This is a genomic window from Bradyrhizobium sp. USDA 4510, from assembly GCF_054059095.1.
In genome coordinates, this window is sequence record NZ_JBSSBT010000001.1 from 7229659 (window position 1) to 7343046 (window position 113388).

Consider the following 113388-nt stretch of genomic DNA (forward strand, 5'->3'; position numbering starts at 1 on the left):
CTGGAGCCCGATGCTCCGTTCTATCAATCGTACTCACTTCCGTCCCTCCAAAGACCTAGGGTGTTGCAATCGAAGTACTCAACTTGCGCTGTCACCAGCGGCATCTCTCTCGATACCGGCACGACCATTGGCACCGTTATTTCCAACGACGATCGTGGATTACTTGATTTCAATGACGCGCCGACAGATCGCCGAACCTCGCCGAGACCCAAAATCGAACTCCAATCGCATCGTCATCAGACTGGAGTCGAACGCTTGCCAGAAGTTCTTCGCCCACCGCGCCACCGCCAACGGCGTGCGCGCCGCCATCTTCCGCTGCCGCAAAGGGTCCCGCCGGGTCGTAATGTCAGCCTGACCATGGTGCGACGATTTCGATCGTGTCGTTGCTCTGCATGTCGACCCTCTGCCGTTTTGATCATTCGTCGCGTTTTGCGCGTCGATCTCGGAACTGCAGGTTTAGATTCGACGATGCCTTGGAGAATGACCGCGCAATGCCGGCGGAGGAAATCACCTCTCGCCATCGAGTCGATAAACGGTCGTTATGGCCGATCGCTGCGCGAGCGTGACGCAAGAAGTACCGCAAGCCGGATGGCACTCAAAGCCACCGCACCCTTATCCTGCAGAGACGGACGTCACGCGCACGGTCATGCGGATCATGCAGAACGTCGATCGGCAGCAGATGGCGAAGGCGCGTTCACCCGGCGCAAAGGTCAGATTGGCTATTGTTACCTGAATGGACGCACGATCATGCCCGCCGAGCTGTTCACGGATTTGCTCACTGGAGACTCGACGTGCACTTCACGCCGAGCATTCCTGGCGGCTATGGATACGATACCTTTACCCGAACGGTCGTTGGATCTACCTGCTGAAAGCGCCGGTTGGACGCGGGCACCAAGGTCTCGAATGCTTTGGGATCTATTTTGTGCTGCCGCAAGCATTCGTCGAAGCCGGCGGATCAGTCATTCAAACGATCAGGCCACAATCATGACGAAGATTCGCGAAGTCGTCGTCGCAAGTGACCTCACCAACCATGGTGCGCTGGTGTGCCAGGTCGGCGACTCCCGGTTTCTCGTCGGCGGCCCAGACGGCGTCGGTCACGTCTCTTCTGGTCCCAATCCGTACGACCTTCTTAGCGCATCTCTCGCGGCGTGCACCGCTATGAGCGTTCGTTTTCAAGCTCGGCGCCAGAAGCTGCCACTGGAGCGGGTGGAGGTGAGCGTCAGCTTCCACCATGGTGCGCAAGGCAAGAAGGACTCGTTCCAGCGCACCCTGGTGCTGGATGGCGAACTCGACGCGCAACAACGCGCTTTCTTGCTGGAAGCCGCGAACCTCTGTCCCGTAGGTAAAGTTCTCGGCGCCAGTGCGGACATTAGTACGCGCCTGGGCGTTACTGCGTCCGGCCGCAACGAAAGCCCTCGGGCCAGTTACGAAAATGATCTGACTGAACTCTCGATCCCGAATATTACTCCGGATTGACTGTCTCTCACGCCACCGATCTCCGGCTCAATGAACAAGCCAACCCATCGCGTCGAAACAGGCCCTGTCGTCGGCGGAAGCGCCCGACCTCCCCGCGTCGAAGAAGATCTCGCGCAACGTTTGACCCGTCACGACGCTTAATCCCAACCGTATCCCACTATCGCCGGCGCCCCATTCACCGTCGTCCTTTCTTCGGCCAGCACGACCGTATCACCGGGCCGCGGCTTGTTGAGGGCAATTCGGCCGACTCTTGGTCTGAGCCAAGCCACGTCGATGGCATCGATTCCATAGCCACAGGTCATTGGACCATCGAATTTCGCGGTCGTACTTTTTTGCTCGGCTGCAAGGAAAGACATCCCACACACGAGGAGATGAGCGATGAAGGCAATCGTCGTAGCGGATCAAACCGCGGGAGCCGCTGGCATGACGCTCGTTGAGCGGCGCGAGCCGCAGGCTGCCATCAACGACGTCGTCGTTCAGGTACATGCGTCAGGATTTGTTCCGACCGAGCTGGCGTGGCCCTCGACCTGGAGCGATCGCCTCGATCGTGACCGGACACCGTCAATCCCTGGCCACGAGCTGGCCGGGGTAGTGACAGCCCTAGGGTACGGCACGACGGGCTTGTCGGCAGGGCAACGGGTGTTCGGGCTCGCGGACTGGCACCGCGACGGCACACTGGCCGAGTATGTGGCGATCGAGGCGCGCAACCTCGCGCCGCTGCCGGGCGACGTCGACTTCGCCGTGGGCGCGAGCCTGCCGATTTCGGGTCTGACTGCTTGGCAGGGGCTGTTCGAGCACGGACGCCTTCAAGCGGGGCAGAGCGCCGTCGTGCACGGTGCGGCCGGCGCAGTCGGATCGATGGTAACGCAACTCGCGCGAGAGGCCGGCGCCTACGTCATCGGCACCGGGCGCGCGACCGATCGTCAGAGGGCGCTCGACTTCGGCGCGAACGAGTTCGTCGACCTTGAGACCGATGCCCTCGAAGACGTCGGTGGAGTCGATCTCGTGTTCGATGTCATCGGCGGCGACATCGGCAAGCGATCCGCGCGCCTGGTTCGCGCTGGAGGTAGGCTGGTGTCCATCGTCGGGCCGGTCGAGGCACGGCCCGCCGACGTCCTCACGGTCGACTTCGTGGTCGAGGCCGATCGCCCCCAGCTAAGTGAGATTGTTCAGCGGGTGCGGGACGGACGACTGCGGACGAACATCGGCAACATCGTGCCTCTTGACGATGCCGTCGCCGCTTTCAACGCGACCAAGCGGATCAACGGGAAGACGATTATCCGAATTCGTCCGTGAACGCGCACCGTGCCCGCACCACCTCGAGCAACGAGAATGAAAAACCGTTGCCTCAGCCACCCCTCGCACCCAGGACCTGCCATGATTAACGAGACAACCATGACCAACGCCGTCATCGAATGCATCCTCAGCCGCAGCGCCGCCAAGTACTACGATCCTGCCGCTATCTTGAGCGACGATCTGATCCGCGAGCTGGTACGAATCGGCACCACCGCGCCGACATCCTTCCACTTGCAGAACTGGCGCTTCATTGCGGTCCGCTCGCCTGAAGCCAAGGCACGGTTACGTCCGATTGCCTGGGATCAGCCCGCGATCACCGAGGCGGCAGTCACATTCATCGTCTGCGGCCAGTTGGCCGACTCCAGTGTCGTGCCGGAGCGGCTAGCACCCTTGGTGGAAGCCGGCATCATGCCGGCGAAGATGGTGCCGGAATGGGAAATCCCCGCACGCGACCTGTACATGGAATACCCGCAGCGCCAACGCGACGAGGCAGTTCGCACCGGCACGTTCGGCGCGGCGGCGATAATCTATGCGGCCCGCTCGCTAGGGCTGGGCTCGACGCCGATGATCGGTTTCGATGCCGACGCGGTGCACCAAGAGTTCGGACTGGCCGAAAACGAAGTGCCGGTCATGCTGTTGTCCGTAGGGGCGCTGCGTTCGGGGAACTGGGCGCAAAAGCCGCGCCGTCCGGTGGCCGACGTGTTGGATCTCGTTTGACTTTCCGCGCACCCAGCAACTTACGGAGCCTATCATGCCAAGAACTGCCGCTTTAAAGCCGGAACGAGTGCCCGCCGACTCGAAACCGACCCTCGATATGTTCACCAAGAACATCGGGTTTACGCCAAACATGATGTCCACCTTCGCGGCAAGTCCGATCGCGTTCAATTCATGGGCAACCCTGCTCGGGTCGTTAAGCAAGGCGCTGGACGTGAAAACGCGTGACAGCATCGGCCTCGCGGTCTCCGAAGTGAATGGCTGCGACTATTGCCTCACGGTTCACAGCTTCACGGCAGAGCATATGGCCAAGTTGCCGGCGAATGAAATCATTCTCGCCCGGATGGGCCATGCCAGCGACCCCAAGCGGGATGCCGCCATTCAATTTGCGCGCAAAGTCATCGTGGCCCGGGGCAAGGTCAGCGACGCCGATCTGAAGGCCGTCCGAGACGCGGGCTACACGGATGCGAACGTCATGGAGATCGTCGCGCTGGTTGCGATGTACTCTCTGACGAATTTTTTCAATAATGTCTTCGATCCGGAGAAGGACTTTCCCGTTGTTGCGCCGGCTGGCGCGATCTGAGCTCGGTCCAGTCGCAACGGCCACTGCCAAGGGTTTCTTGGAGCTTTGATTGACGCGAGCGTGAGCCCAAAAGCCACTTGTTCATTAACGATACCAGCGAGCACGTGCGGAACTATCTCGAACGTGCTTCGCGTTCCGGCAACGTTTCTTGGTCGAGCTTGCGGCCCAGAATATATGGCCATGAGGCCGGCCTGGAACGACGACTAAACGTGATTGTTCATTCGCGAATCAAGCCGAACAGGCCGAATAGCCCGTCCGCATCCTGCCAATCTTCGGCAACCTTCCATCCGCCGGAGCGGGCAAGCCCCGCGAAACTCTGCTCCGAGGGAAATTGCGCTCGATGGGGCGGACCCAGAGCAACGGGAAGCGTGAAGCGATCCTCTTCGATGTTTCTTCGAGGAAAGCGTCGGCGATGTCGATCGGCACGTAGCCCCGCGGATCACGCGGTCCCGCCAGCACAAACTCCGTTTTAATGCCAGCTCCCGCACCATACTCGATCGCGCCAGGCTGTACAAAATCGGCAATGTCACTCTGCCGCTCTCGCAGGATCGACATTTCGGCTCGGGCCAGGTTCTACTCATCCAGCCTCGTATCTCTTCAAAGAGTGCAGATCCGCGCGCGTCGTATAACTAGCTAGCGGCTCGGTAGTGTCTTCACTTCAGCGGATAATCCGGTCACGACGTCTCGGGCGGATGCTTTTTCAACTGGGTCGATGCTGTTGTTGGCGTGAAGCACATTTCCGCTTTCGGTGACGCGGCGGATGACCGCCGCGCTAAACTCGCGGTCGATATCATCATTGTGGATTCTTGCTTGGCGCAGCGAGCAGGTTATTTGACGGGCGTCGTCAGCTGCTTGTCATCGACGCCGAGGACGAAGACGGCGAGCAGCTTTGCCGGCTCCGTCTTGCTCGCGTTGCGGCTAATCGAATGAGTGGCGCCCGGCGGTTCCGACCAGCCCTCGCCTGCCCGATAGATGCGCGTCTCACCGTCATTCACCTTCGATTCGATCGCTCCTGAGATCACATAGGCGTAGATGAAGGCCGACTTCGCGTGCGTGTGAGATGGAGAGGCCGCGCCCGGCGCGTAATCGACCTCCACGACGACCAGCGACTTGCCAAGGATGTTGGGAATGGCCGCCTCGAATTTCTTTGTGACAGTTTCCGCCTCGCTATCATGGGCGTGGATGGGGCCGCCCATCGAGAAGGTAGCGCAGACGATGGCAATAATGGTTCGGATTTTCATGAGCTTTCTCCTTCTGCCCTTAAGTTGGTCTTCGTATTTCAGCGTTCCCTTTCGGGCCTTGCTGGTTTGCTGATTGCAGAGACCGAACGGATCAGTCTCTCGGGATAAAGTCGACGTGGGGTCCCGGCTCGATAATGAACACTGCGAGTGTTGCGAGAACGCAGGCGACCGCGGCGACAGCCATCGCCATGTGAAATCCCTGGAAAAGCTGAGGACCGCCCTGCTGCAGGACGCCGCCGAGTAGGGCAATGGCAAAGAGCGACCCGGCGCGCGAGACCGCACCGTTGACGCCTGACGCGGTTCCGGCGCGATCGGGCTCAACGGAGGTGAGGACCAGAGTTGTCAACGGCGCGATCGCCAAGCTCATGCCCAGCGCCAGCAACAGGATACTGGGGAAGATATCCGTCCAGTAAGTCGCGTTCGGACCGATACGAAGCGCCGTCGCGCATCCCAAGGCGGCGACGGCGCCGCCGGCGAACAATGGCAAGCGGCGGCCGAACCGACGGCAGAGCATGCCGGCAAGCGGCGAGATCACCGTAATCAACACTTGCAGTGGAATGAAAGCCAAGCCCGCCAGCAGCGTTGGCAGATGCGCACCCCGGATCATCACAAACGGGATCAAGGTTAGCGTGACAGTGAATGCGCCATAGAGGAACGCTGTGAACAGGTTCGCACCGACGACCGACCGCGAGACGAAGAGAGACGGCGGCAGCAGCGCTTTGTCACCCGATCGCCGTTGACTGACGATGAGGCCGGCTAAGCCACCCAGACCGACGATCAGAGTGACGACCACCCCAATGTTCAGCGCGGAATCGTTGGTTAGGCTGGTCAGCCCCGCACCAAGCCCACCGAGCCCGATTGTCGAGAGGATCGCGCCTCCGACGTCGACCCGGGCTTGGCCAGTCGGGGTGTCCTTGGGTATCCACGCGGCGCCGACGGCCAACGCACCGACGACGACGGGCAACAGCATCAGAAAGGTCGTTCGCCAGGACCCGTGATCTAGGATCGCGCCGGCGATCGCAGGCGCGACGCCGCTGGCGACAGCCGCCGCCGCGGACCAAATGCCGACCGCACTGGCTTTCTCGTCGGCAGGAAAGGCCTGCCCGAGCACGGAAAGGCCGTTGGGCAGGATCACAGCTTCGCCAAAGCCTTGCAGGAAGCGGCCGACGACGAGCGGCGTGAAGCTCGGCGCAAGACCAATCGCGGCCACGCCCAGACCGTAAATCGCGATCCCCCCGAGAAAGATCCGCTTCTGTCCGAACCGGTCACCCAGAGCGCCGGCGACCAAGGTCAGCGCCGCGAGCGGCAGGAGCTCAGCATTCATCACCCACTGCAGCTCGAGCGGCGACAGGCGCATGTCTCGGCCGATCGCCGCAAGCGCGACCGTGACGACGGCACTGTTGACGAATACGAGGCAGCCACCCAGACTCGACGCGGCGAGCACCTTGGTGCTGTCCTGTGTGCCGGCGGCCTTAGGCTCGCAGAGTGCCAGGCCACGGTCGGCAAGGGTCAAGGACGTGCTGCTCACGACCTGATCCCTCAGGTGAGGTCGCGCGACTCACGGCGCGCAAACCTACTGGCCAGCAGCCCGAGGCCGAGCCGTCTTGTCCGTTCGCGGATTACTCCTCGCAACATGGAACCAATCCCAGGCAGACCCTCAAAACCGCCGTCACTTCCAACCCGCGCTGCACCCCGGACGCGCGAGGCCACGGTCGAGCCCCGGCGTGCACGTGAAGAAAGCGGTAGATCGCCACGATCCACAAGGTGACGTGAGGGATGGACAGGCCCCCTGTGCCCTTTTTCCCAGATCATTACGGACGAACGCGGATGATCGTCTTTCCGCTCATCCGCTTGGTCGGATTGAATGCAGCGACGGCCTCGTCGAGGGTCGCGATCTTGCCAATGTTCGGCCGCAGTCGTCCGTCCCGCACTCGCTGGACGATCTCACCCAGTTGAGCGCGATCGGACATCAGGACAAAGTCAATCGTCAGGCCGTCGGCGGGCCGCGCCTCGGTCGGTCCGGCGATGGTCACCAGTGTTCCTCCAGGCCGGATCGCTCTAGCGGAACGCGTCCCTATGTCGCCGCCGATGACATCGAACACCAGATCGACTCCGGCGGCGTCTTCGAGGACGTCGTTCTCAAGGTCGATAAATTCGTGCGCGCCGAAATCGAGCGCCTTCTGACGATCGGCGGCACGCCCGGTCCCGATAACGTAGGCGCCGGCCGACCGCGCGAGTTGCGTCGCCATCGATCCGACTGCGCCGGCTGCGCCGTGCACGAGAATACTCTGTCCTGCCTGAAGGCGTCCGTGCACGAACAGTCCCTGCCACGCGGTCAGACCTGGCATCGCCACGCTCGCGCCTACCGTGAAGTCGACGTCGCTCGGCAGAGGCGCGAGGTTGCGCGCCTCGACAGCCACATACTCTGCCAGCGTTCCGCCCCGATACGAATCCGAGAGTCCGAACACGCGCTGCCCCACCGACAGGCCCGTCGTGCCATAACCGAGAGCAGTGACCACTCCGGCCAGCTCCTGCCCGGGGATCGACGGCGTTCGATCGCGGTCAAGGCGATCGGTCCACGTCGAGGGCCACGTCAGTTCACCCGCGGTGAATCCCGACGCACGAACCCGAACTACGACGTCGTTGACCGCTGCGCGTGGTTCGGGCCGCTCTACGAGCCTCATCCCGGCAGTTCCCGCGGCCTGATCCGTCACGACAATTGCCTTCATGTGAACTGTCCCTTTGGGTACTTATCTCTTCTGGATGTGTCCCAGCGGTGAAAACCCGTTCGACATCTCATGCCCGCAGAATTCACCCGGGTGCCCTCCCTGGGCATTCTCAATGACATCGGCAGCTGTGGCAGCCATTTGTTCGCAGCGCGGGACGAAGTTTTCCAATAGCCAGCACGCATCGTTTCGATAGCGGCGGGGAATGCCGCCACGATGATCCTCTCCACCATTCGTAAATCAAGGCAGGTTGGCAGGTCGCGACGGCATCGCTGCACTCAGCAGCGGCGATAGCGATCGTCTATCGATTCTATGGCGAGACGTGATTTCCCTCGCCGGGGTTCGACCGTCACGGTGTGGGACATTTTTCAGTGAGCTGAGAAGAGGGATTGTTTAGTGCCTCGAACACCAGACATGTCCAACGCGGAGTGCAATTGTAATGCTGCAGAATAACGACGTCTTTCCTGCTCTCACCTTTGCTCGCGTCAGCGGCGGCGAAATCCATTTGCCCGCCGATCTGGCCGGTTGGTTCGGTGTGGTCTTGTTTCACCGCGGTTCCTGGTGCCCGTACTGCAACGCCCAGCTTGCTGCTTTCGCGAGAGCGGCCGACAAGTTCGCTGCGGAAGGCATCAAAGTCGTCTCCGTATCGGTAGATGATCGCGAAAAATCGGAGATGCTCGTCGAACAGCACAAGCTCGGCTTCCCCGTCGCTTACGGCGCCAACGCGCGAGCCGTTTCCGCGGTCACCGGCGCCTTCGTCAATGACGATCCTGTCTGTCTCCAGGCAACCGGCTTCATCCTCAATCCAGAAGGCCGGGTGGTGACGGCCGTCTATTCGACCCGCGCGATTGGCCGTCTGATGCCCGATGATGTGCTCGGCTTTGTCCGCCACCTCAAATCTTTGGTAAGGAAATGAACCCCAATGGCGACGTGCGCGGAGGTCGACGTATGGCACAGCCGATCGTGGAACCGTGCAGCCGCGGCGCTATCGATGCTGAACCCTGCCCCCGAGAACTCGGGCGCGAGGCGTCGCCTCGGTGCCGGCGCATGGTCCTCACGGCCTGTGTGCTCGCGTCTTCGATGGCGTTCATCGATGGAACAGCGCTGCCCGTCGCGTTACCGAGACTACGCGCTGATTTCGGAGCGGACATCGCTGCGGTTCAATGGATTCTCAACGGGTATATGCTGGCGCTCGCCTCGCTGACATTGATCGGCGGCGCACTCGCGGATGTCTATGGCAAGGCGCGCATGCTCGCGCTGGGTTGCGTCCTGTTCGGTCTGGCGTCCGCCGCTTGCGCGTTGGCGCCTTCGCCGGTCTGGTTGATCGCTGCCCGCGTTGCTCAGGGAGCGGCCGCGGCGATCGTTACTCCCGCCAGCCTCGCCCTGATCGGGGCCACCTATCCACGCGCTGAGCGGAACCAAGCGATCGGCGTATGGGCCGCCGCATCGGCTCTCACCACCGCCGCGGGGCCCGTCCTGGGCGGCTGGCTGACCGAGGCCTTTGGCTGGCCATTCGTGTTCTGGATCAACCCGCCACTCGCGATCGTAGCGGTGGGAATTCTGCTGGTCTTCGCGCCAAAAGATAGCCGCATTCCGCGCCAGTTCGATGTGATCGGCGCTGCGATCCTGGCTTCGGCGCTCGGCGCGCTGGCCTGGGCGCTCAGCCAGATCGGCCCCAGTGAAGCTCGGGTCGCCGCCGATGGTTCCGGTGGGACGACCACGGCGCTCGTGGTCGCCACCGGACTCGGCATTGCCGGCCTCGCCGTCTACGCGATTTGGGAGCGCAGAAGCGCAGACCCGATGACGCCGCCCCGTCTGGTGGAGAACCGCGCTTTCCTCGGACTGAACGTCGCGACCGTGATGATCTATGCGGGGATTTCCATCATGTTCTTCGTGCTACCTTTTGACCTGATCGACCGCCGCGCCCTGTCATCGACCGATGCCGGGCTTGCATTCCTGCCGTTCACGCTCGGCGTCGGGCTGTTGTCGAATGTCTTCGGTGGTTTGGCGGACAGGACTGGCGGACGGCCCATGCTCATTGCGGGACCGGTAGGCGCTGCACTGGCCTATGTCTGGATGGCGCTTGCTCAGAATGAAGCCTTGATGCTTGCCGTGATCATACCGATGGCGCTGCTTGGTCTGTCCTTCGCCGTGCTCGTGGCGCCGCTTACCGCGTCCGTCATCTCTAGCGTTGACCAGGCGGACGAAGGGCTCGCCTCCGGCGTCAACAATGCTGCGAGCCGGATTGCGCAACTTGCCGGCGCGGCAATGGCCGCCGGTGTCGCGTCGTTCGAGTCCGGCTACGAAGTCGGTCTTTTCGTAGCCGCCGCGACCTCGGTCTGCGGCGCCTTTGCGGCTGCAGCAATGCCGACGCTCGCTGCGGCGAAGGTGGAGAGTTCGGGAGAAGCTTAGAATGACAGATTACGTTCTGATCCACGGTGCGTTCCACGGCAGTTGGTGCTGGACCCGCGTGCGCCGCCTGCTGGCCTCAAAAGGCCACCGGGTGTTCACGCCGACGCTGACAGGTCTCGGAGAACGGTCGCATCTCTTGAGCCGTGAGGTCAGCCTCGGCACCCACATCGCGGATGTCACCAACCTCATGACTTGGGAAGAACTGCGCGACATTGTCCTGGTCGGACATTCCTATGGTGGATTTGTCGTGCGTCACGTCGCCGACCAGATGTCGGACCGCATTCGCTCATTGATCTATCTTGATGCCTTTGTTCCAGATAACGGCAAAGCTCTTTTCGATTACGTACCTGACAAGGGCAACAAGTTCCGAGCACTCGCAGCGACGAACGGCGATGGCTGGAAGCTCCCACCACCCCCGGCGTCGTTCTTGGCGGTGAACGCCGCAGACGCCGATTGGGTGGACCGACAGTGCACGATGCAGCCGTTGTCCACTTTTGAAGTGCCAGCGCAGATCAGCGGCGCTTGTGACGAGGTTCCAGACATCGGATACATCCGGGCGCGGGGCTATGACAGTCCATATTTCGACGGTTTTTACGCCCTCGCGCGGGAACGCCGCTGGTGGCGCGAGGAGTTTGCATGTGGGCACGATGTGATGCTCGACATGCCAAACGAACTGACGACCCTGTTGCTGCAACGAGGATAAAGAGAGACACCTATTCGGTCCCATGGTAACCGGCTGACGATGAGACACGCATTTCGCTAGGAGAGCGCGCCGGCGCCGGTGATCCCGGCGCCTAAGGCGTAGGTTCGTACGCGGTGTGTACCGGAGCCCAGACCGGGACGGCGCGCACATTGCCACGCAGCCGTCGACAAAGAGCCGGGGTTTCGCATTTGACCGCTATCTGAACCAGCGAGCGCTGCTGGCAGCGCCCCCCATCAGAGCGAAGACCATTCCGGCCACCAGGCAAAAGACCACGCCGTGATGTCCGCCCAAGCCGAAGATCAGCGAGACCAAGGCGGAACCAAGCGACCATCCGATGTAGCGAGCCGCGGCATTCATCCCACTCGCGGCGCCACTGCGTCCTATGGGTCCGGCCGTCATCATCGCAGTGTTGTTCGGGGTCTGGAAAAGGCCAAAGCCGACACCGCAAAGCGCCAGCCGCCATACGACGTCCCACTTTGCCGGAACTGTCGGCAGGAAGACCATCAGAAACAAACCAGCCGCCAACAACCCCAAACCGATGCTGCTAATCATCGAGGCGTCGTAGCGGATTGTCAAGCGGCCGGCGATTGGAGCCGTAATGGCAGTCATGAGCGGCCAAGGCGTCAAGAGAAAGCCGGTCTCCACGGCCGAAAGATGGAGCTCCGTCTCAAACAGAAACGGCAAAGAGACGTAAGCCAGAATTTGGGCGGCATAGGAGCAGACAGAGGTCCAGACCGATAAAGTAAACGGACGTATACGAAAAAGATCGAATGGCAGCATTGGCAGGGGATGCCAGAGCTGTTGTCGAACGAAGAGGCCGAAGCAGAAAAGACCGGCCAGCATCTCTCCCATCGCAATGCGCCCATCGCCAATACCCAGCGTGCCGACACCGGCAACGAACAACCCGAACGCCAACGCATTGAGAGCAATCCCTATCAGATCAAGAGAGCGAGGAATCCGAACATCTCGTGGTGCAACAGCGATGAACAGTGGTACCGCGAGGCCGAATGGCACAGTCGCCAGAAACAACCAAGGCCATTTTGCCACCGCAAGTATCGTCGCCGCGATGGTCGGCCCCACTGCTCCGGGTACCGCCACCGCTAGCGCGACCAACGCGAAACCCTTGCTGACCATGCTATGCGGATAGATCACGCGTACAAAAGCAACGCCGGCCACAGAAACTGCGGCCGCTCCGACACCCTGGATCAAGCGCGCACTCACCAGCATCGGCAATGTTGGAGCGAAAGCGCAACCCAACGACGCGAGGACAAAAATGGCGAGGCCGGCGGCGTAGACGGACTTAAGACCGAGCGATTCAAGCAGGCTTGCGACGGGCAACAGGCAGACCGTTGCCGAAAGCTGGTAGGCATTCACGACCCAAACGGTCGCCGCTTCACTACTTGCGAAAGAACGCGAGATATCAGGCAACGCGATATTCACGGTCGCGCTTGCAAGGGAACTCAGACCAAGTCCAAGCAAGATGCAGAGCATCGCCCAGCGGCGCTTCGACGCCGTCAGCATTCAACACCACCCATCAGGATGCGAACTCCGCGAATAGCGATTTTGAAGACTTCAGCACCGTGCCGCGCCCTGCCTTCACGAGTAGTCGCCGCCGCTCTGCTGACTGAGATTGCCGAGGTAGTCGCGCTTCCCGATCTTTGCTCCGGCGTACCGAAGGATCGCGTGCGCAATCGAGATGTGAAAGAAGAAGTCAGGCAGCACCAGGTGACGGATATAGTCGTCGCCGCCGAACCACCCGCGCACGATAGGCGGAGTCAGCTCGTAGGTGTGAGACTGCGCGCCGGCAATCTCATCCGGCTGCATGTTTTGCAGGAAGTCGCGCGTCTCGAGGAGACGCGCCTTCAATGCCGGATACATCATGGGGGTGGTACGGCGTGCTGGCGCGTCGCGCTGCATCAGCTTCGCCATGTGCGCATGGACTTTGTTGCAATTTACGAGGAACTGCTCTCCGAAAGTTAGCATATCGGGCGCAAGCCGCTCGCCAAGGATCCTTCCGGGTTCAACACCGCCGACTCGCTCCAGCGCCTGGGCGTGGTCGAGATAGTCGGCCATCACGTTCAGTCCGTGCAGCATGACAGGGACCGTGACGTCATACACTGAGAAGGACACGCCGAACTCCGTTCGCTCATTCGTGCTTGACCTTCCGCCTTGGCGCACAAGCGCACGGAATTCGACATTGAATTCAGCGATGCCGCGGCGGGCGGAGGTCTACGCATACGGTCGTCTAGTGACGCAGGACGGGGTATCCATTCACGTAAATCCAGTCCGTGGCCTGGGCCGGCACGTGGCACCCCTGACAATCGGAATGGTAGTCCGTCGAGGTGGTCTTGAGCGGCTTATCGGCGTCGAACCACGACCACCCCCACCCGTCGCCCCACAATGGGTTGCCCGGATGCGTTCCCTTGCCGTCCCTGACCATCACGAACCAGCCCTGGAGCTTGTCGGCGTGGCTCACCGTACCCGTGGTCATCTCGTTCGTTGAAGTCGCGAATACCTCTTTCACCAGAACGGCACCATCCGGGAAGTGGCCCGTCTTCCGATAGGCGTCGATCGCACCCGGGGATGCATAGACGGCGTGAACTTCTTTCGAGCCCTGGCCGCTGTCGGCGGCAATTGCCCAGCTGCCGAGCGCTTGGTAGAGGGTTCGGTAGTCCGCCGGCACGCGCAGGTGCCCTGCGGCATCCACCACGTCCGCGGCCGGGCCGACCGGCCCAGCTCCGCTGATCTGCGCGAGCGCCGTCACGGTGCCGGCGACCAGCGAGACGGCGACAGCCAATCCGACAGTCTTCGAGAATTTCATTGACGGTCTCCTTTGCCGTCCGCGCGGCGTGCTGACTTGGCGCGGTTTCAATCACTGGTTCAATCGCCGCGGAGCCGACCGCATGCGCTTGGCTAGCCAGCCTCAAAGATCGGACGCAGCCGACAAAATTAGAAATTCCCTTTGGACATGTATTCGATAGGCGCAAGGTATTGTCGCCCAAGAGCGCTGCGCGGTGGCGTCCCATCCGTCCACGATCAGCCGTCGAGGAGTGCGCCGTACTCGGAATGCCGAGACGCGTAGAACGACATGAAGGGGCACTTTGCGATCACTCTTTTCCCGCGGCTTCGCAAGGCTTCGAACACGCCATGCGCCAGCCTCGACCCGTACCCCTGGCCAGATAGCTCTTGCGGCACCTCCGTGTGAAGCAGGACGACGCGTCCGTCTTCGATCTTGTAGTAGGCGACTGCGAGCAAGCCGCCGCCGAGGGGCATTTCAAACCGGCTCATTGCCGGATTGTCCCGGAGGTCACTGTCCACCTTCGGCCCCCTTCACCTGGATGTCGAAGCGGCCCGGCGCAGCGAAGCCAGGATTTGCGCCGGATCTTCCCGTATTGTGAAGTCAGGCTCGACGAATGCGCTGCGGATCCGGCCTTCCGCGTCGATCACGTAGGTCGCGGGAATCGGCAACATCCACGTTGATGACCCGTGCCGTGCGCCGAAGTCGAACCCTAAGCCGGAATAGTGTGCCTTGGTCTCGTCGGGCACCCGGAACAGGACGCCATACGACATGGCAACGCCGTAGTCGACGTCGGAGAGTACTTTCAGGTCCAAGCCCAGGTTTCGCTTGAGTTGCCGCGGAAAGTCCCTCGTCTCGGGCGTCACGACCGCGAGGGTCGCGCCGATGCTCTCGAACTCATCCTTCGCGGCCTGGAGGGCACAGAGCTCAGCGGTGCAGAACGGGCACCAGCCGCCCCGGAAGAAGCTCAGGACGAGGGGTCCGTTTCGGCGCAGCTCTTCAGAAGAGTGAAGACGGCCATCAGCGTCCGGCAAAAGGAAATCCGGCGCGTCGTCTCCGACCTTCAACGCGTGCGATGCCACGTCTGTATCGCGGAGCCAGCCCACGAGGTGGTTGTATGACTCCCAATCCGCGGCGCTGAACGTCGTCAGCAACTCGGTGCGCATCCGGGCGAGTGTCTTGTCGGTTTGGCTTAGCATCGGCAGGGAGTTGTCAAGCTGAGGATCGACGGGTTGGAAGTGGTTTGTCGACTGGGTGCGTGTGTGGGTCATGCGGACGCTCTCGTCACATCCGAAACCGTTGCGTTCGGTCCGGCCCGGTCGGTGACTTCGAATGACCAGTCGCGAAGGCGCGCGACCTTGACGAAAGCGTCAAGCGCCGGCGAGTAGCGGCGCCCCTGCACGGCCAGTAACCGCACCTCCCGCGAAACCGGCGAGCCTTCGAGCGGTATGGTCTTGAGCGCTGGAAGGCGAGGCATGTGCTCGGGCGCGAGGATCACGCCAAAGCCGGCGGCGGCCATGTGCTGAAGGTGCAGGTCGTGACCGCTGCAATGGCCAAGTTGGGGCGGTTCCTCAGGGAAATAGGACTGCCGGATCTTCACGGCTACGTCACAGTCGGCGCGTTCCAGCAAGATGGTCTCACGGAGGTCGTCGATGCCGATCGAAGGACGGTTTGCCAGTCGATGTGTCGGCGCAAGGACCGCGACGTAGCGCTCCTCGAACAGCGACCAACCGTCGATACGATCGGGCACGTCCTGCACGTCCCCGACCATTGCCGCGCTGATCTCCCCCTCAAGCAAGAGGTCGACGAGCTTGTCAGTCGCGACCTCGCGCAGCTCGACGTGGAGGCCGGGAACGAACTTCGCAATCTCCGCGATCGGATCGACGACAAGCGAGGCCGAAATAGACGGGGCGAGGCCGATCTTCAGTGGCGCGACGTCCTTGCGCTGGAACTCCTGGGCTCGGCGACGCACGGCCTCTGCCGAGGCCAGCGTCCGCTCCAGCATCGGAAGGACTTCCTTTCCTAGATCGGTGAGCTGCGTCAGCTGACGCTCGCGGTAAATCAACTGGCCGCCGAGTTCCTGCTCGAGCTTCTGCACCCCCTTGGTTAGGGCGGGCTGCGTGACATTGCACTGCTCGGCCGCGCGGGTGAAGTTGAGCGTGGATGCGACGGCGAGGAAATAGCGAACTTGATGAAGCTCCATGGGGTGCGTTCTCTATCAAGGTGCGGCTGTCGATACTGACGGGCCTTCTCCACGACGTGGCGGGCACGTCAAATCATAGGGCGTAGATGCAACTTGCATGCGCACATTGAAACGGCCTGTCCTATTGATTTGGACGCACGGACACGCTTTCAGGAGCTTCTGAGAGCCGAGGCTCGCTCTGCGAAGTCGGCCGAGAACAGGACGTCCCCAAGGCGAGCCAGCGTCCCGGGAAGCTCCGCCTGGCGGGCTGGCGCCATCCCAAGCGGGGACCCGGTCTTGACGGCGCCTTCGCGACGGAGCGCGTCAGAAGGGTCTCACCGCCCTTGGTATCTGCGTAGTATTGCGGCGCCTCGCGACGGTCGTATTTCCCATAGTCGCGAATAATCCGGACCCTTCGGACTCTTGCCTTGTCGATCGGCGCGAAAGCATCCTCATAGGCCCGCGCTGCAGCGGCGTCCTTCCAGCATATGAGCAGAATCAGGTCGCCGGGCGTCAGCACCGCATCGAAGATGTCCCAGGACATACAGTCGGCAGCCCAAGGGTTCAGTCCGAGCCATTCGGCGCAGTCGTACGGGTTGTCGGTCCGCTTCCATTCCGCGGGGCGAGTCGCGTTGATCAGCGTGACCGTCGTTCCCTCCCCGACCTCAGTCTCGTCGAGCCGCTGCTCGGTCAGAACGTATCCCGCAGGCAACTGGTTGTCGGCTGTGATCTCACCAACGCGCAAGTGGTAGTCCGCGAGGATTTCGTCGCGGCTCTTCTGCTGGACTTCGCGGTGGCGCATGTTGGTCCGCCAGCGGACAAGTGACTTCTCGTCCCGCCAGCTCGAAAGCGAAAGGAACCACCCGTCGCGGATCAGGCTCTTGTAGCCGATGTTGTCGACGAAGCCCTGGACGCGCTGCAGTTCGGGGCACAGCATCTTGGCATTGTCAAGGTATTCATCCCAATTCCCATCATTCGGGCGGATCTCGAAAATCACAGAAAACATGATCGTATCTGGCTCCTGGAACGCTTCGACGTACCCGATCTCGATGTTACGCGCCGGCCAAGCGCAATATGGTTGAAGCATCGAATTGCCTGCGGCGAATGGGAAGTGACGTCACGCCATAAAGTCGATAGCCGGGCGTTATGATGGCCGCAGGCGTTCAGCATCGGGCCGGCGTGCACCAAGCGGCTGCTTCAGCAACCTGTCTCGCCCATGAGGTCACCGCACGCCGATTGGGCGTCGCAAGGAGTTCCGCTCGGCAAGTCTCGCTGGGTAACCGGCGCGCCTCCGCTGCAGCTAGTCACCGGCCTTTCAGTCAATCCGATAACGCTCGGCTATCGACTTCATGGCGAGAGGTGATTTTCCTTTCGTCCGTCATGAGCTCAGTCTCCAGGCATGAAGTTCGCGTCCAGACGGGCAAGTCGCTGTTCCCCTGAAAGATCGCAGGTCAGAGGTCCGATATGCAGATCAAAGAGACAATCGGCGTTTCATTGCCCAGCTCTGTCGAAGTCCCGCCGCTAGAGGATGTGGTCGTGCTCGTGGACAGCGCTGGCGTCGCGCTCGGAGTGGAGTGTGCGTTTAGCGCAAGGGTGCGAGGCACCCGTGACTGCGGTTGCGGTCTCATCGCCTCCAAGTACGTGGAGATCCCGCTCGTCGGGTCCGATGGCGAGGTGTCCGGGATTTTATGCCATACCGGCGCGACCTCCGACGCGCGCGGTGTGGTCGCTCCTCGCAGGCGAAATGGGATGCGCGCCATAACGGAGCCGACGCAGCTCCTGGTCCACAACATCAACAACCTCCTTGTCGTGATCGACAGCGGCTCGTTGCTACTGGAGGGCCAGAGCGACGCCGCACACCGAAAGGCCGTTCTTGGCAAAATGCAGGAGGAGATTGCACAAGGCGCGTTGTCCAGCCGGCCGCTCGACGCCGAGCAACCATGCCCGAAGCCGATCGACGGGTTTGTCTCAGGCATTCGCCTCGCAGCGATCGCAGGCACGCTTTACTGGACGTTGCCCGCGGACATCGCGGTCCGCATCGACATCGCCCCTGACTTGTGGGCCTTCAATGCCGACCCGGAGGAGCTGTACTTCGCTTTGCTGGATCTTTGCCGAAACTCGGCCAATGCCATGCCAAGGGGCGGCACGATATCGGTCACGGCACATAACGTCGAGCCCTCCGCCGACGCGGCCTGGAGATTCGTCGAGATCGTCGTCGCCGGCGACGGTGACGGCACGCCCGAGAAGGCCCTCTTGCCGGCCCCGTATTTCACGACAGAGGCCGAAGGCGGCACGGGCCGCGGGCTCACCCAGATCCGGCGCTTCGCTGAAGGACGGGGCGGCACGATCTGTATTAAGAGCGAGCGGGGTGCCGGCACGCAGGTACGTCTCTTCCTCCCGCGCGTGCACACAGCTCCGCTCCAAGGCGCTATCTTCGGCACGGAGATCGCGTACAGGCCGTCATCCAACGGCGGAGTATTTTACGTTGTAAGCCCAGCAACGGCCATGACGCCCTCTTGGCCGGCGAACAACTCTGGAGACCACTTCGACAAGTAAGCCCGTGATCCGCTTGGTCGTCTCGACCGTCCGGTCGACCGCAATACAGACCACTTGTCGGGCAAGCAAGTGTCGTAGCTGTCGCATCCTGAAGAGGAGATCTTTCGATGATTCTACCTATCGGTACGACAGTAGCAGTCGCTGACGGCAAGACGATTCGCATGTTCCACAATACAGGCGTGAAACCCGGGGTACACTTGGTCGAGATTACGGCGGCTTCGCCTGTCCGGTTCCCCACCAGCTCGAGTGCACGGGCTCACGTCGGCGTTGTCAACTTCCAGGGCAGGCGGCTCGTCGAAGACGACTTCGCGGCGATCACGGCCGCATTCCTGAACAAGCTCTGCTTGGACGGGATCATAGAACACCTGGTCGTTGTCTCCGACCAAAGGACCCTAGGTAAGATGCGCAAGCATTTCCACGGCGACCTGAAGGGAAAGATCATAGGTGAGCTCCCGAATGATTTCAGCGGGCGACCGCTCGAGGACATCGCCTCACTCATCGCCGACGCTTGACCTGCCCTCTGGAAACGACTGGCAGGCAAGCCTGTTCTGTCAAAGCCCGCGCGAATAGCTACGATCAATTAGTCCCGCAACCGATTTCGAAGGCGATGGAGCTGCTGATCCTCACTGCTCAATGAGCCAATGTCCTAATGCATTACCTGCGGCGCGGGCCATCGCCTTCAATGACCCTCCCCTTGCGCGTCTGACGGATGCCGCAAGAAATCGGGAATGATGGTCGATCGCAAAGCCGCGATCGTTTGGAGCGATGCCGCAAGCGGCAAATTTCCGAACGCGAGTTGGCACATCAAGTACGTAGCCCCCGCCTCAACGGCTTGCTCCTCGAGCGCCTCTCGCACGGTGGATGGCGATCCGACCAAGCAGAACCCCTCCTCCTGTGCCTCTTCAAAGGACTTCGGCAGATTCGGCGGTAGGGGCAAATTGCGAGTTCGCGAAAGGAAGGTAAATGTCTCGAACCATTGCGCGTAGGCGGGAGCTGCAAGAGCATTTGCCTCAACGTCCGACTCGGCTATCACGACAATGCGAACCATGCCGAGCAATGGCATCTTCTGCGTTGGTCGCGCTATCCAATGCGCGCGGTACTCATCCGTGATTGACCGAATTGCGCTGCTCGTTCCGACGCACGCGATGTTGATCGAATTCTGGGCCGCCCATCGAGCCGTTTCCGGCTTCGTCGTCCCATACCATAGCGGCGGATGCGGCTTTTGGATCGGTGAGAGCGTGATCGGCACGTCAGGGATGCTGAAATGACGGCCGCTATACGTAAGGGCGTCCGCTTTCATCGCTTTGATAACGATTTCGACTGCCTCGTTGTAGCGATCTTGCGCCTCAGCGATCGCAACGCCAAAAAACGACAGTTCGAGCGGGACGCCGCCGCGGCCGATACCAAGGTCGAGTCTGCCCCCACTCAGCTGATCCAGCATGCAGATCTCTTCAAATGCACGCAACGGATGATACAGATTCAACAACATGACCAATGGCCCGACCCTCAGCCTGCTTGTACGTTGCGCCACGGCGGACAAGAACAGGTTGGGTGAAGCGGCCAGGCCGTGTGGCGTGCCATGATGTTCGGCGACGTGATAGGAGCGAAAGCCAGCCTCATCGCAAGCTGAAGCGATTTCTAGTCGGTCGTTATACTGCTGGCGAAGGTTGCCGCCTGCGTGATCCAAATGATCAAAGACACCAAAGCTGAGGGCTGGCGACATTGCGTGGTTCATAGCAGCTTCTCCTTAATCTCATGCTCGGACGTCAGATCGCCTAGCTGGCTGTCCTGGTGGTCTTCGAAGTAGCGTCGGCCGCATAGACCGGTTGATGTGACGAGTCCCTCAAGCTTCGCGAGCATTTCTCTTTGATCATGCTTCTTCGCTTGGACATATGTCGCGAAGCGCAGACCGTCCAATCACCTCCAGCTATCGAAACGATAGCCAGGCGGTCGCGGCATAAGGTGTTTAGATTAGTGGCGTCGGTTCACTCGATCGAAACGATGCGTGACATTGATGAATTGGGATCGTTGATCGACGTTCGTCGCGACAGACCGCGCGTTAGCGCGGCTCATTAATCCCGCTACCAGTGGCTAGTGCCAGCGTCGACCCAAAGGCTTCGACGATATGCTTGACCGATTTGACCAATGCCCCTCAGGCGAATCCCTTGCCTGGAGCTCCATCGGTGAGCCGACAAATCGCTATAGCGACTGTAAGCCAGCGAAACTATCACAATTGTAACGCGCTTCATCCGCGTTGAAACCATGCTGTGACCGCTTGTCGCCTCATACTGTCGCGCAATTCGACACTAGCGTGCCCAGGACGAATTGGCATGAGATGAAGACTGAGATGGTCTCAGCCTTTCCAGCTCTTCCGGGGAGTACCAGCTCATACAACGCGTCGGCTACGACCTCAGAATAAGCAGCGAAATTGTGCAGGCGACTTATGCGCGCGCGGCGCGCGCCTTTTGGAGCTGTCGGCCCAACCCGTCTGAGTTCGGGAGCCTCGCGCATGGAGGGTGGTCACCGACTGCTGCTCCCTTAAGCGGCACAGCAATCGCCTCTGTCCAAACGAGATTCCTCGGGTTGGGGCCAGATCGGAAGTGACTCTTCTGTCAAGACTGTTCGTGCTGGTGGCAGTTGCACTTTTGCCGGCGATCGCGATACAGGGATACAACGAATTCGATCGACGGCGTGCGCGCCAGTTCGACGTGCAGGACCATGCGCTTAGCCTCGCCAAGCTTGCGGCCGCGGACCAGCAACAAATCGTCCAGGGAATTCGCCAGGTCTTGATCGCGCTGTCGGAACTCCCATCAATCAAGTCGAGGGATAGTTCGCGATGCATTGCTTATCTCAGCGCGATAAAGCAGCGGTTTCCGGCATTCATTACCATTATCGTAACCGACTTGAACGGGCTTAGCTTTTGTCACACTGACGGCAAGCAGGTTGCCGTTGCCAAGCGCTCATACTTCACCCGCGCACTCGCAACCGGCGCTTTTACGGTCGGTGAGTTTTCGATAGGCCTATCGTCCGACCGAAACGTTATACAGTTTGCACTGCCGTTCTACGACGACAACCGGAGTATGGGCGGCGTCATCATTGCGAGTCTCGGTCTGGACTGGCTTGGCGACTACGTCGCTCGAAAGGCTTCGACAGGGTCCGCGCTCGCCGTCACAGACCGCAACGGCACCTACCTCGCTCGCTATCCCGATAACGACCGGTTTGTCGGAATGAAGATGCCCGGGTTCAAGCATCTGATGATGGAGGGCCGCGACGCGGTCGATATTGCCGACGTCGATGGTATTGAGCGAATTCAAAGCCGCGCCGTCCTCGAGGACGAGTCTGGCGGATTCGTGATCAGCTTCGGTCTCGATAAGGCGCAGGCTTTCACCGAGATCCAACGTGAGACGCTGCGAGATATCCTTCTCATCCTATTGAGCACTACGCTGGTGTTGGCGCTCGCATCATTAGGCGCCCGACAGTTTATCCACCGACCGCTTGGACGGTTGGTGGATGCCGCAAACCAATGGCGACGGGGCGAGTTTTCCCGACGTGTGGACATTGGCGCAGATGGGGAAATCGCGCTAGTTGCCGACGCGTTCAACACTATGGCTGATGCGTTAGAGTGCCGCGAGAGGGAATTGTCCAAAGCGAAGGATGCGGCCGAAGAAGCCGCCGCTCGGATCACGACCATCTTTGAAAGCACGAATGACAGCGTGCTCATCGTCGATCGGGACTGGTGCATTCAGTACCTTAACGGGCCGGCCTGGGCGTCGATCGCCGAGGGCCATGATATCATCGGCAAGACACTGTTCGAGGCGTTTCAAGACGATCGCCAAATTGAAGTCTTGCAACAAATCGAAGAGAAGACTTCAGAGCAACAGCCGGCATTCGTCGAAGTGTACTGCCCACGTCGAAATATCTGGTACGCAATCAATGCGTTCCCTTCAAGCCAAGGCTTCGCGATTTTTCTCCGCGACATCACCGAGCACAAGCATGCATTGGAGGCTCGACACCAGATGGAGGAACAGCTCCACCAGAGCCAGAAGATGGAGTCCGTCGGTCAGCTTACTGGCGGTGTCGCGCACGATTTCAACAATCTGCTCACGGTCGTTTCCGGGAATCTCGAACTCGTCGAGACGGCTACGGATGTCCGCAAGGTCCGCAAGTACGCCGCTGCCGCGCAGCGTGCGATTGACCGTGGGACAAAACTGACAGCACAGCTCTTGGCGTTTTCAAGGCGCCAAACACTGAATCCAAAGGTGTTCAATGCCAGCCAGCGCATTTCAGAGTTTCAAGATCTCGTTCGTCAGGCGGTCGGAGCGGGATACGAAGTCAAGCTTAGGACCGATGATCAATTGTGGCTATGCTATGTTGATCCATCGCTGCTAGAAACCGCTCTGCTCAACTTGGTGCTGAACGCACGCGATGCCATGCCCGATGGCGGCGCGCTCCAGATTGAGACCCGAAACATCGTTGTAGAAGAAGGTGCCCTGACGGGGTGCGTGGCCGGACCCTACGTCAGGCTATCCGTAACCGACACAGGGTGCGGCATACCTCCGGAAGTCCAGGATCGGGTGTTTGAACCGTTTTTCACGACCAAGGAGGTTGGCAAGGGAACCGGGCTTGGTCTCAGCATGGTCTATGGCTTTGTCCGACAATCCGGAGGACATGTCGCGATTGAAAGCGCGCCTGGAGAGGGAACCACGATTTCGTTGTATTTGCCTAAAGCAGCGCAGAAAGCTGAAGTCGAGGAAGACGTCAAACCGGCTCAATTGATAACGTCCGGCTCGGAACGCATCCTGTTGGTCGACGACAACAAGGATATTCTCGAGGTCACGTCGGAAATGCTGACCATGCGCGGGTATCAGGTTTCTTGCGCCCGTAGCGGAGCGGAAGCGCTTCGAATGTTGCAAAGCGACCAGGAGTTTGAATTATTGCTTACAGATATCGTGATGCCAAACGGCATGAGCGGAGTTGAGCTTGCACGCGACGCGCGGCGACTGCGGCATGGCATCAAGATACTGCTCACATCGGGATACGCGAGAGATGCGTTGCAACGGCATAATGCCGTGGATGAATTTCCGATCATCCGCAAGCCTTTTCGCCTTACAGAGTTGGCGCGCAGCATTCAGGCAGTCATGAAGTGTACAAAATCCGCGACCGCTGACCGATAGGCTCGCGTCACTGAATTTTGTCGCGGTCTCCTTCGAGCGCGAGCGTCTAGGCCGCGAACCGTTCATTCAGTTGATGAATGACGCGCAGGCCAAGATCTCTCCGTTCAAATCTCTTCGGGCGGGCATGGCGGGTATAACCGATGAGGTCGGAGGCCATGGTATCGAACTCATTTTCAGCTCCCGCAATTTAGGAAGAAGTTCATCCAGGCCTTTTTCGTGAAATTTGCGCCGGCAAGGGCTGACCTCCAGTATCATGAAGCCTCCACGGAAAGAGTGAAGACGTAGCCGACACCGCGTTCGGCGCGAATGATGGAGCGGCCGTGCTCCGCGTCCCCGAGCTTTCGGCGCAAGCGCATGACTTGCATGTCGATGCTGCGGACAAATGCGTGGTCGTGGACACGTGTAGCCTGCAGCAGATATTCGCGTGAAAGGGGCCTTTGCGGCGCCTCAAGAAATGCCCGCAACAGCGCATATTCGCCCTTGGTGAGGGCGACCGGGTCACCGCGCGGATTGGTGAGACGGCGTGTCCGCCGTTCGAGCCTCCATCCGCCGAAGCAAAGGTGGCCCGCTTCATTTCGGCTCCGCCGCTTGGTCAATCCAGCCTCACGGCCTCTCAAGACAGCGCGGATACGAGCCAGCAATTCCCTCAAGCTAAACGGCTTGTTGATGTAGTCATCAGCTCCTAGCTCTAGCCCAACGACTCGATCGGCTTCGTCCCGGAGGCGTCCAGTAATGATAATGATGGGTATACTGGATAGAGCGCGAAGTTCGCGAAGGAGATCGAGGCCACATTCTTGCCCGAGCTGCAAATCAAGCAAGATCAGATCGGGTTGAATTCTTACAAGCAACGGCGCCACTTCGCGCGGCCGAGAGGCGCAGACCACGCGGACGCCATATTCTCCCAGATAGTTCGTCATCAAGTTGCGCAAATCATGATCGTCGTCGACGAGGAGGCAAGTGACGTCGGAGCGGCCTTCCGGGCCGAATGATGTCATGCGCGGTCTCAACACTTGAATGCCACGCCCGCGGACCTCAACGAGTGAGAAGCCTTGATCCTGGCTTAAAGTCCAGTGCTCCGGCAGGCCGGCGTTTCCGCCCGCCATAGTTCGTTCCGGGCACCTCAGCGTTGCTCGATGAAATCTGCGTCTCAACTGCCCAATTGTCGCAGTCCGCAACGAAATCGTCCAATGCGCGGCGAATATGGTTTTCATAGCTGCGGAGAATGCTTCCGCGTCCGCTCGGCATCGTTCGTATGCCGAGGCGAGTTGCGGACCAGGTCTTATCAGCGAGATCAACCGACCATACGGGGCGTACCGAAAGCGCATCGATCGCGGAGGTCTCGCACAACTAGTCCATCAATGGACAGGCGCCGTCAGACGCGCGACCAGCCGCAATGCTGATGAGCAAAGCCGATCTGAGCATGGGCTCCGGTCACCGCTTGACGCAGGTGGATCTCAAGTCTGTCGATATCGATCTCGCCGGGTGCGGCAAGGCCTATTTCCTCAGCTCTCGGCAACAGCGTGCGCAAGGTCTCTGCCGCCCATGCGTAAAGAGGCGAATCAGGGCTGCCTCCCACCGGGGTCTCCGAAAACAAGCGCGGCGATCTAACCCCTGCTTTGTGGAACAACTCCACCATACGAGCACCGGCATCCGGGTACGTGACAACCGAGCGAAACGTCTTAGAGATGAGGTCGCCGGTATTCTCCCACAACGGCACCATGGGAAAGGACCACCACGTCCCGAGAAGGAACACCTCATGGAAGGCAACTACGCCCCCCGGCCGCAGATGAGTGACCGCTGCGCGGATCAGTGCCACCGGGTCGCTCTGGTGCACCAAGACATAGCGACCGATAGCCAAGTCGAAGTTTCCAGGACCAATCATTTCGGAGGCATCGCCTTCCACGAACTCGATATTTGCATGACCAGCGGCGCGCGCCCGGTCACGCGCCATTGCGATCGCAGCGGCATTACGATCGATCGCGACGACGGCTCCGCACGCTCCGACAATTTCAGCTGCGAGCATGGCCACATCCCCTGCTCCGCAACCGAGGTCGACGACTCGCATGCCTGGAGCCAACCCGATCTCGCGAAGTAGCCGCGTCGTGATCGGGCGCAGGTTGTCTGCCTGCAGCATCAACCGGCGAAGCTCCCGCTTCGAATGCCCCAAAACGTAATCTTGCATCAAACAGTCTCCCGTGTTGCGCTGCGGTCCGGATGGTCGATATCGGCGATTTCTGACTGAACCTACCTAACGCTTTCAGTGCATGGTGGCCGTTCGCTGTCACATCAGGATTACAATTTCCCATAACTCAGCTACGGCGGTGATTGTGCGGCACCTGCTGGCGAGGAAAGCTGCCAGCTCGAAAAAACGGATGATCATCCGAACGGCAACGATCTCTAGCAGTGCCGTACATTGGCCGTTGAATGTATCGGGCCGGTGTTTGTCATGGCAGGGCGTTTACGATATCCGCAAGCTCGTCGAAGCCTGGATATGCAAGGACATCGACCGCGCGGAGCTTAAACTACTGCCGCTCTGCATCTCTCCGTGCAAGCTGCTATCAAACTGAGGCCAACCGTGCCAAGGCTACTCGTGCGATCCAGCTCGCTATACCGTTCCTGCCGATCGCTCCGAACCCCGACCGGCGCCGGCGCTAACCCTGTGCCGCGTGAGAAGCGAGCGCGCTGCTGCCGCCACATCGGGCTGCCGCATCAAACTCTCGCCGACCAAGAACGTCGACATGCCGACCCGTTCCAGCCTAGCCAAGTCATCCGGCGTGAAGATGCCGCTTTCGCCGACCATCAGTCGTTCTTTCGGTATCAGCGGCGCCAGCGCCTCGCTGGTGTCGAGCGTGGTGTCGAAAGTGCGGAGATTGCGGTTGTTGACGCCGATCATCGGCGAGCGGAGTTTCAGCGCGCGATCAAGTTCGGCGCGGTCGTGGATTTCGATCAAGACGTCCATGCCGAGCGCCAACGCGGTGTCCTCGATTTCCTTCGCGGCACTGTCATTGAGCGCGGCCATGATGATCAAGATGCAGTCGGCGCCATGTGCGCGCGATTCAACAACTTGATATGGGTCGAAAATGAAATCCTTTCGCAACACTGGCAAATCAGTTGCCGCGCGCGCCGCGACCATAAAGTCGAGGCGTCCTTGGAACGAGGGCGTATCGGTCAGCACCGACAGGCACGCCGCGCCACCGGCCTGGTAGGCCTTTGCGAGCGCCGGCGGATCGAAATCGGCGCGAATGAGTCCCTTTGACGGAGAGGCCTTTTTGATCTCGGCGATCAGCGCATACTCCCCGGCCGCATGCTTATCACGGACCGCGCTGACGAAATTGCGTGGCGGTCGCGCCGTCTTCGCGCATGCTTCGACTTCGGAAAGAGGACACGCTCGCTTGGCGGCGGCGATCTCCTCGCGCTTATAAGCTTCAATCTTCTTCAAGATGTCTGACATTGGCACCTCAATTGTCGACGTTGCGATTTCTTCGAAAGATCGTCGTTTCGCCAACTGAGTACAAATCAACCGTCATCGACGCAAAGTCACATCTTAGATAGCGCCGCGTTAAGAAGTAGAGCGCCGCGCAATGCCATAAACTAGACAATCGCAAGGGATTGCTTCGGCGAACTGCCTCCCGGCTGATAGGAAAGCCGCGCCATTCTTCACTGCGCGGCCAACACAGTTGCAGAACGACCAAGCGCCCCTCGCCTGCGTCAGACACAAATGGCATAGAACGAGTCAGTGATGACGCTCGCAAAGGCTCTAGAAAGCGTGTCCGTGCGTCCAAACAATAGAGCCGGACCATTCAAACGTTTGCATGCAGGTTACATCTACGCTTCATCGTTGAGGCATACCCCGTCACGTCGTATTGGAGTGATATCGACCCGTATGCAGCTTTATCAAGTTCGCTATTTCCTCGCCGTCGCATCGACGCTCAACTTCACCCGCGCGGCCGAGCAGTGCAATGTCACGCAGCCCGCCCTAACCAAGGGGGTGCAGAAGCTCGAGCAGGAACTCGGCGGCCAGTTGATTTACCGCGAGCGTCAGCTGACGCAGCTCACCGATCTAGGAAAGGAAGTCCTTCCGATGCTGGAGCGGACGCTGGCCTCGGCAGAGGCCGTGCGTCGCCGAGCCCAGGAGTTCCAGCGCAAGGACGTCGCGCCACTGAAGATCGGCCTCGCCCCGTCTATTTCGGCCTCGCTTGTCGTCGATCCGATCGCGGAGATTGCGAAGTTCGTTCCCGGCCTCCACGTCGAGCTGCGCGAGGTCGCGACTGACAAGCTCGTCGACCTCTTGCTTGAGGGGGAGATCAGCGCGGCAATGGTCGGGGACGTGCAGGACGTGCCCGATCGTATCGACGGTTGGTCGCTGTTCGAGGAGCGCTACGTCGCGGTCCTTGCGCCGACACATCGACTGGCAAACCGTCCTTCGATCGGCATCGACGACCTCCGTGAGACCATCTTGCTGGAACGCGCCGACTGTGACGTAGCCGTGAAGATCCGGCAGTCCTATTTCCCTGAGGAACCGCCCCAACTTGGCCATTGCAGCGGTCACGACCTGCACCTTCAGCACATGGCCGCCGCCGGCTTTGGCGTGATCCTCGCGCCCGAGCACATGCCTCGCCTTCCAGCGCTCAAGACCATACCGCTCGAAGGCTCGCCGGTTTCGCGGGAGGTGCGGTTACTGGCCGTGCAGGGGCGCCGCTACTCGCCGGCGCTTGACGCTTTCGTCAAGGTCGCGCGCCTTCGCGACTGGTCATTCGAAGTCACCGACCGGGCCGGACCGAACGCAACGGTTTCGGATGTGACGAGAGCGTCCGCATGACCCACACACGCACCCAGTCGACAAACCACTTCCAACGATCGCTTCACCGCCTAACGCCCCCTATTGACGCCAATCCAAAGAGACAGCACGAGGGCCAATCGCGAAGGTGCCGGACGACGGCGCCCACGACACATTTGAAAGAGATGTCCCGTTTGAAAGAGATGTCCCGTTTGAAGGAGGTATCCCGTCTATCAAATGCATGTCCAAAGGGAATTTCACACTTCATCGCAAGCGTCCGATGTTCCGGTGCGCTTCCGTCCAAGCGCACTCGCTTGGTTTCGCCGCCAGTGAGATACTGACCGAAAGACTTGCGTTCCGGTCGCTCACCGCGCGCGAAGGGTAACCGAGACCTCCGTGAGATTAGCTACGAATATGCCATGGCTTTAGTCTCTGCTCGTTCGCTGCCGTCTGATCGAAAATCGAGAAGCGCTACCACCTCGGTCATCTACCTATTACCGCAGCATGGACTAAGCGGCGCGCACCGACTTTTACAAGACGCACCCCAGCTTGGGGACGTTGCGAGGAGCCACTGGTGCGCTGCAGGGTAACAATGACTTCGAAACGGAAGACGCGAGTTGCGGGAGTTTCCATGAGAATATCCGAGGAGACAACAGCATGCATTTGATGGAAGAACTCGCAAGCGGGGTTGCTCACGACTTTAATAACAGACTGCAGAACATGGCGAGCGCCCTCAGTCTAATGCGTGCGCGTGTCGCGGCCGGCTGCACGTCTGACTTAGATTCTCTCATAGAAGTTGCAGAGCGGTCGTTGGTCAGCGCCAGTAAACTGGCGCATCATCTTATGAACATTGGGCGTAACACGGACGTTCAAGCGGGCAATGTGTTTCAGCTCAACGACGTTCTCCTTTCAATGAACGATCTGCTGCACTGCGCCGCCGGAGACCGCGTCGACCTGCGCTTGATTATGTCGGCTTCAACAACTGCAGTCCGATGCGACCCCCACCTGCTCGAATGCGCGATCATCAACCTCGTAATAAATAGCCGGGACGCCATGCCCAAGGGCGGCACTATCACAATCGAGACGAGCACGACTTGCTCATCCGAAGGCGACAATGGCTACCGCTATGTTACGCTATGCGTCACGGATTCTGGCGACGGCATTTCATCCGACGTCATAGCGAAGGTATTCGAACCGTTTTTTACGACGAAGCCAAATGGTGTTGGAACGGGGCTCGGGCTTCCGATGGTACGCCATTTTGTTGATCAAGCGCGCGGACACATTGAAGTCCACAGCGCGCCGCATCAGGGCACTTGCGTAAGAATCAACTTACCGATCGCAACCGAACGTTAGAGATCCGCGATTCGTGCTGCGGGTGAGAATATTCAATGCTAACAGTCCAATCCAGCCCATCGACAACAGAGATCTTGATATTCAACTCCGATCGCGAACATCCAGAATCAGGGCTAGTGAGCCGTGGGCCGCAGCAACGCTCGGTTCTTCCACGGCTCCGTCGTCAGCATTTCGGGAAAGCGCCGCAAACTTGCGGTTCCTTGTTTGTATCAGGAATACTCATCAAGAATGCTTTTCAGTCGGCGCCAGAATAAATCAGACCCCTTTGCACAATTGCTCGTCCATTGCTCTGAGGCTGATTCATCAGCGCCATCAGTTACGTATTTGAACGCGCGCCAGGCAACGTCAAATCGCCGACATACGTGGGCTATGGCGAACAATTCCATGTCAACCACATCGACGTTGTTCGAAATGAGCCAGGAATCGACTGAGGTGACGAAACTGTCACCCGTCCCGCATACAGCGGAGCCATGACCAGAGGCCAAGATTGGCTCAGCATGGCCAAATGGCGTTGTGCCACGTGGCGCTAACGGCATTGCCATCATGTCTCGCTGAAGCACATGAGATACTTCGACCAAACCGCGCAATTCTTTCGTGATCTTGCCACAGGTTCCGTAGTTTACGAGGAGACTTGGCTTCTCGGCCAATATCTCTGTCGTAGTGGCGATCGCGGCGTTAATTTTTCCAACACCCGCGTAAACGACCTTAACGTCACCGACAGCGCTTGCGGCGTCAAGTTCGCTCTCCAGTGCCGTTAGCACGACGATCCGCGGCATCTCCTTTTTGGTCGGCGCTCTCCATGCCTTCCCTTTTGGATCAAGCATCGTTTCTCCGTTCGCAGTGAAGCCATCACTCGGAGTCTGGGCACCATTCGCTACCGATTGATTTCAATTTCGGATTATTGCGTTACAGATGCAATCTGATCGAACATATTTGAGCGCGCCCCTAGTTCGCCTCATATGCACTCGAAAGGACGTTGAAATAAGGACACCGCTCTCCGAAACGTGTGCTGCGATACCGGATGAGGTCCCATATACCGCTAGCGCGTCGTGGAGGGCCGGAGAGATTCGGTGACGACAAAGTATAGAGGGTGAGCCACTGCGCGCTACTGCATCAATGGACAATCAAGAAGACGATCAGCCGTTCGTGTCGGCTGAACCATCGGCAACGAGTAACGCGGCAGGCCGCAAATCGCCGACATGCCTGGTCGTGGAAGACGACAGCACCATGCGGCATCTAGTAACGAGCTATCTCGAGGATCACGACATCCGCGCGGTGTCCACCAGCCGTCGTGACGAGGTCAGTGGATTGATGGCACGTAGTCAGCCGGATCTGGTGGTGCTCGACTTGCGGCTTGGTCATGACGACGGGCTCGATCTGCTTCGCGAGATACGCGCTCAATCCAACGTTCCCATCATCATCACGACGGGCCAGCGCCGCGACGAGATTGATCGCGTGGTCGGGCTCGAACTGGGCGCGGACGACTATATCACCAAGCCGTTTGGCTTGCGGGAGCTGCTGGCCCGTATCCGCGCGGTGCTGAGGCGCCGCGAAGCCGGCCAGACCAATTCACCGCGCGATATGGAAAAAGGCCGCTACCGATTCGGTGACTGGCAGCTCGATCGTCGAACCCGGCTCTTGACGAACTCCGGCGGCGAGCCAATCGCCTTGACCAAAGGCGAGTACGCCCTTCTGACCGCTTTTCTCCAAGCGCCGCTGCGGCCACTGTCGCGCGAGCACCTGTTGCAGGCCACGCGCATTCACGAAGATGTCTTCGATCGCAGCATCGATGTGCAAGTGCTGCGGTTACGACGTAAGCTCGAACTTGATCCCGGCATGCCGTCCATCATCCGCACCGAGCGGGGCGTGGGATATGTCTTCTCGCTACCCGTCGAGTTGGTGTGACTTCGGCACCGCCGGAACCGCCGACGTTTCGTGCCAATGACATGGACCGATCCTTGCCGCCGCGGTAAGGCGCAGGTTCCCATGACAATTGTAGCCTTAATCTCCGTCATTGGAAAAATTCAGAAGCATGCGCGCGAGATGGTCTCCCCCGAACTTGACCCCAAGGGAGACGCACCAATGGCAGTCGCAAAGCTCTTGTCCTACGTTAACCCGCGATCGCGAACAGAGCGGCCGCGACGAACCAATGGAGCTCCGTCCTATCATCTCCGCATTCATTCCGATGAGGAGTCTGACGCACGAGCGATCATCCGATCGCTCCCAGTTAAGTACAGACCGACGTTCTCGACCGCGGCACGCTGTATCGGAGCTCTCGGCGAGAGCCTGTTGGCAATCGCGGCGTGGCTGGTCGCAGAAATGCTTGCTGGATGCGCCGCTTATGCCCAGGCGATGCACGGAATACCTCCAGCAATGCATGACGAAGACGCAAACCCCTCCGCGCCAACCGGTCTTCCTGTGAAGCGGCAACGACCCACCCTGCACCTTATTTCGCACAACATCAGACTGGGTGACCCCGTCGTGCCGATGGAAGCTCAACCTGGCGCTGTCACCCAACGCGAAGCTCGATCAACGTATGTGGCCGGCGCTTGTTCGACCCCGCGCGAGGCTGCGCCATAAAGCGGTTCGAGCTATCAGAATTCTCGTCACGCCCCGCCCTATTACAGGCATCCTTGCTGCTGTGTACGTTTGATTGCAAGGCTGGGCTATTCGGATGCGTTTTCGTCGAGCTCAATCGCAACGCTCCGAGCAGGCTTCTTCGCGCGGTTCCGATCGCATTCGCGATCCGCCGGCCATGAATTTGGCGATAAGCGGCGCGGTCGCAATTTTGTAGTTGACGCCAGGATACAGCGTCGGCCTCCGTCTTCGAGATCGGGCATCGCCTAGATCAACTTGACCAAAAGGTGAACTGGATGGCGCAAGGAGTATGTCGAGGTATCGCGCTCCTGCGAACGATTACCGCCCCAGCGGATAGCACATTGAGTGTTATGCGGGAGCTGCCTCAAAAGCAGGAGCAGGATGCACCTCCGCAAAGCTCGCAACACACCTGGTTACATCGCGAGGGGATATCCAGATGGACGGCAAGATCCTCTGCGTCACCTTGTTGATCGTCGTGGTGTTCCTGGTCCACCTCAGTATCCGCCTGAGGTCACGCGCGATCGCGCTACAGCGCAGCGCAAAGCTTGCACATGTGATCACCGATATATCCATGCGCTTTATCGGCGCGCGGTTGGAGAACATCGACAAGGAGATTGATCGCGCCGTGGCTGATCTGGCGGCCTGCATCGGATCAGATCGCGCCTATTTCGTAATGTCCGGTTCAACGCCGCGGCTCCATCTTTGGCACAGGTCGAGCTTGCCGCCTCCTCCCGGCTGGCCCGTTGCGGCCGTCGAACTGGCGACACAGGTAAAAACGTTCGCCGATGGTGCGATTCATGTTCCCCATGTCGGTCGAATGCCGGTCGGAGAAAGAAGGACTCGATGCCTTGAGTGGGGCCTCGGAGGATGGGCCTGTGCGAGGATTAGCGGCAAAGATGAAACTCGCCTCGTGCTCGGCTTTGATGCGGTCGGAAACAACTGCATGATCAGAACGCATGAAGAGCTTTCGCTCCTTCAGACGGCGCTCGATTGCATCGCCAGGGCCGTCGAGCGACACGAGACCGAAACGGCGCGCGCGCGCCTTGAGGAACGTCTGCAGAAGGCACGGCGCATGGAAAAGCTCGGTATCTTCGCGAACGGCTTAGCGCACAGTTTTAACAACATATTGGGGGGCATTCTCGGCCATTCCGAGATGATGGAAGAGCGTGCGGAACTGGACAACCGGTCCATGTGCAGTTTAGCTGCAATCCGCCGGGGCGCGGAGTGCGCACGGGACCTTGTGGACCAGATGGTAGCCTTCGCGTCTGGGCACGGCGTGCATCGCCAGCCATTAAAGGTCAGCGCCCTGATCGCTGAGACCGCATCGCTGCTTGGTGCCTCGCTACCAGAAAACATCGAATTCATCATCCGTGAAGCACCAGTTGCGACTATCGTGTTGGGTGAGAATGCTTCGTTACAGCAGGTCATTATCGACCTTTTTGATAACGCCGTACATGCCATACGTGACGGCGGACGCATCGAGATTGCGGCCGAACTACGCGATGTTCCAGATACTCTTGCGCTCAGCCATGATGAGCTCAGACCAGGTCAGTACGTCTGCATCACCGTGACCGACACCGGAGATGGCATGGATGAGGCGACGCAGGGACGAATTTTTCAACCCTTCTTCGCTAGCAGATCGTCCACCAATTCCCTCGGATTGGCGACCGCCCGTGAGATCATTTCTGATCACGGCGGGGCAGTGCACGTGCAGAGCGAGCCGAACAAGGGAAGCCGCTTCGAGATCTGGTTGCCGGAAGCCCCGTCGATGTCGGCCTCCCACGACGTCACGGTTCCCAAAACCGTGATCCTCGTAGCCTCGGATCGCGAGCGCGTTCGGTGCGACGAGGAAATGCTCGCTGCACTTGGCTATGAACCCATAGGATTTACCAATCCGGACGCGGCGCTGGCAGCCTGTCGTGCCGACTCGAACCGATTCGATATGGCCGTGGTGGGCCACTTTGAGTCGACCGCACGCTCACTTGAATTTGCGACAGTCTTGCACGCGTCCGTCCCGCGACTTCCGATCGTGCTAGCCTCCTTAGCCGTCATCGGATTGAGTTCTGACAAACTGATGACTGCCGGAATTTCTAGCGTCGTGAGCTGGCCTATCATTCCGAGAGAGATCGCGGCCGCGCTAGTCCAAAGTACGGTATAGACGCACTCCGAGTGTCGAACCCGGCATTGAGCGAAGGCCGCCGTCTCGCCACGGTGACGTCACCACGCGTTGCGACTGCAATCATATTGTGCTCCGCGGAAATCAACGCGTAACGTCGATCTCGATAACGTCCCTCTGTTTGCCTAGCGGCCCCTCTCCCAGAGACGGTTGCTCCTATCGCCAAACCAGAGGACTCCCTGCATGAAAATTCTAATCCCTTCGACACCGGCGACCGGGCATCTCAATCCACTGCTGGCGATTGCGCGCATCCTTATCGGCGATGGTCACGAGGTTGCCTTCCTGACGGGCAGCGCTTTTCGCGAGCGGATCGAAAGTAGCGGAGCCGCATTCTTTGCCTTGCCACCGAGCGCAGATTTCGATCCGGGAGACATTTCCTCGGTAGTCCCAGGACTCAAAAATGCCACGCCCGGACTTGGATGGATTCGGGCTGCCTTTGAGCACGTCTTCGTCGACGCGATCCCGGCGCAACACCATGGCCTGCAGCAGTCCCTGCGATCGTTTCCGGCCGACGTCATCGTCGGCAACGACATGTTCCTCGGCGCATTGCCGATGTTGCTGCAATTACGAAGGCAACGGAAGCCGATTGTTCTCTGCGGCACATCCGTTCTCCACTGGCCAAGGGAAGACGGGGCACCGAACTTTCTCGGTCTGCCGCCAGCAACGACCGCGGAGCAGCGCGCGAAGTACGGCGTTATCGCCCGAGAATTTGAGGTAGCGGTCGATCGGCCGGTGATTGATCGCGCGAATCACCTGCTGACAATTCTAGGTGCAAGCAGGATAGCAACTCCGCTGTTCGAAACTATCGTCAAGTTCGCAGATGCCTCTCTGCAATTGTCGATACCAAGCTTTGAGTTTCCACGCGAGATGCCTTCATCAGTGCATTTCGTCGGTACGCCTCCAATTATCCCCGGCCAGGTCCCGCTGCCTCCCTGGGCCGATGAACTCGATGGGTCGCGCAAAGTCGTGCTGGTGACGCAAGGCACCGTCGCAAATCACAATTTCGGTTTGCTTGTTGCTCCGACGCTCGCGGCCCTGGCCAATGAGCCCGACGTGCTGGTGGTCGCTACGGCCGGTGGCCGCCCGATCGAAGCGATCCCGGGTCGCATTCCGTCCAACGCCCGCGTCGCGAGCTTCTTGCCGTTCGAGTGGCTGCTGCCGCGGGTCAACGTACTTTTGACCAATGGAGGCTATGGCACCGTCAATGAGGCAATGAGCTTCGGCATTCCGCTGGTTACCGCGGGGCTGACGGAGGACAAGGCTGACGTCAACGCGCGCGTCGCGTGGTCAGGCGTCGGAATCGACCTCGCGACCAATGAGCCAACACCGGAAGCGTTGCGCAAGGCGGTGCGCACAGTGCTAGATCGGCCCAGCTATGGCCTCCGCGCCGCTGAATTGGCGCGCGAGTTCGCGAGGATAGACACCCGATCGGAGATCCTGCGAATCATCAATCAGGTTGTCGCCGGCAAAGAACGCAAGCCCCGGGCTCGCGCAGTAGCGGACAGCCGCACCCGCCAGATCGCCAGCCAGTAAACCGAACCACCATCAGTTGCGAAAGGAAAGTCACCCTCTCCTTCGCACCTTGCTCTCTCGTCAGAATCGCAAGAAACCTTTCGAAGGTAGGCATCATGCAAATCCGGCAAACATCTTTTGCCTTCACCCTGCTGCCCGGCCTTCTCGCGGCCGTGCCGTATTCGGGCATCGACATCAATCTGCCGGCGCTCGCGGCGACCGGCGCCTCGCTCAGTAGGAGCGCCTCTGATGTCGGCCTGACAATGAGCGCTTTCATGTTTAGTCTTGCCGTCGCACCCCTCCTCTATGGTCCCATCTCCGACCGGCTTGGCCGAAAGCCAGTCATCGTATTCGGCCTCGCACTGTTCATTGCCGCGAGTTTAGCCTGCACGATTGCGCGGTCCTTACTTGAACTCCTGATTTATCGATTCACCCAAGGCGTCGGTGCCGCCAGCGCTGCGATGACTTTTGCCATTATTCGCGACCTCTTCGATGAGGCAGTCGCTCGCGCAAAGATCGGGAGCGTCATAGTCTCAACCAATGTTGTGACCATCATCTCGCCGACCGCGGGGGCCGCGCTGCTGTCGATCGGAAGTTGGCGGTTGATTTACGCGATTCAAGCTGGGATCGGCACCGCGCTGCTGTTAGCTGTGTTTTATGGACTTGCCGAGAGCGTGAGGCTCGATCCGACGAAACACCCGGCTCCGGCCGCCGGAGTCCGATCCTTTCTTCGCGTTCTGACCCATCGCCTTTCGCTTGCGTACATCCTGGTCGGCGCCGCTGGTGGCGCCGAGGTATTTGCCTATGTCACTGGATGCTCGCTGTTCTTCATCGGCATCGTGAGGTCGACGGCAGGCCAGTACGGTCTGATCCTCAGCGCTTGTTCGGTAGCCGTGATGAGCGGAGCCCTTCTCGATGGCTATTTCGGCTTCTACGGCGTTCCGTCGCGGCAGGTTCTGACGATAGGTCTCTCACTGCTCGTCGCAGCCTCCTCGACGCTACTCGCACTAACACTGACCGGGTGTACGCCCCCGGCGCTGATCGCAGTACTCTTGATGACTGTAGCGCTCGCCTTTGGCATGACCATGCCGAACATATTGAACGCCACCTTACGGTCACTGCCCGATATCGCAGGAGCCGTCAGCGCCGTCGTCGGAAGCACACAGGTGATGGCCGGTGCAGTGTCCAGTGGGTTGGTAGCGATCCTGTTCGATGGGCGGTCGACGCTATCGATGGCGGCAGTTATATTCATGTTTGCCTTCATCGCGTATTGGCAGCTTGCTTATCCTATCGAGTGCCGCATCAGTTTCGCCGAAACCCACGAAACGCGTTCGAATCTCTGATCTGTTTCGCCGGGCTCTCGCCGCTCGCACCGTTATCAGTTGAATATCCGAGCGGCGCATTGGGCGGCGGCCGGTTTGCGGATCGGCCAGACGAATATTTTGCACGACACTTCGTTCGACGGGCTAGGATGCTGACAACGATCGGGATCGCGGGGACTTCGCGATCGACAGGACGGTTCCTAACCTGCGGAGGTCGTCCAGATAATCCGCGTACCACTGCATCATCGGGACGCGTTCCTCCCAATATTCGGCGCCGTTGTAGGCAGCGCGAACCTCGTCTTCCTCTTGGTGCGCTAGCTGACGCTCGATAGCATCGCTATCCCAACGGCGCTTGCCATCCGAACGGCGGCTTTCGTTCAGTAGTGTCGAAGCCGTCGAGCGAAAGCCATGCGCGGTCACTTGCGCTTTCGTATACCCAAGCCGGCGCAGCGCAGCGTTCAGGGTGCCGTCCGAAATTGGGCGATGCCACGAGCGGATTTGCGGAAATAAGTATCGTGACGTACCCGTCACTTCGCGAAGGTCATTGATGATCGCAATCGCCTGCCGGGACAGCGGAACCTTGTGCGGCCGCGGCATCTTCATTTTTTCCTTCGGAATGTTCCAGATCGCGCCCTGCAGATCGAATTCATTCCATTCCGCGTGCCGCAGTTCGCCCGGCCGAACGAACGTAAGGGCGATCAACTGCAACGCCGCTCGTGTTGTGATCTGACCGTCTATATCGTCGATCGCGCGGAGAAGCGCACCGACAGCCTTCGGCTCGGTGATGGCGGCCCGGTGATTAACTTTTGGAGCTATGAGGGCTCCCGCCAGATCAGCCGATGGGTCACGCTCGGCGCGATTGGTGCTGATCGCATACTTGAAAACACGACCGCTTATGCTGCGGGCGCGCCGGGCCGTATCATACCGCCCTCGCCTCTCGATCTTTCGAAGCACATCCAGCAATTCCGACGCCTTGATCTCGGCGATCGGTCGATCGCCCAAATCGGCGTTGATAAAGCCGAGAAGCCATTTTTTCTTTTCTATTGTCTTGGGGTCGTCGCCCTCGGCTTCGAATTTCACGATCAGTTCGTCGGCGACGACCCGGAAAGTATTGGCACGCGCGATGCGCGCGGCACTGCGATCCAACTTGCGCTGCTCGGACGGATCAATGCCCTTGGCCAGAAGCACCTTGTTCGCGTCCCGACCGGCGCGGGCGTCGGCGAGACTGACCGCCGGATAGGCGCCCAGAGCGATCAGTTTCTGCTTCCCGTCGAACCGATACGCCTGCCGCCAAAGCCGCGATCCGTTCTTTTCAACGAGCAAATGGAGCCCGCCACCGTCACTGATTTTGTAGGGCTTTTCGGCGGGTTTGGCGGAACGGCAGGCGGCATCCGAAAGTGGCATCGATTCGATCCCCGCGGTCAAATCTACCAACACGCGACCAACGAGATACCAACAGAGATACCAACAAAGTCGGCGACTGCTGGCGGAAGGTCGCGAATGTCAGCGAACGAGAAAGCGCTTAGATTCAAGCACTTCTAGCACATCGGCGAACAAAGGGGGAAGCTGGGGAACGTGCTAATGGTGCCCAGGGGCGGGATCGAACCACCGACACTGCGATTTTCAGTCGCATGCTCTACCAACTGAGCTACCTGGGCATACCCGCGGGGCCGAAAGGCCAGAGCGAGCGGGCGGTTTATAGAGAGGTCGGAGCGCCGTGTCCACCCGCCTTCGCCAAAGGCTTCGGCGCGGCGAGCCCGACCGGCACTCTTTCCCCAACTTGTTGGGAAATCTTGGCTATTCCGGGTCCTCCGCGTCGTCCTCGCGGCCTGGGACGACATAGCGGCCGGTCAGCCAGCGGTTGAGATCGACGTCGCGGCAGCGCGCCGAGCAGAACGGGCGGAAGGCCTGCTCGACGGGCTTGCCGCAGATCGCGCAGGCACGCGGGGTGGCAGAGGGTATGGCCTTGGGCGTTCGGGCTTGGTCGGTCATGGCTGGGCCGGAGTTTACATCATCTGCCGCATGTTCCGCTGCGTTCCCTCCCTGCTTGCGGGTAGGGCAATCGCATATGCGTCTTCGCCGGCCGCGCAGGTGCTTGGCCGAGTGGCTCGAGACGGCGGCCTCGCCCGCAAGCGCAGGGCGATAGCCTCGGAGCGAAGGGCGTCTCCGCGATTTCTGGATAATGGAAGAATGCCGCCGATTTGCCCGACGAGTCAAGTTGTCGTGTCGAACGCTGAGCTCGTGATCTGTCGCCTGTTTGTAGCTCGTGAAGTGTCGTGTTTTCGGTGCTCCGGAACAAGGGGGGCACGATGGGCACGGCATCCATTCACGAGGGTGTACGACGGATGCGGTTTTCAGATTTGCTGGATCGGACGGAGGCGAAGGAACTGACGCAGGAGGCAGTATCGGAGGTTCTTGGGATCAGTGTTCGGACGTTTCAACGCTGGGCGGAGCGCTATGAGGCGGAGGGCGACGACGGGCTTGTCGACCGCCGGCTGGGGCGTCGTTCGCCACGGCGGGCGCCGGAGGAGGAGCTGGAACGGATGCTTGCGCTGTACCGGGACAAGTACGCGGACTTCACGGTGAAGCACTTCCACGAGCAGATGCAAAAGCGGCACGACTATGTGCTGGGCTATACGGTGACGAAGCTGGCGCTGCACGCGGCAGGGCTGGTGCGGAAGGCTCCGAAGCGTTCGGCGCACCGCAAGAAGCGGCCGCGGCGGCCGCTTCGGGGCATGCTGCTGCACCAGGACGGATCGCGCCACGTTTGGATCGAAGGCCTGCCCGCGAGGGACCTGATCGTCACGATGGACGATGCGACCAGCGAGATCTACTCGATGGTGCTGGTCGAGGAAGAAGGAACGGCCTCGACCTTCCAGGCCTTGCGCGAAGTGATTGGCGAGCATGGCCTGTTCTGCGCGCTCTACACCGACCGCGGCAGCCATTATTTCCTGACCCCAAAAGCTGGCGAGAAGATCTCGAAGACGCAACAAACCCAGGTGGGACGGGCTTTGTCGCATCTTGGGATCGAGCATATCGCAGCCTATTCGCCGCAGGCGCGCGGGCGCTCCGAGCGGGTGTTCGGCACCTTGCAGGACCGGCTGCCGAAGGAGCTGCGGCTTGCCGGGATCACGACGGTTGAGGCTGCCAACGCGTGGCTGAAGGCGCATTACATCCCCGGGCACAACGCCGCGTTTGCGATCAAGCCCGAACAGGAAGGCACGGCATTCGTGGCCGACCGGCATGAGGCCTGGCGCGAGGCGCTGTGCGTGATCGAGGAGCGAACCGTCGCCAACGACAATACCGTTGCATGGAACGGTCGGCGGCTGCAGTTGCCGGAGAGCCGGCTCAGGCCTCACTTCGTCAAGGCTGTGGTGCGCCTCCATGAGTATCCCGATGGCACCGTCAGCGTGTTCCTCGGACCGCATCGGTTGGCGATGTTTAGCGCCAACGGACAGCAGATCAGCCCCGACGCGCCCCAGCCTGGCGGCGTGCTCGGAGCCGTCAAGGACAAGCCCTGGCGGGCGCGCAAGCGCGCGTCCTTGACCGCTCCTGCGCGCACCGCCGTCGAGAAAGCGCGGGTCGGGACGGAGAAACGGGCTTCAAGTCGAACAAAGAAACTCACCCACAGGGCTAAAACCGCCACAACAGCCGTGGCATGATCAATCAGGGAAAGCCGTCCCCGCCTTCCGGCTCCCCTGCAAATCAGAAACGAAGGCGACAGATCACGAGCTACAAAAACACGACATCTTCACCCGCTACGGACAGTTGCCGTGTCGAACACGCTAGCTGTCGGCTCCTTTGCATGGGGTTGTTTTCGATATTTTGGCAGCGCGCCCCTGCGGCAGGCTATCGCGTCCGGCTATCGGCCTCGTTGCATAGCCCGGCCATGACGATGTGGAGCAGTTGAGGTGGGGTCTCATCGCGGGTCGTTCAGGAGGAAAGAGCCCCATCCGTATCGCATCTTCGATGCGATACGACCTCAGTGGATACCTCACACCGCGACGGAGTTGAGCCAGCCGTGGCGGATCGGAAAGCCCTCGCCGCCGAGCAAGGTCACGGTCTCGTAGAGCGGCAGGCCGACCACGTTGGTGTAGGACCCGACCATCTTGACCACGAACGATCCGGCAATGCCCTGCACCGCGTAGCCGCCGGCTTTGCCGCGCCATTCGCCGGAGCCGATATAGGCCTGGATGTCGTCCTCGCTGAGCCGCTTGAAGCGCACGCGCGTTTCGACCAGGCGCTGACGGAATGCCTCGCGCGGCGTCACCACGCAGATCGCGGTGTAGACGCGGTGATTGCGGCCCGACAGCAGCCGCAGACACTGCGCGGCCTCGTCGACCAGATTGGCCTTGGGCAGGATGCGGCGGCCGACCGCGACCACGGTGTCGGCGGCAATGATGAAGGAGCCGCGCAGGTCGTCGTCGAGATGCACCGATTTCAGCGCCGCGTCGGCCTTGGCACGCGCCAGGCGGTTGGCGCAGGCGCGCGGCAACTCGCCCCGCCGCGGAGTCTCGTCGACATCGGCCGGGCGCAGCGCATCGGGCTCGATGCCGGCCTGGTTGAGCAGGGCCAGCCGCCGCGGCGAACCGGAAGCAAGAACGAATTTGGGACGGCCTATCATGCGGGCTTTTGGGCTGAATCGGGGGGACGGACGCGGGCGGAACCTATCGGATGGGGCATGGATGCACAACCTTGGAACCGGCCGCGAATCGCGCCCCCGCCTGAGACCAGGCCCCATAAGCACAGCTGTTTGTCAGTCTGGCGACAAGCGGCGGTTCTGCGAATCGGAACACGCTGGTCCCCTCGCCTGGCCGAGCCTCACAGGTTTGCCGCGCCGGCCTTGGCAAAGCGGCGGCGGATGCGCAGCAACAGGCCGTCGCAGACCTCGCGGTAGGCGGCGAGCTTCTGCTCGCGGTTGCCGCTGGTGCCGGTCGGATCCTGCGTCGGCCAGTATTCGACATCGGCGGCGAGCGTGCGGGTGAGATCCAGCGCCCTGTGGTGCGCCTCCGGCGACAGCGTGATGATGAGATCGAAGTTCAGCCCCTCCCAGTCCTCGAGCTCCTCGAAGGTTTGCGGCTTGTGGCTGGAAATGTCCTGGCCGAGTTCGGCCATCACCGAGACGGCGAACGCGGGTCGAGTTCGCCCTTCTTGACGCCGGCCGAGCGAACATAGAGGCCTTGCGGAAACATCTGCTGCAGCAGGCTTTCGGCCATCGGCGACCGCACGCTGTTCAGGCCGCATGCGAACAGCACGGCCTGGGGATTGCGCGCGCGCGGCGCTTCCATGCGATCAGGCTTTTTTCGATCGGGGTACGCCCCCGTCAATCACCGCTTCACCGATCATGCGCCTTCACCCTTCCAGTGCAGCACAGTGATCAGCGTGAACAGCCGCCGCGCGGTCTCGAAATCGACGCGCACCTTGCCCTTGAGCCGCTCCTGCAGCGTGCGCGAGCCCTCGTCATGGATGCCGCGGCGGCCCATGTCGATCGCCTCGATCTTGTCCGGCGTCGCGGTCCGGATCGCCTGATAGTAGCTGTCGCAAATCATGAAGTAGTCCTTCACGACGCGGCGGAACGGGGTCAGCGACAACAGATGCGCGACCACCGGCGCGCCGTCCTCCTTGCGGATATCGAACATCAGCCGGTTGCCGGTGATCGCGATATGCAGGGTGTAAGGCCCCGGCCCGGCGGCGCCCTCGGGCGCGAATAGGTTCTGCTCGATCAAATCGTAGATCGCGATCGCCCGCTCATGCTCGATATCGGGCCCGGAACGGCCGATCGATTCCTCGTCGAGCGTCACCGCGACGATGCGATTGTTGGAATCCTCGTCGTCTGGTGGCTTGTTCATGAGAGGTTGAGGCGCAATCCGACGGAACGTGAATGGGCATCGAGACCCTCGGCCTGGCCGAGCGTCATCGCGGCGGGCCCGAGCGCACGCAGCTGATCCGGCCCGCACCGCAGGATCGAGGTTCGCTTCATGAAGTCAAGCACCCCGAGGCCCGAGGAGAACCGCGCCGAGCGCGCGGTCGGCAGCACATGGTTGGAGCCGCCGACATAGTCGCCGATCGCCTCCGGGGTATGGGCCCCGAGGAAGATCGCCCCGGCGTTGCGGACCTTGTTCGACAGGCCCTCGGCATCCGCGGTCATGATCTCAAGATGCTCGGCCGCGATCGCATTGGCGAGCTCGACCGCGTCGTCGAGTTTTGCCACCTTGATCACGGCACCGAAGTCGTTCCACGAGGTGTGGGCGATCTCGCCGCGCGGCAAGGTCGCTAGCTGCGTCTCGACCGCGCGCTCGACGTCGGCGGCGAGCCGTGCACTGTCGGTGATCAGGATCGACTGCGCGCTGACGTCATGCTCGGCCTGGGCCAGGAGATCGGCCGCGATCCAGTCGGCATTACCGGTGTCGTCGGCGATGACCAGCACCTCGGAGGGGCCGGCGATCATGTCGATGCCGACCTTGCCGAACACCAGCCGTTTTGCCGCGGCGACATAGGCGTTGCCGGGGCCGACGATTTTGGCGACCGGCGCGATTGTCGCGGTGCCATAGGCCAGTGCCGCCACCGCCTGGGCGCCGCCGACGCGGTAGATTTCCGAGACGCCGCCGAGATGGGCGGCGGCGAGCACCAGCGGGTTGAGCTTGCCGTCCGGCGCCGGAACCACCATCACCACCCGCGGCACGCCGGCGACCTTGGCCGGCACCGCGTTCATCAGCACCGAGGACGGATAGGCCGCGGTGCCGCCGGGCACATAGAGCCCGACCGCATCGACCGCGCTCCAGCGCCAGCCGAGCTCGACGCCGGCGGCATCGGTGAAGTGCTCGTCCTTCGGCAACTGGCGGCGGTGGAAGGTCTCGACCCGGTCGCGCGCGAACCTCAGGGCGTCGACGGTCTTGGGGTCGCAGGCCGCAACCGCGGCGTCGATCTCGGCTGCGGTAATGCGCAGGCCGGCCGCGTCGATATCGAGCCGGTCGAACTTTTTGGTCGCCTCGAGCAGCGCCGCGTCGCCGCGGGCCGCCACGTCGTCGACGATCGTGCGGGTGGCGCGCTCGACGTCGGCCGACACCTCGCGCTTGGCCGCCAGGAAATCGCGGAATCGCTGCTCGAAATCGGCGCTCTGTCGGTCCAGGCGAACGGGCATGACGGCTTTCTTAGGAGGAATTCGGGTCCCTGCTCAATGGCGCGACGGATAATGGCCGTCAACCCTTGGGGGATGTCATTCCGGGATGGTCCCAAGGACCAGACCCGGAATCTCGAGATTCCGGGTTCGGTCCGGAGCCTGTCATCGGGCCGCGCCTTGCGCGGACCCGTTGGGACCGCCCCGGAATGACGTGCCCAATCACCCCGGCGCCACGCCGAGATCGTCGATGCCCAGATCGGTCAATTCGCACTCCAGGCACTCGACATCCAGCCGCAGCGCCCCACCATGGCCGAACATCAGGAGCGCGCTGCCGCCCGGCGGGTCGGAGGCATAGAACTCGATCCCGAGCAGTTCCAGGGTGGCTTCCGGGACTTCCAGGTCGATATTGCGCGACTTGCATGCCAGCACCCGGTCGAACCTGAGCGCGGCGATCAGCCGCCGCGAGCAGGCGCCGCCCGACAGGGTCTGCTCCCAGTCCAGCCGGTTTAGGCCGACCACGAGCCGCTTCTCGTCCTGGCGCCAGACGATGTCGGAGGGCTGGACGTGGGCGTCCTGCACATGAGCCGAGATGACCGCGAGGTCATCGGCATCGAGAGCAATCAGTTTCAGCGGCGCGGGTGGGGACATGACGGTGGTTATAACGCCTCGCGGCCCGGGAGGTACCAAGAGACCTGGCGAAATCGCCGCTCGAGGGAACCGGCCCACCGCGCTTCAGAGGCGATTGATGTCCTCGCTCTCCAGCACCGGCCTGGGGTAGCCGTCGCGGGCGACCTTCAGCATGGCGCGGCCGAGCTGTTCCGACGTCGTCATGTAGTTCGGGGCGACCCGCACCAGAAAGGAAAGCAGCGGCGAGGTCGCGAGATAGATCGCCTGCACCCAGCCGGTCTTGGAGCGGACGCCATGCAGCGGCTGGATCCCGGCGGGCCGGAACATGTAGGCGGCCTTGAACGGCAGCTTGAGCAAATCGTTCTCGGTCTTGCCCTTCACCCGCGCCCACATCAACGGGCCGCGCTCGGTGGAATCGGTGCTGCGCCCCGTGACATAGGTAAACACCATGCCGGGATTGAGCCGCGCCAGCACCGTCGCCGCGGCCAGTGTGATGTCGTAGGTGAGATGGCGGTAGCGTGCCTCGTCCATGCCGATCGAGGAGACGCCGAGGCAGAAGAAGCAGGCGTCGTAGCCGGCAAGCTGCGGTTCGATCGCGCTGTAATCGACGAAATTGTCGTGGATCAACTCGACAAGCTTGGCATCGCGCTGCCCGGTCGGGCTGCGCCCAACCGCGAGCACGCGCTCGACACCGGGATCGAGCAGGCATTCGCGCAGCACGCCCTGCCCGACCATGCCGGTCGCGCCGAACAGGATGACCTTCATCTCGATTGCCCTGCTGCCGCCCGATCCGTTCAGGCGGCGGTTGCGACCTGATCAAACGATACACCGGTCAGCGCCGCCGAGATATCCCATAGCCGCTGCGCTACCGCGGTGTCCCTGGCGTGCGGCATGATGCGCGCCGGCGCAGGTGGGCCCTTCAACTCGTAGAACCCGTTGGGCCCGTAATAGCCGCCCGGCTGGGCCGCGGCTGAGGTCGCCGCGAACAGCGTCGGCAATGCGCCCACCGCCGCGGAGTGGCTCATGATCGGCTGCAAATATCGACCGAACCGCCACGACAGGCTGTCGGTGCCGGGACCGTTCGGGATCAGCTCGGTGCGCGCGTAGCCGGGATGCGCGGCATTGCTCATCAGTCCCCAGCCGTTGATCGCACTGCGACGCTGCAGTTCGAGCGCGAACATCAGCATCGCAAGCTTCGACTGGCAGTAGGCGCGCCACGGCGCGTAGGAACGGCGGGCCTGCAGATCGTCGAAATTGATGACGCCGGAGCGATGCGCAAGGCTGGAAAGATTGACGACGCGGGTGTTGTGGCCGCGGCGGAGCTGCGGCAACAGCAGCGCGGTCAACGCATAGTGGCCGAGATAGTTGGTGCCGAACTGCATCTCGAACTCGTCAACGGTGACCTGCCGCTTCGGCAGCGACATCACCGCGGCATTGTTGATCAGAAGATCGAGCGCGGTATGCGTGGCGGCGAAGCGCCCGGCGAAATCGGCGACCGATGCGAGGTTCGCGAGGTCGAGCGTTTCATAGGTCACCGCGGCATCGGGAAGCTGCGCGCGGATCCGCGCCAGCGCGTCCTGCCCCTTGGCGCCGTTGCGGCCGGTGAGCACGACATTGGCGCCGGCGCGCGCCAGTTCCAGCGCGGTCTCGTAGCCGAGTCCGCCGGTAGCGCCCGTGATCACGGCGGTCCTGCCGCCCTGCCGCGGAATGTCTGCAGTGCTCCAGCCGGTCATGCTTATATCTCCTTGCAACACGATTCGGGTTTCTCGTCGGGTTCCTGCGGGTCCAGCCGCATCCGACGAAATGTGCACTAAGTGCATTTTTGCAAGGGGTGAAAAATTGCAACGTCCGGCGCCCGCGCGCAAACCGGCCAGGAAATCGGCCAAGAAACCGGTCAAGTCGGTGCAATCCAAAGCGAATCCGGCGTCGCCGGCGGCGGGCCTGCGCGCGCGCAAGCGGCAGGAGACCCGGGAGCGGCTGACCAAGGCCGCGATGATGCTGTTTCTCGAGCGCGGCTTCGAGGCGACCACGCTCGACGACATCGTCGCCGCCGCCGACGTCTCGCGCCGCACCTTCTTTCACTATTTCGCCTCGAAGGAAGACGTGGTGCTGGCCTGGCAGGAGGACGGCACCGCGGCACTGATCGCAGCCGTTGCGGCGCGCCCGGCCACTGAATCCATGCTGCAGGCCGCCGAGAACGCCATCGCCGACATGGTCAAGCAGATCGATCCGCGCGAGGCGGTCGCGCTGGCGCGGCTGAAGCGCGACAATCCAGCGCTGCAGGCGCGCGATCAGGCCAAATATGAAGGGCTTGAGCGCGAACTCGCCAACGCGTTGCTCAAGCGCGCCAACCACAAGAATGACCGGATGAAAGCCCGGCTGGTCGCGATGATCACGACCGGCGCGATGCGCGTCGGCAGCGAGCTCTGGGCCGACGATGGCGCCCGCGAGAAGCCGGACCTGGTCGCCAAGCGCCTGTTCGCCGCGATCCGCGCGATTTTCGAGTGAGCCAGCCGATCACGGCGCTTCCGAAACATAGTCTCCGTAAGGCGAGCACATGCTTCGGACTCCTCCCCCTTGTGGTAGGGCAATCGCATATGGCCGTTTGAGGCGATCGGAGTTCCCACAAACTCGTCATGCCCGAGCTTGTCCCGGGCATCCACGTCTTCGTTTCCACGCGAAGAGAAGACGTGGATGGCCGGGACAAGTGTTTAGCCCGGCCATGACGGCGCGGAAGAATCGGTTCATTCCGTATGCGATTGCCCTGCCCCTTGTGGGGAGAGGAGTGAGCCACCGGGCGAGGTGGATTGAGGCTGCGCAATGTTGAGACGCGCGGCGCAGAGCACAGCCTCTCTCACCTTCAGCCCTTGATGAACGCCAGCAGGTCGGCGTTGATCGTCTCGGCCTCCGTCGTCGGCATGCCGTGCGGAAAACCCTTATAGGTCTTCAGCGTGCCGTTCTTCAGAAGCTTGGCCGAGAGCGGGGCGGAGTCGGCGTAGGGCACGATCTGGTCGTCGTCGCCATGCATCACCAGCACCGGCACGTTGATCTTCTTCAGATCCTCGGTGAAGTCGGTCTGCGAGAACGCGACGATGCCGTCGTAATGCGCCTTGGCGCCGCCCATCATGCCCTGCCGCCACCAGTTCTGGATCACGGCTTCCGACGGTTTTGCGCCGGGCCGGTTGTAGCCGTAGAACGGCCCGGCCGGCAGGTCGCGGTAGAATTGCGAGCGATTGGCGGCGAGTTGAGCCTGCAAGCCGTCGAATACCGACTTCGGCAAGCCGCCGGGATTATTCGCCGTCTGCACCATCAACGGCGGCACCGCGCTCAGGATCGCCGCCTTCGCCACCCGGCTCTCGCCGTGGCGGGCGATGTAGTGCACCACCTCGCCGCCGCCGGTGGAATGGCCGACATGGACGGCGTTCTTCAGATCGAGATGCGCGGTGACGGAAGCGAGGTCGTCGGCATAGTGATCCATGTCATGACCGTCGGCGACCTGGGCGGAGCGGCCGTGGCCGCGGCGGTCATGGGCGACGACGCGAAAGCCGTGCCCCACGAAGAACAGCATCTGCGCGTCCCAGTCGTCCGACGACAGCGGCCAGCCATGGCTGAACACGATCGGCTGGCCCGAGCCCCAATCCTTGTAGAAAATCTCGACGCCGTCTTTGGTGGTGATGGTGGGCATTGGAAGCACTCCTTCAGCTGATCGTCATTCCGGACACGCCAGGCGTGAACGAACCTTGGGCGACGGCGCATCGCGGACACGCCACCGCATCTCGTCTTCTATGCTGCGTGTCGCCACGAAATGAGGTCATCCGCCCCGGATCAGGCGAACGTGACCGCCCTGAACCGGCGCCAGGCACCGATGGTCACCAGGACGAAGAACACCAGCACGATGCCCTGCACCACGGCAAAGACCGGCCCGGATGGCGGGTTCGGCGGCACGGCTGGCGCCAGCGCCTGCAACGCCGGCACCTTGAGGAAGCTCTGGATGACCAGCACGAAGACGTTGAGATAGAGCGAGACCATCGCGGTCACGATATAGATCGGACGCCAGGCGCCCTTGAGCTGCATCGCATAGAGCGCAATGCAGGCGATCGCGAGCAGCACCAGCGAAAGCCCGCCGATGATGTGCGACGGCAGCAGCTTCTCGGTCACCAAAGGCGGGATCACGAAGCCGGTGGCGCTGGTCAGGATCGTGAGCGCGAGGAAGATCGCGGTCAGCCCCGGCATCGCGCGCGAGCCGAGCAGCCCGAACATCACGAGCACGCCGGCGACGATTGCAATCAGGCTGATAATGACGTGCACGAGCACCAATGTCGTCATGTGGCGCACTCCCCGTTGAGACCCGCGTGCGAGGTTACGATGCGTGACGGAAAATTGCTACATGCTTCGATGGCAGGACGGCCGACATCCCATCAAAAATTGCCGGCGCGGGCGATTGCTGAAAATTTTCGCACATATGTCACACGATGCGGCACGTGCGCCGTGCGAGAAGCCTCATCAATAATAGCGCGGGATCGGTCCGTTATGCGGCGTCTTGCGCTTCGACAGGTCGAACAGCACCTCGTCGACATAGCACCAGCCCCAGCCTTCCGGCGGATCGTAGCCCTCGATCACGGGATGGCCGGTGGCGTGGAAATGCGCCGTCGCATGCCGGTTCGGCGAGTCGTCGCAGCAGCCGACATGGCCGCAAGTGCGGCAGATGCGCAAATGCAGCCAGCGGCTGCCGCTCTTCAAGCATTCCTCGCAGCCAAGCGCACTCGGCGTGACATCCTGGATGCCGGCGATATGGGTGCAGCCTTTCGTCATTTTTCGGCCCTTACCTGTCGCAGCTATCTGATCCGTCATCCTGAGGTGCGAGCTCTTGCGAGCCTCGAAGGATGCACGGCCACACTGTGGCCGATTCATTCTTCGAGACGCCGCTTCGCGGCTCCTCAGGATGACGGGAAAACGTTTGCGTGCGTCGCATCGACGTTGCTACAGTGTGTGATCACCCGCGTCAGCGAGATAGCCGTGCAGCGCGGCCACCACCTGAGCGCCCTCGCCGATCGCGCCGCCGACGCGCTTGACCGATCCGGAGCGGACGTCGCCGACCGCGAACACGCCGGGCACCGTGGTCTCGAGCAGCGGCACGGCGCGCGCGCCTTCGCCGGTCTGCACGCCGGTCATCACGAAGCCGCCGCGGTCGACCTGCACCCCGCAGCCCTCGAGCCAGCCGGTCGCCGGATCGGCGCCGACAAACAAAAAGAGATTGCGGATATCCATGGTGAACTCGTCGGGCGCGAGCCGGCTGCGCCAGCGCACCCGCTGCAGCGTCTCCGCGCCGTCGAGCCCGATCACCTCGGTGTTGAACATCAATTCGATATTCGGCGTCGCCTCGATGCGCTCGATCAAATAGCGCGACATGCTGGCTCCGAGCCCGCCGCCGCGGATCATCATGTTGACCTTGCGGGCATGCGCCGACAGGAACACCGCCGCCTGCCCCGCGGAGTTGCCGCCGCCGACCAGCACGACGTCCTGGTTGGCGCAGAGCCGCGCCTCGATCGGCGAGGCCCAGTACCAGACGCCGCGGCCTTCAAAGGCATCGAGATTGTCGATCTCGGGCCGGCGATAGCGCGCCCCGCTGGCGACCACCACGGATTTCGCGCGCAGCGTATGCCCGCAGGCGGTGTCGAGCACGAATGCGCCGGACGCTTTCGTGCAGTCGAGCGATTTGATCGAGACCGGGATCAGCATCTCGGCGCCGAATTTCTGGGCCTGGTTGAAGGCGCGCCCGGCCAGCGCCTGGCCGGAGATGCCGGTCGGAAAGCCCAGATAGTTTTCGATGCGCATGCTGGCGCCGGCCTGGCCGCCGAAGGCGCGGGAATCGAACACCGCAACCGACAGGCCTTCCGACGCCGCATAGACCGCGGTGGCAAGCCCGGCCGGGCCGCTGCCGACCACGGCGACATCGTAGAGTTTTTCATGCGCGCTGTTGCCGATCATGCCGAGCGCCATCGCAAGCGCGGTCTCGGACGGATTGCGCAGCACCGTGCCGTTGGGACAGACCACCAGCGGCAGCTCGGCGCGCGTCGGCGAATAGCGCGCGACGAGGTCGGCGGCATCCTTGTCGGTCTCGGGATCGAGGAGGTGGTGCGGCTGGCCGTTGCGCGCCAAAAAATTCTGCAGCGACGCCATGTTGCCGACCGAGGCGGGGCCGATCAGCACCGGCCCGCCGGCGCCGCCCTGGATCAGGCTGACGCGGCGCAGGATCAGCGCGCGCATGATGCGTTCGCCGAGATCGGCCTCCGCAACCAAGAGCGCGCGCAGCCGGTCGGGCGGCAGCAGCAGCGTCTCGACCACCCCATCGGCATGGCCGTCGACCAGCGCCGGGCGGCCGGAGAGCTGGCCGATCTCGGCGAGGAACTGGCCCGGTCCCTGGTCGATGATCGGCGCGACATGGCCGAGGCCGTCGCGCTGGGTGATCGAGACATTGCCCGACAGCACCACGAACATGCCGGGCCCGGGCTTGCCGGTCTCGAACAGCGCCTCGCCGTCCTGGTATGAGCGCGGCTCGCCGAAGCGGCGCATCCGCTCGATCTCGTGCGCGGTCAGGGTCGGAAAGGTCTGCTCATGGCGCGGGAAGGCGTAGGCGGTTGCGCTCAGCCGATCGATCGTCGTCTCATCTACAGCCATCTCGGCAACCCGCTTCCTTATAACAATGCGCACGAACCGGGTTAACGGCGCGGCTCGTTTCCGCCGGCGTCATCTGGTGAGCCGCCATCTAGCGAACCATGGGCGGCTTCGGAAGAGGCCGCATCGTCACGACCGCGCGCCTGCGATTTCCGCCGCTTCAGGTTTTCGCGCAGCGCGAGCTTGAGACGATCCTGTCGTGAATCCTTCACGCGGGCTCCGGCCTGCCCGCCGCCTCTGTCCTGGTCGCCTGTCATTGCAAAACTCTCGAACCGCCGCCGCGCTGCGCGCGAGGCGAGCATAGCCAATGGCGGGTGCCCGCGCACCCTGCCCGGTCGGCCAGTTGCGGCGATATGATTCGGCGGCAAGCGCGGATCGGGATAGTTTCGGCGCGATCGGGAACCCAATCCGGCCGAAATCGGCCAGATTGGCCGGAATCAACGGCGAGGCGGTCGATTTCTGCCGATTTCAAGGGCGACAGGGGCGCGGTTTCGCTTGCGCCAAAGGGAGGCCTGTGGCAAGAACCGCCCGCTTGGACGGGCCCTCGGGGCCGATTCATTTTTCCCGGGCATGCTGCCGTAGCTCAGTGGTAGAGCACTCCATTGGTAATGGAGAGGTCGACAGTTCAATCCTGTCTGGCAGCACCATCTTTTCAATGACTTAGCTAGCCTCCGATCCCCCATTGACCATACAGTAACAATTTTGCGCAGATCCAAGCGTTGGAGGGCAATGGCCACAATCGGCGCTGAAGCACAAGGTACCGAAAGCGGTCGGTCTGGGCTATTTCTCTATTTTCACCTAAGTAGCACCAAGGTTCTTCCGGTCTTTTCGGCGTCATTTACCGATTTCTCTACGTGACGTGCGACAGCTAAAAGTGCCTTTCTGAAGAGCTCAAAGTGCTTTCCCACGTTTGTGCTCGCAAGCCATTCGTCGTCTTCGGGAGAGAGGGGCAATCCTCTGACTCGAGAGGCCCTCTTGGCCTCGCGATTTGAGATATTATTGGCCTCACGATCTCTAGCTTCGATCCGTCGACCAATTTCTTCGCCCGGAATGGAGTCTTCATTCTCCAGTGCGTCGAATACCCCCTTGAATTGGACCGGGTATAGCCGCTCCATCATGAGTGGGAAGCTATGCATGCGGCTGTCTCCCAGATTGAGCACCGTATGCTCTTTGCCCTTTTCGTTGCCCATAACCGACAGACCAAAATCCCCGATGACCTCCGTCGCGAACGAAATCGGGTGCTTTGCATCGAATTTTCTCAACGCAGGCATCATCTCTCGAAGCCTGGGAAGAACCCAAGCTCGTTCGATCAGAGGACGATTGATATCGACCGCCATGGATATCACGCTGTCCGTCGGCTGAAGCGATAGCTTGTCGAGAAGGTCGGCGAGATCAATCGGAGGACTGCGAGCGATAAAGCAGGCACTGAAGTATTCTTGGAATGAGCGATGAGTAAACGTTATCGATGTGCCGTCCCGCTGCATGATGCAAACGGATTCAATAAGGTCCCGAAGGAAGTCGGCTGGTTTGATATTAAGCTTTTCGTATTGGCAGGCGACCGCAATCGCATCCAGGATTTCTGTTTCAGTGAACAGGAATTTGGCTTTGACATACGTGGATATGCAGAGCGACGAGAGGCAGTTCTTGAACTCATTGATTGCTAGGTCCACGTAACGTTTACGTTCAAAGCCAGCTTCTTTTAGAGTGTCATGACGAAAGAAGAGCGTTTCGAATGCTTGTTCGTAGAAGATATGAATCTTGTCCGGTATCTGCGCGAACTGCTCGTACGTGATGAGCATCATAGTCGCCAGAAGAGGGTTCGAAAGAAAGCTTTCGTGCTTGTCGTATAACGAGGTCCGCACCGCCTCGGCGAACTTGTTTCGTATGATTTTTTCATACGGCAACTTGCGTAACAACTGTACGACTTCCTTCTTCGCCATTGGCAAGACTGAGTATCGAGTAAAGCTTTGCCATGATGAAAAGCGCTCATCCTCTCGGCTGGTCACGATTAGGACCATGCTCGGATTGTTACGCTGAAGTTCAATCAACTCCTTTTCAAGCGATGAGCGGAGGTCGGGTGACACTTCGTCAAAGCCGTCCAAGATCAGATAGATCGCCCCCGATTTCACAGCAGCCTCAAATTGCTTTTCCGAAATGACTGCCCCTGGCCCCAAGACTAGCGAATGATAAACATACGGAAGAATTTTCGAGCTACCCAACTCATTGATGCCACGTAGCTCAACAAGAATGGGAAGCACGGGGGTTTGGCTGTGCACCAAAGTCAAGAACAGGTGGCGCATGAAAATCGATTTGCCCGAACCTCCACTACCGCAGATGATTATGGCCTTGTCGCGCGGGATCCGCTCAATGAAACCGGCTTCGTCGATCATCAGGTGTCGGGAAGACAGATGAGTAGGGACATATATCGTATCGATGGGAATGGATTGATCCCGGCTGATTAGTGTTCGAACGTTTGAGCAACGCGCGACAGTAGTTTCGTAGTATGGCGCTAGGTTTAGCGTGAGTGTTTCAGCAAGCTTTGCGGCTGCCTTTCCCGCGAGCCCGAAAATAGGGCCGGCAAACTTGTCTGCAAATTTGGCAAGCAACGTCGCTGTCTGAGGGTCTATAGCCATTCGCGGCCTCTGGTTGCTGAAGACAATGAGCCATAGATAGAAGGTTGAGTTGCCGGAAGTCTACACGCCTTGGGACATCTCCAAAGCTTTCGATGGGGATACTGGGTTTACTCCAGCGCGGTTAAGCCGGGCTTCCGCCTTTGCCTAAAATCCTGCCCGATAATTTCTAGGTCCTAGTCATTCGGTGAAAGGCTATCCCGCCGGTCCGGGCGGTCAACGGAACAGCTATTGGTCTTAGATGACTCAATCCGGTCGCACCGACTTACATTGCGAGGCTTAGAGGCTTTTTGACAGAAGCAGCCCGCTTTCGCGTTCGGGGCTACGTGCAGCGGAAAGTGTAGACCTTGGTACGCTGAGTGAGTTGATTCACTCGAACGTCAGGGTTTGGGTCAGCAATGAAATTGAAGCCCCTCGGACAAGTTTGCCCCGCGAATTCGTTGGCGAACACAATCATCCGCTGACTCATTGAGCTTTCCGTCTCCAATACTCCTGGCGCGACATGAACCGTAACCATGTGTGTGTTCGCATTTAGTAGCTTATGATCGTACTGGATATTTCCCACACCGCCGACCTGCGATCCGGGCGCAACTTGAGACGATCCTCCTCCGTATGCGCACGCTCCGAGAAACAAACATAAGAAACCGACTACGAAAATCCGCATGTGCCCCCCAACGCCCAAAAAAGTTGGAACAACTTATGCGCGAATCAGACCAAGCAAAAGCCGAGACAGCGGAGCTCAGATCCTTGGACCGAAAAAAACGCAATCAAATCAAAGCAAGAAGCGCTAGTTCAATCCTGTCTGGCAGCACCAGGATCTTCGCAAAACGATGGCAGTCGCAGGCACGCGGTGCGCCCGCGTGCGCTGGAATCAATGCGCCAGCAGCGCGCCCATCCCGCCGATCGTCAGCACGACGTAGAAGGCGAACACACTGCCGACCCATTTCCAATCGATCTGATCGTGTTCGGGGCTGAGGCTTTCGATGATGCCGTGCATGATGGTTTCCTTTAGAACTCGCCTGCGTGGCGTATAACCCGCGCCTCAAGCACCTCATGTGACTCACTTCACATTTTGCCATCGCGGAGCGGACCAAGCGTGACCGGCCCAGAACTGAAGAAACTGCGCGAACATCTCAGCGAGGCGCTGGGCCGCAAGCTGACGGCGGCGGATATGGCGAAGCTGTGCGGGCTATCGGCCGCCGGCGGTGCCGAGAAGCTGCGCAGATGGGAAGTCACCGGCCCGACCCCGAAGGTTGCCGCCGTGCTGCGCGTGCTGGCGATGGCGAGCGAGCACTATCCGATCCTGGAGAAGTTCGACGTGTTCGATCGCCATGACGTCCCGGTCAGGGATCGCGCCGCGCGCCGCCAGGCGTTCCGCGAGCAGATGCGCGACGATGTGCGCAAGCGACTGGCCTAAAGCGCGATCACATTAGGTTGAATCATCATCGCGCTTTAGCTCCTTGTTTGAGCATGATCTCCGCGCAAACGCGTTCCGCGTTTGTCGAGAGGGAAAACCGCTTCGCACTTTTCCGGATCATGCTCTAACCGACGGCTTGGTTAACAGGAAATGCGCGCCGCGCACACCGCGTTAAGCCTTGCTTCATTCCACCTTAAGCGTTCGTTAGGCACAACAAAACGTTTCGCCGCAAAGGCTGCGACTTAACGCTCCGCGCAGCGTTCCGGTGACTGCATTTTATTCAAATGCGGTCTAACCCGTCGCCGTGGATGGCGCCATTCACGCTGCGCCTCATGACTTGTCCGGAGACTGCCCCCATGAAGAAGTTCCTGCTCGCAACCGCCGCCGTCGCGGCGGCCGTCGCTGCCTTTGGCGCGACCGCCAACGCCGCCGATTTCAACCGTGGCTATTATCAGAAGGCGCCCGCGCCTGTTTACGCCGCTCCGCTCTACAACTGGACCGGCTTCTATCTCGGCGGCCATCTCGGCGGCGTTTTCTCCCAGAACAACAATTTCAACGGCCTCGCGCTGTCCGACTCCGACGCCCGCTTCATGGGCGGCGTGCAGGCCGGTTACGACTGGCAGCTGTCGCCGATGTGGGTGATCGGCCTCGAAGGCCAGTATTCCTGGGTCGGCGGCCATCAGCTCAACGCGATCTTCCCGGGCGGCTACGTCTACAACAACAACCAGCGCGGCATCGGCTCGATCACCGGCCGCGTCGGCTACACCTGGGGTCCGGGCCTGATCTATGTGAAGGGCGGTTATGCCTATTCCGACAACAACGAAACGGTGACGCTCGGCGGCGCGCCGGTCGGATTCACGCTCAGCGACAACCACAGCAACGGCTGGACCATCGGCGGCGGCGCCGAATACATGTTCGCGCCGAACTGGTCGGCCAAGGTCGAGTACCAGTACTATGACTTCGGCGACAGCCGCTTCACCGCGCCGGGCGCGCTGGTGCCGGTCGGCAGCTTCCACAATGACGAGCACACGGTGAAGGCGGGCCTCAACTACCGCTTCAATCTCGGCAACCTCGGCGGCCCTGCTTACGGCCGCTACTGAGAGCACGCCCACAACCAACAGTGGAAAAGGCCGGCTCACGCCGGCCTTTTTGCATCCGATCGCGTGCATCGATTCCGCACAGCGAACCGAGACGTCGCCACTGCGCGGCAGCCCTGAAAAATCCCGCAGATCGTCGCAATTTTCCCGATTTTGTTAACCGGCCGCACCGATACTCCCGCGCCGGGGAAACATCCAAGAGTAGTGGCCAAGGATAGTGGCCAAGCGTAGTGGGCCAGGGGGCACAGGGGCAATGGCGTTTCGGTTCAAGCTCGGCAAACCAAATCTCAAGCGTATCCATCTGCCGCAGATGGGCGTCAGGGGCAGCCTGTTCGCGGCGTTCGCTGTGATCGCAGGCATGGCGCTGGTGATCAGCGCAGGCGCCGGCATCGTGCTGCATCAGCTCGGCGGCACCATGACCGATCTCTCCGGCCGCGACATTCCGCGGCTTGCCGCGAGCCTGCAACTTGCCGCGCAAAGCGCTTCGCTCGCGGCGCAAGGCCCCGGCCTGCTCGCCGTGCAGAGCGAGGACGCGCTGAACGATCGCACCAAGAAGGTGCAGGACGTCGCGCGGCTCACCAGCGCCAAGCTCGGCGAGATCATCGAGCTCGGCGCCGACAAATCCGTGGTCAGCGCATTGCAGGAGAACGTCAAGAACACCGACGAGGCCACCAAGAGCCTGATCTCGGCGGCGCGCGAGCGGCTCGAGGTCGGCGCGCTGCGCGACAAGCAGTACAACGCACTGCGCAAGGCGCAGGCGGCGTTCGTCTCCGCCGCAAGTCCCGCGATGCTCGACGCGCAGACCCGGCTCAACGCCATCCTCGCCGCGGCCGAAGTCTCCGCGGACGACGCCACTGAAGCTGCCCGCACCGTCGGCCAGATCAGCAACGTGCTCGCCGCCGGCAATCTGATGGCCGCCGACATGACCGCGGCGCTGTCGGCCAATTCCAGCGAAACGCTCGATGCGATCGAGGCCGAGTTCAAGGCCGCGCGTGAACGCGTCAAGTCCAACCTCGAGGACCTGCCGAACAATCCCGCGATCGTTGCGGTGCGCGACACCGCCTCGAGGCTGCTCGTGCTCGGCGAAGGCAAGACCGGCGTGTTCAAGATCCGCCAGAAAGAGCTCGACGCGATCGACTACGGCCAGACCATCCTGGAAGAGACGCGCAAGCTCAATGTCGGGCTCGGCATCAGCGTCCAGCAGCTGGTCGACGCGGTGCAGAAGGAGACCGACAGCTCGACCTTCCAGGCACGGCAGCAGATCTCGCTCGCGACCATGGTGATGATCGGCCTCGGCGCCCTGACGCTGGTCGGCTCGTTCCTGTTCGTCTGGCTCTATGTCGGACGCAACATCCTGCGCCGCATCCGCGGCCTGCAGCGCTCGATGCAGCTGCTGTCCGACGGCGACCTCGACACCGAGATCCCGCAGAGCCGCCAGCGCGACGAGATCGCCGTCATGGCCGACGCGCTGCAGGTGTTCCGCGAGAGCATGGTCGAGAGCCGCGAGCTCACGGAAAACCAGAACAAGGACCGCAGCGCCAAGGCGGAGCGCGCCTCGCGCATGGAAGCGCAGATCGTCACGTTCGAATCCAACGTCCGCAGCGCGCTCGGCAGCCTGCAGACCGCGGCGAACTCGATGCAGTCGACTGCGCAGAGCATGTCGGCGACCGCGGACCAGTCGAGCGCGCTGGTCAACGCCGTCGCGTCGGCCGCCGAGGAAACCTCGGTCAACGTGCAGACGGTGTCGGCCGGCACCGAGGAGCTGTCGTCCTCGATCCAGGAGATCGGCCGCCAAGTCGTGACCTCGGCGGAGATCGCCCGCAAGGCGGTGGAGGAAGCCAGCGCCACCGACAGCACGATGCAGGGGCTTGCCGACAATGCCGCACGCATCAGCGTCGTGGTCGACCTGATCCAGACCATCGCCTCGCAAACCAATCTGCTCGCGCTCAACGCCACCATCGAGGCGGCGCGCGCCGGCGAGGCCGGCCGCGGCTTTGCCGTGGTCGCCTCCGAGGTGAAGAACCTCGCGAGCCAGACCGCGAAGGCGACCGAGGAAATCCGCCAGCAGATCGTCAGCATGCAGGAGGTGACGACGACGGCCGTCTCCGCGATCCGCAACATCTCGAGCACGATCGGCGAGATCAACGACGTCACCACCGCGATCGCCGCCGCGGTCGAGCAGCAGGGCGCGGCGACCCGCGAGATCGCCCGCAACATCCAGCATGCGGCGGGCGGCACCAGCGAGGTGTCGAGCAACATCGTCGGCGTGTCCACCGCGTCGGCCGAGGCGGGCACCGCCGCCGGCGAGGTGCTGAGCGCCTCCGACGCACTGCGCCGCGAGGCCGACGTGCTGCGCTCGGAGATCGACGGCTTCCTGTCGAACATCCGCGCGGCGTAGGTACAGCGTCGTTCCGGGGCTATGCGAAGCATAGAACCCGGAACCTCGAGATTCCGGGTTCGCCTCTTCGAGGCGCCCCGGAATGACGGGCACGTATTCGCAAGACCGTTCGCTTCATCCGGGCTTCTGTAACGGGCCTTGGTTAGTCAATCCCTTTTCGCGTCATCCACTCGCCGGGCACTTGCTTCTGTACGGGATCGGCGCGAAGGCCGTCGCCTGATGGGGTGCATTGAGGAGCCGGCCGGCCAATCTACGGATTGCGTGGTCGTGAGCCACTTCCCGGATGGCGGCCTGACCGGATCCATCGTCCCAGCGGAGGGACTTCGCTCGGGGAGAGCCTGGTGTCGTGGCCCGCCCGGAACCGATTGCTGCTCCTGGCTAGATGGCCTTGGTCATCGGGTTGAACGGTTTGGTGTCGGCGAGCATGCGATGCAGGATCACGGCGAGCTTGCGAGCCAGCGCTACCTTGGCCTTGCGCATGCCTGCGCGCCGGGCGATCCGCATCGCCCAGCTCTTCAATGCCGAGCAATTCTTGACCGGCTTGGTCAGCATGACGTGAGCTGCCTGGTAGAGTGCCTCGCGCACGGAGGCATCCCCGATCTTGCTGATGCGGCCGGTGTAGTCGGTCTCACCGGACTGGTACTTCTTCGGGGTGAGCCCAAAGTGGGCTCCCGTGGCCTTCGAGGAGCGGAAGCGCTTCGGGTCGTCGATCGCCGCGGCATAGGTGAGCGCCACGATCGGACCAACGGACGGCGTTGTCATCAGGAGCTTGGCGGATGGATGCGTCCTGGCGAGCTTCTGGGTGTGCTTGTCCAGGCTCTTGAACTCCCGCAGCAGCACCGCATGGGCTTGGAGCAGCGCCGCCGCGACCAACTCCAGTCCGGGATGGCCGGTCACGAGCTCGCGGATGCGTCCGGCGAACGTGCGCTCGGTGGTCGCACCGACCTTCAGGCCAAAACCGCGAAGTATGCCGCGCAGGCTGTTCTCGACATCGCGAAGCTTGGATTGCAGCAGCTTGCGCGCCGTCAGGATGGCGCGGGTCTCCTGCGCCGCGACCGACTTGCAGTGCACCGGCCGGAACCAGCCGAGCCGCATCAACTGCGCGATCCGGCGGGCATCGTTGCGGTCCGTCTTCACCGGCATCGACTTGAAGGCTTCGCGAACGTGCCGCGTTTCCAGCAGCTCGACCGCAAGCCCTGCGTCTCGCAGACCCGCATACAGCCATTGCGACAAGGGGCCTGCCTCCAGCCCGATCCGTTCCAGTACCAGACCCAGCGACCGGAACCAGGCGATCAGCGCCGCCGGCTCGCTCGCAACCTTCGTCTCGCGCAAAATCTTGCCTGTCCCATCGACAAGGCAAACGCTCGAGCATTCCAAAGACACGTCAATTCCTGCATAGTGGTACATGGTCGTCCCTTAATGATGCTTGGAGCGGGCTTGCCCGACTCCGTTGAACACCATCAGTTTGAGGGACGACCGCCTTCCAACCAACAGGCCGCTCGCGAGCGCGCTTCCAAATTGCGCCGTAGCGAGCGGGCGGCCGGCCCGTTACCCCATCTACGGAATTCCGGCGATTTCTCGTCCCATTCTCCGGACGACTATCTGATTTTTCGGCTGGCGCGGCGGCCCGTGTGCCGCTAAGCCGGTAGCATGCATACGAAGACCGACCCCGTGCACTCCTCGGCGGAGGCACTGCGATACCCTTGGGAGAACCATCCCGGCCACGACCAGGTCGTGGAGGTGGCTCCCGGCGTGCTGTGGGCGCGGCTGAAGCTGCCGTTCCGCCTCAACCATGTGAACATCTATCTGCTCGCCGACGGCGACGGCTGGACCATGGTGGATGCCGGCTTCGGCAATGAGGAATCGATCGCGGCCTGGACCACGCTGTTCGAGGGGCCGCTGAAACACGTCAAGGTCACCCGCCTGATCGTGACGCATTCGCATCCCGACCATGTCGGTCTCGCCGGCTGGATCACCGAGCGCTTCGGCTGCCCGCTGTTCATGTCGCAGGTGGAATATCTGCAGTCGGTCTATCACCAGAACCGCGGCACCGAGGAGCGGCGCAACGCGCAGCGGCTGTTCTTCCGCCGCCACGGCATGGACGAGGACCTCACCGAGAAGCTGCTCGGCCGTGGCCAGGACTATCTGAAGCGCGTGTCGGTGCTGCCGCCGTCCTATCACCGCCTCACCCATGGCGACGAGGTCGTGATCGGCACGCGGCGCTTCAAGGTGATCACCGGCGGCGGCCACGCGCTCGACCAGGTGATGCTGTATTGCGCGGCCGACAAGCTGTTCCTGTCCGCCGACCAGGTGCTCAGCAAGATCTCGCCCAATGTCAGCGTCTGGGCGGTCGAGCCGGAGCAGAACTCGCTCGGCGAATATCTGGCCTCGCTGGCAAGCCTGACCACCACCCTGCCCTACGACGTGATGGTGCTGCCGGGCCACGGCGTGCCGTTCTACGGGCTGAAGACCCGGATCAAGCAGCTCGCCGATCACCATGAGGAGCGCTGCCGGCTGATCGCCGAGGCCTGCCGCGAGGTGCCGCAGACCTCCAAGGAGCTGGTGCCCGTGGTGTTCCACAAGCACGTGCTGGACGAGCACCAGATGGGCTTCGCCGCCGGTGAGCTGGTCGCCCATGTCAATTACATGCTGGTCGAGGGCCGCCTGACGGCCGAAATGCACGCCGACGGCATGCTGCGCTTCAAGACCACCTGAACCCGGCCGGGCGGCAAGGCATCGCCCGGCGATTTGACCGAAATCGAGCCGAACGGCCCCGGCTAGGGCAATTTGCCCAACTGCGACGCATGCCCAGATGTGGGTCAATGCATGGACATTAGAGCTGGAAAAGCTCTAAGAAGAAGCAGTCGTTCCGGTCAGGTTCCGCTTTCTGGGTTTGCCGATGGATTACAGCCAGTTCTTCAATACCGCCCTCAACCGCCTGCACGACGAGCGGCGCTACCGGGTGTTTGCCGACCTCGAACGGATCGCGGGCCGCTTCCCGCACGCCACCTGGCATTCGCCGAAGGGCAGCCGCAACGTCGTGATCTGGTGCTCCAACGACTATCTCGGCATGGGCCAGCATCCCAAGGTGGTCGGTGCCATGGTCGAGACCGCGACCCGGGTCGGCACCGGCGCCGGCGGCACCCGCAACATCGCGGGCACCCATCATCCGCTGGTGCAGCTCGAGGCGGAACTCGCCGACCTCCACGGCAAGGAAGCCTCGCTGCTGTTTACCTCGGGCTATGTCTCGAACCAGACCGGCATCTCGACGCTCGCCAAGCTGATCCCGAACTGCCTGATCCTGTCGGACGCGCTGAACCACAATTCGATGATCGAAGGCGTGCGCCAGGCCGGCTGCGAACGCCAGATATTCCGCCACAACGACGTCGCGCATCTCGAGGAGCTCTTGATCGCCGCCGGTCCCGACCGGCCGAAGCTGATCGTCTGCGAGAGCCTTTATTCGATGGACGGCGACGTCGCACCGCTCGGCAAGATCTGCGATCTCGCCGAGCAATACGGCGCCATGACCTATCTCGACGAAGTGCATGCGGTCGGCATGTACGGCCCGCGTGGCGGCGGCATCGCCGAGCGCGACGGCGCGATGCACCGGATCGATATCGTCGAGGGCACGCTGGCAAAAGCCTTTGGCTGCCTCGGCGGCTACATCGCGGGCCGCGCCGAGGTCATCGACGCGGTGCGCTCCTATGCGCCGGGCTTCATCTTCACCACCGCACTGCCGCCGGCGATCTGCTCGGCCGCGACGGCTGCGATCCGGCACCTGAAGACCTCGAACTGGGAGCGCGAGCGCCACCAGGACCGTGCCGCCCGCACCAAGGCGATCCTGACCGCCGCCGGCCTGCCGGTCATGTCGAGCGACACCCATATCGTGCCGCTGTTCGTCGGCGATCCCGAGAAGTGCAAGCGGGCCTCCGACCTGCTGCTCGAGGACCACGGCATCTACATCCAGCCGATCAACTATCCGACGGTCGCCAAGGGCACCGAGCGGCTGCGCATCACGCCCTCGCCCTACCATGACGACGGCCTGATCGACGCGCTGGCCGAGGCGCTGCTCCAGGTCTGGGACCGGCTCGGCCTGCCCCTGCACCAGAAGTCGCTGGCCGCCGAGTAACCCTATCCGCTTCCGACCCCGAATTTGGGCCGGCCGTGCATCGCGCGGCCGGTCCTTTGCGTTATAATCCTGACAACCGGCCCTTCCCCAGCGGCCGGGACAGGAGATGAGCAGCGATGCTGCACGACTGGGGCGTAATCGCCACGGCGTTCGCCTACATCGGATTGTTGTTCTTCATTGCCAGCCGCGGCGACCGCAGCTCGCCGGGCGAGCGCGGCCGCGCCAGCCAGTGGATCTATCCGCTGTCGCTGGCGATCTACTGCACCTCCTGGACCTTCTTCGGCTCGGTCGGCTTCGCCACCCGCACCAGCATCGACTTCCTGGCGATCTATGTCGGCCCGATCGTGATGGTCGGATTGTGCACGCCGCTGCTGCGCCGGGTGATCGCGCTCGCCAAGTCGCAGAACATCACCTCGATCGCCGACTTCATCGCCGCGCGCTACGGCAAGAGCCAGGCGGTGGCGGCGACCGTGGCACTGATCGCGATCATCGGCTCGGTGCCCTACATCGCGCTGCAGCTCAAGGCGGTGGCGGCGTCGCTGGAGACCATCCTGAGCGAGGACCAGGCGTTCTCGAAAATCCCCGTGATCGGCGACATCGCGCTGATGGTCACGCTGGCGATGGCGGTGTTCGCGGTGCTGTTCGGCACCCGCCACACCGACGCGACCGAGCACCAGCACGGCCTGATCCTGGCGATCGCGGCCGAGTCCATCGTCAAGCTGGTCGCCTTCATCGCCGCCGGCGCATTCGTCACCTTCTGGATGTTCTCGCCGGTCGAGCTCTACGAGCGCGCCCTGAAGACGCCGGAGGCGGTGCGCGCGATCGAATATGTGCCGTCGATCGGCAATTTCCTGATCATGACGCTGCTGTCGTTCTGCGCGGTCATGCTGCTGCCCCGCCAGTTCCATGTCAGCGTGGTGGAGAATTCGACGCCCGCCGAAGTCACCCGGGCGCGCTGGCTGTTCCCGCTCTACCTCATCGCCATCAACCTGTTCGTGATTCCGATCGCGATCGCCGGCCTCGTCATCTTCCCGTTCGGCGCGGTCGATGCCGACATGTTCGTGCTGGCGCTGCCGATCGAGGGCAATTCGCAATTGCTCAGCCTCGCCGTGTTCGTCGGCGGGCTGTCGGCGGCGACCGCGATGGTGATCGTCGAATGCGTCGCGCTGTCGATCATGGTCTCCAACGACATCGTGCTGCCGCTGGTCTTGCCGCGCAGCGACGACGCCAGCGCCGGCCAGAAGGACTTTGGCGATTTCCTGCTGAAGGCGCGCCGCTTCTCGATCTTCGCCATCATGGTGCTGGCGTATTTCTACTATCGCGCGCTCGGCAACACCCAGCTGGTCGCGATCGGCCTGCTGTCGTTTGCCGCGATCACCCAGCTGGCGCCGGCGTTCTTCGGCGGCCTGTTCTGGCGCAGAGCCACCGCACGCGGCGCCATGGCGGGCATGCTGGTCGGCTTCGCGACGTGGCTCTACACGCTGTTCATCCCGAGCTTCCTGGAAACCTCGACCACCGGCCTGATGCTGCTGCAGCACGGGCCGTTCGGGATCGAGGCGTTGCGGCCGCAGGCGCTGTTCGGCGCCGACCTGCCGCCGCTGCTGCACGGCGTGCTGTGGAGCCTTGCGCTCAACATCCTCACCTATGTGCTGTTCTCGCTGGCGCGCGCGCCGTCCTCGATCGAGTTGTTGCAGGCCGACGTGTTCGTGCCCAACGCGCTGGCCCCGATCGCGCCCAGCTTCCGGCGCTGGCGCACCACGGTGACGGTGGAGGATATCCAGAGCACGGTGACGCAATATCTCGGCCCCGACCGCACCCGCGAGGCCTTCGCCTCCTTCGCCGTCGACCGCAACATCGTGCTGCTGGCGTCGGCTCCGGCCGATTTCGAGTTGCTGCAGCATGCCGAGCGGTTGATCGCCTCCTCGATCGGGGCCGCGTCCTCGCGCCTTGTGATGTCGCTGCTGCTGCAACGGCGCACGGTGTCGGCCAAGGCCGCGCTGAAACTGCTCGACGACTCCCACGCCGCCCTGCACTTCAACCGCGAGATCCTGCAGACCGCGCTCAATCACGTGCGCCAGGGCATCGCGGTGTTCGACGCCGATCTGCAGCTGATCTGTTCCAACCGCCAGTTCTCCGAATTGCTGGGGCTGCCGCAGCATCTGGTGCAGCTCGGCATCCCGCTGTCCGAAATCCTCGAATTCATGGGCGCGATCAGTCCGCCTGCGTCCGGCGACGGCGACAGCCTGCTGCAGGCCCGCCTGCGCGCCTACACCACCGAGGGCGAGCCTTATCTGGAACGCTTCACCGACCGCCATCTGGTGATCGAGGTGCGTGCCAACCGCATGCCGGGCGGCGGGCTCGTCATCACCTTCTCCGACGTCACGCCGAGCTTCGAGGCGGCGGAGGCGCTGGAGCGCGCCAACGCGACGCTGGAAAAGCGGGTGCGCGACCGCACCGAGGAGCTGACGCGGCTGAATTCGGAGCTCGCGCTCGCCAAGGGCATCGCGGAAGACGCCAACGCCTCGAAGACACGCTTCCTTGCGGCCGCCAGCCACGACATCCTGCAGCCGCTCAATGCGGCGCGCCTCTACGTCACGAGCCTGGTCGAGCGCCAGAACGGCGGCGAGGATTCGCGCCTGGTCGAGAACATCGACGACTCACTCGAGGCGATCGAGGACATCCTGGGCGCGCTGCTCGACATTTCCAGGCTCGATGCCGGCGCCATGACGCCGGCGATCACGAGCTTCCGGATGGCCGACCTGATGCGCTCGCTGGAGATCGAGTTCATGCCGATCGCCCGCGACAAGGGCCTCGACCTGCGCTTCGTGCCGTGCTCGCTGCCGGTCGAATCCGACCGCTCGCTGCTGCGCCGGCTGCTGCAGAACTTCATCTCCAACGCGATCAAATATACCCCGCGCGGCCGCGTCTTGATCGGCTGCCGCCGCCGCGGCACCACGCTCCAGATCAGCATCTTCGACACCGGCGTCGGCATTCCCGTGCAGAAGCGCGGCGAGATCTTCAAGGAGTTCCACCGCCTCGAGCAGGGCGCCCGGATCGCCCGCGGCCTCGGCCTCGGCCTGTCGATCGTCGAGCGGCTGGCGCGGGTGCTCAACCACCGCATCGCGATCTCGGCCAATGTCAGCGGCGGCTCGGCGTTCTCGGTCACCGTGCCGGTCGCGACCGCGGTCAACCATACTGCGGCCGTCACCACCGCGACGCCGCTGTCGAAGACGCCGATGAGCGGCTCGCTGATTGTCTGCATCGAGAACGATCCCGCCATCCTCGACGGCATGAAGACGCTGCTGACGGCGTGGGACGCCGAGGTGATCGCGGTGCTCGACGCCGACGGCGCGATCAGCGCGATCGAGGCCGCCGGTGGCCGCGTCACCGGCGTCCTGGTCGACTACCATCTCGACCGCGGCAACGGCGTCGCCGCGATCCGCGAGATCCGCCGCCGCTTCGGCGACGGCATTCCGGCGATCCTGATCACCGCCGACCGCAGCCCTGCGGTGCGCGCCGCCGCGCGCGAGGAAAACATCGCGGTGCTGAACAAGCCGGTGAAACCCGCCTCGCTCCGCGCCCTACTCGGACAATGGCGCACCCAGCAGATGGTGGCGGCGGAGTAGCGCGCCGCGGCGCAATCCGGGCGCGCATCTCGCATTGGATCATGATGCGACTGGATCGAATCGCATCATGAAGGCACGGCAAAGACACGGCGCTCCCTCCCGCAAGCGCGAGAGGTGAAGCGAGCCTGCGCAGTGGCCGGCTCAACCGAAAATCACATGCTCCAGCAAGATCGCCAAGCGTCGGGTTAGTTCGGCCCCATTCCGGCCGACGCCGGGTGCCCTGGCACCTGAAAGCGCTTGCCTGTGTCGGTGACGTTGGTTCCGTCGACCTTGAGGATCGAGAAATCCTGGCTGAGGTAGTTCCCGACCAGGATGTATTTTCCGTCAGGCGTGAAGACCGCGGCCTCAGGCAGTCCGCCGACTTCGATATCTCCGGTCTTGGTCACTTTCTTGCCGTCGATCTTCAGGACCGAGACGCTGCCGTTCTTCTCATGGAAGAACGCATTCTTCATGTTCGAGCCGCGCAGGATCACCGAGACTGCGAGATCCCCCTTCGGACTGACGCCAAGCCCCTCCGGTCCATCGCCGACCACCACGCGATCGATGATGCGCGGCGGCTTCGCTTCGAGATCGATGACGCTGGCCGTGTCGACGCTGCCGTCCGACGCGCCTGAGTTGCCATTGTCCGACGTCAACGCGATCTTGCTGTTCGGGGTCACTGCGACGTTGTAAGGCCATTGGCCGGCCGGCAGGTCTATCTTGGCGTAGGTGACTTTGTCGCCGGCGATATCGAGCACCGATATCTTGTGCCCGGGAAAACGCGCGACCAGCGCGTGCTTGCCGTCTGGCGCGAACGCGACATGTGCGACACTGTCTGGCATCGATATCGTGTCGGTGATCTTGACGTCAGTGCCGTTGACCGAAAGCACGCTGATCGAATTGTCCCCGCGGTTGGCAACCAACGCCATCTTGCCATCGGGACTGAAGCTCAACCCTGATGGCTGCTTTCCGCCGGCAATGGTCGCTGCCAGCTTGGGCGGGGTCGCTTTGAGATCGATCACATAGATCTTGTTATCCGGCACCTGCTTCAGAGCGTCGCCTTCCTTCACCACGTCGACCGAATCCGCGACCAGCGCCACGGTTCCGGTCGGATCGATAGCGACGTTGACCGGGGGGCCGACTACCGAGTTCTTCAATGGGAGAGAGGCCGCAATCTTCGGGTTCTCGGGATCGGCGAGATCGATGATCAGCACTTGATCCTTGCCGGGCGGGGACAGCACCGGCTTGCCGTCGTCGTCCCACAACAGCTTCTCGTCCAGGCCGACGATCATCAAGGGCTTGGCCTGAGCGCAATTGAAAGAGCTGATACCGAGAAGGATTGCCGCAGCCAGAGATAGTCCGGCGACGCGAGTGATGGAAATCATGGCGTTCTCCCCAAAAGCACGCGGCCTCTCACGGGCCGGTGCCGGACAGGATACTCGGTTTTCGACCGATGCGCAGTTTGAATGGGATCTGGATGGCTTCGCGAAAGCGTGCCATCGGGCGCGCTTTCGCGCCACCCGCCGGCTCGCAATGCCGTGGCCCGAGCCCGGCAACCACAGCTGGAGTTGCTCGGGACTACGTCGGCGGCGTGCCCTGGCGCCATTGGCCGCCGGCGATCTTGGCGGCGGCGATCACGGCTTGGGTGCGGCTTTCGACGCCGAGCTTCTGCAGGATCGCCGAGACATGGGCCTTGATGGTCGCTTCGGAAACGCCGAGCTCGTAGGCGATCTGCTTGTTGAGCAGCCCCTCGGACAGCATCATCAGCACCCGCACCTGCTGCGGGGTCAGCGTCACCAGCCGGTCGCGCAGCCGCGTCATGTCGGGATCGCCGGCCGCCGACAGATCGGTGTCCGGCGGCACCCAGACGTCGCCCTCCATCACCTTCATGATGGCATCCCGCAGCGTCTCGACGCCGAAGCGCTTGGGGATGAAACCGGAAGCGCCAAAGTCGAGCGAGCGGCGGATGGTCCCGGCATCGTCACTGGCGGATACGATCACCACCGGAATCGCCGGATACTGCGCCCGCAGATAGATCAGGCCGGAGAAACCGCTGATCCCCGGCATGCTCAGGTCCAGCAGGATCAGGTCGACCTCGGAGTCCCGTTCCAGCAGCGCGGTCAGATCCTCGAACGATCCGGCCTCGCTGATCGTGGCCGAACTCACGACGCTCGACACCGCCTGACGCAACGCATCGCGGAACAGCGGATGGTCGTCGGCGATGACAAGATGAGTATTGGCAGCAGCAGTCATCTCAGTCCCACAAGCGGGCTTTAGGCAAACCCGCGTCGCTCGGTTTTCGCCCGCGCGGCAGTATCACGCAAGCGCTTGATAATACCAGATGCCAACGCGGTTAACCCGCGCAGCTTGTGCGCCGCAATAGACGCCTGCGGAGGCGTTCCATCCTGCTCTTCCTTCAGAAGATAGGTTCGATCCTGAAAAGGCCAAAAGTCTTATTGGGGCGGGTTTCACTGCGATGTTACCTTCATCTCAAGCCGAGGGCCTATTCGGGCCTCACCCGCCAGCCGGGGGCGAGCATGGCAGCAATATTTCGGGGGGAGCAATCCAGATGTCCACTATGACTGCAACTTCGGCGCGGCCCGCCGGCATGACAAAGGATGAGCGTTTCGTCATCCTCGCGTCGTCGCTCGGTACCGTGTTCGAGTGGTACGACTTCTATCTCTACGGTTCGCTGGCCGGCATCATCGGCGCGCAGTTCTTCTCGGACTATCCGCCGGCGACCCGCGACATCTTCGCATTGCTGGCATTCGCCGCGGGCTTCCTGGTGCGCCCGTTCGGCGCGATCGTGTTCGGCCGGGTCGGCGACATCGTCGGCCGCAAATACACCTTCCTCGTCACCATCCTGATCATGGGTCTGTCGACCTTCATCGTCGGCCTGTTGCCCAACGCCAAGACCATCGGCATCGCGGCGCCGATCATCCTGATCTCGCTGCGCCTACTGCAGGGCCTCGCGCTCGGCGGCGAATATGGCGGTGCCGCGACCTATGTCGCTGAGCATGCCCCGCCCGGCAAGCGCGGCTACTACACCTCGTTCATCCAGACCACGGCAACGCTTGGACTGTTTCTGTCGCTGCTGGTGATCCTGTTCACGCGAACCCTCACCGGCGAAAAGGACTTCGCCGACTGGGGCTGGCGCATTCCATTCCTGGTGTCGGTGCTGCTGCTCGGCATCTCGGTCTGGATCCGGCTGCGGCTGAACGAATCGCCGGTGTTCCAGCGGATGAAGGAGGAGGGCAAGACCTCCAAGGCGCCGCTGACCGAGGCCTTCGCGACCTGGAGCAACGCCAAGATCGTGATCCTCGCGCTGCTCGGCCTGACCATGGGCCAGGCGGTGATCTGGTACACGGGCCAGTTCTACGCGCTGTTCTTCCTGCAATCGATCCTGAAGGTCGACGGCTACACCGCCAACCTCTTGATCGCCTGGTCTCTGTTGCTCGGCACCGGCTTCTTCCTGGTGTTCGGCGCGCTGTCGGACAAGATCGGCCGCAAGCCGATCATCCTGGCGGGCTGCCTGATCGGCGCACTCACGCTGTTCCCGATCTTCAAGATGATCACGACCAACGCCAATCCGGCGCTGGAGAAGGCCTATGAGACGGTCAAGGTGCAGGTGGTTGCGGATCCGGCCGGCTGCGGCGATCTGTTCAATCCGGTCGGCACCCGCGTCTTCAGCGCGCCTTGCGACACCGCCCGCGCCTTCCTAGCCCAATCGTCGGTGAAATATTCGACGGTGCCGGGCCCGGCCGGCTCGCCGGTGAAGATCCTGATCAACGACAAGGAAGTGCCGTATACGGACGCCAAGACGTCGAACCCCGCAATCCTCGCGGCGGTGCAGGCGGCGGGCTATCCGAAGCCGGGTGACGCCGGCATCGTGAAGATGTCGCACCCGTTCGATGTCTTCCGTCCGCAGGTGGCCGCGGTCATCGGCCTGCTGTTCATCCTGGTGCTCTACGTCACCATGGTCTACGGCCCGATCGCCGCCATGCTGGTCGAACTGTTCCCGACCCGCATCCGCTACACCTCGATGTCGCTGCCCTATCATATCGGCAACGGCTGGTTCGGCGGCCTGCTCCCGGCGACCGCGTTCGCGATCACCGCCTCGACCGGCGACATCTACTCCGGTCTCTGGTATCCGGTCATCTTCGCCGCAATCACCGTCGTGGTCGGCGCGCTGTTCATTCCGGAAACCAAGGACGTCGACATCACCAAGACCTGACCGTCGACATCGCGATCAGAATGCATCGGCCGCGGAGCGATCCGTGGCCGATGTCATTTGGAGGCCGCGTCTTAAAAGACAGGTCGCGCGCGTCAGCGCGTGGCGCCGATGAATTGCAGCACGATCTCGCGCCGGTGCGGACGGGCGCGATGCTCGATCAGATAGATGCCCTGCCAGGTGCCGAGCGCCATCTGACCGTCGAGCACGGGGACCTGCAGCGAGGTCGCCGTCAGCATGGTCTTGATGTGCGCCGGCATGTCGTCAGGGCCTTCGGTGTCGTGACGCCAGCCGCCGTCTTCGGGCGCTGCGCGGTCGAGCGCCGTCTTCAGATCGACCAGCACGGTCGGATCGGCATTCTCCTGGATCGTCAGCGAGGCCGAGGTGTGGCGGATGAACAGCGTGACCACACCCTCGCCGGCACGCGCCTCGCGCAGGAATTTGGCGACCTCGCGCGTGATGTCGGTAAAGCCGGCGCCCGACGTTTCGACCGCCAGGCGCGACGACACGATGCTGGTTGCCGCGACGGAGGATGGCGCCGAGTGCGTGATGGTCCTCGATGAGTTCATCTGTAACTCTCACTATGTCGTCCCGGCGAAGGCCGGGACCCATACTCCGCGGCCCCTCAGTTACGAAGATTTGGAGTTGCCAGCTTGGCCACCCAACTCCCAGCGGCGGTTATGGGTCCCGGCTCCCGTGCGCAATTGCGCACTAGGCCGGGACGACGCTGGAGAGACAGCGCCAGCACAACATCAAATCTTGCCGCCATTGACGTCGCGCTGCACGCGGTTGGCCATTTCGATCAGTCGCCGCCAGGCCCGCTCCACGAACGACATCATGCGATCCATGTCGCGGTCGCTCGGCAGCGGGATCTCGATCTTGCGCTCGCCCTCGGCGACCTTCGGCTCGGTCTTGGGCTCCGGCTTCTTCAGCAGATCGGATTTCGGCAACGCTTCGTCGGTCTTGGCCGACGGTGCGCGCGCGGCGAGCTCATCCTTGAGCTTGTCATTGTCGGCTTGCAGGCGCCCGATCTCGGCATCCAGCGCCGCCCGCTCGTCCGGCACCATGTAACAGGCCCAGCCGGCGCTGGAATTGGTGCAGGTCGACACCGCGCCGGTGCGCGTGTCGAGCCGCAGGAAACCATCGCCGGCGGGTGATAAGGCGTAGCGGCCATTCTCGGTGTCCGGCACGGTTTGCGCGATCGCCGCGCCGCCGCTTGCGATCAGGATGGCAGCAATTGCGATGGACAATTTCGACGGTGACATCGCGATGGGCATGGCTTGCTCCGCCTCAACCTGATTCCTGCCCTAGACCACAGAGCTATAGGGCTTGCGGCCTGACTTCAACGCGTCTTCAAGCAATTCGATCCGGTCCTGGCCCCAGAACACCTCGCCATCGAGCACATATCCGGGCGAGCCGAACACGTCGGCGTCCAATGCATTCTGGCGATTCTGCTCATAGGCCGCGCTGATCGCTTCAGTGCTCGAGCGCTCGACCAGCTGCCGGCCGGGCAAACCGGCATCGTCGGCGAGCTTCACCAGCGTCGCAGGATCAGCAAGATTAAGCTGCTGCTCCCACACCGCGGGATAGGCCCGTTGCAAGAACGGCTCGGGGTCGAGGCCGGCCTCGAGCATCGCGATCACCACGCCATCGGCAAGGCGCCCGTTGAACGGCCAGTTGGCCGGCTGCAAATGAAAATTCAGTCCGCGCTTGTCGCGCCAGCGCTGCAACTCGATCATCCGATAGCGCTGCCGCACCGGATGGCGCTTGGCGAGCGGCAGTCCGCCGGTCTCGGAGAACAGATCGACCAGCAGCACAGGCCGGTAATTTACCTTGAGATCGTAAGTGCTTACGAGTCGAACGAAGGGCTTGTGGCCGATATAGGCCCAGGGGGATTGCAGCGAGAAGTAGTAATCGATCTGGCGCGACATGCGGAACCTGACTGCGTGAGAGGACGGGACTTTCGGCGATCCCAGCAGAGCGGGAATAGCCACGCAATATCGCTCAATGCCACGCAAGCTGTTGCACTGCGATCACTGCGTCACTCTGACCTTGAATATCTCCAAATAAAACCAGCAGAATCAAAGCAATAACTGGTTACGACGCAATCTTGACTTGATTAGACGCGGTAAGTATGGTCCGCGCGGCTTTTGACGGGGACGGGCGCAATTTCCATCATCCGCGGCATCGGTTAGTGTTTCCAGCATGGCTGAGAACACCAACGACGGCGCAAATGGAAGTCGCGATCAATCGCCTCCTGACGAAGCTGCGCTTTCCGCAAGGCTCGGAAGTCTCGATCATCGGTTGTCAGAAATTCGCGACAGCCGCAGGAGCAAGACTGATCAATCCGGTAATGAAAGCGGGGACAGTGCGGCCAGAGCTTCGGCTATGGCGCTCGGTTTTCGTCTTTCCTCGGAGCTGATCGCGGGCGTTGCCGTCGGAGCGGCGATTGGCTGGGGGTTCGACCGTTTGCTGTCGACGTCGCCATTCGGCTTCATCGTGTTAACGCTGCTCGGCTTCGTCGCCGGGGTGGTCAACGTGGTGAGGTCCGCGGGCGTGGCCTCGGGCAAGCGCTGAGCGCTGGCGGGAAGTCACGACATTTGAAATTCGATTACCGGCACGATAGCCGGTGGACCAAGAGCCGCGCGGATGAAAATCGACCCGATCCACCAGTTCAATATCGAGCCCCTCTTCACGCTCGGCCACATCGGCAATCACACGATCGCCTTCACCAATTCCTCGCTCTTCATGCTCATCGCGGTGCTGCTGATTGCGCTGCTGATGCTGGCGAGCGGCCGGGAACTGGTTCCGGGACGGCTGCAGTCGGTCGCCGAGATCTCCTACGAGTTCGTCGCCACCACGATTCGCAGCACGGCTGGCGCGGAAGGCATGAAGTTCTTCCCGCTGATCTTCTCGCTCTTCATGTTCCTCTGCGTCTCGAACCTGGTCGGCGTCATCCCCTACACCTTCACGATCGCGAGCCACCTGATCGTCACCGCGGCGCTCGCGCTTTTGGTGTTCTTCACCGTCCTGATCTACGGCGTCTACAAGAACGGCCTGAAATTCTTCAGCATCTTCGTCCCCCACGGCGTTCCGATCTACATCCTGCCGCTGGTCATGTTCATCGAGATCCTGTCGTTCTTCCTGCGGCCGGTCTCGCACAGCGTTCGTCTGTTCGCCAACATGCTGGCCGGCCACATCGCATTGAAGGTGTTCGCGGGCTTCGTCGCGATGCTCGGCTTCTCGCTGGGCGCGCTCGGCTGGGTCGGCGGCGTGCTGCCGCTGGCGCTCACGATTGCGCTGTATGCCCTCGAACTGCTGGTCGCGTTCCTGCAGGCCTACGTGTTCGCGATCCTGACCTGCATCTACCTCAACGACGCCATTCATCCGGGACACTAAGCGGTCCGGGGAATCTCCACCCACCAATCTGTCTATCTTTCTCAAGGAGCTACATATGGAACCGGCAGCAGCAAAACTTATCGGCGCGGGCATCGCGTGCATCGGCATGGGCGGCGCGGGCGTCGGCGTGGGCATCATCTTCGGCAACTACCTCGCCGCTGCGGTGCGTAACCCGTCGGCCGCTCAGGGCCAGTTCGGCAACCTGATCTTCGGCTTCGCCGTGACCGAAGCGCTCGGCATCTTCTCGCTGCTGATCGCGCTGCTCCTGCTGTTCGTTCCGCTCTGAGCGGCACGCCGGTTCCGCTCTGCGGTAACCCGGTTCCGCTTTGCGGTAACCCCTTCGCGCCGCCCAAGGTTCGTTCCAAGGGCGGCGCGCATGACAGCAACAGGAGAACACCATGGCTGAGAGTCATGGCGAGGCAAAAGGCCAGAAAGCCGGCGCCCACACCGAGACCGACGGCGGACATCACGGCGGAGCCTTTCCGCCGTTCGATTCGTCCAACTTCGCCTCGCAGCTGGTCTCGCTGGCGATTGCATTTGTCGCGCTCTACCTGATCGTGTCGCGTATCGCCCTGCCGCGCGTCGGCGGGACGATCGATGCACGTCAGAACAAGATCGAGGGCGATCTGGCCGAGGCGCAGAAGCTGAAGGACGAGTCCGACGCGGCGCTGAAGGCCTACGAGACCGAGCTGGCGAATGCGCGCGCCAACGCGCAGGCGATCGGCAACGAGACCCGCGAAAAGCTGAACGCGGCCTCGGAAGCCGAGCGCAAGGCGCTGGAAGAGAAGCTGGCGGCAAAGCTCGCCGACGCCGAGAAGCAGATCGCAACGACGAGGACCAACGCCATGAGCAACGTCCGCGGCATCGCGGCGGATGCGGCCGGCGCCATCGTCCAGCAACTTGCCGGCGTCACGCCGGACGCCAATGCGGTCAACAGCGCCGTCGACGCGTCGCTGAAGGGATAGACGATGTTTTACGAACCGGAAACCTGGGTTGCGATCGCCTTCGTCCTTCTGCTGGTCGTGTTCGGCTATCTCGGCGTTCATCGCACCCTGCTGACGGCGCTCGACCACCGCGCCGAGCGCATCAAGGCCGAGCTGGAAGACGCCCGCCGTCTGAAGGACGAGGCCAACAAGCTGCTCGGCGAGTACAAGGCGCGCCGCGCCAGCGCGGAGCGCGAGGCCGAGGAGATCATCTCCAACGCCAAGGTCGAAGCCGAACGGATCGCGGCCGAAGCCAAGACCAAGATGGAAGATTTTGTCGCGCGGCGGACCAAGACCGCCGAGAGCAAGATCGCCCAGGCCGAGGCCCAGGCCGTGGCCGATGTCCGCGCCGCCGCGGCCAACGCCGCGGTGACGGCCGCCTCGACCATCCTGTCGCAGTCGGTCAAGGGCTCGGTTGCCGACGACCTCGTCGGCAAGGGCATCGCCGAAGTCCGCTCCAAGCTGAACTGACGCTATCTGAACTCCTTAAAAAAGGCCGGCGCGAGCTCATCGCGCCGGCCTTTTGTTTTGTCCAAATTCGTCCGTTTGACGCGTTTTCGTCACGCGAACCGGCGTCCACTTCGCTCGAAAACGCGCTGTTACTTCTTCTTGTGCGGCGCGCGGGCCTTGGGCTCCGGCTTCAGGGCCTGCGGGTCGAAGCCGATATAGAAGATGTAATTGTCGTTGTCGGCCGGAGACGGCGCCGGATAGACGACGTCCTCGGCGACCAGGCTGAACGGCACGCTGCCGCTTTCGTCCATCTGCACCGTGGTGGTGTAGGCCTTGGTCATGATGGTCTTCTCGCCGACGCCGCCCTGCACCACGGCAACGCGCAGCGGCACCTGAATGCTCGGTGGCGCGCCCTGGGGACCGACAATGATCCGCCCCTGAATACCGATCTTGGCCGTGATCTGGCCGCTGTTCAGATTGCATTGCCGCGCCGTGCGCGTGATCGAGGCCAGGAACTTGACGTCGTTGCCGACCGCTTCCTTGCCGTTCGCGGCCACCGAATAGGTCGAGGCTCCGGAGCGGATCTGCACCGGCGGGCAGGTCAGTTCGGCGTCGGCATCGTTGAGCTGCTGCGGCGCTGCGGGCGTCGCCGGCTTGTCCTGGTCGGACGAGCCGCCGCCGAACAGGCTCTTGAAGCGGTCGCTCAGCGACTGCGCAAGAGCTGCCGAAGGCAACAAAGTGGCACCGAGACCGATCGATACCGCCGCTGCGAGCGCGAACCTGATCACCCTTTCACCCATCAATGTCCTCAAATTTCCCAACCGGGTTCCCTGTTTCGCGGCCGTTATAGCAAGGCAATGGCGGCGAACCCAAGGCATCGAAGGCGGCACCGCCATCCGTAAAAAGGCTTACGGATCAGCCGCGGAAATCCTCGTGCAGCAGGCCGAACAGCAGGTGGTCCTGCCAGATCCCGTTGATGCAGAGATAGCGCCGCGCCAGACCCTCGCGGGTGAAGCCGCACTTCTCCAGCACGCGGATCGACGAGGCATTGGAGGGAATGCAGGCCGCCTCGATGCGGTGCAGATTGAGCTCGCCGAACAGCGAGGGCAGCAGCACCCGCAGCGCCGTCGTCATGTAGCCGCGATGGGCATGCGGCAGCCCGACCCAGTAGCCGATCGTGCCGGCCTGCACGATGCCGCGCCGGACGTTGGCGAGCGTGATGCCGCCGATCATCACCCCGTCCGATTCGCGGAAGATGATGAACGGATAGGAGCGGTCGGCGGCGATGTCCTCGGTGTAGCGGCGCAGCCTGCGGCGGAAGCCGGCGCGGGTCAGGTCGTCGGAGGGCCAGATCGGTTCCCATGGCGTGAGATAGGCGCGGCTGAATTCGCGCAATTGCGCCCATTGCGGGAAATCCGACATCTGCGGCGCGCGCAGCAAGAGCCCGTGACCGCGCGGCATCAGTGCAGCGGGTCCATTGGACGGCAAACGAAACAGGGCCATGGCCCAACACTCCCCGCCACTTCTCCCTCGCCCCGCCCTTGCGGGGAGAGGGTCGGGGTGAGGGGTCTTACCGCAGATTCGGTCTTGCGGCTCTACCCTCACCCGAAGCCTTCGGCCATAGCTGAGGTTCCGCCTCGGCGTATGTCCGTCAACGGCCGCCGGTAGGCGGCCTATGCTCTCCCCGCAAGCGCGGGGCGAGGTAAGCAGAATACTCAATGCAACAGCGTCTTTGCCTTCGAATTCGTCAATCCTTCCGCAAAAGCCACCGCCGTGTCCAGACCCCTGCCGCTGCCGAGCGCGACAACGGCGGGCCGGCTGCGCGCCAGCAGGGCACGGGCGGCGTTGCGGCTCGATTCGACGCTGACCGCGTCGATCCGGGCCACCAGTTCTTCCACCGTCTGCGGCCGGCCATAGGCTAGCACATGGCGTGCCAATTGTTCGGCCCGCGATGAACAGCTTTCCAGCGCCATCAACAGGCCGGCCTTCATCTGCGCCTTGGCGCGGGCGACCTCGGCCTCGGTCAGGGTTTCGACCGCGTCGTTGATGACGTCGACGATGACTTCCATCATTTCCGGCGCATCGGCCGGATCGGTCCCGGTGTAGAGGCCGAAGAAGCCGGTGTCAGTGTAGGGCGCGTGGAAGGTATAGATCGAGTAGCACAGCCCGCGCTTTTCGCGCACCTCCTGGAACAGCCGCGACGACATCCCGCCGCCGAGCGTGTTGGTGAAGACCTGCAGCGAGAACAGCGACGGGTCGGTCTGCGGCACGCCTTCGAGCGCCAGCGTCAGATGCGCCTGCTCGAGATCGCGATGCACCACCCGCGAGCCGCCTTTGCCGAACATCGCGACCTGCGGCTTCGGCGCCGGGGTGGCGTCGAAGCTCGCAAACTTCTGCGTGACGTCCTCGACGATCCGCGCGTGATCGACCGCGCCGGCGGCCGCGACCACCATGTCGGGGGCGCGGTAATGCGTCGAGAGATAGCCGCGCAGCATGTCGCGATCGAAGACCTTCAGCGTCTTGGCGGTGCCGAGCAGCGAGCGCCCCATCGGCTGCTCCGGATAGCAGAGCTCGTTGAGATGCTCGAACACGACGTCGTCGGGCGTATCCTGCGCCGCGCCGATCTCCTGCACGATGACGCTCTTCTCGCGCTCCAGCTCGTCCGGCACGAAGGACGGGTTGGCGAGGATGTCGGAGAGCACGTCGAGCGCCAGCGGCACGTCGGCCTTCATCACCCGCGCATAATAGGCCGTGGTCTCGGTCGAGGTCCCCGCATTGAGGTCGCCGCCGACCGCCTCGATCTCCTCGACGATCTCGCGCGAGGAGCGCCGCGCCGTGCCCTTGAATGCCATGTGCTCGAGCAGATGCGAGATGCCGTGCTCGTTCGGCTTCTCGTCACGCCCGCCGACGCCGGCCCAGACCCCGAGCGCCGCGGTTTCCAGATGCGGCATGGTGTCGGTGACGATTGTCAGCCCGCTCGGCAGCTTGGTGATTTCAACGCCCATCAGGCAACTCCCTGCTTGGCAGCACGGCTGACCGACAGCACGAAGCGCTCGACCTCGGCAGAATCATTCTTCATGACCGTGATGTGTTCGGATTTGCTCATCAGGCCTCCGAGCCAGACCGGCAGCTGCGGACGCACCCCGCAGGCGGCTTCCACCGCGTCGGGGAATTTGGCCGCGTGCGCGGTCGACAGCACGATGTTCGGGATCCTGGAATCCGAGGTGTCGCGGTCGGCGACCGCGAGCGCCACCGCGGTGTGGGGATCGACCAGATCGCCCGCCTCGCGCCAGGCGGCGCGGATCGCGGCCGCCGTCTCGGTCTCGTCGGCACGGCCGGCGTCGAAATCACGGCGCACGGCGGCCAGCGTCGCATCCGGCAGCACGAAGCGGCCGGACTGCTTCAGCGAGGCCATCAGGCGACGGACCTGATCGGCGTCGCGGCCGCTTGCCTCGAACAGCAGCCGCTCGAAGTTCGACGACACCTGGATGTCCATCGACGGCGACGTCGTGGCGTGCACCTCGCGCACCTCGTAGATGCCGGTCTTCAGCGTGCGCGCCAGGATGTCGTTGACGTTGGCGGCGATGCGCAAGTTCCGGATCGGCAGCCCCATCCGCTTGGCGACATAGCCCGCGAAGATGTCGCCGAAATTGCCGGTCGGCACCGTGAAATCGACGGTGCGCTGCGGCGAGCCGAGCGCGACCGCCGAGGTGAAGTAATAGACCACTTGCGCGACGATGCGCGCCCAGTTGATCGAGTTGACGCCCGACAGCGCCACCTGGTCGCGGAAGCGATGGTTGTTGAACATCGCCTTCACCAGCGCCTGGCAATCGTCGAAGGTGCCTTCGATCGCGAGCGCGTGGACGTTGGCGGCGCCGGTCGTCGTCATCATGCGGCGCTGCACCTCGGAGATGCGGCCGTTCGGGAACAGCACGACGAGGTCGACATTGTCGAGATTGGCAAAAGCCTCGACCGCGGCGCCACCGGTATCGCCCGAGGTCGCGACCACGATGGTGGTGCGCTGTGCGCGCTTGGCCAGCACGTGATCCATCAGCCGCGAGATCAGCTGCATCGCGACGTCCTTGAACGCCAGCGTCGGTCCATGGAACAGCTCGAGCAGGAACTGGTTCGGCCCGGCCTGGGCGAGCGGCACCACCGCGGGATGGCGGAAGGTGGCATAGGCCTCGTTGGCCATGCGGCCGAGCTCGGCGTCGGAAATCTCGCCGGCGACAAACGGACGGATGATCTCGACCGCGACCTCCCAATAGGGACGGCCGAAGAAGGTGGCGATGGTCTCGGGCGACAGTTGCGGCCAGGTCTCGGGCACGTAGAGCCCGCCGTCACGGGCAAGCCCGGTCAGCATCACATCGCAGAAGCCGAGCACCGGGGCCTCACCCCTGGTCGAAATATACCGCGTCAAACCGCCCTCCAAAGGCTTCGATCCGAGCCTTAAGCCTTTGATATCATGGAATTATCGAGTTCGCTCCATGCGACCCGAACGGTTCACCATAGAAGATCGGACCAGCAATGGGTAGCCCGAAGCGCGCGCCTCGGGGTCGCGGGCGAGTGCGTGGCGTTGCTGAGGGAGATTGGCGGGCGCGCCGCAAACACAACCGTCGTCCCCGCGAAAGCACGCGAAAGCAGGGACGACAGCAAATGTGTGGTGCCGCTTGTGAGTCATAATCATGCGTTCTCGCGACATCCGCGCGCGAGGGGTACACGCCAATCAGCGCGGGTCGCGCCATCCACTAACCGCTCGGCGGCGCCAGCGGCTGCACGATCTCCTGGAACGGCGGCAGCGCCTCGCAGCACGTGGCGTGGGCCTCGAGCGCCGGATAGCGCGCGTCGAACAGATGCGGATGCGCCTCGCCGGTGAAGCGCAGCGCGCAGGCCACCGCGACGTCGGCATGACCGATGCGATTGCCCAGCCAGTACGGCGTCGGCACCGCCGCGCGCTCCTGCTCCAGCACCGCGAGCACGCCCGCGATCTGCGCCTCGCAGCGCTCGACCCAGAGCTTCAACTGCTCCTTGCGCAACACGCGCTCATAGACAAGGCTCACCGCCTTGTCGGCAAGCCCGGTCGCCAGCGCCGTGATGCGCAGATGCTTGCGCCGCTCGGCGCCTGAGCGCGCGATCATCGCCTTGTCCGGCCCGACCAGTTCGTCGAGATAATCCAGGATCGCACTACTCTCGATCAGCGCCTCGCCGTCATCGAGCACCAGCGTCGGCACCCGCCGCACCGGATTGTAGGCCGCAACCTTCTCCGCATCGCCGAAGGTCGACCACGGCTTATGCTCGAACGGCAACCCATAGAGCCGCAGCGCGATCGCGGTCCGACGGACAAAGGGCGAGTCCTACTGGCCGATCAAAAACATCTGTCATCTCGTCGGTCATGCCGCAGCAAGCCGCCTCGAAAACAGAGATTTCGAAGTGTGCGAATGCCGGGGACAAAGGTTGCACTTTGCACCATCGTAGATGGGCCGCGCCGCATTGCAACCGGATCCTGATCCGGTCCGTTAGGCGAGCTACCCAATCACCGGCACGTGCCTCGCCGCATCGCGCGGCAATTTGCCGTCGAGCCTCGGATCATCCGCCACCTCGATCTGCCGCAGGAACGGACGGAAGCCGGAGCGCTGGTAGAATGCGACGGCCGAGGGATGGTCGAAGGTGCAGGTGTGCACCCAGACGCGGCTGACGTCGCGTGACCAGGCAATCTCGAGCGCGCGGTTCATCAGGAAGCGCGCGGCGCCGGTGCCGATGAATTTTGCGGTGACGCCGAAATAGAGCAGCTGGCATTCGCCGGCCACGCTGAAATCGAGTTCGAGCAGGCCCTCATCCTGGCCGTCGACGGCCAGCCCGTAGAGCTCGTTGCCGGGGCCGTGGATCCTCGAGGCGAGATCGGAATCATCGAGCCCGGTGCGGGTGAACCACAGCCACTCCTCGCCGACCCGGCGATAGATATCGCGATACCAGTCGAGCGCTGGCCGATCGACCTTGCGCAGGCGCCACGCGCCGGGCGGATCGTCGCGCAGCGGCGGAAGCGCGGTCATTTCCAGATGGGTGACGACGGCAGCGATCTTGCCATGGGGGATGTCGGAGTAACCGTTGGGCAGCAGCATCGCGACCTCTGTTTGCAGGCTGTCGGCGGGACATAACCGCACGTCGCCGCGGATGCAATGCAACGCTGCGCGCAATGCCTGGTCAGGAGAAGCAGACGAGGTAATAAGCGCATCCACCGCTGCTCATTCGAGCGGCCAGGTCCAACGAGCGGGATAAACCAGTTTGAACGCGCTTTGAGGGAGGGCTCCCCAGGCCCTCCCGTACCCGGTTAGTTGCCGACCCATACGTTGCCGTTGGCGTCGAAATCGTTCTTCGGGTTGTAGCCGGACTCGCGAAGACTCCGTATGCGCATCGCGCGGTCGCTGACATCGCCATTGAGACTGGCGTTGGCATTGAGCACGGCAGGACTCAGTGCGGTACCCATCACGAGACGCTGGTGGGTCCGGTGTTGTGCCGTGCGTGCATCGGCGAGTGCCGCCGTGGACAGACAAACAACTGCGATCGAAACAAGAATAGTTTTCGTCATGGTCAGCTCCTGTGAAGTAACCAGCTGAGCTTTCAATCGCTTCCAGAAAATGCGTGCTCGCGCCGGATGTGAGAACCGTCACAGGCCGGCGGCGATCACGATCGGTCAGACTAACAGGCAGAAGCCAACGCTTCTTGGACGCCCGCGCACAGTGTTGCGGGAAGTCCGTGCGCAAATCGCAAACGTCAACTTGTAGTGATCCAGATGCGCCGCCGCGTTGATGGCACGAAGTGAATAGTGGCTGGCCGCCGCAGTCCGCGTCGGCATTCGCATGGATGAATCCAGGGTCGCGCTTCCGCTTTCAGGAGAAGCAGGAAAAGTGAGCGCGGTGCTCGCCACACGTTTGACGTCGTCCCGGCGAAGGCCGGGACCCATTACCACAGGACTACGTTGTTGAACGACGCTGCTGCGGCCCCAACATCGCAGGACAATTGGCATTCGTGGTTATGGGTCCCGGCCTTCGCCGGGACGACGGCGGAGTTTGTGGCGCAGCCGATGAGACGCACTCGCCTCCGCACCTCGGCGTCAGCGTGATCGCGTCCGCGGTTGCGGCTACGGCAGTGCCGAACACTCGGGTGTCGTCCCGGCGAAGGCCCATAGGCGCTAAGATAGTTTGATCATAGTCTGATAGTGGCGCTTATGTCTGGGTGGCTCGCGTAGATGTCGCCGGAGAGCGTGACTGGCTCTGCAGAGTAGAGCGATTGCGGGCTGTGGAATGATCGCTTGCCGTAGCGAAGCGACGAGCTGGCGCAGCAGACGCCACGTCACTGGGTGGGTCAGGCGGCGTCGGCCAAGCGGGGAGAGTCTTCGAGTTCGTCGACGAGCGGCTCGAGCAATAGAATGATCAGCAGATGAGCGAGGATATGGGGTCTGGCGGACCGCTCGTCGGTTCCGGGAGGTCCCTTCAGGCCAATCAGGCTTTTCAGCCGCTTGAAGCCGAGCTCAATGCGCCATCGCAGCCGATAGAGGGCGAGGATATCTGCAGTCGTGAAGTCCTCTGGCCTGAGTGAGGTCACCAGGATCACCCAATCTGCGGCGTCAAGTGTTTGCCTGGAGAGCTGATGACCTCCCTTTTGTGCAGTCCGGCGCGCCTTGCGTCGCGCAGCCGCAGCAGCTTGCGCCGGCTTCTTCGCGGCAACCAGACGCACTGCGAGCGGCGGCGCACCTGACTTGCGCTTTATCCAAATCGGCCGATCGATCAGGCCACGCGCCGAGGCGTTGCGCAGTTCGGCAGTGAGGTCAACAAGATTACCTTCGGCATCGAGCCAGCGCGCGCTCTTCCAGCCGGCCCGGATCACGAAGTCTGCATCGGCATCGACGAGATGCGCCATGCGCTCCGGTTGCAGATAGGCGCGATCGGCAAGACGGATCTCACCGGCAACCGCCGGTATCCGATCCAGCGTCTCGCCCGCTCGCTGATCGGTCAGTTCGAAGTGACCAAAGCGCTCCTGCGGAAGATCGAACGCGCTATGGATACGCCACACTGCGTTCTTGTTCCTGCCGCTCGTCCCAGCCTTGGGGACCGTCGTGGCGTCAACAATACGGATCAGACGACCGCGGATCGCCTTCGGCGCCGCGTCGGCAAGCGCCTGCTCGACCAAGATTGCCAGCCAATCTCCGCACTGACGTAAGCGATACAACAGAGCCACGTTGGAGATATCGACAAGCCCAACCGACGTGGCCCATGCCGCCGTCAACCGCAGCCCTTTCTCACCAAGGCAATAAGCCAAGATCAGGCGCAGCAAGTCGACCGCATTGCTGATCTCCCGCGGACGGACAAACGCCTTCGTCTTGCGCGCGCTAATGTTCAGAGCCTCGGCTCCGCCAAGTCGGGCGACAACGCGCGCCCAATCTTTGTTCACAAGCGATTCGTGTGCCATTCCATCTTGGAATCACAAACGAATCCAAGGCGCAAATCCTATTTTAGCGCCTATGGGCGAAGGCCGGGACCCATTGCCACAGGGTTGAGTTGATAAGGCACGCTGCGGCCCCAACATCGCAAGACAATCGGCATTTGTGGTTATGGGTCCCGGGTCGCGCGGAGCTTGCCCGGGACGACAGTGGAGTTTTGGGTGACCGCCCCCTCACCTCGGCGTCAGCGTGATCGCTTCCGCGGTTGCGGCTTCCACCGCCGGCCGGCTGTAGAGCAGCGGCACATACTGGCCCGTCGCCCATAGCGGCGCGAGGTCGCGGTAGTGGCCGCTGAAGGGATCGCCGGATTGGCCCGGCGTGTTGACGGCGCGGCTCGCATCCCAATTGCCGACATCGAGCACCATGCGGAATGAAGCGCCGGAGATCAGATGATAGTCGGAGCGGCGATAGGTGGCGGCGCGCGGCACGTTGGCGGCGCCGCCAAAGGCGAGCGGGCCGACCTGCATCTGCGCCGCGGTCGCCTTGTCGGCGAGCGGCATCAGCGCGTGATTGAATTGCGCAACATGCAGCCGGCCCCAGCGCCAGGTCGACGCATCGGGACCTAGCTTGTCGGCAACATCGGCGACCGCCTCGCCGAGGCTGTCGCGCAGCAAGCGGTCGCGCTCGGCTGATGGATCGCTGCCGAGCGCCACGTCCGGCTTTTCGAGATAGCCGACAATGGCGGAGATGCTGGAGGCCTCCGGCGCAATCAGCTCGGCTGCCTTCGGCGCGGTGGTCTTGAGCAGCACCGGCCCGAGATGGTTTGCGATCCACACCTCATAGACCGCGGCGGCCGCGCTATCGGCCGCATCACGCGCATCCCACGCCTTGAGCAGATCGAGGCCCTTCCCGACGTTCGCATCATCCGACGTGAGCGGCTTCAGCAGCGCGACGAGGCGCCGCGCGAGCATGCCGGTGTCGTCGTTCTGCAGCGCCATCGCGTCCGCCAGCGTCACCTTGCTGTTGGCCTGCAGCACCTCGGTGATGCGCTGCCAGCGCGCGCTGTCGGCCCATTCGAATCCGACCCTGCGCTCACCCACCGGATAATCCGCCGGCAGGTTCATCTGGTTGGCGGTGGCGATAAAGCCCTGCTTCGGCTGATACAGCTTCGGCAACTCGTCGAGCGACAGAAAGCCCTGCCACTCATAGCGGCCGTCGCCGGGCACCGGCATCAGGCCGTCGAAACTGGCGCGGCGCGGCGTCTTGCCGGCGGCGACCCAGCCGATATTGCCTGACGTGTCGGCATAGACCTGGTTCTCCGACGGCGCGCCCCAGCGCCGCATCGCGCCGAGGAAGCCGTTCCAATTCTTCGCCGTCATGTAGTCGGACGAGCCGAAATAGGCCGAGGTGCCCGGCTCGAACCAGATCGAGCGCACGGCGAACGCATGCTTGTTGTCGGCGTCGACGAAGATCACCGGGCCGTGGCGGGTGAACTTCAGCTCGAGATCGCGGTCGGCCTCGCCCTTCACCGCTTCCTTCTCATGCACGATCCGCATGTCCTCCCAGCCGCTGCCGTAGCGGTACTGGTTCGGATTGTCGGGGTTGAGCTCGTAGACGTAGAGGTCTTCCTGATCGACGTTGAAGATGGTCAGCCCGAACGCGATGGTGTCGTTGTGGCCGATCGAGATGCCCGGCAGCGCCGGCTCGCCGGCGCCGATCACGGAGATGCCGGGCGCGTTGAGGCCGACGATGTAGCGCAGCGACGGCACCGAGTGCTCGCGATGCGGATCGTTGGCGAGGATCGGACGTCCGGTCGCGGTGCGCGATGCCGCGATCACCCAGTTGTTGGAGCCGATGGTGTCGCGCTGCTGGTCGGCCTCGGCGAGGTAGGTGTCGGGATCATGCGCCAGCGCCGCCTTCTGGTCCTTCGGCGCGGCGAACTTCACCGGCCGCGTGGCAAGATCGTAGGCGGCGAGCACCGCCTTCGGCACGCTGCAGGGATCGAGCCCATCGGGGATCCTGGTGGTCCAGGTGGGCTCCAGCTTGACGCGGAAACGATCGGCATCGAGGCCGGCAGCGCAGGCGACCCGCGAGCGCTTCACCTCGGAGGCGACGTTGCGGGTCAGGCCATGGCTGCGGACGCGCACGACATCCTCTGCCGACCACAAATCCGGCATCGTGCCTGCGATCCTGAACTCGATCGGTAGCGCGCGCTTGCCCGCCTGGACGTCGGCGACATAGGCGTTGACGCCGGCGACGAACGCCTCCGCATAGGATTTCGCCTTCGGGCCATAGGCGGCCCATTCCGCATTCATGTCGCCGCGATAGAGGAACAGACGCAGCGCCTTGTCCTGCTCGGCATAGGCAGGGCCGAAATCCTTCGCCAAGAGGCCGAGCCCGCGCTTGCGCCAGAGATCGATCTGCCAGAGCCGATCGCGCGCGGCGTTGAAGCCTTGCAGGAAGAACAGGTCGTGCTCGTTGCCGGCATAGATGTGCGGGATGCCCCAGACATCGACCAGGATCTGCCCCGGCGCCTTCAGCCCGGCGACGTCGGTCTTGACCTCGCGCGCCGCGACGAGCGGGCTCGGCTTCTCGCGCGCGGTGGCGGGTGCAACAAGTATTGCGGCGCAGAGTGCGGCAGTGAGTAGCTTGGCGACGCGGTTGAGATCCGTGTTCATGTTGTTCTCCGATGGTTGTTATTGATTATTGCGCACACTTGGCGAGATTGAGCGGCAGCCGTAGCGTCGCCGCTTGCTTGGTGTGGAAAGAGACCCCACCCGTAGCGCATCTGATGATGCACTACGACCTAAGAGCGAGCTTCGCTCGTCTTGACCCCGCTAGCGGGAGAGGTGCAGCGAGCTTGCCGCAGCATCAGTTCATCATTCCCCCTCGTCGCTCGCCAGCACGCCCTTCACGGCGCGGGCCCAGCCGGCGAGCTTGCGCTCGCGCGTCGCCTGGCTCATCGCCGGCCGGAAGCGGTGCTCGAGCCGCCAATTGTCGGCGAACTTGGCGGGCTCCGGATAGACGCCGGCATCGAGGCCGGCGAGATAGGCAGCCCCGAGTGCGGTGGTCTCCTGGATCATCGGGCGGTCGACCGGGGCGTTGAGCAGATCGGCGAGCCGCTGCATGGTCCAGTCCGAGGCGGTCATGCCGCCGTCGACGCGCAGCACGGTGTTGGCGGCGTTGGCCTCCGGCCAGTCGGTGCGCATCGCGGCCCACAGATCGAAGGTCTGGTAGCAGACGCTCTCCAGCGTCGCATGCGCGAGCTCGGCCGGGCCGGTGTTGCGGGTGAGCCCGAACAGCGCGCCGCGCACGCGCGGATTCCAGTACGGCGCGCCCATGCCGACGAAGGCGGGCACCAAGTAGACGCTCTGCATGGAGTCCGATTTGTCGGCAAGCGGTCCGGTCTCGGCGGCGTGCTTGATGATGCCGAGCCCGTCGCGCAGCCACTGCACCGCGCTGCCGGCGACGAAGATCGAGCCCTCGAGCGCGTAGGTGCGCTGGCCGCCGAGCTGGTAGGCGATGGTGGTGAGCAGCTTGTTCTTCGAGGCCACCGGCGTGGTGCCGGTGTTGAGCAGCGCGAAGCAGCCGGTGCCGTAGGTCGACTTCATCATGCCGGGCTCGAAGCAGGCTTGGCCGATGGTCGCGGCCTGCTGGTCGCCGGCAATCCCGGAGATCGCGATCGGGCCGCCGAACAAGTCCGCCGTGCTCTCGCCGAACCGGGCGGAGGAATCCTTCACCTCGGGAAGCATCGAGCGCGGTACGCGCAGCAGCCTGATGAGGTCATCGTCCCAGGCGCCGGTATGGATGTTGAACAGCAGCGTGCGCGAGGCGTTGGTGGCGTCGGTGGCGTGGACTCTCCCGCCGGTGAGCCGCCACAGCAGATAGCAGTCGACGGTGCCGAACAAGAGTTCGCCGCGCTCGGCGCGCTCGCGCGCGCCCGGCACGTGATCGAGGATCCAGGCGACTTTGGTGCCGGAGAAATAGGGATCGATGATCAGACCGGTCTTGGCCGAAATCACCGACTCATGGCCCTCGGCCTTGAGTTTTGCGCAGATGTCGGCGGTGCGGCGGTCCTGCCAGACGATGGCGCGGTGCACGGCCTGTCCGGTGGCGCGGTCCCACACCACGGTGGTCTCGCGCTGGTTGGTGATGCCGATCGCGGCGATGTCCTTCGCCTTGAGGCCGGCCTTCTCCAGCGCCTCGCGGCACACCATCACGGTCGAGGTCCAGATGTCCTCCGGCTCGTGCTCGACCCAGCCGGAGGCGGGGAAATGCTGCGGAAACTCCTGCTGCGCGACGGCGGCGATGGAGATGTCGCCGCGAAACACCATGGCGCGCGACGATGTGGTGCCCTGATCGATGGCCAGCACGAAAGACATGAGCGTTTCCCTTAAGGCTTGGGTGCAAGCGCCAAGGGAGCGGATTACCGCGGCGAGGTCAAGATTGGTGGTGAGTGCCGAGATGGTCGAGGCAAGAGTCCGCGAGGGTATCAGTCCCGTCATCCTGAGGTGCGAGCGGAGCGAGCCTCGAAGGATGCACGGCCCCCCAAGTCGGGCCGTCGACCCTTCGAGGGCCGCTGAAGAAGCGGCCACCTCAGGGTGACGGTGATGGAAATGAGCGCACCGCCTCAACCGTCATTGCGAGGAGCGAAGCGATGAAGCAATCCATCCATCAGCGCAAGCGGACGAATGGATTGCTTCGCTTCGTTCGCAATGACGGTTGGAGCGGCCGGGCAGCCCGATCACATCGGCCGGTAGGTCCGCACATCGGCGGGGACGTTGACGCCGATCTTGATCGCGCCGACCGAGCGGATGATGTCGTCGCCGAGCAGCTGGGCGAAGCAGGCATAGCCCCAGTCGTTCATGTGCAGGCCGTCGGCGATGACGAAATCGGTGATCGGGATCGCCTGTTTCTCGTGCCAGTCGCGCATCACCTCGAAGCGCGGGAAGATGCCGACATGACGCAGGGCGGCGATGCGGCCGAGCAGCTTCACCATGCCGCGCGCGCTTTCGGGACGCTCGGTGACGCGCGGCGAATATTGCGGATCGACCAGCACGACGTCGGCGCCGGACGCCTGAAGGCGCGCCACGCCGTCCTCGACCTGCCTGGCGGTCTCGGTCGGATCGAGGTTGCGCAGCACCGCGTTGGTGCCGACCTGCCAGATCACCATGTCGGGATGGACGTCGATCACTTCGGTCTGCAGCCGCTTCATCATCTCGGGCGCGTCCTCGCCGCCCTTGCCGCGATTGAGCACGGTGATGTCGGCGGACGGATACTGCCGGCGCAACTGTCCGGCGAGCCGGTTCGGATAGGTGAATTCCGGCGCCGACGAACCATAGCCCTGGGTCGAGGACGAGCCGAATGCGATGATCACGACCGGCTTGCCGGCGGCGAGCTTGGCCGCGACATGCGGCAGCGAACCGGTGCTGTTCGGCACGCCCTTGGGCTGCTGACAGGGCACGCGGTGGAAGATGTCGCTGGCGGATTTCGCGGCCTGCTTCACCTTATCGAGCGCCTTCGCGGCGACGCCGGGTTGCGGCGGATTGGTTGCGTCAGCCGTCGCAGCGGGCTGCGTTGCATCAGGCTTTGCGGCCTCGGTCTTGCCGTCGGACGAAAGCGCTGCATGCTGGTCGGTCTGCGCGCGCGACGGTGCGACCGCGAGCAGCGTCAGCACCGCAACGGCACAGAGACCTCGCCCTGCGGAAGCGCGAAAAGGGAAGGCAAAACGCATTTACTCTGCTTCCTTAATTCTGCTGCACCGGGCCCAGATGGGCCGCATCGATCACGAATTTCGCCAGTGCGCGGCCGAGACAGGCATGAACCTTCTTGGCCAGATCGACACCATGCGAGGTGCTGAACAGGTCAAAATATCCGGCGTCGCTCCACTGCTTCATAATCGCGAACCGGTCGAACAGCGGAACGTCGTGCTGCTGCGCCACCACCTTCATGTTGTCGAGATAGGGCGGTGCAGAGATCATCGTCTCCGTACGCGGGCTGTATTGCAGATTGACCAGCACCACGTCGGTCCCGGCGTCCCGCAACGCAACAACGCCTTCGTTGATGGCGGTACGGAAATCGTCGGGATCGATTGCTCGCATAGCATCGACGGTTCCGGTCTGCCAGATAACCAAAGTAGGCTTTTTTGCTTCAACAAGCTTAACAAGAGTTCCCGCGGTCTCCTCGGCGGTGCTCTTTCCCTGTAATTCTACGGATAGATCGATCGTCGACGACGGCAACGCTTCCTTCAGCGCCGCCTGCAGCGTGGCCGGATAGGCGCTCGCCTCGTTGCCCTGGATGGTCGAGGAGCGGCTGCCGACCACCAGCACGTTGAGCGGCCGGTTGGACTTGATGGCGTCGGTGACCTTGGGCAGCGAGCTCTCGCTCGTAAGCAGATAGGCGGGCACGTCGCAGGGCGGCGGCGGGGGCGGCTCCGCGGTGTCGCCAGCGCACGCGGGCGCCGCCGCCAAACCGGCCGTCAGGCAGGCTGCGAGCAGCGTCAGGCCCAGCATCGTCCGCGCGGACTTCATGCTCCCCCTCCCGCCAGATCGGCGTTGCCGGCGGCGCCTTTTTTCGAGGCGCCTTTGTCGGCGGAGTGCTTGTACCACGAAATGATCCACGCCATGCCGCACATGATGAGGATGCCGCAGACGCTGATCAAGGCGTGCAGTGCGGCACCGCCAGATACTTCGGCAAGCACGAAGTGACCGGCGAAGGCGAGGAAGACCCCGAGGCAGAATATCTCAAGCGAATGCTGGCCACACAGGATCAAAGGTCGCAGCCAGGGCGATTTCAGGCCCGGCCAGTCCTTGGGCAGGAAGCGCACGGTGAGCGCGGCGAGCGCCAGGAAGTGCGCGAATCGCAACACGTCCAGGTCGGTCTTGTTGATCGGATACATCCACTGCTCGATCACCTTCGGCATGATGTGGCCGAGCTGCGGCACGTACCAGGTCAGGGTCACGAAGAACGCCGCGACCAGATAGACGATGCAGATCCACATCGTGATGTTCGACGACAGGATCCGCGACATCCGCCGCGCCCCGCCGAGCGCGCACCAGGCGCCGAACACGAACAGCAATTGCCAGGCGAACGGATTGAACGCCCAGAAGCCGTTCGGATAGGCCGAGAGATAAAGGTCGAACTGCCAGGTCAGCGCGTAGAGCACGACCGAGAGACCGAGCGTGACGTCGGGCTTCCACTTCATCAGCCACAGGATCAGCGGCAGGAACAGCATCAGCACGATATAGAGCGGCAGCACGTCCATGTTGACGGGACGGAAGCGCAGCAGCAGCGCCTGGACGATGGTGACGTCGGGCTGCTTGAGGAAGTCCATGATCCCCATTTCCTCGCTGTAGAGCGGGTTCTCGAACGAGGTCGCGACATAGGAGATCTCGGCGAGGAAGATCGTGAACAGGAAGACGTGCGCGACGTAGATCTGCCAGACCCGGCGCAGGATGCGCGCGGTCGCGATCACGAAGCCGCCCTCCAGCATCGCGCGGCCGTAGACGAAGGCCGCGGTGTAGCCGGAGATGAAGATGAAGATCTCGGTGGCGTCGGAGAAGCCGTAATTGCGGATCGTCAGCCAGGTCAGAAGATTGGTCGGCAGATGATCGATGAAGATCAGCCACAGCGCGAGCCCGCGGAACAGATCGAGGCGGAGCTCGCGCTCGCCGGTCGCCGGCAGCGTGATCGCGGGCGCAGCAACCTTCGCCTCGGCCTCTGCCTTTACTTCGGCCTTGACGTCAGCCACCGGCGAACCGGCTATGGGATCGGCAATCGAGCTCATCAAACACCGTGTCGGCCGCGGACGCCCCGCACGCCGTGCTGAAAAGATAATATCGGTCCGCGAGTTGCCGACAAAGCACGGAGTGCGGCGGCATGCGGCCGCGCTTTAGAGCGGAACTATGTTGAAACCGCGATGAACGGGCCGCCCCAAATCCGGCTTTCCAAGCCCGCCCTTTCGCGGCCTGGCAGGCGATTGGTTCCGGCGGTTCAATTGGCTATGATAGCGCCCTGTTTGAGCATGATCCGGTCGAAAGCGGACCATGCGCCAGGACCATCGGATTGAGCCGCATGTACCGCGCCGTTACCCGCCAGATCGAAGTCACCGTCGAGCCGAACTTCATGCCGGAGCGCTCGTCGGTCGACCGGCGCGAATATTTCTGGTCGTACAAGATCGTGATCGTCAATTCGGGCCCGGATACGGTGCAGCTGCGGACGCGGCACTGGATCATCACCGACGCCACCGGCCGCCGCCAGGAGGTGCGCGGCGAGGGCGTGGTCGGCGAGCAGCCGGTGCTCGCGCCCGGCGAACGCTTCGAATACACCAGCGGCGTGCCGCTGCCGACCGCCTCCGGATTCATGACCGGCAGCTATCAGATGGTCACCGAAGCCGGCGAGCGCTTCGACATCGACGTGCCGACATTTTCGCTGGACAGCCCGAGCCCGGGCGGCAAAAGGGTGCTGAACTGACGCCTGCGTAGCCCGGATGGAGCGAAGCGCAATCCGGGGCAGGTGCATCCGCGGTTGGAGCGGCCCCGGATTTCGCTGCGCTTCATCCGGGCTACGATGACGAACGCGTCTACTCCACGCCGGCTTCCTGCGGAGTGAATTCATACACCGACGAGCAGAACTCGCAGGTCACGACGACCTTGCCGTCCTTGACCATCTCGGCGCGGTCGTTCGGCGCAAAGCTCTTCAGCATCGACGACACCGCGTCGCGCGAGCAGGAGCACTGCGCGCGCAGCGTTTGCGGGTTGAAGACACGCACGCCACGTTCGTGGAACAGGCGATAGAGCAGCCGCTCGCCGGACAGATCGGGATCGATCAGCTCGACGTCCTCGACGGTCGAGATCAGCGACTGGCCCTCGACCCAGGCGTCATCGTCCGGCACGCTATGCGTGGCCGTGCCTTCCGGCGCATCGCCGGGATGCAGATCGGCCTGCTTGGCGCGCTCGGGCGCCTTGGGCAGGAATTGCAGCAGGATGCCGCCGGCACGCCAGTGCAGCTTGCCGCCCTCGCCGCCGCGCATCTCCTCGCCGACCGCAAGCCGCACCCGCGTCGGAATCTGCTCCGAGCGCAGGAAATATTCGTGGGCCGCCTCTTCCAGGCCGCCGCCGTCGAGCGCGACCAGTCCCTGGTAGCGGCTGGTGTTGGAGCCCTGATCGATGGTCATCGCAAGGTGGCCCTTGCCGAGCAGCTCGCCCGAGCTCTGGCCATTCTTGAGGCGCGATGCGTCGTAGCGCGCATAGGCGCGCAGCCGGTCGGGCGCCTGGAAATCCACGATCAGGAGCGAGACCGGACCTTCGGTCCGGGTCTGCAGGATGAAGCGGCCCTCGAACTTGACCGACGAGCCGAGCAGCGTGGTCAGCACGATCGCCTCGCCGAGCAGCTTGCCGACCGCGGGCGGATAATCGTGCTTGTGCAGGATCTCGTCGAGCGCGGGGCCGAGCCGGGTCAGCCGGCCGCGCAGGTCCAGCGCGCCGACCTCGAATGCCAGCACGGCATCGTCGACCGGAACCGCTGAGGGCGCGCGAACCGGCGCCTCGGGCGTGATTTTGATGTCGGGGGATTGTGAAACCATGGCGCTCTATCTGGGGTCTCGGACCATGAAATAAAGGGGTTCACTAACGCGGATGTTTCCGTCGTCCCTGCGAAAGCATGCGAAAGCAGGGACCCATAACCACCGATGTGAGTTGCTTGCATCAAGCTGGTGCCCCAGCCTTCGCAACGATTGACAGCGATGGTTATGGGTCCGGGGTCGCGCTTCGCTTGCCCGGGACGACAACGCTTACTGATCTCCGACTACGCGACCGCGTCGAAACACCAGGCCAGAATGCCCTTCTGCGCATGCAGGCGGTTTTCCGCCTCGTCGAACACCACGGATTGCGGCCCGTCGATCACCTCGTCGGTGACCTCCTCGCCGCGATGCGCGGGCAGGCAGTGCATGAACAGTGCGTCCGGCTTGGCGAGCGACATCAGCTTGGCATTGACCTGATAGGGCCGCAGCACGTTGTGGCGGTGCTCGCCCTCCTTGTCGCCCATCGACACCCAGGTGTCGGTGACGACGCAGTCGGCGCCGCGCACGGCGGCTTCCGGATCGGTGCCGAGCATGATCGGCGCGCCGGTCGCCTTGATCCAGTCGCGCATCGGCTTCTTCGGCGACAGCTCCGGCGGGGTCGCAACATTGAGCTGGAACTTGAACCGCTCGGCGGCATGCGCCCAGGAGGCCAGCACGTTGTTGTCGTCGCCGGTCCAGGCCACGGTCTTGCCCTCGATCGAGCCGCGGTTTTCCTCATAGGTCATGAGGTCGGCCATCACCTGGCAGGGATGCGAACGCCGGGTCAGGCCGTTGATGACGGGAACGGTGGCGTGAGCCGCGAGCTCGAGCAGCGCGTCATGGTTGAGGATGCGGATCATGATCGCATCGACATAGCGCGACAGCACGCGCGCGGTGTCGGCGATGGTCTCGCCGCGGCCGAGCTGCATCTCGGCGCCGGTCAGCATGATGGATTCACCGCCGAGCTGGCGCATGCCCACGTCGAACGACACCCTTGTGCGGGTCGACGGGCGCTCGAAGATCATCGCCAGCGTCTTGCCTTCGAGCGGCTTCCTGCCCTTCTCATGCGCCTTCAGCTTCGCCTTCATGGCGGCTCCGGCGGACAGCATGTTGCGCAGTTCGCCGAGCGGCAGCTCGTTGATATCGAGGAAGTGACGGACCGGCTTGCTCATTATCCAGCCGCCTTCTTCGGCTGCGCCACCGACAATGTCGCGCAGGCGCGCTCGAGCGCGGTGATCGACTGGTCGATCTCGGACTCGGTCACGATCAGCGGCGCCAGGAACCGCACCACATTGTCGCCTGCGCCGACGGTGAGCAGCTTCTCGCTGCGCAGCGCTGCGATCAGGTCGCCCGACGGCACCACGGCCTTGACGCCGATCAACAGCCCCTCGCCGCGTACCTCCGACAGCACGCCGGGATAGCGGTCGACGACGGAGGCGAGCTTCTGCTTGAGCAGCAGCGACATCTTCTGCACATGCTCGAAGAAGCCGGGTTTCAGCATGACGTCGAGCACGGCATTGGCGGCGGCGACCGCGAGCGGATTGCCGCCGAAGGTCGAGCCGTGCGAGCCGGGCGCCATGCCGGCCGCGGCCTGCGCGGTCGCCAGCACCGCGCCGATCGGGAAACCGCCCCCGAGCGCCTTGGCCAGCGACATCACGTCCGGCGTGACGCCGGTGCGCTTGTAGGCGAACAGCTCGCCGGTTCGGCCCATGCCGGTCTGCACCTCGTCGAAGGCGAGCAGCAGGCCGTGCTCGTCGCACAGCGCGCGCAGTGCCTTGAAGAACGCCTGTGGCGCCGAGCGCACGCCGCCCTCGCCCTGCACCGGCTCGATCAGGATGCCGGCGGTGTGCGGACCGATCGCCTTCTTCACCGCGTCGATGTCGCCATGCGGCACCTGGTCGAAGCCGTCCATCGGCGGGCCGAAGCCCTCGAGATATTTCGCCGAGCCGGTCGCCGCCAGCGTGCCCAGCGTGCGGCCGTGGAAGGCGCCCTCGAAGGTGATGATGCGGTAGCGCTCGCCATGGCCCTTGGAGAAGTGATAGTGGCGGACCAGCTTGATCACGCCCTCCATCGCTTCCGCGCCGGAATTGCAGAAGAACACGAAGTCGGCAAAGCTCTGCTCGCACAGCCGCGCGGCAAGCACCTCGCCGTCCGGGCTCTTGAACAGGTTCGACATGTGCCAGAGCTTGGTCGCCTGTTCCTGCAGCGCCTTGACGAGATGCGGATGCGCGTGCCCGAGCGCGTTGACCGCGACGCCCGAGGTGAAATCGAGATAGCGGTCGCCGTTGGTTGCGATCAGCCAGGCGCCCTCACCGCGCTCGAAACCGAGATCGACCCTGGCGAAGACGGGGAGCAGATGCGACGTGGCAGCGTTGGTCATGACGATCACTGACGGTTTTTAAGCCGACAATTGCCGCGCGCCTTGACGCCAGCGCAGCAACGGCCAGCTTCGGAAAACAAAACGGCCGCCTTTGCGGGCGGCACGTGGCGGGCATTCTATGCTGCGGTCGGTAAGTGTCAATCGCCACGAAGTGGCCTTCCTGCAATGCGAAACGAGCGCAATCCGGAGCATTCCGGTGCGGTGGAAAAGCCTCATCGCGATGCTTAACTGTGTGGGAACATGTGGACGCACGACCGCGGACTCTTGCGCCAGAGTCACGCCATATTGTAGCGTTTGGCCTGTCGGGTACGACATCTCGTGCGGCGGTACTGGACCCTCTAAGTAGCCTTTGTGTCTCGCGTAAACGTTCGGGCGCAACACCGTGCCCGGCGAGGGCTAAGGGATTCTGGCCGCAGGGATATTTGTCCAGATTGGCTCGCAGCGCCGCTCCAATGATTGGCCGGCGCTACGCGAAGGGAAGAATGCGATGACTGTATTGACCTGGTCCGACGATCGCGTCGAGCAGCTGAAGAAGCTCTGGGAGTCCGGCCTGTCGGCCAGCCAGATCGCGGCGGAACTTGGCAATGTGACGCGAAACGCCGTGATCGGCAAAGTGCATCGGCTCGGCCTCTCCGGCCGCGCCAAGGCACCCTCCACGGCCGCGCCGCGGCAGCGCAAGGCCCGCCCCGCCCAGCACATGATGCGGGTGGCGCGCCCGGTCTCGCGCGGCAACACCGCGCTGGCGCACGCCTTCGAGGCCGAGATGGAGCCCGATCCGATCTCCTACGACAATGTGGTGCCGATGAGCCAGCGGCTGTCGCTGCTCGAGCTCAACGAGGCCACCTGTCACTGGCCGGTCGGCGATCCCTCGAGCCCGGAATTCTTCTTCTGCGGCGGCAAAGCGCTCGGCGGCCTGCCCTATTGCGCGCATCACTCGCGCGTCGCCTACCAGCCCGCCGCCGATCGCCGCCGGCCGTCGGCGAAACCGCAGATCAAGTGAGCACTCGGGAAAACGACGGAAGACCTCAAAGACAAATCCCCGCGAAAGCGGGGATTTTTTTGTGTGACCCAGCCCGGCTATATCACCAGCGTCGTCCCGGCGCAGGCCGGGACCCATAACCACGAATGGGTGTTGTTAGAAAGCCGTCTGGCCGCGTGCCGATTGCGCTGGCCGCAGCGTATGGGTCCCGGGTTTCGCCGGGACGACGCCGTGTTGCGGTTTATGAATGCCGCATGGCCGTTACGGCTGCGGCTCGGCCTTGGCAAAGCGGTCGTCGAGCGCGTAGCCGGCGCCGCGCACAGTGCGGATCGGATCCTGCTCGCGGCCCGGATTGAGCAGCTTGCGCAGGCGGCCGATATGCACGTCGACGGTGCGCTCATCGATGTAGATGTCGCGGCCCCAGACGCTGTCGAGCAATTGCTCGCGGCTGAACACGCGGCCGGGATGCTCAAGGAAGAATTCGAGCAGGCGATACTCGGTCGGCCCGAGATCGATCGGACGGCCCGAGCGCGCCACGCGGCGCTTCTCGCGGTCGAGCTCGATGTCGCCGTAGGTCAGCACGGTCGCAAGCCGCTCCGGGCTGGCGCGGCGCAACAGGCCCTTCACCCGCGCCAGCAGCTCCGGCACCGAGAACGGCTTGACGATGTAATCGTCCGCGCCGGTGGCAAGCCCGCGCACGCGCTCGCTTTCCTCGCCGCGCGCGGTCAGCATGATGATCGGAAGCTGCTTGGTCTCGGGCCGCGCCCGCAGGCGGCGGCACAGTTCGATGCCGGACAGGCCCGGCAGCATCCAGTCCAGCACCACGAGGTCGGGAACGCGCTCCTTCAGCCTTGTATCCGCATCGTCGCCGCGCCCCACCGTCTCGACATCGTAGCCTTCCGCATCGAGATTGTAGCGCAACAGCGTCGTCAGCGCTTCCTCGTCTTCGACTACCAGAATGCGTGCGCTCATCGGTTTAAGTTCTTTCTCTGTGGTGATCCGTTGCCCAGACGCAAACCGAAACGCTTACTTCCTTGAGCATAGTCCCCGCGGAAACGATTTGTCGCGAGGATCATCCAGTTTCGCTCTTGCCGGTTCCGTGCTTGCCGATCATGCCTCAGTTGCCCGGCACCGTGGTGGCAAAAGTGGTCATGTCGCCCTTCGGGCGCTTGTCGGTGATCTGCTGGCCCTCGATCATGTAGAACACGGTCTCGGCGATATTGGTGGCGTGATCGCCGATCCGCTCGATGTTCTTGGCGCAGAACATCAGATGGATGCAGAACGAGATGTTGCGCGGATCTTCCATCATGTAGGTGAGCAGTTCGCGGAACAGCGAGGTGCAGATCGCATCGACCTCCTCGTCGCCCTTCCAGACGTTCATCGCCGCCGGCAGGTCGTGCGCGGCATAGGCGTCGAGCACCGACTTGACCTGCGACAGCACGAGGTCGGTCATGTGCTCGAGGCCGCGGATCAGCTTCAGCGGCTGGAAATCGCTCTCCAGCGCCGCGACGCGCTTGCCCATGTTCTTGGCGAGGTCGCCGATCCGCTCGAGGTCGGTGGCGACGCGCATCGCGCTGACGATCTCACGCAGATCGATCGCCATCGGCTGGCGGCGGGCGATCGTCAGCACCGCCCGCTCTTCGATGTTGCGCTGCAGATTGTCGATCTCGATGTCGGCGGCGACCACGCGCTTGCCGAGCGCGACGTCGCGACGGATCAGCGCGTCGACCGACTCGGTAATCATCCGTTCGACCAGGCCGCCCATCTCGGCGACCAGGCGAGTCAACTCCTGCAGGTCGCTGTCGAATGCCTTGGCGGTATGTTCAGAAGCCATCGCTTGTCTCCCTCAACCATGATCCCGGGGATCATGGTTTCGTGTCCTGAATTTTAGCATGACCTGATCGGAAAACCGGTTTCCACTTTTCCGGATCATGCGCCGGTCAACCGAACCGGCCGGTGATGTAGTCCTGGGTGCGCCGATCGCTCGGTGAGGTGAATATCTTGTTGGTGTCGTCGAACTCGATCAGCTCGCCGAGATACATGAAGGCGGTCTTATCGGAGACGCGCGCCGCCTGCTGCATGTTGTGGGTGACGATCGCGATCGTGTAGTCCTCGGAGAGCTCCTGGATCAGCTCCTCGACCTTGGCGGTCGAGATCGGGTCGAGCGCCGAGCACGGCTCGTCGAACAGGATCACCTCGGGACGCACCGCCACGGTGCGCGCGATGCACAGGCGCTGCTGCTGGCCGCCGGAGAGCGACAGGCCGGAGGCGTTCAGCTTGTCCTTGACCTCGTTCCACAGCGCGCCGCCGCGCAGCGCCTTCTCGACCCGGTCGTCCATCTCGGACTTCGAGATCTTCTCATAGAGGCGGATGCCGAAGGCGATGTTCTCGTAGATCGTCATCGGGAACGGCGTCGGCTTCTGGAACACCATGCCGACCCGCGCGCGCAGCAAGTTGAGGTCGAGCTTGGGGTCGAGAATGTTGGTCTGGTCCAGCATCAGCTGGCCGACCGCGCGCTGACCCGGATACAGGTCGTACATCCGGTTGAAAATGCGCAGCAGGGTCGACTTGCCGCAGCCGGACGGGCCGATGAACGCCGTGACGCGGTTGGTGCCGAGCGCCAGGTTGATGTTCTTCAGCGCGTGGTGCTCGCCGTAATAGAAGTTGAGGTTGCGCACCGTGACTTTCGGCGGCGCTTCCGGCAGCGGAACCTGGGGAATGTGGCCTGCGGCAGTCGTGGAGACGGAAAGCTCGGTCATTTTGCGGCCCTTTCGGCACCAAGGATACGCGCGCCGATATTCAACGCGAGCACGGTGAATGTGATGAGCAGCGCGCCGCTCCACGCCAGCTCTTTCCAGTAGGCGTAGGGGCTCTGCACGAAGTTGTTGATGGTCACTGGCAGGTTGGCCATCGTCTTGGTCAGATCCAGGCTGAAGAACTGGTTCGACAGCGCGGTGAACAGCAGCGGCGCGGTCTCGCCGGCGACGCGGGCGGTCGCCAGCAGCACACCGGTGATCAGACCCGATCGCGCGGCACGATAAGCGATCCGCTTGATCACCAGCGAACGCGGCAGGCCGAGCGCGGAGGCGGCCTCGCGCAGCGGATTGGGCACCAAGAGCAGCATGTCCTCGGTGGTGCGCAGCACGACCGGGATCACGATCACCGCGAGCGCAAGGCTGCCTGCGATCGCCGAGAAGCCGCGCATCGGCACCACCACCGCACCATAGATGAACAGGCCGATGATGATCGAGGGCGCGCTGAGCAGGATGTCGTTGATGAAGCGGATCACCGAGGTCAGCTTGTCGTGCTTGCCGTATTCGGCGAGGTAGGTGCCGGCGAACAGGCCAAGCGGCGCGCCGATGCCGACGCCGATCACGGTCATGATGACCGAGCCGACGATGGCGTTGAGCAAGCCGCCTTCGGTCGAGCCGGGCGGCGGCGTGTTCTGGGTGAACAGCTGCACGCTGAGGCCGGCAAGGCCGTTATAGAGCAGCGTGATCAGGATCAGCGCCAGCCAGGTAACGCCGAACAGCGCCGCGCCGACACAGAGTGCGCGGATGACGATGTCGCTGCGGCGGCGGGATTTGTAGATCGGGTTCATGGCGTTACTTCCCCGCCTTCTTTTCAAGCCGCATCAGCATCAGCCGCGCGCCGGCGAGCACGAAGAAGGTCAGCACGAACAACAGCAGGCCGAGCAGGATCAGGCCGGACTGGTGCAGGCCGTCGCTCTCGGCGAATTCGCTGGCGATCGCCGCCGAGATCGTGGTGCCCGGCGCGAAGATCGACGACGAGATCCGGAACGAGTTGCCGATGATGAAGGTCACCGCCATGGTCTCGCCGAGGGCGCGGCCGAGCGCCAGCATGATGCCGCCGATCACGCCGACGCGGGTGTAGGGGATCACGACGCTGCGGACGACTTCCCAGGTGGTGCAGCCCATGCCGTAGGCGGCCTCTTTCAGCACCGGCGGCACGGTCTTGAACACGTCGACCGAGATCGCGGTGATGAAGGGCAGCACCATGATCGCAAGGATCAGCGCGGCGTTGAACAGGCTGAGATAGGACGGCGGGCCTGCGAACACCGCGCCCAGCACCGGGACGCCCTCGAAGATCCGGATCATGAAGGGCTGGAACGTGTTGGCCAGGAACGGGCCGAGCACGAAGAAGCCCCACATGCCGTAGATGATCGAGGGGATGCCGGCGAGCAGCTCGATCGCGATGCCGATCGGGCGGCGCAGCATTTGCGGGCAGAGCTCGGTGAGGAACACGGCGATGCCGATGCCGACCGGAATGGCGATCAGCATCGCGATGACCGAGGTGATCAGGGTGCCGTAGATCGGGCCGAGCGCGCCGAGCACCGGCGGATCGGCCGAGGGTGCCCAGCGCTGCGTCCAGAGGAAGGCGATGCCGTATTCCTTCATCGCCGGCCAGGCGCCGACGATCAGCGACAGGATGATGCCGCCGAGGATCAACAGAACCGAAATCGCCGAGATGCGGGTGATCCAATAGAAGGTGAGGTCACCGAGCTTGAAGGCGCTGAGGGCCTTGGCGCGATCGTAAGGTCCCGCGGCTTCCATCACATCGCTCTGAACAGCCATGTCTGCCACGCCAATCCCCTCTTTAGTATGCAAAAGCCACGCAAACCGCTACGCCCCGAAGCGATCTTCACTGACGCATTTGGCCGGGCGCCGTCGTTCCAGCCACGCCCCTTGAGGCGCGAACCCCGGCCTCGATCCCGCGCTTGTTGCCGCAGTGATGGAGACCGGGTCTTGGTCGCTCGACCTGTGCCGCGATCGAGTCGGCACAGGCCCTGTCGCAGCGTCGGACTTAGCTCTTGATGTCCGACGACCAGGTCTTCTCGATCAGCTTGACGACCGAGTCCGGCATCGGGATGTAGTCGAGCTCTTCGGCCGCCTTGTCGCCCTTCTCGAAGGCGTACTTGAAGAACTTGAGCGCTTCCTGCGAGGCCGCCTTGTCGGTCGAGTCCTTGTGCATCAGGATGAAGGTCGCCGCGGTGATCGGCCAGGAGGCTTCGCCCGGCTGGTCGGTCAGTATCACGTAGTAGCCGGGAGCCTTGGCCCAGTCGGCATTCGAGGCGGCAGCCTGGAAGGCAGCCATGGTCGGCTGCACGGTCTTGCCGGCCTTGTTGACCAGCCCGGTGTAGGTCAGCTTGTTCTGCTTGGCGTAGGCATACTCGACATAGCCGATAGCGTTCTTGGTCTGGCTGATGTTGCCGGCAACGCCTTCGTTGCCCTTGGCGCCGACGCCGACCGGCCATTCGACCGCGGTGCCGGAACCGACCTTGGACTTCCAGTCGGCGTTCGACTTGGAGAGATAGTCGGTGAAGTTGAAGGTGGTGCCCGAACCGTCCGAACGGCGCACGACGGTGATGGCATCGCCCGGCAGGGTCAGCTTCGGATTGAGCTTGGCGATCGCCGCGTCATTCCACTTGGTGATCTTGCCGAGATAGATGTCGCCGAGCACTTCGCCCGACAGGATCAGGTCACCCGGCTTGATGCCTTCGAGGTTCACGACCGGGACGATCGCGCCCATCACCATCGGCCACTGGACGAGGCCGTCCTTCTCGAGTTGCTCGTGCTTGAGCGGCGCGTCGGTGGCGCCGAAGGTCACGGTCTTGGCCTGGATCTGCTTGATGCCGGCGCCGGAGCCGATCGACTGGTAGTTCAGACCGTTGCCGGTCTCCTTCTTGTAGGCGTCAGCCCACTTCGAATAGATCGGGAACGGAAACGTCGCGCCCGCGCCGGTAATATCGGCAGCGAAGGCCGACGTCGAAGCGGCGATCACGCCGGCTGCGACGATTGCTTTGATGAAATTCATGGGTGGTCTCCATCCAGTGAGCGAAGCGCCGAATGCGCCCGATCGCGCTCACGCCGGTCCATCTAGGAGCGGTCGGTGCTGCTTTTACGAAGGTTGGATGACAGTTGGATGACAGTACTAAGCTTCTGAAAACGCTTAGCTTTGAGTTGGTAACGGGGTCTTCGGCCGGGGAAAACAGGCGGTAAAAGTGGCCCCGTTCTTCGGCACGCTCTCGATCAAAAGACGCCCGCGATGACGGTTAAGAATATGTTTCACCAACGATAATCCGAGGCCCGTTCCGCCCTGGTTGCGGCTGTCGCCGACGTCGACCCGGTAGAAGCGCTCGGTCAGCCGCGGCAGGTGCTCGGGGGCGATGCCGGGGCCGAAATCCCGTACCATGACACGGATTTCGGGGGCCCCTTCGCCCGATGCACCCGAAACGGCCTGATTCAGCGACACTATGACGCGCCCCCCTGAGGCGCCGTATTTGAGGGCATTCTCGATCAGGTTCTCGAACAGGCGGAGCAGTTCCTCGCGGTCGCCGGCGATCATGACCGGAGCCTGAGGCAGGTCGACCTCGATCTCGACCTGGCGCTCGCTGGCCAGTGCCTCGAGCCCGTCGGCGACCTGGCGGATGATCGGCACGATGTCGATCGAGGCCTCGGGCCGCACATGGGCCGACAACTCGACCCGCGACAGCGACAGCAAATCGTCGATCAGCCGCGCCATGCGGGTCGCCTGGGTGTGCATGATGCCGAGGAAGCGCTCCCGCGCCCGCGCGTCCTCGCGCGCCGGCCCCTGCAGCGTGTCGATGAAGCCGGACAAGGCGGCGAGCGGCGTGCGCAGCTCGTGGCTGGCATTGGCGACGAAGTCGGCTCGCATCTCCTCGACCCGGCGCAGCGGCGTCAGGTCGTGGAAGGTCATCAGCATGCACTTCTCGGTGCCGCCGAACTGGGTCGGCACCGGCACCGGCGTGATCACCAGTTCCATCCAGCGATCGACCGGAACGTGGTCGGTGTAGGTGGCGCGGCGTGGCTCGGTGGTCGCGATCGCCTCGCGCAGCGCGGTGATGATCTCCGGCGAGCGCAGGGCAAATTGCGCCAGTTCGTTCTTGCGCAGCGCAGGCGCGAGCTGCGCCGCTGCGGCGTTGAGATGGATGACGCGGCCGGCGCGATCGAGCAATACGGCCGGATCCGGCATGCCGGCGACGACCGCGCTGACGGCGGCGGCCTCGACCGGATTGACGCCGCGGACATCCTCGCGCGAGGTTCCGGCATCATGCAGCCGCCACGGCACCAGCGCCGCGGCCGCGATGCAGACGAACACGGCGCAGGCGCGCACCAGCGACAATTCGCCGAGCGCGACCACCACGCTCAAGGCCAGCGCTGCGGCAAGCAGGATCAGCGCGGAGTGGCGCAACCGGTCGGGCCAGGGCGAGAAGATGGAGGAATGCGAATCGTCAATTGCCATCGCGGCGGCTTTCATCCCGTCGGTTCATGTCTCGCCCAGGCGCGGTCATAGCGACCTTCCCTCGGGAGGCATCGGGCCGCTTCATCAGACCCCGGAGTCACCGCGCTTGCGAACCAGAACCGCCTCATGGTGCGGCTCGGCGCGGGGACCCGAATCAGCCTGCGGCAGCCGTTTGAGTCGGGCGCCGACAATAACCTCCCGAAACGTCAGCAAGATTACAGATATGACGAACGGCGCAATATAGTAGAGCAGCCGGAACAGCAGCATACCGCCGAGCAGGTCCTCGCGGTCCATCTGCCAGAGGCCGACCAGCATAGCGGCGTCGAACACCCCGAGGCCGCCGGGGGAGTGGCTGGCGAAGCCGAGCAGGGTCGCCGACACGAAGATGACGGCGACCACGACGAAGCCGAGATTTGGCTCGTCCGGCACCAGCACGTACATCGCCAGCGCGCAGAAGCCGAGGTCGAGGATGCCGATCGCGATCTGCAGCAGCGTCAGCGGGCCGCCCGGCAGGGTCACCGTCCAGGGGCCGCGGCCGACCACCCGCGGCTGGGTCCAGACCCAGACCACATAGGCGACCAGCGCGGTGATGATCGCGAATGCCAGCGCCCGGTTGAGCCAGGGCGGCAGCTGGTCGATGTTGGCGGCCGCCTCCGGGTGGTAGGCGATGCCGAGCCCGAGCACCGCGGCATTGCCGAGCCAGAAGGTGAGCCCGGCAAGAAAGCAGATCTTGGCGACGTCGATCGCATTCAACCCCCACGCCGAATAGATCCGGTAGCGCACCGCGCCGCCGGTGAAGACGCTGGCGCCGACATTGTGGCCGATCGAATAGGAGGTGAAGGCCGCGAGCGCGTTGATGCGATAGGGCACATGGGCGTGGCCGATCGCGCGCACCGCGAACAGATCGTAGAAGGTCAACGTGAAGTAGCCCGCCGCGACGAACAGTCCCGCCAGGGCAATCTGCCGCGGCTCGGTGCTCTTGATGGCCTCGAGCACCTCGTTGGTGTCGATGCCGCGCAGCATGTGATAAAGGACGTAGCAGGCGATGCCGATGACGGCGATGCTGATGACAACACCCAGCCGATGCAGGATTTGCTTCTGGCGCAGAAACGCCATCGCCCTGCGTATTGCTTCCAGCATCTAGACCTCGAATTGCGATCCCGCGACGACGGCTCCCGGGCGATCTCCGCCGGCGCTTCGCTGTGCCCTGGCCCGTGTAGCGCGTTTTAAACCGGAGTGGAATTCGTCAAAAGACAATAAAACGCGCATCTTCAAGATATTACGGATGATTCATGACAGCGGGTGCACAAATATGCGCGTTTCCCGCCGCCTTCGACAAGACTTGACATGCGCGTGCGGCAGTTAGCCCGCCGAACGGTCCGCAAGGCCATCCGGAAAACTACGGTGAAGTACCGGCACGGCCGAATAGAGAATGATCTTCCGTACCCGCCGGGAGGCGCTCCGCCGATCATCAATCCCGCGCGGCCGTGACCGCGGCGACGATCTCGGCGGCATCGGGAAAATGTCCCTTCGTGCGCCTGGCGACAACCTCGTCGCCGAGCTTGACCTGGAAGATGCCGCCCTTGCCGGGGATCAGCGTCGCATCGACGCTGACGCGCTCGCGCAACAGCGCCGCGGCCTCTTTGGCACGCTTCTCATAGCCGCACGGCCGGCAATAGGTGATGGAGACATTCCTCATGTCACGCGCTCCGTGCCCTCATGCGGCATGGCGCTGCGCGGAGGCGGCCTCGACGCCGGCGATCCAGCCGGCCACAGAACGGCCGATCGCCTCCGGATGATCCTCCTGCAGATAGTGCGCGCCCGCACCGAGTTGAATGACCGCGCAATGCTTGAGCGTCTTGGCGAATTCGGCGGCAAAGGCCGGTGACACCAGCGCCCCGGGCGTCGCCGCGAACAGCAGCTTCGGATAGGTCGATGCCGCGAGCGCCGCATGCGCCACCGTGAGCGCCTCGGCGACATCGGCCGGCTCGCCGGCGATCGGCAGCTCGCGCGGCAGCATCAAGGTCGGCTTGCGGCTCTCTCGCGTCGCAAACGGCGCGCGGTAGGCAGCCATCTCCTCGTCGCTGAGCGTGCGCAGGATCGAGCCGGGCAGCACGCGTTCGACGAACGCATTGTTGTCGAGGATCATCGCTTCGCCCTCGCCCGGCGTGCGGAATTTCCGGAACGTCTCCCGCGCGGCGTCGTGCTGGTGGAAGTCCGACCAATCGCGCATCGGGCGGATGAACTCCATGAAGGCGAGCCCGCGCACCAGTTGCGGACGGCGTGCCGCGAGGTGGAAGGCGAGCGCCGTGCCCCAATCCTGGGCGACGAGATAGGCCGAGGCAATGCCCAGCTCGTCGATCAGCGCATCGAGATAGTCCGCCTGGTCGAAGAAGCGATAGCCGATGTCGGGTTTGCCGGACTGGCCGTAGCCGATCAGGTCGGGCGCGATGCAGTGCCCGACGGGGGCGACCAGCGGCATGATGTTGCGCCAGATGTAGGACGACGTCGGATTGCCGTGCAGGAACAGCACGTGCGGCGCGTCGCTACGGCCGGTCTCGCGATAGGCCATCGTAGACCCAAGCACGGCGCGATGATGCAGGCTGATATCGGGGGATCTGGTCATGGCAACTCCTTGAACACGGTTTGGAATGCGATCGTCTTGAAACGCGTCAGCGCCGCTTCGCTGCGTTCGACCTTCATGCGCAGCATCGCGCCCTGCCAGGATGCGAGCAGGAAATCGGCCAGCTGATCGGGATCGAAGTCGGAGGCGATCTCGCCGGTGGCCTGAGCCTCGGCGATGCAGGCCGCAAACGGCGCGCGCCATTCCCGGAAGATGTCGTCGAGCTGCTCGCGCAGCATCTCGCTCGAGCCCGACGCCTCGAGGCTGAAATCGCCGATCAGGCAGCCGCGGGTGAAGCCGTCATGCGCGAGCTTGCCGGTGATCAGATCGAGATAGCTCCTCAGCCTTTCGCGCGGCGTCAGCGTCGTGTCGCCCAGCGCTTCGGCAACGAGGCCGCGCACATAGACGAAGTAGCGGTCCAGCACCTCGGATGCGAACAGCTCCTTCGAGCGGAAATGGTTGGTGAAGGAGCCCTGCGGCGCGCCGGCGGCGGCGGTGACGTCGCGCACGCTGGTGCCGTGATAGCCGGTCCGGAACATTTCCGTCAGGCCGGCGTCGAGGATGGCATCGCGGAGAGAGGGTTTTGGCATGGACAGGATTTAATACGTACGTACGTATTGATGTCAAGCGCTAAAACGAATGCAGTTCACCCTGCGCTTGGCGACGCCGCTCAGGCCTGTCGGATCAGGGGATTGAGGTCAGCTCGCGGGCTTGCTGCGCGAAACCACCCAGTCGCGCAGCCAGGAGCCGATCGCGCAGCCGACGAGATAGAGCGCGAACATGACCAGGAAGAGATCGAGCCAGTAGCCGAACCGACCGGGCACGATCCGCGCGAACGACGCCGCCACCAGCGCGGCGGCGAGCAGCGCCAGCCAGCGCATCCAGACCTTCGAGACGCCCCGCGCCCGATGCACCACCGCGATCCAGCCCATGCAAAAGCCGAGCAGCGCCGCGCCGAGCAGCCAACCCCAGAAGAATGTCGCGAGCACGGTCATCGCTACTTCACCACGAATTCGATGCGGCGGTTCTGCGCCTTGCCGTCTTCACTCTCGTTGCCGGCCAGCGGCTGCGTGCTGCCATAGCCGATCGGCGTGAAACGGCTGGCAGGCAGCCCGGCGCGCACGAGGTAATCCACCACGGCCTGCGCGCGGCGTTCCGACAGTGCCTGGTTGGCGGCCTCCTCGCCGTCGCTGTCGGTATGGCCGGCGATCTCGATCGTCGCATTGGGGCAGCGCAACGCGGTCTCGATCAGGCGGTCGAGCAGGCCGGCGGAATCCGGCACGATGTCGGCCTTGCCGGACTCGAAGCGGATCTTGCCCTTCGAGAGAATTTCGGAAAACAGCTGCTGGCACACCGTGGGATCGACGGGGGCCGCCGCCGGCTTGACCGTGACCTCGGCCTTGTACTGCCAGCCCTGCGGAAAATCCTTGCCGAGCCCGTCGCGGATCTGGCCGGCGGCGGCATCGTAGAGCGCATCGCCCGACAGCTTCACCTCGCGGTCCGATACCACCAGCGTTCCGGTCGACAGCCGCGACAGCGCGCCGAGCGCGGGCCCCACCGCGGCCGCGAAACCCGACGGCGCGCCGATGCTGGCCTTGAGATTGTCGACCACTTTCTCGCTGAAGAACTTGCGGCCGGCGGCAGCGACCAGCGCGGCATGCACGTTGTTGTCGGGCACGTAGCCGGTCAGCGTCAGCGTCACCGCGACCGGGTCCTTGTAGGCCTGGAACACGTAGGGCGGCGCCTTGATGTCGTTGGCGGCGATCGAATAGCCTTCCGGCAGGTTCTTCAGCGCCGCGGCGACCGCTTCGCGTCCGCCGAGCTCGCGCGCCATGCCGGCGAGATTGACCTTGTTGTCGGTCAGCGTGATCTTGCCTTCCTTCAGCTTGCCGATCTGGTCGAGCAACAGCAGCGCCGCCGCGTCGAACCGCAACGGCGCGCCGCGGGCGAGCACCATCTGATCCACCACCTCGACGCCGCCGAGACTGGCCTTCGCGGCTTCGGTCAACTTGCCCTTGCTCGACGGCAGCGGCGCATTGCCGCCGAGCGTGACCCGCACGACGTCGCGTTCGGCGGACCAGACAAAGGGCTTGGCTTCGGGAACAAGGCGGGTCTCGTCGTTGACCAGCCGCACGCCGGGCACGGCTTCGACCGACGCCACCGCGCTGAGGCGGCCGTCTTCAGAGAAGGCGTTGGCCGCGAACGTCACATCGCGGCCCTCGACGCTGATGCGGCGCTTGTCGAGGACGGTGTCCTTCAGTGCGGCATTAGAGCGCGCGGCAAGGTCCGCTTCGACCGTTGTGGTGCTCGTCCAGGCCGCGATACCCCAAAGCACGACCAGTGGAATCACCCCAGGCCACCACTTGCTACTCCACTTGAAAAGTCCGTGCATTCAGCGTCCTGCGGGGTCGGGAACCAGAGAGAAAACAAACCCTTGGCTGACTGTCAAACCCCAAATGACGCGCCATGGCGGGGGCGCCATGTCGGACCGGGATAACAGTTTCTTCAGTGGTCTTTCGCTAAGTTTGCCGCGGAATGCAAATCGGCCGGCCCGCGCCCTCATGAAACAACTCCGCAACACCGTGATCCGTGCCGGCATGGAGGCGTTGTATTTCTCGGGTGCGCATATCCTGCTGCGGCCGATCTTCGCCGGCGTCGGCGCCATCTTCATGCTGCACCACGTCCGCCCGCGGCGCGGCGACGCGTTCCAGCCGAACCATCATCTCGAGGTCACGCCGGACTTCCTGCGCGCGATGCTGACGCATCTGCGCGCGCTCGACGTCGACGTAATCAGCATCGACGAGGCGCATCGCCGTCTCGCCGAACGGAATTTCGCGCGGCGCTTCGCCTGCTTTACCTTCGACGACGGCTATCGCGACAACCGCGATTTCGCGCTGCCTGTGATGCGCGAGTTCGGCGCCCCGTTCACGGTCTATGTCGCGAGCGATTTCGCCGAGGGCTGCGGCAGATTGTGGTGGATCGCGCTGGAGCGGGTGATCGCGGCGGCGTCCGCGATCGAGGTGCCGATCGACGGCACCATGACGCGGATCGACACCGCGACAGCGCAGGCCAAGCGGACTGCCTTCGGCCGCATCCACGACTGGCTGCGTTCACTGCCCGGCGAGCAGGCGATGCAGGCCGAGATATCCGCGCTGTGCGCCCGTCACGGGGTCGACGAGACCGGCATCGCGCGCGAGCTCTGCATGTCCTGGGACGAGTTGCGCGGCTTCGCCGAGGATCCGCTGGTGACGATCGGCGCGCACACCATCACCCATTGCAATCTCGCCAAGCAGAGCGAGACCATCGCATCGTTCGAGCTCGCGACCAGCCGGGCGCGGATCGAGGATGCGCTGCAGCGGCCGGCATTGCATCTCGCCTATCCCTATGGCGACCGGATCGCCGCCGGGCAGCGTGAATTCGCCCTCGCCCGGTCGATCGGCTTTCGGACCGCGGTGACGACGCGGCCCGGCATGCTGTTTCCCGAAAGCGCCGACCATCTGACTGCGTTGCAGCGGGTCTCGCTGAACGGCAATTACCAGGACGCGCGCCTGCTGCCGGTGCTGACATCAGGCGCCGCCACCGCAGTGTGGAACGGCTTTCGCCGCATCGACGCGGCGTAAGCTACTCTTCGTAGCCCGGATGCAGCGAAGCGCAATCCGGGACAGTCGCATCCGCGGATAGCATTTTGCCGGATTTCGCTCCGCTGCATCCGGGCTACCGATCCCTTCCCTCTCCTTGACTCGCTCCCCGGGCGCGCCCAGAACCACTGGCAACGCAATGGAGGAGCGCATGTTCAAGGATCTGTTCTCGCTGAAGGGCCGCGTCGCATTGGTGACCGGGGGATCGCGCGGCATCGGCAAGATGATCGCGGCCGGCTTCCTCGCGCAGGGTGCCGCCAGGGTCTACATCACCGCACGCAAGGCAGGTCCCTGCGAGGCGACCGCGCAGGAGCTGTCCGCCGCCTATGACGGCGAATGCATCGCGCTGCCGATCGACATCTCGACCGTCGAGGGCTGCGACAAGCTCGCGGGCGAGATCATCAAGCGCGAGCCGAAGCTCGACATCCTCGTCAACAATGCCGGCGCGGCCTGGGGCGCGGACTTCGACGAATTTCCGGAGAGCGGCTGGGACAAGGTGATGAACCTCAACGTCAAGTCGATCTTCTTCCTGACCAAGGCCCTGGCCAAGCCGCTGCGTGCGGCGGCGACGCACGACAGGCCGGGCAAGGTGATCAACATCGCCTCGATCGACGGCATCTTCGTCAACCCGATGGAGACCTATTCCTATGCCGCCAGCAAGGCTGCGGTGATCCATCTGACGCGCCGCATGGCGACCCGCCTGATCAAGGACAACATCAACGTCACCGCGATCGCGCCCGGCGCCTTCAAGTCGGACATGAACCGCGCCGCGCGCGACCACGCCGACGAGGTCGCCAAGCGCGTGCCGGCGAAGCGCGTCGGCACCGACGAGGATATGGCGGGTACCGCAATCTATCTCGCCTCGCGCGCCGGCGACTATGTCGTGGGCAACACCGTCGCGGTTGATGGCGGCGTGGTCTATGCGACGGCAGGGCTAGAGATCGCGGGCTAAGCGGCCGCGCGACCGACCTACGGCAACGGCTCCGCCGAAGGGCGGGGCCGTTTTTGTCGCTGGCTCACCGCTTCCATAGGGCTGTGACGCCTCTGGCGCGTGTCATTCAAATGCATTACATTGGATGCGAGTGAAGGAGATCGCTATGGCTTCGAATGCCCTGGTCCAAACCCGCATCGATGCGGACGTAAAGGAAAAGGCCACCGAGGTTCTGGAGAACATGGGTCTCACGGTATCCGACGCCGTGCGGATTCTGCTGACACGCACGGCCAATGAAGGAATGCTTCCACTGGAACTCGTGAGCAACAGCCAGGCTTACGACAGCTGGTTTCGCGAGAAGGTGCACCAGGCGTTGGCGGATGCCCGGCCCGGTCTCGATGATTCCGAGGTCGAAGCGCATTTCGCGCAACGCCGCGCCGCCGCGCTTCGAAAAGCGACAGGGCGTAAGCGGTGAAACTCGTCTGGTCGCGCTTCGCGTTATCCGATCGCGACGACATTTTCAGCTACATCGAGGCCGAGAATCCTCGCGCGGCGGTCCATGTTGACGAACAGATTGCCGATGCTGCGCGGCGCCTGCTCGACTTTCCTGTGGCCGGCCCGGGCGTGTTGCCGGCACGCGCGAGTTGGTCATCCCGCGCACACCTTATGTCACGGCGCACCTTGTTGACGGTGAGACTGTTCGCATCTTGCGCGTGCTTCACGGTGCGCAGATGTGGCCCGACGAACCTACAAATGACGATTGAGGCCGCGCCTCCGTACCGGCATCTGACCAAAAAGAAAGGGACGAGCCCCGGGACCTTTTCGGCTCGCCCCCTTCCTGTTCTCTCCCTGCGGAAAGAAACTGTTAGGTCACGATGCGATTTTCGCATCATGACCTATCCGTTGTTTGAGCATGATCTCTTCGGAAAACCGCTTCACACTTTTCCGGATCATGCTCGCGCCGATCAGCTCTCGATCCTCACATACTCGAAGTCGCCCGGCTTGTTGTCGATGCCGACCTTGGGCGGCGAGATCCAGGAGGCGAACTGGCCGGGTTCGGTCACCGGTTTCATCAGCGAGGCGATGAAGTCGCCGTCCGCGGTCGACGGCAGCCAGTCGTTCTTGCGCTTGGCCCAGGTGGCGTCGTCGATCAAGAGGCCATCGGGCGTCGCATGGACGTCCTTGAACTCGCCGATCT

The 113388-nt window shown here is 62.9% G+C and carries 101 protein-coding genes, 2 tRNA genes and 3 pseudogenes (1 of these 106 only partly in view); 37 read left to right on the forward strand and 69 right to left on the reverse strand.

All coding sequences use genetic code 11. The features are described 5' to 3' along the window. Positions 1-984 precede the first annotated feature (984 nt). The 4 genes from ACVMDN_RS33710 (at position 985) to ACVMDN_RS33725 (ending at position 4069) form a co-directional block, all read left to right on the forward strand. Positions 985-1476, forward strand: coding sequence for an OsmC family protein (locus ACVMDN_RS33710; RefSeq protein WP_076825083.1), 492 nt, complete (start codon positions 985-987; stop codon positions 1474-1476). Positions 1477-1854: 378 nt separating this feature from the next. Continuing rightward, on the forward strand, positions 1855-2772 hold the full coding sequence (locus tag ACVMDN_RS33715) for an NADP-dependent oxidoreductase (RefSeq protein ID WP_456834691.1): 918 nt from the start codon (positions 1855-1857) through the stop codon (positions 2770-2772). 81 nt (positions 2773-2853) lie between these two features. Beyond that, a complete protein-coding gene (locus ACVMDN_RS33720; RefSeq protein WP_057016328.1) occupies positions 2854-3489 on the forward strand; it encodes a nitroreductase family protein in 636 nt (211 codons plus the stop codon). 34 nt (positions 3490-3523) lie between these two features. Beyond that, a complete protein-coding gene (locus ACVMDN_RS33725) occupies positions 3524-4069 on the forward strand; it encodes a carboxymuconolactone decarboxylase family protein (protein ID WP_057016329.1) in 546 nt (181 codons plus the stop codon). A 228-nt stretch (positions 4070-4297) separates the two neighbouring features. Here ACVMDN_RS33725 and ACVMDN_RS33730 read toward each other — a convergent pair whose 3' ends face one another. The 4 genes from ACVMDN_RS33730 to ACVMDN_RS33745 form a co-directional block, all read right to left on the reverse strand. Beyond that, the gene (locus tag ACVMDN_RS33730; RefSeq protein WP_371852094.1) at positions 4298-4639 is read right to left on the reverse strand and encodes an L-histidine N(alpha)-methyltransferase; all 342 of its coding nucleotides are present in this window, start codon (positions 4637-4639) and stop codon (positions 4298-4300) included. A 257-nt stretch (positions 4640-4896) separates the two neighbouring features. Continuing rightward, positions 4897-5310: a cupin domain-containing protein gene (locus tag ACVMDN_RS33735; protein ID WP_076825086.1), complete on the reverse strand. Its 414-nt coding sequence runs from the start codon at positions 5308-5310 to the stop codon at positions 4897-4899. 91 nt (positions 5311-5401) lie between these two features. Further along, the gene (locus tag ACVMDN_RS33740) at positions 5402-6823 is read right to left on the reverse strand and encodes an MFS transporter (protein WP_158074161.1); all 1422 of its coding nucleotides are present in this window, start codon (positions 6821-6823) and stop codon (positions 5402-5404) included. A 298-nt stretch (positions 6824-7121) separates the two neighbouring features. After that, entirely contained in the window at positions 7122-8039 is a 918-nt protein-coding gene (locus ACVMDN_RS33745; RefSeq protein WP_076825088.1) for an NADP-dependent oxidoreductase, read from the reverse strand. A 436-nt stretch (positions 8040-8475) separates the two neighbouring features. On the opposite strand from ACVMDN_RS33745, the gene ACVMDN_RS33750 reads away from it, so the two are divergent. The 3 genes from ACVMDN_RS33750 (at position 8476) to ACVMDN_RS33760 (ending at position 11151) form a co-directional block, all read left to right on the forward strand. Further along, positions 8476-8952, forward strand: a complete 477-nt coding sequence (locus ACVMDN_RS33750) for a redoxin domain-containing protein (protein WP_076825096.1) — start codon at positions 8476-8478, stop codon at positions 8950-8952. 131 nt (positions 8953-9083) lie between these two features. Beyond that, on the forward strand, positions 9084-10448 hold the full coding sequence (locus ACVMDN_RS33755; protein ID WP_076825098.1) for an MFS transporter: 1365 nt from the start codon (positions 9084-9086) through the stop codon (positions 10446-10448). 1 nt (position 10449) lies between these two features. Beyond that, entirely contained in the window at positions 10450-11151 is a 702-nt protein-coding gene (locus ACVMDN_RS33760; protein ID WP_076825100.1) for an alpha/beta fold hydrolase, read from the forward strand. A 195-nt stretch (positions 11152-11346) separates the two neighbouring features. Here the strand turns inward: ACVMDN_RS33760 and ACVMDN_RS33765 are convergent, their stop codons facing one another. From ACVMDN_RS33765 to ACVMDN_RS33795, 7 genes are all read right to left on the reverse strand, one after another. Beyond that, positions 11347-12672, reverse strand: coding sequence for an MFS transporter (locus ACVMDN_RS33765; RefSeq protein WP_310885532.1), 1326 nt, complete (start codon positions 12670-12672; stop codon positions 11347-11349). Between the two features lie 75 nt (positions 12673-12747). Continuing rightward, complete coding sequence (locus tag ACVMDN_RS33770) at positions 12748-13281, reverse strand: DUF1993 domain-containing protein (protein ID WP_063790068.1); 534 nt, start codon at positions 13279-13281, stop codon at positions 12748-12750. A 115-nt stretch (positions 13282-13396) separates the two neighbouring features. Continuing rightward, complete coding sequence (locus ACVMDN_RS33775; protein ID WP_076825104.1) at positions 13397-13972, reverse strand: cytochrome P460 family protein; 576 nt, start codon at positions 13970-13972, stop codon at positions 13397-13399. A gap of 215 nt (positions 13973-14187) precedes the next feature. Next, positions 14188-14439 carry a GNAT family N-acetyltransferase gene (locus ACVMDN_RS33780; RefSeq protein ID WP_057016340.1) on the reverse strand — a complete coding sequence of 84 codons (252 nt, stop codon included), beginning with the start codon at positions 14437-14439 and terminating at the stop codon, positions 14188-14190. Positions 14440-14481: 42 nt separating this feature from the next. After that, a complete protein-coding gene (locus ACVMDN_RS33785; RefSeq protein ID WP_057016341.1) occupies positions 14482-15219 on the reverse strand; it encodes a peroxiredoxin-like family protein in 738 nt (245 codons plus the stop codon). Continuing rightward, the gene (locus ACVMDN_RS33790) at positions 15216-16151 is read right to left on the reverse strand and encodes a LysR family transcriptional regulator (protein ID WP_057015983.1); all 936 of its coding nucleotides are present in this window, start codon (positions 16149-16151) and stop codon (positions 15216-15218) included. Before ACVMDN_RS33790 ends, ACVMDN_RS33785 begins: the two co-directional genes overlap by 4 nt. 121 nt (positions 16152-16272) lie before the next feature. Then, complete coding sequence (locus ACVMDN_RS33795) at positions 16273-17136, reverse strand: antibiotic biosynthesis monooxygenase family protein (RefSeq protein ID WP_456834689.1); 864 nt, start codon at positions 17134-17136, stop codon at positions 16273-16275. A gap of 458 nt (positions 17137-17594) precedes the next feature. On the opposite strand from ACVMDN_RS33795, the gene ACVMDN_RS33800 reads away from it, so the two are divergent. Continuing rightward, the gene (locus tag ACVMDN_RS33800) at positions 17595-18686 is read left to right on the forward strand and encodes an ATP-binding protein (RefSeq protein ID WP_310885531.1); all 1092 of its coding nucleotides are present in this window, start codon (positions 17595-17597) and stop codon (positions 18684-18686) included. Between the two features lie 107 nt (positions 18687-18793). After that, the gene (locus ACVMDN_RS33805) at positions 18794-19198 is read left to right on the forward strand and encodes a baeRF12 domain-containing protein (RefSeq protein ID WP_076824855.1); all 405 of its coding nucleotides are present in this window, start codon (positions 18794-18796) and stop codon (positions 19196-19198) included. Positions 19199-19365: 167 nt separating this feature from the next. Here the strand turns inward: ACVMDN_RS33805 and ACVMDN_RS33810 are convergent, their stop codons facing one another. Then, entirely contained in the window at positions 19366-20421 is a 1056-nt protein-coding gene (locus ACVMDN_RS33810) for an LLM class flavin-dependent oxidoreductase (protein ID WP_076824853.1), read from the reverse strand. 889 nt (positions 20422-21310) lie between these two features. Between ACVMDN_RS33810 and ACVMDN_RS33815 the strand changes: the two genes are divergently transcribed. Further along, positions 21311-23860, forward strand: a complete 2550-nt coding sequence (locus tag ACVMDN_RS33815) for an ATP-binding protein (RefSeq protein WP_310885530.1) — start codon at positions 21311-21313, stop codon at positions 23858-23860. Between the two features lie 251 nt (positions 23861-24111). Here ACVMDN_RS33815 and ACVMDN_RS33820 read toward each other — a convergent pair whose 3' ends face one another. From ACVMDN_RS33820 to trpC, 3 genes are all read right to left on the reverse strand, one after another. Then, positions 24112-24855, reverse strand: a complete 744-nt coding sequence (locus ACVMDN_RS33820; protein WP_057015984.1) for a response regulator — start codon at positions 24853-24855, stop codon at positions 24112-24114. Between the two features lie 377 nt (positions 24856-25232). Continuing rightward, entirely contained in the window at positions 25233-26042 is an 810-nt protein-coding gene (locus tag ACVMDN_RS33825; protein ID WP_076824849.1) for a class I SAM-dependent methyltransferase, read from the reverse strand. 423 nt (positions 26043-26465) lie between these two features. Further along, positions 26466-27311, reverse strand: a complete 846-nt coding sequence (gene trpC / locus ACVMDN_RS33830) for an indole-3-glycerol phosphate synthase TrpC (RefSeq protein WP_076824847.1) — start codon at positions 27309-27311, stop codon at positions 26466-26468. Positions 27312-27743: 432 nt separating this feature from the next. Between trpC and ACVMDN_RS33835 the strand changes: the two genes are divergently transcribed. Further along, the gene (locus ACVMDN_RS33835) at positions 27744-28679 is read left to right on the forward strand and encodes a LysR family transcriptional regulator (protein WP_057015977.1); all 936 of its coding nucleotides are present in this window, start codon (positions 27744-27746) and stop codon (positions 28677-28679) included. A gap of 615 nt (positions 28680-29294) precedes the next feature. Next, entirely contained in the window at positions 29295-29990 is a 696-nt protein-coding gene (locus ACVMDN_RS33840) for a sensor histidine kinase (RefSeq protein ID WP_076828087.1), read from the forward strand. A 209-nt stretch (positions 29991-30199) separates the two neighbouring features. Here ACVMDN_RS33840 and ACVMDN_RS33845 read toward each other — a convergent pair whose 3' ends face one another. Continuing rightward, positions 30200-30814: a phosphorylase family protein gene (locus tag ACVMDN_RS33845; protein ID WP_244558822.1), complete on the reverse strand. Its 615-nt coding sequence runs from the start codon at positions 30812-30814 to the stop codon at positions 30200-30202. A 292-nt stretch (positions 30815-31106) separates the two neighbouring features. On the opposite strand from ACVMDN_RS33845, the gene ACVMDN_RS33850 reads away from it, so the two are divergent. The 4 genes from ACVMDN_RS33850 to ACVMDN_RS33865 all read left to right on the forward strand — a co-directional run bounded on the left by ACVMDN_RS33850 (position 31107) and on the right by ACVMDN_RS33865 (position 37619). Continuing rightward, entirely contained in the window at positions 31107-31895 is a 789-nt protein-coding gene (locus tag ACVMDN_RS33850; RefSeq protein ID WP_083715022.1) for a response regulator, read from the forward strand. Between the two features lie 1129 nt (positions 31896-33024). Continuing rightward, the gene (locus ACVMDN_RS33855) at positions 33025-34746 is read left to right on the forward strand and encodes an ATP-binding protein (protein ID WP_076828086.1); all 1722 of its coding nucleotides are present in this window, start codon (positions 33025-33027) and stop codon (positions 34744-34746) included. A 201-nt stretch (positions 34747-34947) separates the two neighbouring features. Next, on the forward strand, positions 34948-36297 hold the full coding sequence (locus tag ACVMDN_RS33860; protein ID WP_310885528.1) for a glycosyltransferase: 1350 nt from the start codon (positions 34948-34950) through the stop codon (positions 36295-36297). A gap of 95 nt (positions 36298-36392) precedes the next feature. Further along, positions 36393-37619: an MFS transporter gene (locus ACVMDN_RS33865; protein WP_076828082.1), complete on the forward strand. Its 1227-nt coding sequence runs from the start codon at positions 36393-36395 to the stop codon at positions 37617-37619. Positions 37620-37742: 123 nt separating this feature from the next. On the opposite strand, the gene ACVMDN_RS33870 is transcribed toward ACVMDN_RS33865, so the two are convergent. The 3 genes from ACVMDN_RS33870 to yacG form a co-directional block, all read right to left on the reverse strand. Next, positions 37743-39002 carry a tyrosine-type recombinase/integrase gene (locus tag ACVMDN_RS33870; protein ID WP_057018161.1) on the reverse strand — a complete coding sequence of 420 codons (1260 nt, stop codon included), beginning with the start codon at positions 39000-39002 and terminating at the stop codon, positions 37743-37745. Positions 39003-39180: 178 nt separating this feature from the next. Then, a tRNA-Phe gene (locus tag ACVMDN_RS33875) sits at positions 39181-39256 on the reverse strand. A 139-nt stretch (positions 39257-39395) separates the two neighbouring features. Further along, on the reverse strand, positions 39396-39590 hold the full coding sequence (gene yacG / locus ACVMDN_RS33880; protein WP_141342786.1) for a DNA gyrase inhibitor YacG: 195 nt from the start codon (positions 39588-39590) through the stop codon (positions 39396-39398). A 353-nt stretch (positions 39591-39943) separates the two neighbouring features. Here yacG and ACVMDN_RS33885 point away from each other — a divergent pair, with 353 nt between their 5' ends. Next, positions 39944-41260 carry an ISNCY family transposase gene (locus tag ACVMDN_RS33885; protein WP_456834688.1) on the forward strand — a complete coding sequence of 439 codons (1317 nt, stop codon included), beginning with the start codon at positions 39944-39946 and terminating at the stop codon, positions 41258-41260. A 332-nt stretch (positions 41261-41592) separates the two neighbouring features. Here the strand turns inward: ACVMDN_RS33885 and ACVMDN_RS33890 are convergent, their stop codons facing one another. The 7 genes and pseudogenes from ACVMDN_RS33890 to ACVMDN_RS33920 form a co-directional block, all read right to left on the reverse strand. After that, complete coding sequence (locus ACVMDN_RS33890) at positions 41593-42222, reverse strand: Maf-like protein (protein ID WP_141342974.1); 630 nt, start codon at positions 42220-42222, stop codon at positions 41593-41595. Between the two features lie 197 nt (positions 42223-42419). Then, positions 42420-42886, reverse strand: a pseudogene (locus ACVMDN_RS33895) (arsenate-mycothiol transferase ArsC). A gap of 54 nt (positions 42887-42940) precedes the next feature. Continuing rightward, the gene (locus tag ACVMDN_RS33900) at positions 42941-43447 is read right to left on the reverse strand and encodes a UPF0262 family protein (RefSeq protein WP_016841326.1); all 507 of its coding nucleotides are present in this window, start codon (positions 43445-43447) and stop codon (positions 42941-42943) included. Further along, a complete protein-coding gene (hisD, locus tag ACVMDN_RS33905; RefSeq protein ID WP_141342972.1) occupies positions 43444-44739 on the reverse strand; it encodes a histidinol dehydrogenase in 1296 nt (431 codons plus the stop codon). The genes ACVMDN_RS33900 and hisD overlap by 4 nt, the downstream gene beginning before the upstream one ends. Positions 44740-44937: 198 nt before the next feature. Then, positions 44938-45366 (reverse strand): DUF2948 family protein, encoded by a 429-nt coding sequence (locus tag ACVMDN_RS33910; RefSeq protein WP_057018152.1) that lies wholly within the window; start codon positions 45364-45366, stop codon positions 44938-44940. An 84-nt stretch (positions 45367-45450) separates the two neighbouring features. Then, positions 45451-46110 (reverse strand): Rossmann-fold NAD(P)-binding domain-containing protein, encoded by a 660-nt coding sequence (locus ACVMDN_RS33915; protein WP_057018151.1) that lies wholly within the window; start codon positions 46108-46110, stop codon positions 45451-45453. A 29-nt stretch (positions 46111-46139) separates the two neighbouring features. Beyond that, positions 46140-47078 carry an SDR family oxidoreductase gene (locus ACVMDN_RS33920; protein WP_141342971.1) on the reverse strand — a complete coding sequence of 313 codons (939 nt, stop codon included), beginning with the start codon at positions 47076-47078 and terminating at the stop codon, positions 46140-46142. A gap of 169 nt (positions 47079-47247) precedes the next feature. On the opposite strand from ACVMDN_RS33920, the gene ACVMDN_RS33925 reads away from it, so the two are divergent. Beyond that, positions 47248-47853 (forward strand): TetR family transcriptional regulator, encoded by a 606-nt coding sequence (locus tag ACVMDN_RS33925; protein WP_229193278.1) that lies wholly within the window; start codon positions 47248-47250, stop codon positions 47851-47853. 352 nt (positions 47854-48205) lie between these two features. On the opposite strand, the gene ACVMDN_RS33930 is transcribed toward ACVMDN_RS33925, so the two are convergent. The 5 genes from ACVMDN_RS33930 to ACVMDN_RS33950 all read right to left on the reverse strand — a co-directional run bounded on the left by ACVMDN_RS33930 (position 48206) and on the right by ACVMDN_RS33950 (position 52277). After that, positions 48206-49030 carry an alpha/beta fold hydrolase gene (locus tag ACVMDN_RS33930; RefSeq protein WP_050382324.1) on the reverse strand — a complete coding sequence of 275 codons (825 nt, stop codon included), beginning with the start codon at positions 49028-49030 and terminating at the stop codon, positions 48206-48208. Between the two features lie 140 nt (positions 49031-49170). After that, complete coding sequence (locus tag ACVMDN_RS33935) at positions 49171-49671, reverse strand: hypothetical protein (protein ID WP_057018160.1); 501 nt, start codon at positions 49669-49671, stop codon at positions 49171-49173. A 177-nt stretch (positions 49672-49848) separates the two neighbouring features. Beyond that, positions 49849-50157 carry a UBP-type zinc finger domain-containing protein gene (locus tag ACVMDN_RS33940; RefSeq protein WP_057018148.1) on the reverse strand — a complete coding sequence of 103 codons (309 nt, stop codon included), beginning with the start codon at positions 50155-50157 and terminating at the stop codon, positions 49849-49851. A gap of 168 nt (positions 50158-50325) precedes the next feature. Further along, positions 50326-52023, reverse strand: coding sequence for an FAD-dependent oxidoreductase (locus ACVMDN_RS33945; protein WP_141342968.1), 1698 nt, complete (start codon positions 52021-52023; stop codon positions 50326-50328). A 41-nt stretch (positions 52024-52064) separates the two neighbouring features. Continuing rightward, positions 52065-52277 carry a hypothetical protein gene (locus ACVMDN_RS33950; protein ID WP_194295391.1) on the reverse strand — a complete coding sequence of 71 codons (213 nt, stop codon included), beginning with the start codon at positions 52275-52277 and terminating at the stop codon, positions 52065-52067. Between the two features lie 315 nt (positions 52278-52592). Between ACVMDN_RS33950 and ACVMDN_RS33955 the strand changes: the two genes are divergently transcribed. Continuing rightward, positions 52593-52667: transfer RNA gene (locus ACVMDN_RS33955), tRNA-Thr, on the forward strand. Positions 52668-52814: 147 nt separating this feature from the next. Here ACVMDN_RS33955 and ACVMDN_RS33960 read toward each other — a convergent pair. Next, entirely contained in the window at positions 52815-54653 is a 1839-nt protein-coding gene (locus ACVMDN_RS33960; RefSeq protein ID WP_141342967.1) for an NACHT domain-containing protein, read from the reverse strand. Between the two features lie 868 nt (positions 54654-55521). Beyond that, positions 55522-55647, reverse strand: coding sequence for a hypothetical protein (locus ACVMDN_RS33965; protein WP_256521266.1), 126 nt, complete (start codon positions 55645-55647; stop codon positions 55522-55524). Between the two features lie 99 nt (positions 55648-55746). Here ACVMDN_RS33965 and ACVMDN_RS33970 point away from each other — a divergent pair, with 99 nt between their 5' ends. From ACVMDN_RS33970 to ACVMDN_RS33980, 3 genes are all read left to right on the forward strand, one after another. Next, complete coding sequence (locus ACVMDN_RS33970; RefSeq protein WP_141342966.1) at positions 55747-56067, forward strand: hypothetical protein; 321 nt, start codon at positions 55747-55749, stop codon at positions 56065-56067. A 356-nt stretch (positions 56068-56423) separates the two neighbouring features. Next, entirely contained in the window at positions 56424-57167 is a 744-nt protein-coding gene (locus ACVMDN_RS33975) for an outer membrane protein (RefSeq protein ID WP_076830931.1), read from the forward strand. Between the two features lie 250 nt (positions 57168-57417). Next, on the forward strand, positions 57418-59562 hold the full coding sequence (locus ACVMDN_RS33980) for a methyl-accepting chemotaxis protein (RefSeq protein WP_141342965.1): 2145 nt from the start codon (positions 57418-57420) through the stop codon (positions 59560-59562). A 378-nt stretch (positions 59563-59940) separates the two neighbouring features. Here the strand turns inward: ACVMDN_RS33980 and ACVMDN_RS33985 are convergent, their stop codons facing one another. Continuing rightward, positions 59941-60969, reverse strand: a complete 1029-nt coding sequence (locus ACVMDN_RS33985) for an IS110 family RNA-guided transposase (protein WP_057016162.1) — start codon at positions 60967-60969, stop codon at positions 59941-59943. Positions 60970-61212: 243 nt separating this feature from the next. Between ACVMDN_RS33985 and ACVMDN_RS33990 the strand changes: the two genes are divergently transcribed. The 3 genes from ACVMDN_RS33990 to ACVMDN_RS34000 all read left to right on the forward strand — a co-directional run bounded on the left by ACVMDN_RS33990 (position 61213) and on the right by ACVMDN_RS34000 (position 67317). Further along, positions 61213-62277, forward strand: coding sequence for an MBL fold metallo-hydrolase (locus ACVMDN_RS33990; RefSeq protein WP_026191925.1), 1065 nt, complete (start codon positions 61213-61215; stop codon positions 62275-62277). A gap of 184 nt (positions 62278-62461) precedes the next feature. After that, positions 62462-63691, forward strand: a complete 1230-nt coding sequence (gene hemA / locus ACVMDN_RS33995; RefSeq protein ID WP_076831070.1) for a 5-aminolevulinate synthase — start codon at positions 62462-62464, stop codon at positions 63689-63691. A gap of 116 nt (positions 63692-63807) precedes the next feature. Beyond that, on the forward strand, positions 63808-67317 hold the full coding sequence (locus ACVMDN_RS34000; protein ID WP_057019434.1) for a PAS domain-containing hybrid sensor histidine kinase/response regulator: 3510 nt from the start codon (positions 63808-63810) through the stop codon (positions 67315-67317). Between the two features lie 185 nt (positions 67318-67502). Here ACVMDN_RS34000 and ACVMDN_RS34005 read toward each other — a convergent pair whose 3' ends face one another. Further along, entirely contained in the window at positions 67503-68681 is a 1179-nt protein-coding gene (locus ACVMDN_RS34005; protein WP_076830933.1) for a beta-propeller fold lactonase family protein, read from the reverse strand. 193 nt (positions 68682-68874) lie between these two features. Beyond that, positions 68875-69549, reverse strand: coding sequence for a response regulator (locus ACVMDN_RS34010; RefSeq protein WP_057019436.1), 675 nt, complete (start codon positions 69547-69549; stop codon positions 68875-68877). Between the two features lie 316 nt (positions 69550-69865). On the opposite strand from ACVMDN_RS34010, the gene ACVMDN_RS34015 reads away from it, so the two are divergent. Next, entirely contained in the window at positions 69866-71530 is a 1665-nt protein-coding gene (locus tag ACVMDN_RS34015) for an MFS transporter (protein WP_035631004.1), read from the forward strand. Between the two features lie 92 nt (positions 71531-71622). Here ACVMDN_RS34015 and ACVMDN_RS34020 read toward each other — a convergent pair whose 3' ends face one another. The 3 genes from ACVMDN_RS34020 to ACVMDN_RS34030 all read right to left on the reverse strand — a co-directional run bounded on the left by ACVMDN_RS34020 (position 71623) and on the right by ACVMDN_RS34030 (position 73458). Next, positions 71623-72096 carry a secondary thiamine-phosphate synthase enzyme YjbQ gene (locus ACVMDN_RS34020; RefSeq protein ID WP_076830936.1) on the reverse strand — a complete coding sequence of 158 codons (474 nt, stop codon included), beginning with the start codon at positions 72094-72096 and terminating at the stop codon, positions 71623-71625. Positions 72097-72279: 183 nt separating this feature from the next. Continuing rightward, positions 72280-72804 (reverse strand): hypothetical protein, encoded by a 525-nt coding sequence (locus ACVMDN_RS34025; RefSeq protein ID WP_076830938.1) that lies wholly within the window; start codon positions 72802-72804, stop codon positions 72280-72282. 30 nt (positions 72805-72834) lie between these two features. Further along, positions 72835-73458: a 2-hydroxychromene-2-carboxylate isomerase gene (locus tag ACVMDN_RS34030; RefSeq protein ID WP_057019439.1), complete on the reverse strand. Its 624-nt coding sequence runs from the start codon at positions 73456-73458 to the stop codon at positions 72835-72837. A gap of 274 nt (positions 73459-73732) precedes the next feature. Here ACVMDN_RS34030 and ACVMDN_RS34035 point away from each other — a divergent pair, with 274 nt between their 5' ends. From ACVMDN_RS34035 to ACVMDN_RS34055, 5 genes are all read left to right on the forward strand, one after another. After that, positions 73733-74104, forward strand: a complete 372-nt coding sequence (locus ACVMDN_RS34035) for an AtpZ/AtpI family protein (RefSeq protein ID WP_028338953.1) — start codon at positions 73733-73735, stop codon at positions 74102-74104. Between the two features lie 72 nt (positions 74105-74176). Beyond that, complete coding sequence (locus tag ACVMDN_RS34040) at positions 74177-74926, forward strand: F0F1 ATP synthase subunit A (protein WP_016847053.1); 750 nt, start codon at positions 74177-74179, stop codon at positions 74924-74926. Positions 74927-74981: 55 nt separating this feature from the next. Then, the gene (locus ACVMDN_RS34045) at positions 74982-75212 is read left to right on the forward strand and encodes a F0F1 ATP synthase subunit C (RefSeq protein ID WP_016847054.1); all 231 of its coding nucleotides are present in this window, start codon (positions 74982-74984) and stop codon (positions 75210-75212) included. A 112-nt stretch (positions 75213-75324) separates the two neighbouring features. Next, entirely contained in the window at positions 75325-75891 is a 567-nt protein-coding gene (locus ACVMDN_RS34050; protein WP_076830944.1) for a F0F1 ATP synthase subunit B, read from the forward strand. Between the two features lie 3 nt (positions 75892-75894). Further along, the gene (locus ACVMDN_RS34055; protein ID WP_076830947.1) at positions 75895-76380 is read left to right on the forward strand and encodes a F0F1 ATP synthase subunit B family protein; all 486 of its coding nucleotides are present in this window, start codon (positions 75895-75897) and stop codon (positions 76378-76380) included. A 128-nt stretch (positions 76381-76508) separates the two neighbouring features. Here ACVMDN_RS34055 and ACVMDN_RS34060 read toward each other — a convergent pair whose 3' ends face one another. From ACVMDN_RS34060 to ACVMDN_RS34120, 13 genes and pseudogenes are all read right to left on the reverse strand, one after another. After that, positions 76509-77159: a hypothetical protein gene (locus ACVMDN_RS34060; RefSeq protein WP_076830948.1), complete on the reverse strand. Its 651-nt coding sequence runs from the start codon at positions 77157-77159 to the stop codon at positions 76509-76511. 115 nt (positions 77160-77274) lie between these two features. Beyond that, positions 77275-77862, reverse strand: coding sequence for a GNAT family N-acetyltransferase (locus tag ACVMDN_RS34065; RefSeq protein ID WP_026191927.1), 588 nt, complete (start codon positions 77860-77862; stop codon positions 77275-77277). A gap of 212 nt (positions 77863-78074) precedes the next feature. Continuing rightward, positions 78075-79364, reverse strand: a complete 1290-nt coding sequence (locus ACVMDN_RS34070) for a M16 family metallopeptidase (RefSeq protein ID WP_076830951.1) — start codon at positions 79362-79364, stop codon at positions 78075-78077. Next, positions 79364-80779: a threonine synthase gene (thrC, locus tag ACVMDN_RS34075; protein ID WP_076831073.1), complete on the reverse strand. Its 1416-nt coding sequence runs from the start codon at positions 80777-80779 to the stop codon at positions 79364-79366. Before thrC ends, ACVMDN_RS34070 begins: the two co-directional genes overlap by 1 nt. A gap of 328 nt (positions 80780-81107) precedes the next feature. After that, positions 81108-81734 (reverse strand): annotated as a pseudogene (locus ACVMDN_RS34080) (glutathione S-transferase family protein). Positions 81735-81884: 150 nt separating this feature from the next. Further along, complete coding sequence (locus ACVMDN_RS34085; protein WP_076830957.1) at positions 81885-82478, reverse strand: GNAT family N-acetyltransferase; 594 nt, start codon at positions 82476-82478, stop codon at positions 81885-81887. Positions 82479-82687: 209 nt separating this feature from the next. After that, complete coding sequence (locus ACVMDN_RS34090) at positions 82688-82945, reverse strand: hypothetical protein (RefSeq protein ID WP_141339761.1); 258 nt, start codon at positions 82943-82945, stop codon at positions 82688-82690. 776 nt (positions 82946-83721) lie between these two features. Next, entirely contained in the window at positions 83722-84807 is a 1086-nt protein-coding gene (locus ACVMDN_RS34095; RefSeq protein WP_253587271.1) for an IS4 family transposase, read from the reverse strand. Between the two features lie 222 nt (positions 84808-85029). Then, positions 85030-87474, reverse strand: coding sequence for a penicillin acylase family protein (locus ACVMDN_RS34100; RefSeq protein ID WP_076830960.1), 2445 nt, complete (start codon positions 87472-87474; stop codon positions 85030-85032). Between the two features lie 201 nt (positions 87475-87675). Further along, positions 87676-89178, reverse strand: coding sequence for a glycerol kinase GlpK (glpK, locus tag ACVMDN_RS34105; RefSeq protein ID WP_076830963.1), 1503 nt, complete (start codon positions 89176-89178; stop codon positions 87676-87678). Between the two features lie 362 nt (positions 89179-89540). Next, complete coding sequence (locus tag ACVMDN_RS34110; RefSeq protein ID WP_076830966.1) at positions 89541-90530, reverse strand: SGNH/GDSL hydrolase family protein; 990 nt, start codon at positions 90528-90530, stop codon at positions 89541-89543. A gap of 13 nt (positions 90531-90543) precedes the next feature. Further along, entirely contained in the window at positions 90544-91326 is a 783-nt protein-coding gene (locus tag ACVMDN_RS34115; RefSeq protein WP_141339786.1) for an SGNH/GDSL hydrolase family protein, read from the reverse strand. Further along, on the reverse strand, positions 91323-92582 hold the full coding sequence (locus ACVMDN_RS34120) for an OpgC domain-containing protein (protein WP_076830969.1): 1260 nt from the start codon (positions 92580-92582) through the stop codon (positions 91323-91325). The genes ACVMDN_RS34115 and ACVMDN_RS34120 overlap by 4 nt, the downstream gene beginning before the upstream one ends. Before the next feature lie 287 nt (positions 92583-92869). Between ACVMDN_RS34120 and apaG the strand changes: the two genes are divergently transcribed. Further along, positions 92870-93268 carry a Co2+/Mg2+ efflux protein ApaG gene (gene apaG, locus ACVMDN_RS34125; RefSeq protein WP_076830971.1) on the forward strand — a complete coding sequence of 133 codons (399 nt, stop codon included), beginning with the start codon at positions 92870-92872 and terminating at the stop codon, positions 93266-93268. 109 nt (positions 93269-93377) lie between these two features. On the opposite strand, the gene ACVMDN_RS34130 is transcribed toward apaG, so the two are convergent. The 3 genes from ACVMDN_RS34130 to ACVMDN_RS34140 all read right to left on the reverse strand — a co-directional run bounded on the left by ACVMDN_RS34130 (position 93378) and on the right by ACVMDN_RS34140 (position 96735). Then, a complete protein-coding gene (locus tag ACVMDN_RS34130; protein ID WP_076830974.1) occupies positions 93378-94379 on the reverse strand; it encodes an Hsp33 family molecular chaperone in 1002 nt (333 codons plus the stop codon). A gap of 221 nt (positions 94380-94600) precedes the next feature. Continuing rightward, entirely contained in the window at positions 94601-95527 is a 927-nt protein-coding gene (argF, locus tag ACVMDN_RS34135) for an ornithine carbamoyltransferase (protein WP_028342316.1), read from the reverse strand. After that, a complete protein-coding gene (locus tag ACVMDN_RS34140; RefSeq protein WP_076831076.1) occupies positions 95527-96735 on the reverse strand; it encodes an aspartate aminotransferase family protein in 1209 nt (402 codons plus the stop codon). The genes argF and ACVMDN_RS34140 overlap by 1 nt, the downstream gene beginning before the upstream one ends. Before the next feature lie 487 nt (positions 96736-97222). On the opposite strand from ACVMDN_RS34140, the gene ACVMDN_RS34145 reads away from it, so the two are divergent. After that, positions 97223-97735 (forward strand): GcrA family cell cycle regulator, encoded by a 513-nt coding sequence (locus tag ACVMDN_RS34145; RefSeq protein WP_076830977.1) that lies wholly within the window; start codon positions 97223-97225, stop codon positions 97733-97735. Between the two features lie 240 nt (positions 97736-97975). Here ACVMDN_RS34145 and phoB read toward each other — a convergent pair whose 3' ends face one another. From phoB to ACVMDN_RS34210, 13 genes are all read right to left on the reverse strand, one after another. Further along, a complete protein-coding gene (gene phoB, locus ACVMDN_RS34150; RefSeq protein ID WP_016844067.1) occupies positions 97976-98686 on the reverse strand; it encodes a phosphate regulon transcriptional regulator PhoB in 711 nt (236 codons plus the stop codon). A 145-nt stretch (positions 98687-98831) separates the two neighbouring features. Further along, complete coding sequence (gene phoU / locus ACVMDN_RS34155) at positions 98832-99548, reverse strand: phosphate signaling complex protein PhoU (protein WP_016844066.1); 717 nt, start codon at positions 99546-99548, stop codon at positions 98832-98834. Between the two features lie 106 nt (positions 99549-99654). Next, a complete protein-coding gene (gene pstB / locus ACVMDN_RS34160; protein WP_076830980.1) occupies positions 99655-100473 on the reverse strand; it encodes a phosphate ABC transporter ATP-binding protein PstB in 819 nt (272 codons plus the stop codon). Next, positions 100470-101315, reverse strand: a complete 846-nt coding sequence (gene pstA, locus ACVMDN_RS34165; protein ID WP_050386784.1) for a phosphate ABC transporter permease PstA — start codon at positions 101313-101315, stop codon at positions 100470-100472. The genes pstB and pstA overlap by 4 nt, the downstream gene beginning before the upstream one ends. 4 nt (positions 101316-101319) lie before the next feature. Further along, a complete protein-coding gene (gene pstC, locus ACVMDN_RS34170; RefSeq protein ID WP_076830982.1) occupies positions 101320-102309 on the reverse strand; it encodes a phosphate ABC transporter permease subunit PstC in 990 nt (329 codons plus the stop codon). A gap of 229 nt (positions 102310-102538) precedes the next feature. Continuing rightward, positions 102539-103549, reverse strand: a complete 1011-nt coding sequence (pstS, locus tag ACVMDN_RS34175) for a phosphate ABC transporter substrate-binding protein PstS (RefSeq protein WP_076830985.1) — start codon at positions 103547-103549, stop codon at positions 102539-102541. Positions 103550-103684: 135 nt separating this feature from the next. Further along, a complete protein-coding gene (locus ACVMDN_RS34180) occupies positions 103685-104998 on the reverse strand; it encodes an ATP-binding protein (RefSeq protein WP_057019526.1) in 1314 nt (437 codons plus the stop codon). 84 nt (positions 104999-105082) lie between these two features. Next, entirely contained in the window at positions 105083-106138 is a 1056-nt protein-coding gene (locus ACVMDN_RS34185) for a putative bifunctional lysylphosphatidylglycerol flippase/synthetase (RefSeq protein WP_026192163.1), read from the reverse strand. Positions 106139-106469: 331 nt separating this feature from the next. Continuing rightward, positions 106470-106697, reverse strand: coding sequence for a SelT/SelW/SelH family protein (locus ACVMDN_RS34190; protein ID WP_456834687.1), 228 nt, complete (start codon positions 106695-106697; stop codon positions 106470-106472). A gap of 18 nt (positions 106698-106715) precedes the next feature. Continuing rightward, positions 106716-107624 (reverse strand): haloalkane dehalogenase, encoded by a 909-nt coding sequence (locus tag ACVMDN_RS34195; protein WP_141339765.1) that lies wholly within the window; start codon positions 107622-107624, stop codon positions 106716-106718. Further along, complete coding sequence (locus ACVMDN_RS34200; protein ID WP_141339766.1) at positions 107621-108211, reverse strand: TetR/AcrR family transcriptional regulator; 591 nt, start codon at positions 108209-108211, stop codon at positions 107621-107623. The genes ACVMDN_RS34195 and ACVMDN_RS34200 overlap by 4 nt, the downstream gene beginning before the upstream one ends. A 108-nt stretch (positions 108212-108319) precedes the next feature. Then, positions 108320-108616: a hypothetical protein gene (locus ACVMDN_RS34205; RefSeq protein WP_057019456.1), complete on the reverse strand. Its 297-nt coding sequence runs from the start codon at positions 108614-108616 to the stop codon at positions 108320-108322. 2 nt (positions 108617-108618) lie between these two features. Beyond that, entirely contained in the window at positions 108619-110013 is a 1395-nt protein-coding gene (locus tag ACVMDN_RS34210) for an OmpA family protein (RefSeq protein ID WP_141339767.1), read from the reverse strand. A 169-nt stretch (positions 110014-110182) separates the two neighbouring features. On the opposite strand from ACVMDN_RS34210, the gene ACVMDN_RS34215 reads away from it, so the two are divergent. The 4 genes and pseudogenes from ACVMDN_RS34215 (at position 110183) to ACVMDN_RS34230 (ending at position 112954) form a co-directional block, all read left to right on the forward strand. Further along, a complete protein-coding gene (locus tag ACVMDN_RS34215; protein WP_141339768.1) occupies positions 110183-111241 on the forward strand; it encodes a polysaccharide deacetylase family protein in 1059 nt (352 codons plus the stop codon). 169 nt (positions 111242-111410) lie between these two features. Continuing rightward, entirely contained in the window at positions 111411-112211 is an 801-nt protein-coding gene (locus ACVMDN_RS34220; RefSeq protein ID WP_141339769.1) for an SDR family NAD(P)-dependent oxidoreductase, read from the forward strand. A gap of 145 nt (positions 112212-112356) precedes the next feature. Then, the gene (locus tag ACVMDN_RS34225) at positions 112357-112665 is read left to right on the forward strand and encodes a type II toxin-antitoxin system RelB/DinJ family antitoxin (RefSeq protein ID WP_141339770.1); all 309 of its coding nucleotides are present in this window, start codon (positions 112357-112359) and stop codon (positions 112663-112665) included. After that, positions 112662-112954: pseudogene (locus tag ACVMDN_RS34230) on the forward strand (type II toxin-antitoxin system RelE/ParE family toxin). Before ACVMDN_RS34225 ends, ACVMDN_RS34230 begins: the two are co-directional and overlap by 4 nt. Positions 112955-113155: 201 nt before the next feature. On the opposite strand, the gene boxB reads toward ACVMDN_RS34230, so the two are convergent. Then, positions 113156-113388 carry the 3' portion of a benzoyl-CoA 2,3-epoxidase subunit BoxB gene (gene boxB / locus ACVMDN_RS34235; RefSeq protein ID WP_200844636.1) on the reverse strand. The gene runs 1204 nt beyond the window's last position, so 233 of the gene's 1437 nt are visible here — the last part of the coding sequence; the start codon falls outside the window, past its right edge — the gene reads right to left on this strand; the stop codon is at positions 113156-113158.

Bases quoted from the DNA above. Each gene is read 5' to 3' on its own strand.
- ACVMDN_RS34225 (WP_141339770.1), top strand. From the start codon at position 112,357: ATGGCTTCGAATGCCCTGGTCCAAACCCGCATCGATGCGGACGTAAAG.
- ACVMDN_RS34060 (WP_076830948.1), bottom strand. From the start codon at position 77,159: ATGGGTGAAAGGGTGATCAGGTTCGCGCTCGCAGCGGCGGTATCGATC.
- ACVMDN_RS34110 (WP_076830966.1), bottom strand. From the start codon at position 90,530: ATGCGTTTTGCCTTCCCTTTTCGCGCTTCCGCAGGGCGAGGTCTCTGT.
- ACVMDN_RS33750 (WP_076825096.1), top strand. From the start codon at position 8,476: ATGCTGCAGAATAACGACGTCTTTCCTGCTCTCACCTTTGCTCGCGTC.
- ACVMDN_RS33735 (WP_076825086.1), bottom strand. From the start codon at position 5,310: ATGAAAATCCGAACCATTATTGCCATCGTCTGCGCTACCTTCTCGATG.
- ACVMDN_RS33805 (WP_076824855.1), top strand. From the start codon at position 18,794: ATGATTCTACCTATCGGTACGACAGTAGCAGTCGCTGACGGCAAGACG.
- ACVMDN_RS34025 (WP_076830938.1), bottom strand. From the start codon at position 72,804: ATGCCCATCGCGATGTCACCGTCGAAATTGTCCATCGCAATTGCTGCC.
- ACVMDN_RS34010 (WP_057019436.1), bottom strand. From the start codon at position 69,549: ATGACTGCTGCTGCCAATACTCATCTTGTCATCGCCGACGACCATCCG.
- ACVMDN_RS33835 (WP_057015977.1), top strand. From the start codon at position 27,744: ATGCAGCTTTATCAAGTTCGCTATTTCCTCGCCGTCGCATCGACGCTC.
- ACVMDN_RS33825 (WP_076824849.1), bottom strand. From the start codon at position 26,042: ATGCAAGATTACGTTTTGGGGCATTCGAAGCGGGAGCTTCGCCGGTTG.
- ACVMDN_RS33940 (WP_057018148.1), bottom strand. From the start codon at position 50,157: ATGACGAAAGGCTGCACCCATATCGCCGGCATCCAGGATGTCACGCCG.
- pstS (WP_076830985.1), bottom strand. From the start codon at position 103,549: ATGAATTTCATCAAAGCAATCGTCGCAGCCGGCGTGATCGCCGCTTCG.
- ACVMDN_RS34090 (WP_141339761.1), bottom strand. From the start codon at position 82,945: ATGACGAAAACTATTCTTGTTTCGATCGCAGTTGTTTGTCTGTCCACG.
- ACVMDN_RS34180 (WP_057019526.1), bottom strand. From the start codon at position 104,998: ATGGCAATTGACGATTCGCATTCCTCCATCTTCTCGCCCTGGCCCGAC.
- ACVMDN_RS33715 (WP_456834691.1), top strand. From the start codon at position 1,855: ATGAAGGCAATCGTCGTAGCGGATCAAACCGCGGGAGCCGCTGGCATG.
- ACVMDN_RS34185 (WP_026192163.1), bottom strand. From the start codon at position 106,138: ATGCTGGAAGCAATACGCAGGGCGATGGCGTTTCTGCGCCAGAAGCAA.
- ACVMDN_RS33885 (WP_456834688.1), top strand. From the start codon at position 39,944: ATGCGGTTTTCAGATTTGCTGGATCGGACGGAGGCGAAGGAACTGACG.
- ACVMDN_RS33860 (WP_310885528.1), top strand. From the start codon at position 34,948: ATGAAAATTCTAATCCCTTCGACACCGGCGACCGGGCATCTCAATCCA.
- ACVMDN_RS34030 (WP_057019439.1), bottom strand. From the start codon at position 73,458: ATGTCGCGCCAGATCGATTACTACTTCTCGCTGCAATCCCCCTGGGCC.
- ACVMDN_RS34015 (WP_035631004.1), top strand. From the start codon at position 69,866: ATGTCCACTATGACTGCAACTTCGGCGCGGCCCGCCGGCATGACAAAG.
- ACVMDN_RS33920 (WP_141342971.1), bottom strand. From the start codon at position 47,078: ATGACCGGCTGGAGCACTGCAGACATTCCGCGGCAGGGCGGCAGGACC.
- ACVMDN_RS33810 (WP_076824853.1), bottom strand. From the start codon at position 20,421: ATGAACCACGCAATGTCGCCAGCCCTCAGCTTTGGTGTCTTTGATCAT.
- trpC (WP_076824847.1), bottom strand. From the start codon at position 27,311: ATGTCAGACATCTTGAAGAAGATTGAAGCTTATAAGCGCGAGGAGATC.
- ACVMDN_RS33840 (WP_076828087.1), top strand. From the start codon at position 29,295: ATGCATTTGATGGAAGAACTCGCAAGCGGGGTTGCTCACGACTTTAAT.
- ACVMDN_RS33795 (WP_456834689.1), bottom strand. From the start codon at position 17,136: ATGTTTTCTGTGATTTTCGAGATCCGCCCGAATGATGGGAATTGGGAT.
- ACVMDN_RS33790 (WP_057015983.1), bottom strand. From the start codon at position 16,151: ATGGAGCTTCATCAAGTTCGCTATTTCCTCGCCGTCGCATCCACGCTC.
- ACVMDN_RS33915 (WP_057018151.1), bottom strand. From the start codon at position 46,110: ATGAAGGTCATCCTGTTCGGCGCGACCGGCATGGTCGGGCAGGGCGTG.
- ACVMDN_RS34210 (WP_141339767.1), bottom strand. From the start codon at position 110,013: ATGCACGGACTTTTCAAGTGGAGTAGCAAGTGGTGGCCTGGGGTGATT.
- ACVMDN_RS34070 (WP_076830951.1), bottom strand. From the start codon at position 79,364: ATGGGCGTTGAAATCACCAAGCTGCCGAGCGGGCTGACAATCGTCACC.
- pstB (WP_076830980.1), bottom strand. From the start codon at position 100,473: ATGACCGAGCTTTCCGTCTCCACGACTGCCGCAGGCCACATTCCCCAG.
- ACVMDN_RS34200 (WP_141339766.1), bottom strand. From the start codon at position 108,211: ATGCCAAAACCCTCTCTCCGCGATGCCATCCTCGACGCCGGCCTGACG.
- apaG (WP_076830971.1), top strand. From the start codon at position 92,870: ATGTACCGCGCCGTTACCCGCCAGATCGAAGTCACCGTCGAGCCGAAC.
- ACVMDN_RS34065 (WP_026191927.1), bottom strand. From the start codon at position 77,862: ATGGCCCTGTTTCGTTTGCCGTCCAATGGACCCGCTGCACTGATGCCG.
- pstC (WP_076830982.1), bottom strand. From the start codon at position 102,309: ATGGCTGTTCAGAGCGATGTGATGGAAGCCGCGGGACCTTACGATCGC.
- yacG (WP_141342786.1), bottom strand. From the start codon at position 39,590: ATGACCGACCAAGCCCGAACGCCCAAGGCCATACCCTCTGCCACCCCG.
- ACVMDN_RS33855 (WP_076828086.1), top strand. From the start codon at position 33,025: ATGGACGGCAAGATCCTCTGCGTCACCTTGTTGATCGTCGTGGTGTTC.
- ACVMDN_RS33775 (WP_076825104.1), bottom strand. From the start codon at position 13,972: ATGAAATTCTCGAAGACTGTCGGATTGGCTGTCGCCGTCTCGCTGGTC.
- ACVMDN_RS33980 (WP_141342965.1), top strand. From the start codon at position 57,418: ATGGCGTTTCGGTTCAAGCTCGGCAAACCAAATCTCAAGCGTATCCAT.
- ACVMDN_RS34205 (WP_057019456.1), bottom strand. From the start codon at position 108,616: ATGACCGTGCTCGCGACATTCTTCTGGGGTTGGCTGCTCGGCGCGGCG.
- ACVMDN_RS34140 (WP_076831076.1), bottom strand. From the start codon at position 96,735: ATGACCAACGCTGCCACGTCGCATCTGCTCCCCGTCTTCGCCAGGGTC.
- ACVMDN_RS33820 (WP_057015984.1), bottom strand. From the start codon at position 24,855: ATGACATCATTCGGCCCGGAAGGCCGCTCCGACGTCACTTGCCTCCTC.
- ACVMDN_RS34055 (WP_076830947.1), top strand. From the start codon at position 75,895: ATGTTTTACGAACCGGAAACCTGGGTTGCGATCGCCTTCGTCCTTCTG.
- pstA (WP_050386784.1), bottom strand. From the start codon at position 101,315: ATGAACCCGATCTACAAATCCCGCCGCCGCAGCGACATCGTCATCCGC.
- phoB (WP_016844067.1), bottom strand. From the start codon at position 98,686: ATGAGCGCACGCATTCTGGTAGTCGAAGACGAGGAAGCGCTGACGACG.
- ACVMDN_RS33900 (WP_016841326.1), bottom strand. From the start codon at position 43,447: ATGAACAAGCCACCAGACGACGAGGATTCCAACAATCGCATCGTCGCG.
- ACVMDN_RS34120 (WP_076830969.1), bottom strand. From the start codon at position 92,582: ATGAGCTCGATTGCCGATCCCATAGCCGGTTCGCCGGTGGCTGACGTC.
- ACVMDN_RS34100 (WP_076830960.1), bottom strand. From the start codon at position 87,474: ATGAACACGGATCTCAACCGCGTCGCCAAGCTACTCACTGCCGCACTC.
- ACVMDN_RS34220 (WP_141339769.1), top strand. From the start codon at position 111,411: ATGTTCAAGGATCTGTTCTCGCTGAAGGGCCGCGTCGCATTGGTGACC.
- ACVMDN_RS34050 (WP_076830944.1), top strand. From the start codon at position 75,325: ATGGCTGAGAGTCATGGCGAGGCAAAAGGCCAGAAAGCCGGCGCCCAC.
- ACVMDN_RS34045 (WP_016847054.1), top strand. From the start codon at position 74,982: ATGGAACCGGCAGCAGCAAAACTTATCGGCGCGGGCATCGCGTGCATC.
- ACVMDN_RS33975 (WP_076830931.1), top strand. From the start codon at position 56,424: ATGAAGAAGTTCCTGCTCGCAACCGCCGCCGTCGCGGCGGCCGTCGCT.
- ACVMDN_RS33930 (WP_050382324.1), bottom strand. From the start codon at position 49,030: ATGCCCACCATCACCACCAAAGACGGCGTCGAGATTTTCTACAAGGAT.
- ACVMDN_RS34085 (WP_076830957.1), bottom strand. From the start codon at position 82,478: ATGCTGCTGCCCAACGGTTACTCCGACATCCCCCATGGCAAGATCGCT.
- ACVMDN_RS33870 (WP_057018161.1), bottom strand. From the start codon at position 39,002: ATGCCACTTTCGGATGCCGCCTGCCGTTCCGCCAAACCCGCCGAAAAG.
- ACVMDN_RS33765 (WP_310885532.1), bottom strand. From the start codon at position 12,672: ATGCTGACGGCGTCGAAGCGCCGCTGGGCGATGCTCTGCATCTTGCTT.
- ACVMDN_RS33845 (WP_244558822.1), bottom strand. From the start codon at position 30,814: ATGCTTGATCCAAAAGGGAAGGCATGGAGAGCGCCGACCAAAAAGGAG.
- ACVMDN_RS33935 (WP_057018160.1), bottom strand. From the start codon at position 49,671: ATGACGACATTGGTGCTCGTGCACGTCATTATCAGCCTGATTGCAATC.
- ACVMDN_RS34215 (WP_141339768.1), top strand. From the start codon at position 110,183: ATGAAACAACTCCGCAACACCGTGATCCGTGCCGGCATGGAGGCGTTG.
- hisD (WP_141342972.1), bottom strand. From the start codon at position 44,739: ATGCCCGTTCGCCTGGACCGACAGAGCGCCGATTTCGAGCAGCGATTC.
- ACVMDN_RS33945 (WP_141342968.1), bottom strand. From the start codon at position 52,023: ATGGCTGTAGATGAGACGACGATCGATCGGCTGAGCGCAACCGCCTAC.
- ACVMDN_RS33755 (WP_076825098.1), top strand. From the start codon at position 9,084: ATGGTCCTCACGGCCTGTGTGCTCGCGTCTTCGATGGCGTTCATCGAT.
- ACVMDN_RS33725 (WP_057016329.1), top strand. From the start codon at position 3,524: ATGCCAAGAACTGCCGCTTTAAAGCCGGAACGAGTGCCCGCCGACTCG.
- argF (WP_028342316.1), bottom strand. From the start codon at position 95,527: ATGAGCAAGCCGGTCCGTCACTTCCTCGATATCAACGAGCTGCCGCTC.
- phoU (WP_016844066.1), bottom strand. From the start codon at position 99,548: ATGGCTTCTGAACATACCGCCAAGGCATTCGACAGCGACCTGCAGGAG.
- ACVMDN_RS34000 (WP_057019434.1), top strand. From the start codon at position 63,808: ATGCTGCACGACTGGGGCGTAATCGCCACGGCGTTCGCCTACATCGGA.
- ACVMDN_RS34130 (WP_076830974.1), bottom strand. From the start codon at position 94,379: ATGGTTTCACAATCCCCCGACATCAAAATCACGCCCGAGGCGCCGGTT.
- ACVMDN_RS33800 (WP_310885531.1), top strand. From the start codon at position 17,595: ATGCAGATCAAAGAGACAATCGGCGTTTCATTGCCCAGCTCTGTCGAA.
- ACVMDN_RS34145 (WP_076830977.1), top strand. From the start codon at position 97,223: ATGACTGTATTGACCTGGTCCGACGATCGCGTCGAGCAGCTGAAGAAG.
- ACVMDN_RS33950 (WP_194295391.1), bottom strand. From the start codon at position 52,277: ATGACAGGCGACCAGGACAGAGGCGGCGGGCAGGCCGGAGCCCGCGTG.
- ACVMDN_RS34020 (WP_076830936.1), bottom strand. From the start codon at position 72,096: ATGAACTCATCGAGGACCATCACGCACTCGGCGCCATCCTCCGTCGCG.
- hemA (WP_076831070.1), top strand. From the start codon at position 62,462: ATGGATTACAGCCAGTTCTTCAATACCGCCCTCAACCGCCTGCACGAC.
- ACVMDN_RS34195 (WP_141339765.1), bottom strand. From the start codon at position 107,624: ATGACCAGATCCCCCGATATCAGCCTGCATCATCGCGCCGTGCTTGGG.
- ACVMDN_RS33745 (WP_076825088.1), bottom strand. From the start codon at position 8,039: ATGAAGGCAATTGTCGTGACGGATCAGGCCGCGGGAACTGCCGGGATG.
- ACVMDN_RS33890 (WP_141342974.1), bottom strand. From the start codon at position 42,222: ATGATAGGCCGTCCCAAATTCGTTCTTGCTTCCGGTTCGCCGCGGCGG.
- ACVMDN_RS33965 (WP_256521266.1), bottom strand. From the start codon at position 55,647: ATGCACGGCATCATCGAAAGCCTCAGCCCCGAACACGATCAGATCGAT.
- ACVMDN_RS34005 (WP_076830933.1), bottom strand. From the start codon at position 68,681: ATGATTTCCATCACTCGCGTCGCCGGACTATCTCTGGCTGCGGCAATC.
- ACVMDN_RS33710 (WP_076825083.1), top strand. From the start codon at position 985: ATGACGAAGATTCGCGAAGTCGTCGTCGCAAGTGACCTCACCAACCAT.
- ACVMDN_RS34190 (WP_456834687.1), bottom strand. From the start codon at position 106,697: ATGAGGAATGTCTCCATCACCTATTGCCGGCCGTGCGGCTATGAGAAG.
- ACVMDN_RS34035 (WP_028338953.1), top strand. From the start codon at position 73,733: ATGGCTGAGAACACCAACGACGGCGCAAATGGAAGTCGCGATCAATCG.
- ACVMDN_RS33960 (WP_141342967.1), bottom strand. From the start codon at position 54,653: ATGGCTATAGACCCTCAGACAGCGACGTTGCTTGCCAAATTTGCAGAC.
- ACVMDN_RS33865 (WP_076828082.1), top strand. From the start codon at position 36,393: ATGCAAATCCGGCAAACATCTTTTGCCTTCACCCTGCTGCCCGGCCTT.
- ACVMDN_RS33780 (WP_057016340.1), bottom strand. From the start codon at position 14,439: ATGAGCCGGTTTGAAATGCCCCTCGGCGGCGGCTTGCTCGCAGTCGCC.
- ACVMDN_RS33990 (WP_026191925.1), top strand. From the start codon at position 61,213: ATGCATACGAAGACCGACCCCGTGCACTCCTCGGCGGAGGCACTGCGA.
- ACVMDN_RS33785 (WP_057016341.1), bottom strand. From the start codon at position 15,219: ATGACCCACACACGCACCCAGTCGACAAACCACTTCCAACCCGTCGAT.
- ACVMDN_RS33985 (WP_057016162.1), bottom strand. From the start codon at position 60,969: ATGTACCACTATGCAGGAATTGACGTGTCTTTGGAATGCTCGAGCGTT.
- ACVMDN_RS34115 (WP_141339786.1), bottom strand. From the start codon at position 91,326: ATGAAGTCCGCGCGGACGATGCTGGGCCTGACGCTGCTCGCAGCCTGC.
- glpK (WP_076830963.1), bottom strand. From the start codon at position 89,178: ATGTCTTTCGTGCTGGCCATCGATCAGGGCACCACATCGTCGCGCGCC.
- ACVMDN_RS33760 (WP_076825100.1), top strand. From the start codon at position 10,450: ATGACAGATTACGTTCTGATCCACGGTGCGTTCCACGGCAGTTGGTGC.
- ACVMDN_RS33850 (WP_083715022.1), top strand. From the start codon at position 31,107: ATGGACAATCAAGAAGACGATCAGCCGTTCGTGTCGGCTGAACCATCG.
- ACVMDN_RS34040 (WP_016847053.1), top strand. From the start codon at position 74,177: ATGAAAATCGACCCGATCCACCAGTTCAATATCGAGCCCCTCTTCACG.
- ACVMDN_RS33720 (WP_057016328.1), top strand. From the start codon at position 2,854: ATGATTAACGAGACAACCATGACCAACGCCGTCATCGAATGCATCCTC.
- ACVMDN_RS33910 (WP_057018152.1), bottom strand. From the start codon at position 45,366: ATGTCCCCACCCGCGCCGCTGAAACTGATTGCTCTCGATGCCGATGAC.